General features: G+C 69.2%; 99 protein-coding genes, 4 tRNA genes, 4 pseudogenes and 1 riboswitch (1 of these 108 cut by a window edge). Of the genes and pseudogenes, 58 read left to right on the top strand and 49 right to left on the bottom strand.

Annotation, left to right across the window (positions count from 1 at the left end; all coding sequences use genetic code 11):
* Window positions 1-1583: the 3' portion of a phosphoglucomutase (alpha-D-glucose-1,6-bisphosphate-dependent) gene (gene pgm / locus QFZ50_RS16055; protein WP_307085837.1), read on the top strand. The gene continues 49 nt to the left of window position 1, outside the view; 1583 of the gene's 1632 nt are visible here — the last part of the coding sequence; its start codon lies beyond the left edge, outside the window; the stop codon is at window positions 1581-1583.
* Between the two features lie 4 nt (window positions 1584-1587).
* Here the strand turns inward: pgm and QFZ50_RS16050 are convergent, their stop codons facing one another.
* Window positions 1588-2955 carry an aldehyde dehydrogenase family protein gene (locus QFZ50_RS16050; RefSeq protein WP_307085836.1) on the bottom strand — a complete coding sequence of 456 codons (1368 nt, stop codon included), beginning with the start codon at window positions 2953-2955 and terminating at the stop codon, window positions 1588-1590.
* A complete protein-coding gene (locus QFZ50_RS16045) occupies window positions 2955-3806 on the bottom strand; it encodes an SDR family NAD(P)-dependent oxidoreductase (protein ID WP_307085834.1) in 852 nt (283 codons plus the stop codon). The genes QFZ50_RS16050 and QFZ50_RS16045 overlap by 1 nt, the downstream gene beginning before the upstream one ends.
* Window positions 3807-3907: 101 nt before the next feature.
* Here QFZ50_RS16045 and QFZ50_RS16040 point away from each other — a divergent pair, with 101 nt between their 5' ends.
* Together QFZ50_RS16040 and QFZ50_RS16035 are read left to right on the top strand one after the other, a co-directional pair.
* A complete protein-coding gene (locus QFZ50_RS16040) occupies window positions 3908-5236 on the top strand; it encodes a uracil-xanthine permease family protein (protein WP_307085833.1) in 1329 nt (442 codons plus the stop codon).
* Window positions 5237-5288: 52 nt separating this feature from the next.
* On the top strand, window positions 5289-6290 hold the full coding sequence (locus QFZ50_RS16035; RefSeq protein ID WP_307085831.1) for a hypothetical protein: 1002 nt from the start codon (window positions 5289-5291) through the stop codon (window positions 6288-6290).
* An 8-nt stretch (window positions 6291-6298) separates the two neighbouring features.
* Here the strand turns inward: QFZ50_RS16035 and QFZ50_RS16030 are convergent, their stop codons facing one another.
* Genes QFZ50_RS16030 through QFZ50_RS16010 form a run of 5 tightly spaced genes read right to left on the bottom strand, consistent with a single transcriptional unit; the run spans window position 6299 to window position 9970 of the window.
* Complete coding sequence (locus QFZ50_RS16030; protein WP_307085829.1) at window positions 6299-7126, bottom strand: glycerophosphodiester phosphodiesterase family protein; 828 nt, start codon at window positions 7124-7126, stop codon at window positions 6299-6301.
* Window positions 7104-7913, bottom strand: coding sequence for an HAD family hydrolase (locus QFZ50_RS16025; RefSeq protein ID WP_307085828.1), 810 nt, complete (start codon window positions 7911-7913; stop codon window positions 7104-7106). Before QFZ50_RS16025 ends, QFZ50_RS16030 begins: the two co-directional genes overlap by 23 nt.
* A gap of 47 nt (window positions 7914-7960) precedes the next feature.
* A complete protein-coding gene (locus tag QFZ50_RS16020; protein WP_307085825.1) occupies window positions 7961-8488 on the bottom strand; it encodes a YbhB/YbcL family Raf kinase inhibitor-like protein in 528 nt (175 codons plus the stop codon).
* 35 nt (window positions 8489-8523) lie between these two features.
* Entirely contained in the window at window positions 8524-9447 is a 924-nt protein-coding gene (locus tag QFZ50_RS16015) for a carbohydrate kinase family protein (RefSeq protein ID WP_307085823.1), read from the bottom strand.
* Between the two features lie 40 nt (window positions 9448-9487).
* A complete protein-coding gene (locus QFZ50_RS16010; protein ID WP_307085821.1) occupies window positions 9488-9970 on the bottom strand; it encodes a PGPGW domain-containing protein in 483 nt (160 codons plus the stop codon).
* Window positions 9971-10125: 155 nt separating this feature from the next.
* Between QFZ50_RS16010 and QFZ50_RS16005 the strand changes: the two genes are divergently transcribed.
* From QFZ50_RS16005 to QFZ50_RS15995, 3 genes are read left to right on the top strand one after another with little or no spacing between them, the layout of a single operon-like run.
* A complete protein-coding gene (locus tag QFZ50_RS16005; protein ID WP_307085819.1) occupies window positions 10126-11106 on the top strand; it encodes a ring-cleaving dioxygenase in 981 nt (326 codons plus the stop codon).
* A 1-nt stretch (window position 11107) separates the two neighbouring features.
* Window positions 11108-11749, top strand: a complete 642-nt coding sequence (locus tag QFZ50_RS16000; protein ID WP_307085817.1) for an alpha/beta hydrolase — start codon at window positions 11108-11110, stop codon at window positions 11747-11749.
* Complete coding sequence (locus QFZ50_RS15995; protein WP_307085815.1) at window positions 11742-12530, top strand: isocitrate lyase/PEP mutase family protein; 789 nt, start codon at window positions 11742-11744, stop codon at window positions 12528-12530. The genes QFZ50_RS16000 and QFZ50_RS15995 overlap by 8 nt, the downstream gene beginning before the upstream one ends.
* On the opposite strand, the gene QFZ50_RS15990 is transcribed toward QFZ50_RS15995, so the two are convergent.
* A complete protein-coding gene (locus QFZ50_RS15990; RefSeq protein ID WP_373462284.1) occupies window positions 12523-13473 on the bottom strand; it encodes an alpha/beta fold hydrolase in 951 nt (316 codons plus the stop codon). The genes QFZ50_RS15995 and QFZ50_RS15990 overlap by 8 nt on opposite strands.
* Window positions 13474-13538: 65 nt before the next feature.
* Here QFZ50_RS15990 and QFZ50_RS15985 point away from each other — a divergent pair, with 65 nt between their 5' ends.
* Window positions 13539-14645 carry a GTP pyrophosphokinase gene (locus QFZ50_RS15985; RefSeq protein ID WP_307085813.1) on the top strand — a complete coding sequence of 369 codons (1107 nt, stop codon included), beginning with the start codon at window positions 13539-13541 and terminating at the stop codon, window positions 14643-14645.
* Between the two features lie 62 nt (window positions 14646-14707).
* On the opposite strand, the gene QFZ50_RS15980 is transcribed toward QFZ50_RS15985, so the two are convergent.
* The 3 genes from QFZ50_RS15980 to QFZ50_RS15970 are packed head-to-tail and all read right to left on the bottom strand — an operon-like array spanning window position 14708 to window position 18834.
* A complete protein-coding gene (locus QFZ50_RS15980) occupies window positions 14708-16213 on the bottom strand; it encodes a carboxyl transferase domain-containing protein (RefSeq protein ID WP_307085811.1) in 1506 nt (501 codons plus the stop codon).
* Complete coding sequence (locus tag QFZ50_RS15975) at window positions 16210-17427, bottom strand: CaiB/BaiF CoA transferase family protein (RefSeq protein WP_307085809.1); 1218 nt, start codon at window positions 17425-17427, stop codon at window positions 16210-16212. The genes QFZ50_RS15980 and QFZ50_RS15975 overlap by 4 nt, the downstream gene beginning before the upstream one ends.
* Before the next feature lie 42 nt (window positions 17428-17469).
* Window positions 17470-18834 carry an SLC13 family permease gene (locus QFZ50_RS15970; RefSeq protein WP_307085807.1) on the bottom strand — a complete coding sequence of 455 codons (1365 nt, stop codon included), beginning with the start codon at window positions 18832-18834 and terminating at the stop codon, window positions 17470-17472.
* A 142-nt stretch (window positions 18835-18976) separates the two neighbouring features.
* Between QFZ50_RS15970 and QFZ50_RS15965 the strand changes: the two genes are divergently transcribed.
* Entirely contained in the window at window positions 18977-19678 is a 702-nt protein-coding gene (locus QFZ50_RS15965) for a FadR/GntR family transcriptional regulator (protein ID WP_307085806.1), read from the top strand.
* 83 nt (window positions 19679-19761) lie between these two features.
* Here the strand turns inward: QFZ50_RS15965 and QFZ50_RS15960 are convergent, their stop codons facing one another.
* The 4 genes and pseudogenes from QFZ50_RS15960 to QFZ50_RS15945 form a co-directional block, all read right to left on the bottom strand.
* On the bottom strand, window positions 19762-20226 hold the full coding sequence (locus tag QFZ50_RS15960; RefSeq protein ID WP_307085804.1) for an SRPBCC family protein: 465 nt from the start codon (window positions 20224-20226) through the stop codon (window positions 19762-19764).
* 34 nt (window positions 20227-20260) lie between these two features.
* Window positions 20261-22647: pseudogene (locus QFZ50_RS15955) on the bottom strand (phosphoketolase family protein).
* 38 nt (window positions 22648-22685) lie between these two features.
* A complete protein-coding gene (locus QFZ50_RS15950; protein ID WP_307085802.1) occupies window positions 22686-25226 on the bottom strand; it encodes an ATP-dependent DNA ligase in 2541 nt (846 codons plus the stop codon).
* 74 nt (window positions 25227-25300) lie between these two features.
* Complete coding sequence (locus tag QFZ50_RS15945; RefSeq protein ID WP_307085800.1) at window positions 25301-25795, bottom strand: SRPBCC domain-containing protein; 495 nt, start codon at window positions 25793-25795, stop codon at window positions 25301-25303.
* Between the two features lie 69 nt (window positions 25796-25864).
* On the opposite strand from QFZ50_RS15945, the gene ku reads away from it, so the two are divergent.
* The 4 genes from ku to QFZ50_RS15925 all read left to right on the top strand — a co-directional run bounded on the left by ku (window position 25865) and on the right by QFZ50_RS15925 (window position 28837).
* Complete coding sequence (gene ku / locus QFZ50_RS15940) at window positions 25865-26704, top strand: non-homologous end joining protein Ku (RefSeq protein WP_307085798.1); 840 nt, start codon at window positions 25865-25867, stop codon at window positions 26702-26704.
* A complete protein-coding gene (locus QFZ50_RS15935; protein ID WP_307085796.1) occupies window positions 26704-26955 on the top strand; it encodes a hypothetical protein in 252 nt (83 codons plus the stop codon). Before ku ends, QFZ50_RS15935 begins: the two co-directional genes overlap by 1 nt.
* Before the next feature lie 129 nt (window positions 26956-27084).
* Entirely contained in the window at window positions 27085-28035 is a 951-nt protein-coding gene (locus tag QFZ50_RS15930; RefSeq protein ID WP_307085794.1) for an ABC transporter ATP-binding protein, read from the top strand.
* Window positions 28025-28837: an ABC transporter permease subunit gene (locus QFZ50_RS15925; protein WP_307085792.1), complete on the top strand. Its 813-nt coding sequence runs from the start codon at window positions 28025-28027 to the stop codon at window positions 28835-28837. The genes QFZ50_RS15930 and QFZ50_RS15925 overlap by 11 nt, the downstream gene beginning before the upstream one ends.
* 93 nt (window positions 28838-28930) lie before the next feature.
* Here QFZ50_RS15925 and QFZ50_RS15920 read toward each other — a convergent pair whose 3' ends face one another.
* Window positions 28931-29182 carry a DUF2630 family protein gene (locus QFZ50_RS15920; protein ID WP_307085790.1) on the bottom strand — a complete coding sequence of 84 codons (252 nt, stop codon included), beginning with the start codon at window positions 29180-29182 and terminating at the stop codon, window positions 28931-28933.
* 183 nt (window positions 29183-29365) lie between these two features.
* On the opposite strand from QFZ50_RS15920, the gene QFZ50_RS15915 reads away from it, so the two are divergent.
* From QFZ50_RS15915 to pstS, 5 genes are all read left to right on the top strand, one after another.
* Window positions 29366-29439, top strand: a tRNA-Val gene (locus tag QFZ50_RS15915).
* Between the two features lie 218 nt (window positions 29440-29657).
* Window positions 29658-30116, top strand: coding sequence for an Hsp20/alpha crystallin family protein (locus QFZ50_RS15910; protein ID WP_307085788.1), 459 nt, complete (start codon window positions 29658-29660; stop codon window positions 30114-30116).
* 92 nt (window positions 30117-30208) lie between these two features.
* Window positions 30209-31006, top strand: coding sequence for an SDR family oxidoreductase (locus QFZ50_RS15905; protein WP_307085786.1), 798 nt, complete (start codon window positions 30209-30211; stop codon window positions 31004-31006).
* 103 nt (window positions 31007-31109) lie between these two features.
* A complete protein-coding gene (locus tag QFZ50_RS15900) occupies window positions 31110-31331 on the top strand; it encodes a hypothetical protein (protein WP_307085785.1) in 222 nt (73 codons plus the stop codon).
* Between the two features lie 74 nt (window positions 31332-31405).
* Window positions 31406-32518: a phosphate ABC transporter substrate-binding protein PstS gene (pstS, locus tag QFZ50_RS15895; protein WP_307085783.1), complete on the top strand. Its 1113-nt coding sequence runs from the start codon at window positions 31406-31408 to the stop codon at window positions 32516-32518.
* A gap of 150 nt (window positions 32519-32668) precedes the next feature.
* Here the strand turns inward: pstS and QFZ50_RS15890 are convergent.
* A pseudogene (locus tag QFZ50_RS15890) lies at window positions 32669-33118 on the bottom strand (SRPBCC family protein); the annotation flags it as partial.
* Between the two features lie 201 nt (window positions 33119-33319).
* On the opposite strand from QFZ50_RS15890, the gene QFZ50_RS15885 reads away from it, so the two are divergent.
* The 4 genes from QFZ50_RS15885 to QFZ50_RS15870 all read left to right on the top strand — a co-directional run bounded on the left by QFZ50_RS15885 (window position 33320) and on the right by QFZ50_RS15870 (window position 35524).
* On the top strand, window positions 33320-33814 hold the full coding sequence (locus tag QFZ50_RS15885; protein WP_307085781.1) for a Dps family protein: 495 nt from the start codon (window positions 33320-33322) through the stop codon (window positions 33812-33814).
* A gap of 110 nt (window positions 33815-33924) precedes the next feature.
* Complete coding sequence (locus QFZ50_RS15880; RefSeq protein ID WP_307085779.1) at window positions 33925-34473, top strand: gluconokinase; 549 nt, start codon at window positions 33925-33927, stop codon at window positions 34471-34473.
* An 88-nt stretch (window positions 34474-34561) separates the two neighbouring features.
* On the top strand, window positions 34562-34753 hold the full coding sequence (locus tag QFZ50_RS15875) for a hypothetical protein (RefSeq protein ID WP_307085777.1): 192 nt from the start codon (window positions 34562-34564) through the stop codon (window positions 34751-34753).
* Window positions 34754-34762: 9 nt separating this feature from the next.
* Window positions 34763-35524 (top strand): SDR family NAD(P)-dependent oxidoreductase, encoded by a 762-nt coding sequence (locus tag QFZ50_RS15870; protein ID WP_307085775.1) that lies wholly within the window; start codon window positions 34763-34765, stop codon window positions 35522-35524.
* Window positions 35525-35531: 7 nt separating this feature from the next.
* Here the strand turns inward: QFZ50_RS15870 and QFZ50_RS15865 are convergent, their stop codons facing one another.
* The gene (locus QFZ50_RS15865; protein ID WP_307085774.1) at window positions 35532-37208 is read right to left on the bottom strand and encodes an FAD-binding dehydrogenase; all 1677 of its coding nucleotides are present in this window, start codon (window positions 37206-37208) and stop codon (window positions 35532-35534) included.
* 82 nt (window positions 37209-37290) lie between these two features.
* Entirely contained in the window at window positions 37291-38016 is a 726-nt protein-coding gene (locus tag QFZ50_RS15860; protein ID WP_307085773.1) for a LysR substrate-binding domain-containing protein, read from the bottom strand.
* A gap of 55 nt (window positions 38017-38071) precedes the next feature.
* Between QFZ50_RS15860 and QFZ50_RS15855 the strand changes: the two genes are divergently transcribed.
* The 4 genes from QFZ50_RS15855 (at window position 38072) to QFZ50_RS15840 (ending at window position 44578) form a co-directional block, all read left to right on the top strand.
* A complete protein-coding gene (locus QFZ50_RS15855; RefSeq protein ID WP_307085771.1) occupies window positions 38072-38464 on the top strand; it encodes a DUF5997 family protein in 393 nt (130 codons plus the stop codon).
* A gap of 193 nt (window positions 38465-38657) precedes the next feature.
* On the top strand, window positions 38658-39485 hold the full coding sequence (locus QFZ50_RS15850) for a hypothetical protein (protein WP_307085769.1): 828 nt from the start codon (window positions 38658-38660) through the stop codon (window positions 39483-39485).
* Window positions 39482-41104: a DNA polymerase Y family protein gene (locus tag QFZ50_RS15845; RefSeq protein WP_307085767.1), complete on the top strand. Its 1623-nt coding sequence runs from the start codon at window positions 39482-39484 to the stop codon at window positions 41102-41104. Before QFZ50_RS15850 ends, QFZ50_RS15845 begins: the two co-directional genes overlap by 4 nt.
* A gap of 54 nt (window positions 41105-41158) precedes the next feature.
* Window positions 41159-44578 (top strand): error-prone DNA polymerase, encoded by a 3420-nt coding sequence (locus QFZ50_RS15840; protein ID WP_307085765.1) that lies wholly within the window; start codon window positions 41159-41161, stop codon window positions 44576-44578.
* A gap of 67 nt (window positions 44579-44645) precedes the next feature.
* Here the strand turns inward: QFZ50_RS15840 and QFZ50_RS15835 are convergent.
* Window positions 44646-44729, bottom strand: a tRNA-Leu gene (locus tag QFZ50_RS15835).
* A 318-nt stretch (window positions 44730-45047) separates the two neighbouring features.
* Between QFZ50_RS15835 and QFZ50_RS15830 the strand changes: the two genes are divergently transcribed.
* The 8 genes and pseudogenes from QFZ50_RS15830 to QFZ50_RS15795 all read left to right on the top strand — a co-directional run bounded on the left by QFZ50_RS15830 (window position 45048) and on the right by QFZ50_RS15795 (window position 54475).
* Window positions 45048-45788 carry an FhaA domain-containing protein gene (locus tag QFZ50_RS15830; RefSeq protein WP_307085763.1) on the top strand — a complete coding sequence of 247 codons (741 nt, stop codon included), beginning with the start codon at window positions 45048-45050 and terminating at the stop codon, window positions 45786-45788.
* Window positions 45785-46273, top strand: a complete 489-nt coding sequence (locus QFZ50_RS15825; RefSeq protein ID WP_307085761.1) for an FHA domain-containing protein FhaB/FipA — start codon at window positions 45785-45787, stop codon at window positions 46271-46273. Before QFZ50_RS15830 ends, QFZ50_RS15825 begins: the two co-directional genes overlap by 4 nt.
* A gap of 44 nt (window positions 46274-46317) precedes the next feature.
* Window positions 46318-47895, top strand: coding sequence for a PP2C family protein-serine/threonine phosphatase (locus tag QFZ50_RS15820; protein WP_307086852.1), 1578 nt, complete (start codon window positions 46318-46320; stop codon window positions 47893-47895).
* Window positions 47888-49303, top strand: a complete 1416-nt coding sequence (locus tag QFZ50_RS15815) for an FtsW/RodA/SpoVE family cell cycle protein (RefSeq protein ID WP_307085759.1) — start codon at window positions 47888-47890, stop codon at window positions 49301-49303. The genes QFZ50_RS15820 and QFZ50_RS15815 overlap by 8 nt, the downstream gene beginning before the upstream one ends.
* Complete coding sequence (locus QFZ50_RS15810; RefSeq protein WP_307085757.1) at window positions 49300-50742, top strand: peptidoglycan D,D-transpeptidase FtsI family protein; 1443 nt, start codon at window positions 49300-49302, stop codon at window positions 50740-50742. Before QFZ50_RS15815 ends, QFZ50_RS15810 begins: the two co-directional genes overlap by 4 nt.
* On the top strand, window positions 50739-52529 hold the full coding sequence (locus tag QFZ50_RS15805; RefSeq protein ID WP_307085755.1) for a protein kinase domain-containing protein: 1791 nt from the start codon (window positions 50739-50741) through the stop codon (window positions 52527-52529). Before QFZ50_RS15810 ends, QFZ50_RS15805 begins: the two co-directional genes overlap by 4 nt.
* A 37-nt stretch (window positions 52530-52566) precedes the next feature.
* A pseudogene (locus QFZ50_RS15800) lies at window positions 52567-53097 on the top strand (protein kinase domain-containing protein); the annotation flags it as partial.
* 49 nt (window positions 53098-53146) lie between these two features.
* Entirely contained in the window at window positions 53147-54475 is a 1329-nt protein-coding gene (locus QFZ50_RS15795) for a PASTA domain-containing protein (RefSeq protein WP_307085754.1), read from the top strand.
* 159 nt (window positions 54476-54634) lie between these two features.
* On the opposite strand, the gene QFZ50_RS15790 is transcribed toward QFZ50_RS15795, so the two are convergent.
* From QFZ50_RS15790 to QFZ50_RS15780, 3 genes are read right to left on the bottom strand one after another with little or no spacing between them, the layout of a single operon-like run.
* Complete coding sequence (locus QFZ50_RS15790) at window positions 54635-55279, bottom strand: aminodeoxychorismate/anthranilate synthase component II (RefSeq protein WP_307085752.1); 645 nt, start codon at window positions 55277-55279, stop codon at window positions 54635-54637.
* A gap of 3 nt (window positions 55280-55282) precedes the next feature.
* The gene (locus QFZ50_RS15785; protein ID WP_307085750.1) at window positions 55283-55444 is read right to left on the bottom strand and encodes a hypothetical protein; all 162 of its coding nucleotides are present in this window, start codon (window positions 55442-55444) and stop codon (window positions 55283-55285) included.
* Between the two features lie 5 nt (window positions 55445-55449).
* Window positions 55450-56178, bottom strand: a complete 729-nt coding sequence (locus QFZ50_RS15780; RefSeq protein WP_307086850.1) for a class E sortase — start codon at window positions 56176-56178, stop codon at window positions 55450-55452.
* A gap of 261 nt (window positions 56179-56439) precedes the next feature.
* Between QFZ50_RS15780 and QFZ50_RS15775 the strand changes: the two genes are divergently transcribed.
* Window positions 56440-56688: a cell division protein CrgA gene (locus QFZ50_RS15775; protein WP_307085748.1), complete on the top strand. Its 249-nt coding sequence runs from the start codon at window positions 56440-56442 to the stop codon at window positions 56686-56688.
* Between the two features lie 259 nt (window positions 56689-56947).
* Here QFZ50_RS15775 and QFZ50_RS15770 read toward each other — a convergent pair whose 3' ends face one another.
* Both QFZ50_RS15770 and QFZ50_RS15765 read right to left on the bottom strand, forming a co-directional pair.
* On the bottom strand, window positions 56948-57823 hold the full coding sequence (locus tag QFZ50_RS15770) for a rhomboid family intramembrane serine protease (protein ID WP_307085747.1): 876 nt from the start codon (window positions 57821-57823) through the stop codon (window positions 56948-56950).
* Window positions 57824-57827: 4 nt separating this feature from the next.
* A complete protein-coding gene (locus tag QFZ50_RS15765; protein ID WP_307085744.1) occupies window positions 57828-58370 on the bottom strand; it encodes a peptidylprolyl isomerase in 543 nt (180 codons plus the stop codon).
* Between the two features lie 164 nt (window positions 58371-58534).
* Between QFZ50_RS15765 and QFZ50_RS15760 the strand changes: the two genes are divergently transcribed.
* A complete protein-coding gene (locus tag QFZ50_RS15760) occupies window positions 58535-59473 on the top strand; it encodes a hypothetical protein (RefSeq protein ID WP_307085742.1) in 939 nt (312 codons plus the stop codon).
* 95 nt (window positions 59474-59568) lie between these two features.
* On the opposite strand, the gene QFZ50_RS15755 is transcribed toward QFZ50_RS15760, so the two are convergent.
* From QFZ50_RS15755 to dnaA, 12 genes are all read right to left on the bottom strand, one after another.
* Window positions 59569-60486 (bottom strand): DMT family transporter, encoded by a 918-nt coding sequence (locus tag QFZ50_RS15755; RefSeq protein WP_307085740.1) that lies wholly within the window; start codon window positions 60484-60486, stop codon window positions 59569-59571.
* Window positions 60487-60574: 88 nt separating this feature from the next.
* Window positions 60575-60647 (bottom strand) — tRNA-Ala (locus QFZ50_RS15750).
* A gap of 45 nt (window positions 60648-60692) precedes the next feature.
* Entirely contained in the window at window positions 60693-60809 is a 117-nt protein-coding gene (locus QFZ50_RS15745) for a DLW-39 family protein (protein ID WP_307085739.1), read from the bottom strand.
* A 38-nt stretch (window positions 60810-60847) separates the two neighbouring features.
* Window positions 60848-60921 (bottom strand) — tRNA-Ile (locus tag QFZ50_RS15740).
* Window positions 60922-61007: 86 nt separating this feature from the next.
* Window positions 61008-61544 (bottom strand): DUF3566 domain-containing protein, encoded by a 537-nt coding sequence (locus QFZ50_RS15735; RefSeq protein WP_307085738.1) that lies wholly within the window; start codon window positions 61542-61544, stop codon window positions 61008-61010.
* Window positions 61541-64210, bottom strand: coding sequence for a DNA gyrase subunit A (gene gyrA / locus QFZ50_RS15730; RefSeq protein ID WP_307085737.1), 2670 nt, complete (start codon window positions 64208-64210; stop codon window positions 61541-61543). Before gyrA ends, QFZ50_RS15735 begins: the two co-directional genes overlap by 4 nt.
* A gap of 142 nt (window positions 64211-64352) precedes the next feature.
* Complete coding sequence (gene gyrB, locus QFZ50_RS15725) at window positions 64353-66392, bottom strand: DNA topoisomerase (ATP-hydrolyzing) subunit B (RefSeq protein ID WP_307085736.1); 2040 nt, start codon at window positions 66390-66392, stop codon at window positions 64353-64355.
* A gap of 242 nt (window positions 66393-66634) precedes the next feature.
* A complete protein-coding gene (locus QFZ50_RS15720; RefSeq protein ID WP_307085734.1) occupies window positions 66635-67246 on the bottom strand; it encodes a DUF721 domain-containing protein in 612 nt (203 codons plus the stop codon).
* Complete coding sequence (gene recF, locus QFZ50_RS15715; protein WP_307085732.1) at window positions 67239-68549, bottom strand: DNA replication/repair protein RecF; 1311 nt, start codon at window positions 68547-68549, stop codon at window positions 67239-67241. Before recF ends, QFZ50_RS15720 begins: the two co-directional genes overlap by 8 nt.
* A 10-nt stretch (window positions 68550-68559) precedes the next feature.
* A complete protein-coding gene (gene gnd / locus QFZ50_RS15710; RefSeq protein ID WP_307085730.1) occupies window positions 68560-69456 on the bottom strand; it encodes a phosphogluconate dehydrogenase (NAD(+)-dependent, decarboxylating) in 897 nt (298 codons plus the stop codon).
* Between the two features lie 65 nt (window positions 69457-69521).
* Entirely contained in the window at window positions 69522-70646 is a 1125-nt protein-coding gene (gene dnaN, locus QFZ50_RS15705; RefSeq protein WP_307085729.1) for a DNA polymerase III subunit beta, read from the bottom strand.
* A gap of 474 nt (window positions 70647-71120) precedes the next feature.
* Window positions 71121-72533, bottom strand: coding sequence for a chromosomal replication initiator protein DnaA (gene dnaA, locus QFZ50_RS15700; protein ID WP_307085727.1), 1413 nt, complete (start codon window positions 72531-72533; stop codon window positions 71121-71123).
* A gap of 461 nt (window positions 72534-72994) precedes the next feature.
* Here dnaA and rpmH point away from each other — a divergent pair, with 461 nt between their 5' ends.
* The 8 genes from rpmH to QFZ50_RS15660 all read left to right on the top strand — a co-directional run bounded on the left by rpmH (window position 72995) and on the right by QFZ50_RS15660 (window position 78895).
* Complete coding sequence (gene rpmH, locus QFZ50_RS15695) at window positions 72995-73132, top strand: 50S ribosomal protein L34 (protein WP_022892375.1); 138 nt, start codon at window positions 72995-72997, stop codon at window positions 73130-73132.
* 91 nt (window positions 73133-73223) lie between these two features.
* Window positions 73224-73595 carry a ribonuclease P protein component gene (gene rnpA / locus QFZ50_RS15690; protein ID WP_307086848.1) on the top strand — a complete coding sequence of 124 codons (372 nt, stop codon included), beginning with the start codon at window positions 73224-73226 and terminating at the stop codon, window positions 73593-73595.
* Window positions 73592-73954: a membrane protein insertion efficiency factor YidD gene (gene yidD, locus QFZ50_RS15685; protein ID WP_373462283.1), complete on the top strand. Its 363-nt coding sequence runs from the start codon at window positions 73592-73594 to the stop codon at window positions 73952-73954. Before rnpA ends, yidD begins: the two co-directional genes overlap by 4 nt.
* A gap of 2 nt (window positions 73955-73956) precedes the next feature.
* On the top strand, window positions 73957-74919 hold the full coding sequence (gene yidC, locus QFZ50_RS15680) for a membrane protein insertase YidC (RefSeq protein WP_307085721.1): 963 nt from the start codon (window positions 73957-73959) through the stop codon (window positions 74917-74919).
* A complete protein-coding gene (locus tag QFZ50_RS15675) occupies window positions 74916-75467 on the top strand; it encodes a Jag family protein (protein ID WP_307085720.1) in 552 nt (183 codons plus the stop codon). Before yidC ends, QFZ50_RS15675 begins: the two co-directional genes overlap by 4 nt.
* Complete coding sequence (gene rsmG / locus QFZ50_RS15670; protein ID WP_307085718.1) at window positions 75460-76131, top strand: 16S rRNA (guanine(527)-N(7))-methyltransferase RsmG; 672 nt, start codon at window positions 75460-75462, stop codon at window positions 76129-76131. The genes QFZ50_RS15675 and rsmG overlap by 8 nt, the downstream gene beginning before the upstream one ends.
* Window positions 76132-76311: 180 nt before the next feature.
* Window positions 76312-77322 carry a ParA family protein gene (locus QFZ50_RS15665; RefSeq protein WP_373462315.1) on the top strand — a complete coding sequence of 337 codons (1011 nt, stop codon included), beginning with the start codon at window positions 76312-76314 and terminating at the stop codon, window positions 77320-77322.
* A 463-nt stretch (window positions 77323-77785) separates the two neighbouring features.
* A complete protein-coding gene (locus QFZ50_RS15660) occupies window positions 77786-78895 on the top strand; it encodes a ParB/RepB/Spo0J family partition protein (protein ID WP_444875962.1) in 1110 nt (369 codons plus the stop codon).
* Window positions 78896-81321: 2426 nt separating this feature from the next.
* Here QFZ50_RS15660 and trxA read toward each other — a convergent pair.
* The 5 genes from trxA to QFZ50_RS15635 form a co-directional block, all read right to left on the bottom strand.
* Entirely contained in the window at window positions 81322-81648 is a 327-nt protein-coding gene (gene trxA / locus QFZ50_RS15655; protein WP_307085713.1) for a thioredoxin, read from the bottom strand.
* A 25-nt stretch (window positions 81649-81673) separates the two neighbouring features.
* Window positions 81674-82708: a thioredoxin-disulfide reductase gene (gene trxB, locus QFZ50_RS15650; protein WP_307086845.1), complete on the bottom strand. Its 1035-nt coding sequence runs from the start codon at window positions 82706-82708 to the stop codon at window positions 81674-81676.
* A gap of 190 nt (window positions 82709-82898) precedes the next feature.
* Complete coding sequence (locus QFZ50_RS15645; RefSeq protein WP_307085712.1) at window positions 82899-84392, bottom strand: ABC transporter substrate-binding protein; 1494 nt, start codon at window positions 84390-84392, stop codon at window positions 82899-82901.
* Window positions 84393-84442: 50 nt separating this feature from the next.
* Window positions 84443-86191 (bottom strand): murein biosynthesis integral membrane protein MurJ, encoded by a 1749-nt coding sequence (murJ, locus tag QFZ50_RS15640; protein ID WP_307085710.1) that lies wholly within the window; start codon window positions 86189-86191, stop codon window positions 84443-84445.
* Between the two features lie 61 nt (window positions 86192-86252).
* Entirely contained in the window at window positions 86253-86732 is a 480-nt protein-coding gene (locus QFZ50_RS15635) for an NUDIX hydrolase (RefSeq protein WP_307085708.1), read from the bottom strand.
* A 182-nt stretch (window positions 86733-86914) separates the two neighbouring features.
* Between QFZ50_RS15635 and QFZ50_RS15630 the strand changes: the two genes are divergently transcribed.
* The 6 genes from QFZ50_RS15630 to QFZ50_RS15605 all read left to right on the top strand — a co-directional run bounded on the left by QFZ50_RS15630 (window position 86915) and on the right by QFZ50_RS15605 (window position 93742).
* On the top strand, window positions 86915-88360 hold the full coding sequence (locus tag QFZ50_RS15630; RefSeq protein ID WP_307085706.1) for a CCA tRNA nucleotidyltransferase: 1446 nt from the start codon (window positions 86915-86917) through the stop codon (window positions 88358-88360).
* Window positions 88357-89007, top strand: coding sequence for a histidine phosphatase family protein (locus QFZ50_RS15625; RefSeq protein ID WP_307085704.1), 651 nt, complete (start codon window positions 88357-88359; stop codon window positions 89005-89007). Before QFZ50_RS15630 ends, QFZ50_RS15625 begins: the two co-directional genes overlap by 4 nt.
* Before the next feature lie 620 nt (window positions 89008-89627).
* Window positions 89628-89750 (top strand): hypothetical protein, encoded by a 123-nt coding sequence (locus tag QFZ50_RS15620; RefSeq protein WP_307085702.1) that lies wholly within the window; start codon window positions 89628-89630, stop codon window positions 89748-89750.
* A gap of 249 nt (window positions 89751-89999) precedes the next feature.
* Window positions 90000-91247 (top strand): D-inositol-3-phosphate glycosyltransferase, encoded by a 1248-nt coding sequence (mshA, locus tag QFZ50_RS15615; protein ID WP_307085700.1) that lies wholly within the window; start codon window positions 90000-90002, stop codon window positions 91245-91247.
* Window positions 91248-91278: 31 nt separating this feature from the next.
* Window positions 91279-92049, top strand: a complete 771-nt coding sequence (locus QFZ50_RS15610) for a phosphatase (protein WP_307085698.1) — start codon at window positions 91279-91281, stop codon at window positions 92047-92049.
* A gap of 25 nt (window positions 92050-92074) precedes the next feature.
* Window positions 92075-93742, top strand: a complete 1668-nt coding sequence (locus tag QFZ50_RS15605; protein ID WP_307085697.1) for a formate--tetrahydrofolate ligase — start codon at window positions 92075-92077, stop codon at window positions 93740-93742.
* 156 nt (window positions 93743-93898) lie between these two features.
* Here QFZ50_RS15605 and QFZ50_RS15600 read toward each other — a convergent pair whose 3' ends face one another.
* Window positions 93899-94984, bottom strand: coding sequence for an inositol-3-phosphate synthase (locus tag QFZ50_RS15600; RefSeq protein WP_307085695.1), 1086 nt, complete (start codon window positions 94982-94984; stop codon window positions 93899-93901).
* A gap of 192 nt (window positions 94985-95176) precedes the next feature.
* Here QFZ50_RS15600 and QFZ50_RS15595 point away from each other — a divergent pair, with 192 nt between their 5' ends.
* The 6 genes from QFZ50_RS15595 (at window position 95177) to efeB (ending at window position 102807) form a co-directional block, all read left to right on the top strand.
* Window positions 95177-96802 (top strand): glycosyltransferase family 87 protein, encoded by a 1626-nt coding sequence (locus QFZ50_RS15595; protein WP_307085693.1) that lies wholly within the window; start codon window positions 95177-95179, stop codon window positions 96800-96802.
* Window positions 96799-97905 (top strand): lipid II:glycine glycyltransferase FemX, encoded by a 1107-nt coding sequence (locus QFZ50_RS15590; RefSeq protein ID WP_307085691.1) that lies wholly within the window; start codon window positions 96799-96801, stop codon window positions 97903-97905. The genes QFZ50_RS15595 and QFZ50_RS15590 overlap by 4 nt, the downstream gene beginning before the upstream one ends.
* A 45-nt stretch (window positions 97906-97950) precedes the next feature.
* Complete coding sequence (locus QFZ50_RS15585) at window positions 97951-99402, top strand: phytoene desaturase family protein (protein WP_307085688.1); 1452 nt, start codon at window positions 97951-97953, stop codon at window positions 99400-99402.
* 72 nt (window positions 99403-99474) lie between these two features.
* Window positions 99475-100326 (top strand): iron uptake transporter permease EfeU, encoded by an 852-nt coding sequence (efeU, locus tag QFZ50_RS15580; RefSeq protein ID WP_307085686.1) that lies wholly within the window; start codon window positions 99475-99477, stop codon window positions 100324-100326.
* Window positions 100323-101525 carry an iron uptake system protein EfeO gene (efeO, locus tag QFZ50_RS15575; RefSeq protein ID WP_307085684.1) on the top strand — a complete coding sequence of 401 codons (1203 nt, stop codon included), beginning with the start codon at window positions 100323-100325 and terminating at the stop codon, window positions 101523-101525. Before efeU ends, efeO begins: the two co-directional genes overlap by 4 nt.
* A gap of 7 nt (window positions 101526-101532) precedes the next feature.
* Window positions 101533-102807, top strand: a complete 1275-nt coding sequence (efeB, locus tag QFZ50_RS15570) for an iron uptake transporter deferrochelatase/peroxidase subunit (RefSeq protein ID WP_307085682.1) — start codon at window positions 101533-101535, stop codon at window positions 102805-102807.
* A gap of 11 nt (window positions 102808-102818) precedes the next feature.
* On the opposite strand, the gene QFZ50_RS15565 is transcribed toward efeB, so the two are convergent.
* Window positions 102819-103379, bottom strand: coding sequence for a TetR family transcriptional regulator (locus tag QFZ50_RS15565; RefSeq protein WP_307085680.1), 561 nt, complete (start codon window positions 103377-103379; stop codon window positions 102819-102821).
* An 88-nt stretch (window positions 103380-103467) separates the two neighbouring features.
* Between QFZ50_RS15565 and QFZ50_RS15560 the strand changes: the two genes are divergently transcribed.
* Entirely contained in the window at window positions 103468-104943 is a 1476-nt protein-coding gene (locus tag QFZ50_RS15560; protein WP_307085679.1) for an MFS transporter, read from the top strand.
* A gap of 1 nt (window position 104944) precedes the next feature.
* Here QFZ50_RS15560 and QFZ50_RS15555 read toward each other — a convergent pair.
* A pseudogene (locus QFZ50_RS15555) lies at window positions 104945-105338 on the bottom strand (DUF7793 family protein).
* A gap of 66 nt (window positions 105339-105404) precedes the next feature.
* Entirely contained in the window at window positions 105405-106190 is a 786-nt protein-coding gene (locus QFZ50_RS15550) for a class I SAM-dependent methyltransferase (protein ID WP_307085677.1), read from the bottom strand.
* A 147-nt stretch (window positions 106191-106337) separates the two neighbouring features.
* On the opposite strand from QFZ50_RS15550, the gene QFZ50_RS15545 reads away from it, so the two are divergent.
* Together QFZ50_RS15545 and QFZ50_RS15540 are read left to right on the top strand one after the other, a co-directional pair.
* Window positions 106338-108587: a putative bifunctional diguanylate cyclase/phosphodiesterase gene (locus tag QFZ50_RS15545; RefSeq protein ID WP_307085675.1), complete on the top strand. Its 2250-nt coding sequence runs from the start codon at window positions 106338-106340 to the stop codon at window positions 108585-108587.
* Between the two features lie 88 nt (window positions 108588-108675).
* A complete protein-coding gene (locus QFZ50_RS15540; protein ID WP_307085672.1) occupies window positions 108676-109467 on the top strand; it encodes a response regulator transcription factor in 792 nt (263 codons plus the stop codon).
* Here QFZ50_RS15540 and QFZ50_RS15535 read toward each other — a convergent pair.
* The 3 genes from QFZ50_RS15535 to QFZ50_RS15525 form a co-directional block, all read right to left on the bottom strand.
* On the bottom strand, window positions 109437-110477 hold the full coding sequence (locus tag QFZ50_RS15535; RefSeq protein ID WP_307085670.1) for a signal peptidase I: 1041 nt from the start codon (window positions 110475-110477) through the stop codon (window positions 109437-109439). The genes QFZ50_RS15540 and QFZ50_RS15535 overlap by 31 nt on opposite strands.
* Before the next feature lie 190 nt (window positions 110478-110667).
* Window positions 110668-111699 (bottom strand): LLM class flavin-dependent oxidoreductase, encoded by a 1032-nt coding sequence (locus QFZ50_RS15530; RefSeq protein ID WP_307085668.1) that lies wholly within the window; start codon window positions 111697-111699, stop codon window positions 110668-110670.
* 141 nt (window positions 111700-111840) lie between these two features.
* Entirely contained in the window at window positions 111841-112884 is a 1044-nt protein-coding gene (locus QFZ50_RS15525) for an SGNH/GDSL hydrolase family protein (RefSeq protein ID WP_307085666.1), read from the bottom strand.
* A 215-nt stretch (window positions 112885-113099) separates the two neighbouring features.
* Window positions 113100-113202: riboswitch (glycine riboswitch) on the top strand.
* Window positions 113203-113344 lie beyond the last annotated feature (142 nt).

The raw sequence follows: 113344 nt of genomic DNA, 5'->3' as shown, positions 1-113344 counted from the left end.
TGACCAAACTGCTCGACGCGTATTTCGACGTCGAACCCGATCTGGGCGATCCCGCGCAGCGCGTGGCCTTCGGGACCTCCGGGCACCGCGGCTCGTCCCTGAAGTCCTCGTTCAACGAGGGACACATCGCGGCGATCACGCAGGCGATCGTGGAGTACCGTGCCGGGCAGGGCATCACCGGCCCCCTGTTCATGGGCAAGGACACGCATGCCCTCTCCGAGCCCGCCCAGAACACGGCCCTCGAGGTGCTCGCGGCCAACAGCGTGAACGTCCTCATCGACGCGCGCGGTGCGTACACCCCCACCCCCGCGGTCTCGCACGCCATCCTCACGTACAACGCGACGCGCACCGAGCGGGCCGACGGCATCGTCATCACCCCCTCCCACAACCCCCCGGGCGACGGCGGCTTCAAGTACAACCCCCCGCACGGCGGTCCTGCCGACTCGGATGCCACCAACTGGATCGCGAACCGCGCCAACGAGCTGCTCGAGGGCGGCCTGCGCGAGGTCAAGCGCCTGCCGATCGCGCAGGCCCGCACCGCCGCCGGGATCAGCAGCTACGACTTCCTGCAGCACTACGTGGATGATCTCCCCTCCGTGCTGAACCTCGACGCCATCCGGTCGGCGGGCGTGCACATCGGCGCCGACCCCATGGGCGGTGCCTCGGTGGACTACTGGGGCGCGATCGGCGAGCGCCACAACCTGAACCTCACCGTGGTGAACCCGACCGTCGACCCGCAGTGGGCGTTCATGACGCTCGACTGGGACGAGAAGATCCGCATGGACTGCTCGTCCCCGTCCGCCATGGCGTCGCTGATCAAGCGGGCCACGGAGTTCGACATCGCCACGGGCAACGACGCGGACGCCGACCGGCACGGCATCGTCACCCCGGATGCGGGGCTGATGAACCCGAACCACTACCTCGCCGTCGCCATCCAGTACCTCTACGCCAACCGCCCCCACTGGCGGGCCGACGCCGTGATCGGCAAGACCCTCGTCTCGTCGTCGATCATCGACCGCGTGGCGGCGGACCTGGGCCGCGTGCTGCAGGAGGTCCCCGTGGGCTTCAAGTGGTTCGTGCCCGGCCTGCTCAGCGGCGAACTCGCCTTCGGGGGCGAGGAATCGGCGGGAGCCTCGTTCCTGCGGCTCGACGGCAGGCCCTGGAGCACCGACAAGGACGGCCTCCTCCTGGCGCTGCTGGCCTCGGAGATCACCGCCGTCACGGGCAGGACGCCGTCGCAGCACTACGCCGGGCTGACCGACCGCTTCGGTGCGCCCGTCTACGCGCGTATCGACGCCGCGGCCACGCGGGAGCAGAAGGCCGCGCTGGGGAAGCTCTCGCCGTCGGACGTCACCGCCACGACCCTCGCCGGCGAGGAGATCACCGCGAAGCTGACGGAGGCGCCCGGGAACGGTGCGCCCGTGGGTGGGCTGAAAGTCACCACCGAGAACGCCTGGTTCGCGGCACGCCCCTCCGGTACGGAGGACGTCTACAAGATCTACGCGGAGTCGTTCCGGGGCGAGGAGCACCTGAAGCAGGTGCAGGCCGAGGCGAAGGCACTGGTGGACGGCGTCATCAGCTGACCGTTCACAGCAGCGTGCGCAGCAGCCTCCGCTTCAGCGGTCCGAAGGGCGGGTACGCCAGGCGCAGCGTGTCCATCCGGGCGGGCTTGGAGAAGACGGGCTGCAGGTGGCTGAAGGTCGTGAAGGACTGCCGGCCGTGGTAGCTGCCGGTGCCGCTCGCACCCACGCCGCCGAACGGCAGCCCGGGGACCGCGAGCTGGATCGTGCAGACGTTGTGCGCCAGACCGCCCGCCTGGACCCGCTCCGTGAAGGCGAGGAGGTCCTCGTCGCGGTCGCTGAACAGGTAGGCGGCCAGCGGGTGGGGGCGTGCGCCGATGAAGTCGATGGCCTCGGCCAGGTCCGCCACCTCGAGGATGGGTAGCAGCGGGCCGAAGATCTCCTCCCGCATGAGCGCGGAGTCGGGGTCGACGTCGCGCAGGACTGTCGGTTCGAGGTACCGTTCGGCGCGCTCGTGCCGCCCGCCGGAGACGACGGTGCCGTCGGACAAAAGCCCCACGAGACGGTCGAAGTGGTGTTCGTTGATGATGCGGCCGTAGTCGGCGGAGGCCCTCGGGTCGCTGCCGTAGAACTCGCGGACCGCGTCCGCGAGCGCACCCGCCAGGACCGGCGCGGCGTCGGGCGTCGTCAGGACGTAGTCGGGTGCCACGCACGTCTGGGCCGCGTTCATGAACTTGCCGTAGGCGATCCGCCGTGCGGCGGTCCGCAGGTCACCGCCCACCACGACGGCGGGCGACTTGCCGCCGAGTTCCAGGGTCACGGGGGTGAGGTGCTCGGCCGCCGCCTTCAGCACGATCCTCCCCACGCGTTCCCCGCCGGTGTAGAAGACGTGGTCGAAGGGCTGCGCCAGCAGGTCGGTGCTCGCCTCCGGGCCTCCCTCGACGACGGCCACGGCCTCGGGGTCCAGGTACTGCGGGACGAGGCGGGCGAGCACCCGGGAGGTCGCGGAGGCCAGCTCGCTGGGCTTCAGCACGGCCGTGTTGCCGGCGGCGAGCGCCCCGACGAGTGGCGCGAGGACGAGCTGCAGCGGGTAGTTCCACGGCCCGATGATCAGGACGGAGCCGAGGGGACGCGCCTGCGTCCACGCCCGGGCGGGCCGCAGGCCGCCGGGTACGGGGATCCGCTCCGGCGCCATCCAGCGGTCGAGGTGACTCAGGGCGAAGCCGGCCTCCGCCCGGACGACGGCGACCTCCGAGAGGAACGCCTCCGTCCTGCTCTTGCCGAGGTCCTGCTCGAGGGCGCGGACCAGTTCCTCCTCCCGCTCGCCGAGCAGCCGCAGGAGCGCGTGCAGCTGCCCGCGGCGCCAGGCCGCCGGTCGCGTCACCCCGGATGCGAAGTACCGGCGCAGGCCGGCCAGGAGCCGTGCGGCACCCATCAGGCCTTCTCCCGGTCCGCCACGGAGCCGTCCGGCCGGCCGGTGAAGTGCTCCATGGAGCTGTAGACCTTGAAGACGCGGCCGGCGACGACGTCCCAGGCGGGTTGCGGCATGAGGTTCCGGAGTGTCCCGGCCAGCTGCACGGTCCAGGGCAGCTGGACCCGGGCCCGCCCTGCGAGCAGGCCGCGCCAGGCCCTGTCGACCACGTACTCGGGGTCCATGAGCGGTGTCAGGAGGAGCCCGCGGGCACCCTCGAACATGCCGGTCCTGATGTAGCTCGGGATGAGGGTCGTCACGGCGATGGGGTGGCCGGTCGCCACGAGCTCGAGACGGAGCGAGTCGCTCCAGCCGATCACGGCCGATTTCGACGCCGCGTACACGCTCATCCTGGGCACGGACACGGTCCCGGACGCGGAGGCGACGTTGAGGATCCTCGCCGGTGTGCCACGCTCCATCATCGCCGGGAGGAACGCGCGCGTGACGTGCATCGGGCCCGCCGCGTTGATGCGCAGGGTGAGGTCGATGTCGGCGGAGGGGTCGTGCTCCCAGAAGTACTTGCCGCGCACGATCCCGGCGTTGTTCACCAGGACGTCCGGGACGCCGACCTCGCCGAGGACGGCGTCCGCCGCCGCCCGGATGGACTCCGGCGACGCGACGTCCACCACGTAGCTGTGCAGCGTGGCGGCCTCCGAGGCGAGGCCCGCGACCACCTCCTCGAGGGCCCGCCCGTCCACGTCCCACAGCACGACGGCGGCCGCGCCTTCCCGGACGGCGCGCTCGGCGTACAGCCGGCCCATGCCCCTCCCCGCGCCGGTGACCAGTACGGTGCGTCCTCGGACCGTGAATACCATTTCCTGCCCTTCTGCTCGATGACTAGCAACGTAACATCCCCGTCACGCGTGGCCGATAGGATCTCGGGGACCCCCCTCGCCACCCCTCGGAAGGCATGCCCATGAGCGCACGCGGTATCAGCTGGACCCTCCACGGGGACGGCAAGAACGTCCTGCCGGGACGCTTCGTCGCTCCCGAGGAACGCCTCAGCTGGCCGAGGACCATCGGCATCGGCGCCCAGCACGTCGTCGCGATGTTCGGGGCGACCTTCCTCGTCCCGCTCATCACCGGTTTCCCGCCCTCGACCACCCTTCTGTTCTCGGGCATCGGGACCATCCTGTTCCTCGTGATCACGGCGGGGAAGGTACCGAGCTACCTCGGCTCGAGCTTCGCGTTCATCGCGCCCATCGCCGCGGCGCAGGCCCAGCACGGGGCGGCCGGGGCCCTCGGCGGCATCATCATGGCCGGGGCCGCTCTCGCGATCATCGGACTGATCGTCCACACCGCCGGTGCCCGGTGGATCCAGGTGGCCATGCCACCGATCGTCACGGGTTCCATCGTCGCGCTGATCGGCCTGAACCTGGCCCCGACGGCGAAGGCGAGCTTCGAGCAGGCACCCCTCACCGCGCTCGTGACCGTGATCGCGATCCTGCTCGTCACCGTGCTGTTCAAGGGCATCCTCGGGCGGCTGTCCATCCTCGTCGGCGTCCTCGCCGGCTACGTCGTCGCGATGCTCCGCGGGGAGGTCGACTTCGCAGCGATCGGCGATGCCGCCTGGATCGGCCTCCCGGACTTCTCGGCACCGGAGTTCCACCTGTCCGTCGTCGGGCTCTTCGTCCCCGTGGTCCTCGTGCTCGTGGCGGAGAACATCGGCCATGTGAAGTCGGTGGCGGCGATGACCGATCGCGACCTCGACCCCCTGACCGGGCGCGCACTGATGGCGGACGGCCTCGCCACCATGATCGCCGGCGCCGGAGGCGGCTCCGGCACCACCACGTACGCCGAGAACATCGGCGTCATGGCGGCCTCCCGCGTCTACTCGACGGCCGCCTACTGGGTGGCCGGGATCGTCGCCGTCCTGCTGAGCCTCTTCCCGAAGTTCGGTGCACTCATCGCCACCGTCCCCGCCGGGGTGCTCGGCGGTGCGGGCGTGGTCCTCTACGGCATGATCGGCATCCTCGGTGTCCGCATCTGGGTGCAGAACCAGGTCAACTTCTCCAACCCCATCAACCTGTCGACGGCGGGGGTGGCGCTGGTCATCGGGATCGCCGACTTCACCTGGTCCATCGGCGACCTGACCTTCGCGGGGATCGCCCTCGGCACCGCGGCAGCGCTCGTCATCTTCCACGGCATGACGGCGATCGCCCGGGCCCGCGGCAGCGAGCACGTCGCCGGTCCGGAAGAGCTCGAGTCGAAGGACCACGGGAGCAGGCCCTCCAAGCTCGGCTGACGCGATGCAACAATGAACACATGCGTCACTTCCTCACCAGGCCCGGCGGGCGATGAACGATTCCCTGGCGGTCTGGGCCTCTCCCGGGTGGCGGGACCAGGCGGAGCAGTGGATCGACGCCGCACTGGAGGCCTTCGGCGTCCGGCGGCTCGGCCCGTCCGACCAGCCACGCATCCGCTTCTGGTCCACGCAGCTGACCGTCCCCACGGATCACGGGACGCTGTGGTTCAAGGAGAACAACCTGGGGCAGTTGCCGGAGGCCTCCGTCATGTCCCTGCTCGGGGAGCTGGCGCCGGACCATGTGGCGGCCCCCCTGGCGATCGAACCGTCCCGGGGTTGGATGCTCACCGCGGACCACGGTGCCACCCTGGGCAGCCTGCCCTCGGACGACCCGGCCGTGTGGGCGCGCATCACCCGTGATTTCGCCGATCTGCAGCAGCTCGCGGCCCCCCACGGCGAGCGGCTCGCCCAGGCGGGGCTGGTCGTCATGAACCCCGAGGTGGCTGCCAACTTCGTCGAGAACCAGCTGCTGCTCCACACGGGCCTGCCGGCCGGGCACCCGCTGTACCTGTCCGCGGAGGAGGCGGACGGCGTCGTGCGCGCACTGCCCGCCCTCCACGGCGCCGTGGAGACGCTCCGCGGCCTCCCGGTGCCCCTGTCCCTCGACCACAACGACCTGCACGCCCGGAACTGCTTCCTCCCGGGGGCGACCACCGACCCCCTGCGGTTCTTCGACTTCGCGGACTCCTATTGGGCGCACCCGTTCAGCACCCTGCTCGTGCCCGTCGAGCAGATGCAGGCGCAGTGGGCCACGACGGCGGACGACCCGCGGATCGAGGCCGTCGTCCGCGCGTACCTCGAGCGGTGGACGCATTACGCCCCCCTGCCGGACCTGCGGGCCGCCGTCGAGCCCGCGCTGAGGCTGGCCCGGGTGCACCGGTACGGCTCCTGGCTCCGCCTGCTGGTCTACGCCGACGACGCATCGATGCGCACCTATGCTCCCGCCGCCCTGCGCTACCTCCGGACCTTGTCCGACCCGGTGCTCGCCGGGTAGGAGGCACGCTACCGGGTGCCGTCCTGCGGCCAGGCCGCGCGGTCCCGCAGGCAGGAGACGAGGACGTCCCCGGCGTCGGACACGAGCCCGTCGACGCCGAGATCGAACAGCCGGTCCATGTCCTCGCGCGCGTTGACCGTCCAGACGTGGACCTGCAGGCCGGCGGCGTGGCAGGCGGCGACGAAACGGGGCGTCACCACGCGGACGCCGCGGTAGGTCTCGGGGACCTGCAGGGCCTGGACGCGGCTCGCCCGGCCGAGCGGTCCTGCCAGTCCGAGCGGTGCCGCGAGCTTCAGGAGGGCGTTGACCGTCATGCCGGCCGAGGACGCCGTCGGGGCGTCCAGCAGGCGCAGGACCCTCCGGCGCCGGCGGTCCGAGAACGATGCCACGAGCACGCGGTCGTGGGCACCGAGACGGTTGACGAGCTCCACGAACGGCCGCACGCAGTCGTCGCTCTTGATGTCGATGTTCAGGCGGAGATCAGGCCAGCGCAGCAGGACCTCCTCGAGCGTGGGGACACCGCCGCCGCCGCCGACCGGCAGGGCGGCCAGCTCCTCCGCGGTCCGCGCGGCGACCGGCCCGCCGGCGTCGGTGACGCGGTCGAGGGCCTCGTCGTGGAACACCATCACCACGCCGTCGCTCGACGCGCGGACGTCGATCTCGAGGTAGCGGAAGCCGAGCTCCACCGCGCGTGCGAAGGCCGCCATCGTGTTCTCCCCACCGTCCGGGGCGAACCCCCGGTGCGCGAGCGCGAGGGGGAGGGTGCCGGCGTGCGGCTCGGAGCGGTTGGCCAGGTAGCTGTAGCGGCCCGGGTCAGGCCGTGCGGAGTGCGGCAAGCCGCTCCTCCAGCACCTGCGCCACACCGTCCTCCTCGAACGGCGGTGCCACGAGGTTCGCGGCGGCGAGCGCGTCCGGGTGTCCCGATGCCATGGCGTACCCATGGCCCGCCCAGTCGAGCATCTGGACGTCGTTGGGCATGTCCCCGAAGGCGACGACGTCGGCGGCCTCGATGCCGCGTTCCGCCGCGTACCGGGCGAGCGTGACGGACTTGTCGATGTCCGGGACGGCCATCTCGAGCAGCGCGATGGTCGGCGCGGAATGCGTCGTCGAGACGAGATGGGCGACGGCGGGCCGGACGGCGGCGAGGAACTCGTCCGGGGAGACGGTCCGCTCGCGGGCCAGGAACTTGACGACCTGCTCGCCGGGCAGCGACTCCTCGAAGGGCTGCGCCGTGATCCCGCCGAGGAGCTCCGAGGTCGCCGCCTCGGCGAACCCGGATTCGATCTTGAACCCCGTCACCGTCTCGGCGGCGAAGGTCGCGCCGGGAAAGAGCCCGCGGATGATGTCGCGGGCCGCGTAGACGTGCTCCGGGTCGAGCAGCCGGGCATCGAGGACACGCTCCGCCTCGAGATCGTACGTCAGCGCCCCGTTGGAGCAGATGACCGTCCCGGTGTGGCCGAGCTGCTCCCGCAGTGGCTGCAGCCAGCGCGGGGGGCGGCCGGTGACGAACACGACGTCGACCCCCGCCTCCATGCATGCACGGAACGCACGGACGGTGCGCTCGCTCATCCTGCCGTCGTGGCCCACGACGGTCCCATCCATGTCGCTTGCCACGAGGCGCATCGCTGACTCCTTCAGGTTCCGGATCTCCACCCTACCGGCGGCCCGGCCTACTGCTCGAAGGTACCGATCAGGCGGGCTCGGCCGAGGGTGCTCGCGAAGAGGTTGAAGCCGAGGTAGGCGGGTGAGGCCTCGGGCTGGAGGTCGAGGGATTCGACGTCCAGGGCGTGCACCACCACGTGGTAGTGGTGGGGGCCGTGGCCTTCCGGGGGTGCGGCCCCCACGTAGCCCGCGAAGCCGGCGTCGTTGCGCAGCTGCACGGCCCCCTCGGGCAGGAGCCCGGAACCGTCGGTGCCCGCGCCCGCGGCCAGGGACGTGGTGGTCACGGGGAGGTTCGCGACGGCCCAGTGCCAGAAGCCGCTCGCGGTGGGGGCGTCCGGGTCGTAGACGGTCACGGCGAAGCTCTTCGTGCCGTCGGGGAAACCGCTCCAGCTGAGCTGCGGTGATTCGTCCTTGCCGCCCGCACCCATCATCCCGGAGGCCTGCGCCGGGTCGAGGGGTGCCTGGTGGGTGACGGTCTCGCTGGTCAGCGTGAAGCCGGGTACCTGGGGGAGGTCTGCGTACGGGTCGCGGGTCATGGGTGTGCTCCTCGGGTCGTGGTCCTGCGCGGCGGTCAGGCCTGGCGCGCCATCTCGTCACGCGAGGGCGGGTTGGCCCCTGCGCGGGAGACGGTGATGGCTGCTGCCCGGGCCGCGTACTGCAGCACGGCGGTCAGCTGCCCGAGGGTGATTCGGCGCAGTTCGTCCCGGCGATGGGCGCCGTCGAGCTCGAGGTCCACGAGGGCGCCCACCAGGGCGGCCATGAAGGAGTCACCCGCGCCCACGGTGTCCACGACGCTGGTGGAGGGTGCGGGGACGGAGGCCTCGCCCGCCCGGCTCACGCCCCAGGGTCCCTTGGAGCCGCGGGTCACGACGACGACGGCGGCACCGGCGTCCAGCCAGGCTCGCGCGGAGTCCTCCGGGCTGCGGTCGGGGTAGAGCCATCCGAGGTCCTCGTCGGAGGCCTTCACCACGTCCGCGAGGGCGACGAACCTCTCGGCCTGGCTGCGGGCGAACGCGGCGTCGCGGATGATGGTGGGCCGGCAGTTGGGGTCGTACGTGACGGTGACGAGGGGGTGGGCCGCCGTCACGAGGGCCAGGACGTCGTCGGCTCCCGGGGCGAGCATCGTGGCGATGGACCCGGTGTGCAGCAGGGTGGTGCCGTCGAGCAGCCTGTCCCTCTGCGCTGCGAGACCCGGCAGGTCCCAGACGAGCTGGAAATCGTAGGACGCCCCGCCCGCGGGGTCGAGGCGCGCCGTGGCGACGCTCGTGGGCGAGGTGTCGGGTTCCACGGGGAAGGGCACCGAGTTGTCGCGGAGGTGCTGCTCGATCATCCGGCCGTACCCGTCGTCGCCGTACCGGCCCACGAACTGGGCGGGATGGCCGAGGCGCGCGAGCCCCACCGCCACGTTCATCGGGCTGCCCCCGACGTGGGCGCGCATGGGGGTGATGTCGCTGATGACTTCGTCGATGAGGGTCTCCCCGACCACGGTGATCACTTCTTCAACGTACCAGCCATGGCGCCACTGCCGGCCCGGACTATTCCGTCTCCGCGCGCACTCCGTGGGGCCGCGCGGGGATGGGGCGGCCGCGGAACCGGCGCACGCTGTAGACGATCAGCACGAGGGCGATGACGGAGGAGGCGATGAGGCTGATGCCCGTGCCCGCTCCCCCGAACAGCCACCACCTGTCCGCGAGGAACCACCAGGACGGCACGGCGGGCCCGAGGATCCAGACCACGCCCAGGGTCATGATCACCAGCGCACTCGCACAGCTCACGGCGATCCGCGGGATGGTCTTCACCCCGAGTGCGGCCGCGTGATAGGCGTTGGACTTCAGGGGTGCCAGGTAGCGGCGCGCCCAGTGATACTGCTGGGACAGGACCGCGAGGCCGGCGGCGAGCATCAGGAGCCCCGGTCCGGGCAGCACCAGGGCCGCGAGGCCGAGTACCACGAGGGTCCACCCGACCACCTCGATCCCGGTGCGGCGGACCCACCCGGAGACCCGCCCTCTCGCTGCCATGCGAACAGGATGACACAGGAAGCTGAGGGCCCACGACGGTCAGCAGGCTGCCTATCGGTCCGGGGTAGCGGCGCGGCAGGGAACAAACGGCGTAATGCATGCGTTTGCATGGACATGCCGGCGCCCGCCAGGCCGGCCCCATCAAGGAGGACAGCGTGACTGCACAAACCGAAGGTCTCCACCACGTCACAGCGATCGCCGGTGACCCCCAGCGGAACATCGACTTCTACATCAGGGGGCTGGGGCTGCGGCTCGTCAAGAAGACCGTCAACTTCGACGACCCCGGCACCTACCACCTCTACTACGGTGACGAGTCCGGGCGCCCCGGCTCGCTCCTGACCTTCTTCCCGTGGCAGGGCATCCGCAGCGGACGCATCGGCAGCGGTCAGTCGACCACCACGGCCTTCTCCGTACCGCAGGGCACCCTCGGCTGGTGGCAGGAACACTTCAGGGGCCTCGGGGTCGAATCCGCCGTCTCCCGCGCCTCGTCCGAGGAGGAGCGCCTCTCGCTCCGTGACCCGGACGGCCTGCAGATCGACCTCGTGGCCTCCTCCGTCTCCGACCCGCGCAACCCGTGGGACTCCGCCTCCGTGCCCGCCGAGTACGCGGTGCGCGGCCAGCACTCCTCCGTCCTGACCGTCCAGGACCCCACCCGTACCCTCGAGACGTTCACGCGGGATCTCGGCATGACGGTCCTCGGCGAGAAGGACGGCCGCTACCGTCTGAGCACGCACCGCGGCGAGCCGGGCACGGTCGTCGACGTCGTCACGGATCCGCGCGGCGAGCGCGGGCTCGTGGCGGGCGGCACGGTGCACCACATCGCGTTCCGCGTCCCCGACCAGCAGACCCAGGAGCTCTGGCGCCAGGAACTCGCCGAGCGCGGCTACGGGGTGACGGCGATCCTCGACCGGCAGTACTTCACCTCGATCTACTTCCGTGAGCCGGGAGGCACGCTCCTGGAGATCGCCACCGATACCCCGGGGTTCGACATCGACGAGCCGCTGCTGGAACTCGGCCGTTCCCTGAAGCTGCCGCCGTGGCTCGAGCCGAACCGCGAGGCCATCGCCCACTCGGTCGCGAAGATCGACCTGCCGGCGGAGAACAACCCCGCCGTCCAGGCGTTCTTCAGGAGCTGACATGACCACGACACACGAGTGGCCGCACCTGTTCGCGGCAGGAGCGGCCGACACCCCCGTGCTGCTGCTCCTGCACGGCACGGGCGGCACCGAGCACGACCTCCTGCCGCTCGTCGAGCGTCTCGCACCCGGCGCGGGTCATCTCGCGCCACGCGGACCCGTGCAGGAGCACGGGTCGAACCGCTGGTTCCGCCGCTTCGGTGAGGGCGTGTTCGACGTCGACGACGTCGTCCGCCGCGCGGGTGAGCTCGCCGCATTCGTCGGCTGGGCGCGGGACCACTACGGGATCGGCGACCGCCCGCTCGTCGCCGTGGGCTTCTCCAACGGGGCGAACATCGCGCTCGCCACCGCGCTGCTGCACCCGGACGCCGTCAGGGACGCCGTCGCGTTCTCCGGCATGTACCCGCTGGAGGGGCGCGCCGTGGAGGCGGACCTCTCCGGCTCGTCGATCGCCCTGTTCAACGGGCAGTCCGACGCCATGGCTCCGATCGACAGCGTGGTCCGCGTCGGTTCGATCCTCGAGAGCCGCGGCGCCGAAGTAGACCGGAACGTCCGCGAGGGCGGCCATGGAATCCATCCCGCGGAAGTGGACGGCGCAGCCGCCTGGATCGCCGCACATACCCGGAAGGTACTCGATGACTGAAGCACAGCACGACCTCGCCGCGAAGGCGACGACCCTCGCCCGGCTGCACTCCGCCCCCGGGATCCTGCAGGTCGTTAACGTCTGGGACGTCATCAGTGCGAAGACGATCGCCGCCGTCCCCGGCACGAAGGCGCTCGCCACGGCGAGCCACTCGATCGCCGCGTCGCTCGGTTACGAGGACGGCGAGAACATCCCCCTCGAGGAGATGATCACAGCCGTCGGGCGGATCGCCGCCGCGACGGACCTGCCCGTCTCCGCCGACCTCGAGTCCGGCTACGGCGACCCCGGGGACACGGTCCGCCGCGCGATCGGCGTGGGGATCGTCGGTGCGAACATCGAGGACCAGATGCGGCCGCTGCCCGACGCCGTGGCGCAGATGGAGGCCGTCCTCCGGGCCGGGACGTCGGAGGGCATCGACTTCGTCCTCAACGCCCGCACGGACGCCTTCGTGAAGGCGGGCGACCGTGCTCCGGCGGACGTGCTCGCCGACGCCGTCGAACGCGGCAGGGCCTACCTGGCCGTCGGTGCGACGACCGTCTTCGTCCCCGGGCTGCTGGACGAACACACCGTGACCGCCCTCGTGGAGGCCTTCGGCCCGCAGCGCCTCAGCGTCATCAACGTGCCGGGGAGCCTCGCGCCGTCGCGCCTGGAGGAGCTCGGCGTGGCCCGCATCTCCTACGGTCCCTGGACGCAGCGCGTGGCGCTCACCGCGCTGGCCGGTGCCGCTCGGGACCTGCTCGCCGACGGCGCCCTGCCCGAGGGTACGCTCCCGCTCAACTAGGCCCGCGCCCCGACCCCGTGGGCCCCGGCCCGCCCTCGACGGGCGGGCCGGGGTGTGCGGCGTCGAGCAGTCCGACGATCCGCTCCCAGTCCTCGGATCCGGGGGTGATGACGGCGAAGTGGTCTCCCGGGGTCAGGACCAGTTCCGCCACGGCGCCCGCAGCCGTGGCCGCCGCGACGTAGCCCTCCGACTGGCCGAGCGGCACCGTGGTGTCCTTCGTGCCGTGGACCGCGTACACGGGGACATCGAGGGGTATGGCGGTCATCGGGTCCGCGAGCCGGTACCGCTCCGCGTCCTCGGGGGCGCCCAGCAGGTTCTCCACGGCGTCGTCGCTCAGGCGCAGCTCCCGGGCCGCGCGGAGGTCCAGGACCCCCGCCTGGCTGATGACGGCTGTGAGCGGCACCCCCGGCGTCCCGGCGCCGGGGGCCTCCGGGGGCAGCCCCGCCCTGCCCGCCGCCCAGACGGCGAGGTGCCCGCCGGCCGAGTGGCCGAGCGCCGTCGTGGACCCCAGGTCCAGCCCGTGCTCCGCGGCGGCGCCCGCGAGGGCGTCGATCCCGGCGGCGACGTCGTCGAACGTGGCGGGCCAGCCGCCCCCGTTGCCTGCCCGCCGGTACTCGAGGTTCCAGCAGGCGTATCCGCGGCCCGTGAGGTCCTGTGCGAGGGGCTCCCCCAGCTCCGCGCCGTAGGTGGAGCGCCAGTAGCCGCCGTGGATGAGGACGACGACGCCGCGGACGGTGAGACCCGGGGCGGGCAGGTAGAGGTCGGCGAACTGGCTGGGGTCCGCTCCGTAGCCGTACCGCTGCGGGGCCCCCGCGGCAGCGCCGCCGGATCCGGTGCCGGGCCTCCTGCCGGACCCGGACCCGCAGGCGGTGAGCACGAAGGCTCCGGCGGCGGCGAGCAGGGCGAGGAGGGAGCGTCGGCCCACGGGGTACGGCGGTTTCACAGCTGAAGCGTAACCGTCGGCCGGGTTGGCTACGATGAAGTCTCCCCTTCGGAAAGGCACGCGGTATGGGCGCATGGGATGATCTCGACGAACGGCTGAGGCCGGCCGTCGAGGCGCATACGCGTGAGTACGAGCGCGTCCGGCCGGCCCTCGACCGCGTCACCGTCGCCATGCGGGACAGCATCGAGGCCATCTTCGACGGCACGGACCTCAAACCGCTGTTCGTCACGGCACGTACCAAGACCGTGGAGTCCTTCCGCGACAAGGCGTCCCGCACGCTGCCCTCCCCCGAGACGGGTGCACCGCCGATCCTGGTGTTCCCGGATCCCCTGCGCAACCTCACCGACCTGGTGGGGGTCCGCATCATCACCACGCTCCCGCACGAGGTGGATCTCGCGGCGAACCTGCTCAAGCGCCAGCGCCACGAGTTCGACTGCCGCGGCGACCGGGAGAAGGACATCGGGTCCATCGAGTCGGGGACCTACGGCTATTCGAGCCGCCACCTCATCATGCGCACCATCCACAACGAGGTGGTCCGTGCCTTCCAGCAGACCGTGGACCCCGAGACGAAGGCCGCGGGGAGCTACCTGTTCGAGGTGCAGGTGCGGACCGTGCTCGCGCACGCCTGGTCGGAGATCGAACACGACATCCGCTTCAAGGCGTCCAACCCGAAGGCCTGGAGCCCGTACTTCGACCGGCAGTTCACCGGGACGGCGGCCATGCTCGAGACCGTGGAATCGGCCTTCGCGGAACTGCACGAGCGGTACGAGACGGTCACGGGGTTCTGGGACGAGGACGGCGAGGGCAGCGCACCCCTGACGCCCAACCGCATCCGCGACGTCTGGCAGACCCTGCTGCCGCACGTGGACCGGAAGACGGACGACAACTGGGGCTGGGCCGCGGAACTGCTGGCCGCCCACGGCCTGAAAACGACGCTCGAGCTCGTGGCCCTGCTGCAGGCGGACACCATCACCACGGTCCGCAAGGCGCTCGACCACCGGTACTCCCCCGGCCCGGACCGGCTCCTGGACGACATGCTGCTCTGGCATTACGGCGAGCGGCACATCGACCTCACCGCCGAGCCCGCCGACGTGGAGAGCACGCCCCGCAGGGACAGCCTCCAGCGCCGGTACCGGCAGATGGAGCTGTACCGGACGCTGCACCCGGCCTAGCCGCCCGGCCCGGGCGCCCGGCCCGGGCGCCGGTCGGCCGCGATGGCGGGGCCGGGTGCCGGTCAGCCGATTCCCGCCCGGTATTTCGCGGCACGGCGCTCGAGGCGGTCGTCCGCCGGGAGCTCCTTCACGCGCGCCAGTTCGTACTCGACCGCGCGCGCCATCCGCCCGCAGAAGGCCCGGCCCTCCTCGGCGGCGTCGGGCCGTTCGTCCACCACATGGTCGACGACGCCCCGGCGGACCAGCGCGGCGACCTTCACGCCCTGGGCCTCCGCCATCTCGGGTGCGCGGTCCACGGTGCGGTGCACGATGGCGCTGGCACCCTCGGGCGGCAACGGCGAGAGCCACGCGTGCTCGGCGGCGATGGTGCTGTCCGCCGGCAGCAGGGCGAGCGCACCGCCCCCCGCGCCCTGCCCGAGCAGCAGGGAGACCGACGGGGACGCGAGGCCGATGAGGTCGTGCAGGGACCGCGCGATCTCGCCGGCGAGCCCGCCCTCCTCGGCCTCCCTGGAGAGGTCCGCCCCGGCGGTGTCGATGACCGTCAGCAGGGGCAGGCCGAGTTCCTCAGCGAGCTTCATGCCCCGCCGCGCCTCCCTGAGGGACGCCGGCCCCATGACGGACTCGCCCGGCTCACGCGGACGCTGGTGTCCGAGGACGATGCAGGGCTGGTCCCCGAAGCGCGCCAGGGCCAGCAGGAGGCCGGGATCCTTCTCACCCTGGCCGGTCCCGTTGAGCGGCAGGACGTCCCGGGCACCGTAGGCGAGGAGGCGGCGGAGATCCGGGCGCCTCCGGTTCCGGGAGACGAGGATCGACGCCCAGGCGTCGCCGGTGCCGGGGCGGACGGCGGCCGACGGCGGCCGTTCGGGCATCACGGCGGGCCGCGCGAGGAGGACGGTGAGGGCCCTGTCGACAATGCCCGCGAGGTGCTCGGGCGGGACGACGGCGTCGATGAGGCCCTTGTCGAACAGGTTCTCGGCGGTCTGCACCCCGGACGGGAACGGCGCCCCGTACAGCGCCTCGTACACGCGGGGCCCCAGGAACCCGAGGAGGGCGCCCGGCTCGGCGACCGTGACGTGGCCGAGCGATCCCCACGAGGCCATGACACCACCCGTCGTCGGGTGCCGCAGGTAGACGAGGTAGGGCAGGCCTGCCTGCCGGTGCGCCCGCACGGACGCGGTGATGTCCACCATCGACAGGAACGCGGGGGTCCCCTCCTGCATGCGTGTGCCGCCCGACGCCGGTCCGGCCAGCAGGGGTAGCCGCTCCGCCGTGGCCCGGCGGATCGCCGTGGTGATCCGGTGCGCGGCGGCGGCGCCGATCGAGCCCGCGAGGAAGGTGAACTCCGACACGATGACGGCCACCCGGCGGCCGTGGATGAGGCCTTCCCCCGTCAGCACCGACTCGTCCGCACCGCTCTTCCGGCGTGCCCGCTCGAGTTCCTCCTCGTAGGCGGGCGTCGCGCCGGGGTAGGGCGTGGGGACGTCGGCGTCCCACGAGGTGAAGGACCCGGCGTCGAGCACCGCGCCGATGAGCTCGAGGGCGGTGAGGTGCCGCGCGGGTCCGCTCACGCCCCGGATCCGCCCGGTGCTGCGAGCCACGCGCGGATGGCGTCGCCGTCGCCGTCGAGCAGGGGCGGGGCGGTGTGGCCCGCCGGCGTGGTCTCGGTGGGGCCGTCGAAGAAGCGCAGCGGCGGCCCGGGTAGGGCGATCTCACCGAGGAGCGCGTGCTGCACGGTGAGGAGGAGTCCCTGCGAGTGCACCTGGTCCCAGGCGTAGACCTCGTCGAGGGTGCGCACCTTGCCGGCGGGGATGCCCGCCTCGTTCAGCCGGGCGAGCAGCGGTTCCGCCTCGTACGCGGAGAAGGCGTCCTCGACGACGCCGATCAGCAGGTCCCGGTTCCGCACCCGGTCGGCGTTGGTCGCGAACTCCGGGCGGCCGCCGTCGAGCCCGAAGGCGGTGGTGAAGGTGGCCCACAGTTTCTCGCTGCCCACGCTGATCTGCACCTTGCCGCCGCGGCAGTTGAACAGGCCGTAGGGCGCGATCGAGGGGTGGTGGTTGCCCTGTGCCTGCGGCACCTCGCCCGCGACCGTGGTGCGCGTGCCCTGGAACGCGTGGACGCCGATGATCGCGGCCAGCAGGGAGGTGCGGACCACCTGGCCCCTGCCCGTGCGTTCCCGCTCCAGCAGTGCCGCCACGGCGCCGTAGGCCCCGTACATGCCGGACAGCAGATCGGCGATGGGCACGCCGACGCGCTGGGGGTTGTCCGGGTCGGGCCCGGTGAGGGACATCAGCCCGGCCTCGCCCTGGACGATCTGGTCGTAGCCGCTGCGCTTCGCCTCGGGGCCGTCGTGGCCGAACCCCGTGATGGAGAGGATGACGAGGCCCGGATTCAGCTCGAGCATCGCGTCGGTGGAGAAGCCGAGGCGGTCCAGGACGCCGGGCCGGAAGTTCTCGACGACGACGTCCGCGCGGCGCAGGAGTTCCGTGAGGACGCCCCGTCCGTCGTCGCTCTTGAGGTCGAGGGCGATCGATTCCTTGTTCCGGTTGCAGGAGAGGAAGTAGGTGGCCTGGCGGTCCTCCTCGGGGCCGACGAAGGGCGGGCCCCAGCCGCGGGTGTCGTCACCCGTGCCCGGCGTCTCGACCTTGATCACCCGCGCGCCCAGATCCCCGAGCATCATGCCGGCGTGCGGTCCGGCGAGAGCCCTGCTGAGATCGACGACGAGGCGTCCGGCCAGCGGGCCTCCCCGACCCGTCGTCCCGGCGGTGGTGGTTTCGGCGCTCATGTCTTCCTCCGGTGGTTGTGGGTCGGTCGGGTGGTGAGCTGCTCAGAGCCAGCCGGGCACCACGAGGACGAGCCAGGCGATCACCGGCCCGGCGACCACGATGATCGCGCCGTAGCCGAGGATCTGCTTGTAGAAGCGGTCCTTGTCCGTCCCCTCGGGCGCGTTGGCGAGGACGAGGGCGCCGTTGGTGGAGAACGGCGAGACGTCGACGATCGTGGAGGACACCGCGAGCGCGCACACCACGCCGACGGCGCCCACGGCGCCGGTCTCCAGGAACGGGATGGCCAGCGGGATCAGGGCCGCGAGGATGGCCGTCGAGGACGCGAAGGCGGAGACGACGGCGCCGATGTAGCAGATGAGCAGTGCTGCGAGCAGCGGCATGCCGAGGCCGGCGACGCCGTCGGAGACGTACTCGATGGTGCCGGCCGCCTGCAGGACGCCGACGAAGGTGAGCATGCCGCAGATGAGCAGGACGGTGGACCAGGCGATCTTGTTCACGGCCCCGCTCTGCGCCTTCGGGGAGATCAGGGCGAGGACGACGGCCACGGTGATGGCCACGAAGCCGACGTCCACGCTGAAGCCGAGGGAGATGACGGCGAGCGCGATCAGCCCGAGGATGGTGGCGGTCTGCGAGATGCGGTCCTCGCGGGTCCGGGTGGCCACGACGCCGTCGCCCGCCGGGTCCCGCGGCCCGTAGGTGCCGCTCCCGGTCCCCTTGTAGGCGACATCGGCCCGGCGTGCACCCGCGCTCGCGTTCAGGCGCGCCTCGGCGGCTTCCTCCACGAACTGGGAGACACGCGAGGACATGAGGGTGCGGCCGCCGAGGACGATGAAGAGGATCACGGCGATGAGCAGGTTGAAGATGAAGCTCGTGAGGAAGACGGCGAGCGGACTCGACTCGAACCCGGACTCGCCCACGATGTCGTTGACGATCACGCCGTACACCGCGATGGGCGAGAATCCGCCGGCCTGCGCGCCGTGGACGACCATCATGCCCATGAGCAGCGGGGAGATCCTGTGGCGGGCCGCGAACCCGAGCGCGACGGGCGCCATGATCGCCACGGCGGCCGGCCCGAGGGCACCGACGGCCGTGATGACGGCCGTGATGAGGAACATGACCCACGGGATGAGGGCCACGCGATTGCGGACCAGTTTGACCGCGCCCTGCACGAGGAGGTCGATCGTGCCGTTGTTCTGCGCGATGGCGAACAGGTACGTCACCCCGACGAGTGTGAGGAACAGGCCGCCCGGGAACTCGGCGATGATGTCGTCGGTGTCCATCCCGAGGAACACCGCCCCGAGGAGGAATGCTCCGACGAAGGCGAGCGCGCCCATGTTGATGGGCAGCAGGGTGGCGATCAGGAACATCGCCGCGAGGATGATGATCGATAGGAGCGGAGCGGACATCGTTATCCTCCAGCGGGCGACGGATGGGATCTGTGGTGTGACCTGCAGCACAGGACCACTGGCCTAGCCTGTAGGAGAGTGGGCGTCCCTGTCAATCGGTGACCGGTAGCATGGTCGCACCACTACCCCGGGGAGAGCCAGAATGAGCGACGTCGCCAGCCCGCAACCACTGGGGCGTCTCGCTCGCCCGCGGCTGTACGAGCAGCTCGTGGAACAGCTCCTCGGCTACATCGAATCGGCCAGGCTGCAGCCCGGCGATCTCCTGCCGGCGGAGCGGGATCTCGCGGAACGGCTCGGCGTCTCCCGGGCCACCCTCGCCCAGGCGCTCGTGGCCCTCGAAGTGCTCGGGGTGATCGACGTGCAGCACGGGACGGGCGCCGTCCTCCGCCACCGCGCGAGCGTGGCCAGCGTCATCAAGGGGCTGCGGGAGCATCGGAGCAGGCTGCCCGACATCGTCGAGGCACGCAGCACGCTGGAGGTCCGGCTCGCCGCCCTCGCGGCCATGCGCCGCACCGACGAGGACCTGGCCGCGATCGACGCCGCCCTCGCGGCCATGCAGCGGGAGATCGACGACGGCGACCGCGGCGCGCACGGTGACGAACTCTTCCACCAGGCCGTCACGGCCGCGGCACACTCCCCCGTCATGGCGCAGCTCATGGCCTTCATCGGCGAGATGGTCCTGGAGACCCGCCTCGAATCCCTGGCCCAGCCCGGTCGGCCGGAGCAGTCGCTCGCCTCGCACCGGGGGATCGCCGACGCCATCCGGGCACAGAACGCCGTCGCCGCCGGCGATGCCATGCAGCAGCACATCGAGCTCGTCTCGGATGTCGCACTGCTGAAATAGCAGGAAGATGGCGGCGGCGGCCGGCCCCCCGAAGAGGACCGGCCGCCGTCGCCCGGCGGCGCGCGGGTGGCGCACGAGGGGAATCAGGCCTCGGACACCTGCGCCGCCAGGTTCGCTAGCGTGGAGTCCAGGGCCTCCTGGGACACCTCGGGGAAGCTCAGCTGCTTGAGCATCGCCTTGTCCGTCACGGCGGACCAGTCGTAGGTCACGGAGACGTCCGTGGAGTCCGGACCGGCCGATACGAAGCGCCAGACCCACTCCCAGCCCGGGGGCTCCTCACCTGCCGGCGCCGTCTTCCAGGCGATGAGCTTGTTCTCGTCGTAGCCGATCACGTGATTGTCGGTCTGGTAGTCACCGCCCATCTTGTCCCAGTGCTGATTCATCGTGAAGACCTGCCCGGTGGCGGTGATGCGATCGGACTTGCTGTCCGACTGCACCATCCCCGAGCCGTCCAGGGCCGCGTGGTGGGCGGGGTTCGACAGGAAGGCGAAGATCGCGTTGGCGGGTGCGTCGATGGTCCGTGTTGCGGAAATGCTCGTGTCGGTCATGCGGCGTGCTCCTTCTGGTTGTGGGCGACGGGTTTTACTTCGCGTCGTCCGGCGAAGATTCGTCGAGCGTCCAGCCGGTGATGGCCTCGAGGTCCTTACCGGCGTCCCGCGTGTACTGCCAGGCGCGCTGCCGCTGGTCCTGCAGGTCCTGCCGGAACAGCGCCTGCGTCGCACCGAGCACCGGCACACGGTCGATGACGTCCATGGCCAGCTGGAACCGGTCGATCTGGTTCAGCATGGCCATGTCGAACGGCGTCGTCGTGGTGCCTTCCTCCTTGTAGCCGCGCACGTGCAGGTTCTCGTGGTTGGTCCGCCGGTAGGTCAGGCGATGGATGAGCCACGGGTAGCCGTGATAGGCGAACACCACGGGCTTCGACGTCGTGAACAGCGTATCGAAGTCCCGCGCCGACAGTCCGTGCGGATGCTCCGAACTGTCCTGCAGGCGCATGAGGTCCACCACGTTCACCACGCGGATCTTCAGCCCGGGGATGGCCGCCTTGAGCAGTCCCGCCGCGGCGACGGCCTCGAGCGTGGGGACGTCACCCGCGCAGCCGAGCACCACGTCGGGCTCCACGCCCGGCTCCTCGGAGCCCGCGAAGCCGAAGATGCCGATGCCACGCCTCACGTGCAGGTGCGCCTCCTCCGGCCCGAGCCAGGTGGGGGTGGGCTGCTTGCCCGTCACGATCACGTTGACGGTGTCGCGTGTCTGCATGCAGTGCTCGGTCACGGCGAGCATCGTGTTGGCGTCCGGCGGGAGGTAGACCCGGATGATGTCCGCCTTCTTGTTCATCACGTGGTCGATGAATCCGGGGTCCTGGTGGGAGAAGCCGTTGTGGTCCTGCTGCCAGACGTGGCTGGAGAGCATGTAGTTGAACGAGGCGATCGGCATGCGCCAGGACAGCGTGCGGTGCACCTTGAGCCATTTCGCGAACTGGTTGAACATCGAGTCGACGATGTGCACGAAGGCCTCGTAGCAGTTGAAGACCCCGTGGCGGCCGGTCAGCAGGTAGCCCTCGAGCCAGCCCTGGCAGAGGTGCTCGCTCAGCACCTCCATGACCCGCCCGGACCGTGCGAGGTGCTCGTCGACGTCCTCGATGCGCGGCTGCCACACCTTGTCCGTCACCTCGTAGACGGCGGAGAGGCGGTTCGACGCCGTCTCGTCCGGCCCGAACAGGCGGAAGTTGTGCGGATTGCGCTCGATGACGTCCCGCAGGTAGCCGCCGACGGTGATCATGGGGCTCACCTTCTCCGCGCCGGGATGCGACACCTCGACGGCATGGTCGGCGTAGGCGGGCAGCACGAGGTCGCGGAGCAGCCGGCCGCCGTTGGCGTAGGGCGTGGCGCTCATGCGGAGATCCCCGCGGGGGGCGAGCGAGGCGATCTCCGGCCGCAGCTCCCCCGCCTCCGTGAAGAGCGACCCGGGGTCGTAGGACCGCATCCAGTCCTCGAGCTGGCGCAGGTGCCCCTCGTTGGTGTGGATCTCCGAGAGCGGCACCTGGTGGGAGCGCCAGGTCCCCTCCACGGGATTGCCGTCCACGACCGCCGGACCGGTCCAGCCCTTCGGGGAGCGCAGCACGATCATCGGCCATCGCGTCGCGCCGGCGTCGGCCCCGGCCGGAGAGGTGCGTGCCGCGTCCTGGAGGGCGTGGATGTCGTCGATGCACGTGTCGAGGACGGCGGCGAAGTCCCGGTGGGCGGCCTCGGTGGCCGAGGGGTCGGACACCGTGACGAAGTGCGGCTCGTACCCGTACCCGTACATCAGCTGCCGCAGCTGCTCCTCGGGCATGCGGGCGAGGACGGTCGGGTTGGCGATCTTGTAGCCGTTGAGGTGCAGGATCGGCAGGACGGCGCCGTCGACCGCCGGGTCCACGAAGCTGTTCGAATGCCAGCTCGTGGCCAGCGGTCCGGTCTCCGCCTCACCGTCACCCACCACGGCGGTGGGGCGATCAGTCCGGGGTTGTCGAACACGGCGCCGTAGGCGTGGGCGAGCACGTAGCCCAGCTCCCCGCCCTCGTGGATGGAGCCGGGTGATTCGGGCGCGGCGTGGGACGGGATGCCGCCGGGGTAGCTGAACTGCTTGAACAGGGCGTTGAGCCCGGCGCCGTCCTGGCCGATGCCGCTGTAGACCTCGGAGTACGTCCCCTCGAGCCAGGCCTGGGCGACGACGGCGGGCCCGCCGTGGCCGGGGCCCGTGACGAAGAGCATCTCCTGACCGCGCTCGGCGATCACGCGGTTCAGGTGGGTGTACACGAAGTTGAGCCCGGGCGTGGTGCCCCAGTGGCCGAGCAGCCGCGCCTTCACGTCCTCCCCGGCGAGGGGGCGGGTCAGCAGGGCGTTGTCACGCAGGTAGATCTGGCCCACCGAGACGTAGTTGGCGGCCCGCCACCAGGCGTCCAGCCGCTGGATATCGAGCGTGCTCATATATGCCTCCTGGGTGATATTCCGTGGATGTGCGGGGTTCAGAGCTCGAGGACCACGTCCGACGGCGTCTTGTCGGGTCGCCAGCCGCGCCAGACCGGATGCCGCAGGCGGCCGGTACCCGTGTGTTCGCTGTACTGGACCTCGCCGACGAGGGAGGGCCGGACCCAGTGGGCGTCGGACGCGTCGACGCCGGGGACGTCGGCGAGCGGCGCCGTCTTCCGGCCCAGCTTCTTGAGGCGGGCGCCGACCTCCGCGAGGTCCCGCTCCGTCAGGCCGGACCCCACGCGGCCGACGTAGCGCAGGTCGACGCCGTCGGGGACGGCGACGAGCAGGGACCCGATCTTCGAGGCGCGCGTACCCTTGCCCGGCCGCCAGCCCACCACCACGACCTCCTGGGTGCGGAGATGCTTGATCTTCAGCCACGACGAGGACCGCGCGCCGGGCTGGTAGTCGCTGGTGAGCCGCTTGGCCATGATCCCTTCCAGGCCCAGCTGCCGGCTCGCCTCGACCGCCTCCCCGAGGGTCGCGTCGATGGCCGGTGGGACCTGGATGTGCCCGTCCTCCGCCGCGTCCACCGCGCGCTCGAGCAGCTCGCGCCGCTGACGGTACTCGAGGCGGGTCACATCGGTGCCGTCGAGCTCGAGCAGGTCGAACAGCATGAGGCGGACGGGCGTCACCTGGCGGACGGCCTCGATCTCGGCCCGGTGGGTGAGCTTCATGCGGGTCTGGAGCAGGCTGAAGTCGGGGCGGCCGCGGGGGTCGAGGGCCACGATCTCGCCGTCGAGTACGGCGCTGTCGGCGTGGACGAGGTCCCCGAGGTCCCCGAGCTCCGGGTAGGTGGGCGTGGTGTCGATGCCGTTGCGGCTGGCCAGGGTCACGGTCCCGTCCCTGACCGTCGCGATGCAGCGCACGCCGTCCCACTTCATCTCGTAGGCCCAGGCGTCGGGGTCGGGGATGGCCTGCTCGGAGCCGAGGGTGGCCATCATGGGCCGGACGGGCACCGCCGAGGGCGCAGCGGGGACCGGCGCGTTGGCGTCGGCGGCAGGTGCGGGAGCGGGATCCGGTGATGCCGGCCCGCCCGCCTCGCCTCCCGCTCCGTGCTGCGCCTCCGCGGGCTGGTCCTTCATGAGGTGGATCAGCCAGTTGCTCCTGCCGCTCGATCCGCCTCCGGTATTGATGAGCGCATAGCGGCGGATGGCCGTGCCGCCCTTCGCGAGGCCGCCGTCGGCCCGTCCGTGGAGTGTGCAGATGACCTCCTTGCCGTCCCTCCACTTCTCCAGCTCGTACGTGCCGGCGTCCCAGATGGTCACCTCGCCCGCACCGTATTCCCCATGAGGAATAGTTCCCTCGAACGAGCCGTAGTCGAGCGGGTGGTCCTCGGTCTGCACGGCCAGGTGGTTCCTGCTCGGCGTCAGCGGCGGACCCTTCGGCAGGGCCCACGAGACGAGGACGCCCTCGTGCTCCAACCGGAAGTCGTAGTGGAGCCGGCGGGCGTGGTGTTCCTGGATGACGAAGCTGTTGCCGCCGGCCGGGCCCACCGCGTCGGGGACGGGTTCGGGCGTCTTCGCGGCGTCACGCATGGCGCGGTACGTGGACAGGCGGTCCGGGGGCGCCGCGCCACCCCCGCTCCTGGCACCGCCGTCCCCGTCGTCCCCGGCGTCCCCGTCGTCTGCGGGAAGGTCCGGGGTGGCGGGGGCGAGGAGGTCCCCGAACTCCTGGACCCGCTGCGCCACGTCCTGGTGGTCGAGGTGCCGGAGGTCCTCGTCGTCGAGCTCCTCCCACCTGCGCGGGGCGGCGACGGTCGGCTCGAAGCGCCCGCGCAGGGAATAGGGGCTCACGGTCGTCTTGTTCGCGTTGTTCTGGCTCCAGTCGACGAGCACCCGGCCCGGGCGCAGCGCCTTCTTCATGTCGCTGACCGCGATGTCCGGGTGGTCGGCCTCGAGCGCCCGGGCGAGTTCGCGGGCGACGGCGGACACCTGCTCGGAGGTCTGCCGGCCGTCCAGCGCACAGTAGAGGTGGATCCCCTTGGATCCGCTCGTGACGGGGAACGGCTCGAGTCCCATGCCCTGCAGGATGGGCCGGGCGAGCAGCGCCACGGCGGCGCAGTCGGCCAGCCCCGCGCCGGGGCCGGGATCGAGGTCCAGGACGAGGCGGTCCGGGTTGCCCCGGGCGCCGTCCGCCGTGAAGCGCCACTGGGGCACGTGGATCTCGATGGCGGCGATCTGCCCCAGCCAGGTGAGGGTGGCGAGGTCGTCGACCAGGGGGTAGACGTTCGTGTGGTCCTTGTGCTGGATCGCGCGGCGCGGCACCCAGTCGGGGGCGTTGTCGTCGATGTTCTTCTGGAAGAACATCTCGCCCGGCTCCTCCGGCGTCCCGACGCCGTGCACCCAGCGCTTCCGCGTGACCGGCCGGTGCCGCGCGTGCCGGATGAGGTGCGGCGCGACGGCGGCGTAGTACGCGAGCACGTCCGCCTTGGTGGTGCCCGTGGCCGGGTAGAGCACCTTGTCGAGATTGGAGAGACGCAGCGTGCGTCCGTCCACGGTGACGGTCTGCTGCCGTGCCGTGCGCGGAGGAGCCATGTCCCCAGTCTTGACCGGATGCCGGGGACGGTCCAGTACCAATCGGCCGGGGCCGCCGGGTCCCGGCCCTGGTGCTAGTCCCCGAACTGCTCGCGGTACCGGGCGACGTAGGTGTCCCACAGCGCCGGGTCCTGGCCGAGGCTGCGCTTGTTGAGGAAGTCGTCGAGCCCGGCGATGGTGAGGTGCCAGCCGGCGGCCATGGTGGCCGAGTGCCGGGGGCTCCCGGGGGTCAGGAGGAGCACGAGCCGGGTGCCGTTGTCACTGGTGCGGGTGAGTTCCCAGCGGAGGCTGTCCCTCTCCCACGTGTAGGCGAGCACGGTGGGCCGCTCGGCCTCCAGCACCGTCCCGCGCAGGGGCTTCTGGTCGGCGTACCGGAACAGGATCTCCGCCTCGGCGCGCGGCTCGAACTCCATCTCGCACGGGAACCAGTACTTCAGCTTCTCGGTCTCCGTCAGGTGCTTCCACAGCACGGTCGGCGGGAACGCGAACTGGAATTCCAGGCGCAGGACGGTACTGCCGTCGTCGCTGGTGGACTTGCTGACGATGGGCTCTACGGTCTCGGAGGTCACCTCCCAAGTCTAGGGGTGGGCGGGCGGGGCCCTCTGGCACGCTAAGCCTGCTTGGTGTTCACTTGACCCATGAGAGCCATCTGGAAGGGTGCGGTCGCGTTCGGGCTGGTCAACGTGCCGGTCAAGGTCTACAGCGCCACCGAGGACCACGACATCCCCCTTCACCAGGTGCACGACGAGGACGGCGGCCGCATCCGCTACCAGCGCCGCTGCGAGATCTGCGGGGAGGTGGTCGACTTCAAGCACATCGACAAGGCGTACGACGACGGCGAGCACACGGTGGTGCTGACCGAGGAGGACCTCTCGTCCCTGCCGGTCGAGAGGAGCCGCGAGATCGAGGTCGTGGAGTTCGTGCCCAGCGACCAGATCGACCCGGTCATGTTCGACCGCGCCTACTACCTCGAGCCCGACAGCACCTCGACCAAGGCCTACGTCCTGCTGCGGCGCACCCTCGAGGAGACCGACCGCACGGCGATCGTGCAGTTCTCCCTCCGGCAGAAGAGCAGGCTGGCCGCGCTGCGCGTCCGCGGGGACGTGCTCATGCTCCAGACGCTCCTGTGGGACGACGAGGTGCGGGAGGCCTCCTTCCCGGCCCTCGAGGAGAAGGTGCGCATCTCCGCCAAGGAGAAGCAGATGTCGGCAGCACTCGTCGACTCCTTCTCCACGGACTTCGACCCGGAGAACTTCACCGACGACTACCAGGTCCAGCTGCGCACCCTGATCGACGCGAAGATCGAGAAGGGCGACACGATCGACACCGAGGAGACCTTCGGCGCGACCAAGGACGACGACGACGGCGACAACGTGCTCGATCTCATGGAGGCCCTCCGCCGTAGCGTCGAGAAGAACCGCGAGAAGAAGGCCGGGGCCACCAAGGCCACCGGCGCCTCGAAGAAGAAGGGCGCGTGATGGGATTCTTCACCGACAGCCTCGGGCGCCAGACCGTGGCGCAGAAACCGAACGCACCGATCCTCGGATGGGCGCTGTTTGGCGCCGCCTCCTTCATGGCCCTCGAGGAGCGGAACCGCGAGCGCCTCCGCCTCGCCAGCTCCGTCTGCCTGGGGGTGTGGGCCGCCCTCGAGGTGATCTCCGGGCAGAGCGGGTTCCGGCGGAGCTCGGGCGCGCTGACGCTCTCCTGGCTCCTGCGGAAAGTCCGGTAGCACGGCGGGCGCAGGCCCCTTGTCCAACCCCGACCGCAGGTTTAGCATGCTGACCGACGGCTCCATCGCCACCGTCGAGGATCCCGATGTCCTGGCCGCCGGCACATCCGTCCGTTCGTCGGAGGAAGCATGCAGCACGCGCTGGAGCTACGGGACCTGACCAAGCTGTACGGCACGCGCACGGCGCTCGACGCCGTGTCCCTCACCGTCCCGCCCGGCAGCGTGGTGGGGGTGATCGGCCCGAACGGGGCCGGCAAGACCACCACCATGCGTCTGATCCTCGGCCTGATCAGGCCGAGTGGCGGCTCGGCGACCGTCCTCGGCGCCGACCCCTGGCGGGCCGGACCGGACCTGCGCCGGCGGATCGGATACCTGCCGGGAGAGCTGCGGCTCGACAGCCGCAGCACCGGCGCGGACCTGCTCGAGCACTTCGGGCGGATCTCCGGCCCTGTGGACGGGCGCTTCCGGAGCGAACTGGTCGAACGCCTCGGCCTGGATCCGTCCCGCCGCGTCGGTACCCTCTCGAAGGGCAACAAGCAGAAGCTGGGGCTGGTCCAGGCACTCATGCACCGCCCCGAACTGCTCGTCCTCGACGAGCCGACCTCGGGCCTGGACCCCCTGGTCCAGCGCGAGTTCCTCGCCCTGGTGCGGGAGGCGAAGGCGGGGGGTCAGGCCGTGTTCCTGTCCTCCCACGTCATCTCCGAGGTGCAGCACGGCGCCGACCACGTGGCCGTCCTCCGCGAGGGCCACCTCGTCCGTTCGGCGCGCGTCGCGGACCTGCGCGACGAGGCCCCCCGTTCGGTGCGGCTCGAGATGGACCACCCCCTGACGCCGGCGCAGGCCAGGGCCCTCGACCTCGCGGGCCTGGAGATCCTCACGATGCATCCGGCACCCGGCACCCCCGACGGGCGCGTGGTCGTGGAAGGCCGCCTGTCGGGTTCGCCCGCGGCCCTGATCCCCCTCGTGGCCGAGCTCGCACCCCAGGACGTCGTCATCGAGGAGCCCGACCTCGAACAGGCGGTCCTCGGCCTCTACGCGCAACCCGTCCCCGTCCCCGCCGGAGCACGCCGTGGCCGCTAGCACCCTCCCCCTCGTACGCCACACCCTCCAGCGCTCCCGCGCCGGGCTGATCGGCTGGTCCGCGGGGCTCGTGGCGGCGAGTCTGCTCTACCTGCCGATCTATCCCTCCATGGGCGCATCGGGCCAGCTCCAGTCCGTCGTCTCGTCCCTGCCGCCGGAGCTCGTCTCCACCCTCGGCTTCGACATGATCACCACGGGCGCGGGCTACGCGCAGGCCACCCTCCTGGGGCTGATCGGTTTCGTCCTGCTGACCATCGCCGCGGTGGGCTGGGGAGCGGCGGCGATCGGAGGCGAGGAGGAGAGCGGCGCCCTCGAACTCACTCTCGCGCACGGTGTCACGCGCATCCAGGTGGCCCTGGAGGCCGCCCTCGCCCTGGCCCTCCGGCTCGCCGTCGTGTGCGCGGTGCTGCTGGCGGCCATCCTCGCGCTCGACGGACCCTCCGAACTCGGGATCCCGGCAGGCCATGCCGTCGCCGGGACGCTCGCGCTGTACCTGCTGACGCTGCTGAGCGGTCTCGCGGCGATCACCGCCGGCGCCCTGACCGGATCCCGGACGGCGTCGATCGCGGCGGGCGCGGCCGTAGCCGTCCTCGGCTACGCCTTCAACGCGCTCGGCAACCAGGCGGAGGCGGCGCGGTGGGTGAAGGACCTCTCACCCTACGACTGGGCCTTCACCCCGGCACCGCTCGCGAACGGGTTCGGGAACGGTGCGGGGGGCGCGATGGCGCTCATCCTCGGCCTGTGCGGCGTCCTGGTGGTGGCCGCCGTCGTCGGGCTGTCCCGCCGCGACATCGGCCGGTAAGCACTGCCCGGTAAGACGGCCGGTAGCACCGCCCGGTGGCGCCGCCCGGTAAGACGGCCGGTAAGACGGCCTGGTAGTCCTCCCGGGAGGACGCTACTGGCGGTACCCCTCCACCTGGCTGATGGGGCGGGCATCGGCCTCGCCCGGGTCCTCACCGGCGTCGGCCTTCGCCCGGCGCTGGCGGAGCAGGTCCCAGCACTGGTCGAGGTGCTCCTCCACCTGCTTCAGGCGTGCGGCGTGGTCCTGGTGCGCCTCGCCTGCGCCGGCGTCCTGCGGCTGCTCACGGAGCTCGTGTTCCTCCTGGACGAGTGCCTGGATGCGCTGGAGGAGGTCCTGGTTGTCCATCGTGCGGTCCCTTCGTCATCGCCGTCCCGGCGTGGGCCGGATGATCAGCAGGCTTTTCTTCAGGCTACTGAGGCCGCAGGCGGTTGGCCAGCACGAGCACCGGCAGATCCGTGCGGACCGGGAGGAGCGGCCAGGGGAATTTGGCGCGGCGCCCGGATGCCCTAAGCTGTTGGAGAACCAATTGCCTGTGTAGCTCAGTCTGGTAGAGCATCCGCTTCACACGCGGAAGGCCCGGGGATCGAGGCCCCGCGCAGGCACGAGGATCAGCCGGAGACGGCATCACAGAAGGCCCGTACCGATTCGTCGGTACGGGCCTTCTGCGTTGTGCGGTCCGATGTTCGTCGTGGGCGAACACCTCGAGGGTTAGCACTCGCAGGGGTCGAGTGCTAACATTTTTCGTAGTTGAGCGAAGGACGCTCAATCTTCAGTACTCCACCTACCGGTGGCATATGCGAAGGAGTTGTTTCCAGTGGCCATGAAGTTCGATCCATTCCGCGAGCTGGACCGCGTTGCCGGCGCCCTCCTCGAGAGCCGCCCCGGACTGCGCCTCATGCCGATGGACCTCTACCGCGAGAAGGACCACTACATCCTCTCGGCGGATCTTCCGGGCATCGATCCCGGATCGGTCGACATCGACGTGGACGGCCAGCTCCTCACCATCCGCGCGGAGCGCACGCTGCGCAGTGCCGAGGGCGTCAAGTGGCTGACCCGTGAGCGCGAGAGCGGCTCGTTCCTCCGCCAGCTCAACCTGGGCCAGGGCATCGACACCGAGGGCATCTCCGCCCGGTACGAGAACGGCGTGCTCAACGTGATGATCCCCGTCAGCGAACGCGCCAAGCCGCGCAAGATCGAGGTCATCAGCGGCGAGTCCTCGACGCCGATCCAGTCCGGCGCCGTGCAGGGCTCGGGCACCCAGGGCGCCGTCGAGTCCTGATCCCCTACCAGTACCCCCGGGCTTCCCGCCCGGGGGTACTCCGTCCCGGGGACCCCTTGCGGGGGTGCGCGCGGGCCACGAAGGATGGGGTCATGGACTTCACACCCAGCAGAGCAATCGTCACAGGCTCCGATTCCGGCATCGGCCGGGCCACGGCCATCGCCCTCGCAGCGGCGGGCTGTGATGTCGGCGTCACCTGGCACTCGGACCAGGAAGGCGCCGAGGAGACCGCGCGCCTCGTCCGGGAGAAGGGCGTGCGGGCCGCCGTCGCACAGCTCGACACCACGGACGCTCCCGCATGCGGCGACGTCGTCGACCAGCTCGCCGGGGAACTCGGCGGCCTCGACGTGTTCGTCAACAACGCGGGCGTCAACGGCGGCACCATGTTCATGGAGACCGACTGGGACACCTGGCGCGGCACCATGGGCGCCAATCTCGACGGCGCCTTCGTCTGCCTCCAGCGGGCCGCCCGCCACATGATCGACGGCGGCAAGGGCGGGCGCATCATCGCCGTCACCAGCGTCCACCAGGAGCAGCCCCGCGTGGGCTCGGCGGCCTACGACGCCTCGAAGCACGGGCTGGGCGGGTTGATCCGTACCATCGCGCTCGAACTGGCCGACCGCGGCATCACGGCGAACGCCGTCCTGCCCGGCGAGATCAACACCCCGATGAACGCCTCCGCGGACCAGGACCCCCGCACCATGGACCGCCCCGGGATCCCGGTGGGCCGGCCGGGAGCACCGGAGGAGATCGCCGACGTCGTCGCCTTCCTCGCCTCCGGCGCCTCCAGCTACGTCAATGGGGCGTCCTTCGTCGTGGACGGCGGGATGCTCCTCATGGGCCCGCAGGCCGGCTCACACCTCACGAGCGGGGACTGGCGCACCCTCTGAACCGGCCGATGTGAGGAATGCCACAGTTTTAACAGCACGTTCATGCGGCGTTCAGGAGAGGTGGCTAGCGTGAGGAGTCCCGATCCCCTGCGAAAGGCCCGCCATGGACACCCCCCTCCCCCCTGCCAGTGATGCCGACCTGCAGGACTGGTCGGGCTTCGAGCGTGGCGAACACGTCACCCTCCAGCACGCGGCGGGGACGCAGCTCCGCGGGGTGCTGGACATGAGGACCGACGATGCGTCGGTGGTGTGGATCCAGCTGAACGACGGCGGTGGCCGGCGGCTCGTGCACCGGGCCGACGGCTACCGGCTGCGGCGCGGCTGATCCGGGGGCGGATCATCCCGTCCACCTGATATCCGTCTTGGGTTCACCTTTTCGCCACCTGTAACGTGGCGAGGGTGAGAAACCGTGTGCCCCTGTCGCTGTCCCTCGCCGTCGTCCTCGGTCTCACGGCCTGCGGCTCCGACTACCCGCTGGGACCGGAGCAGGAAGCAGCGGCGCAGCGCGGGGACACGAGCCTGCAGGGCGCGGTGACCGGATCGGGATCCTCCGCGCAGGGACCGGCCATGGACGCCTGGCGCTCGGGCTTCGCCACCCTCTACCCGCGTGCGCAGGTGCAGTACTCGCCCGACGGCTCGGGTGCGGGACGGGGTGCGCTGCTCGCGGGTGCCGTCGGGTTCGCCGGATCGGACGCCTATCTCAGCGACGAGGAGCTCGCCGAGTCGACGCAGGCCTGCGGGCCGGGCGGTGCCTTCAACATCCCCGCCTACATCTCCCCGATCAGCATCGCCTTCAACCTGCCCGGGATCACGGAACTGGATCTCGACGCCGCCACCGTGGCCCGGATCTTCCGGGGGGAGATCGCGGTGTGGAACGACCCCGTCATCGCGGCCCAGAACCCGGGGGTCGAACTCCCCGCGCGGCCCATCTCGGCGGTCAGCCGGTCCGACGACTCCGGTACGACGGAGAACTTCACCGATTACCTGCATGCCGTCGTGCCCGAGGTCTGGACCGAGGAACCCGACGGCACCTGGCCCTCCGGACTCGAGAACGAGAACGCCAAGGGCAACGCTGGTGTGGTCAGCACCGTGGCCGCCACCGAGGGCGCGGTGACCTATGCGGACGATTCCGCCGTCGGGGACCCCCTCGGCCGCGTGTCCCTGAAGGTCGGGGACGCCTACGTCCCGGCAGGCCCGGAGGCAGCCGCGGCCGCCGTCGACCTCGCGTCCCGCGTTCCGGACCGTGCGGACTACGACATCGCACTCGACCTCGACCGGACCACCGGGGCACCGGGCGTTTACCCGCTGGTCCTGGTGTCCTACCACGTCTACTGCGCGCGTTACGAGAACGAGTCGACCGCCGCCGTCGTCCGCGCCTTCGGTACCTATGCCGTCAGCCCGGAGGGGCAGGAGGCGGCCGCGGAGGCGGCGAAGAGCTCACCCATCTCGCCCGACCTGTCACAGCTGGCCACCGAGGCGATCGCGTCGATCGAGGTCGGCGAGATCCCCTAGGACGAGAACGAGGCGGACCCCCGGGGGGATCCGCCTCGTCCTGCAGTCCGTGCGTCAGCTGATGCGTGGTCCGCCCGAATCGGGGTCGTTCGTCGAGGTGTCCGGCAGCGTGCTGTTGGCCGGCATCGCGTCGGAGCCACCGGTCGGCGGGGCGGCGACGTCCCCGCGCCAGGCGCCGGTCTCCCCACCGCTCTTCTCGATGAACTCCTTGAACCGCTTGAGGTCGCCCTTCACCTGGGCGGCATCGGCATTCACGACGGCACCGACCTTCTCGGTGAACGTCTCGGGGTGCCAGTCGATCTGCACCATGAGCCGCGTGGTGCTCTCATCGAGGCGGTGGAAGGTCACCACGCCGGCGTGGGATTCGCCGTCGGTGCTCTTCCAGGCCACCCTCTCGTCGGGGTGCTGTTCGGTGATCTCGGCGTCGAACTCGCGCCGCACGCCGCCGATGCTCGTCACCCAGTGGGTGGAGGTGTCGGAGGTCTGCGTGATCGACTCGACGCCCCCCATGAACCGGGGGAAGCTCTCGAACTGGGTCCACTGGTTGTAGGCCGTGCTGACCGGTACTGCTACGTCGATAGATTCCTGCACTGAAGCCAAAAGGTTCCTCCTTCGTAGAGACTCCGGCGCCGCCCCCATCCCCTTCCGGGGGATCGGACACAGCTAACCATAAGTCCCCTTAGCGTATGTAGATCGGGTGGAATTGGCCAACGCGCGGGTCTAGGGTGAAAGGAGTCCATCCGGCGGGACCCGGCGTGTCCGAACCCCGCCAGGAGCAGGAAATCTAGCACTGGAGGATTCATGAAGGCTTCACCCACCCTCACGGACAACATGCAGGCCGTCCTGGTCGACCTCATCGAACTGCACCTGCAGGGCAAGCAGGCCCACTGGAACGTGGTCGGCAAGAACTTCCGCGACCTCCACCTGCAGCTGGACGAGATCATCGACGACGCCCGCACCTTCGCCGACGAGATGGCGGAGCGCATGCGCGCCCTGCACGCCGTCCCCGACGGCCGCAGCGTCGCCGTCGCCGAGGGCACCAGGATCCAGCCGTTCCCGGCCGGGCTCGTCTCGACCAAGGACACCGTGGGCCTCGTGGTCAACATGCTGAACGCCTCCGTGAAGACCATGCGCGACGTCCACGACCAGATCGACGAGGAGGACCCGACGACGGCGGACCTGCTGCACGGGTTCATCGCGAAGCTCGAGCAGTACGCGTGGATGGTCGACGCCGAGAACATGGAGCCGACCGCGGAGGTCGTCACGCCCGTCGGCACGGAGCACGCGACCGTCTGACGCACGGCACCCGTCCGATCGGAAGGGAGGCACCGGCCGGTGCCTCCCTTCCCGTGTCCGGAGCGGGGACCCGTCGCCCGCCCCCTGAACATCAGAGAAGGACAGCAGAAATGGATGGACACCCCTGCCACGTGATCGTCATGGGGATCTCCGGATCGGGCAAGACGACCATCGCCACGCGCCTCGCCGAGCAGCTCGGCTGGATCTTCGCCGAGGCCGACGACTTCCACCCCGCAGCCAACATCGCCAGGATGAGCTCCGGGACACCGCTCACCGACGAGGACCGCCGACCGTGGCTGGAATCCCTGCGGGACTGGATGACCGCCCAGGCACGCGCGGGCCGCAGCACCGTGGTGACCTGCTCGGCCCTGCGGCGCTCCTACCGCGACGTCCTCACACAGGCCGAGGGCAGTGTGCGGTTCGTGCACCTGCTCGGCGACACCGGCCTCATCCTCGAACGGATGAAGACCCGCAGCGGTCACTTCATGCCCGAGTCCCTGCTGCCCTCCCAAGTCAGCACACTCGAGCCCCTGCAGCCCGACGAGCAGGGCATACGGATCGAGAACACCGGGACGCCCGACGCCGTCACGGCCGCCGTCATCGACCGGCTCCGCCTCCGGCACGGCCACAGCTCGTCCCTGCCCGGCCAGGACGGCTAGCAGGTCCGGCGCTCCTCCGGGAGCACAGGCGCCTGTTGCGGGCGCAGGGGTGCGATGCCACGGTGGAGGAAACGAGAGGAGCGTGGCAATGGACCCCGTAGAGCAATGGTGGACGCGCGTGGACATCGAGGCGAAGCAATGGCTCCGGGAGCACCCTGGTGCCGAGGACCTGCCGGAGTCCGTGAGGACGGCGGTCACCGAGGCGGGTGGCCCGGGGGGCGGCGGGCTCGATGAGGACACGTGGCAGTTCATCGACCTCCAGTCCGAGACCCCGGACTAGGCGGCGGCCATGCAGCGGTTCGACGGCAGAGTCGTCATCGTGACAGGGGCCGGTTCGGGCATCGGCGAGGCCACGGCCCGGCGCTTCGTCGCCGAAGGGGCGCGGGTGGTCCTGACGGATTCCGTCGCGGACAAGATCGACGCCGTCGTCGCGTCCCTGCCCGAGGAGCGGGCGACGGCGGTCGTCACGGATTCATCCGACTACGGGCAGGTGGCCGTCATGGTCCAGGAGACCGTGCAGCGGTACGGGCGCCTGGATGTCCTCGTCAACAACGCGGGCACCATCACGCAGGGCACCGTGCAGGACACGAGCGTCGAGGACTGGCATCGCGTTATCGAGACCGACCTCTCCGGCGTGTTCTACGGGACGAAGGCCGCCCTGGAACACCTCCTGGAGAGCAAGGGGTGCATCGTCAACGTCTCCTCCGTCTCCGGCCTCGCCGCGGACTGGCGCATGAGCGCCTACAACGCGGCCAAGGGCGGGGTCAGCAACTTCACGCGGGCGGTCGCACTGGACCACGGCAAGGACGGCGTGCGGGTCAACGCCGTCGCGCCGGGCTTCATCTGGACGGTCCTCACGAGCGACGGTGAGCCGCACCGGCTCTCCGACGAGTTCGCGGGGCGGATCGCGCTCGGACGCGGTGGCCTGCCGGAGGAGGTCGCCGCCGCCATCACCTTCCTCGCGAGCGACGACGCGCGCTTCATCACCGGCGTCGTGCTCCCCGTGGACGGCGGCACCATGGCCAGCAACGGCCAGCCCGCACAGGCCTGAGCCGGCCCTACAGCAGCGCCGCGAGCGAGCGGCCCACGGTACGGCCGGAGAAGATGCAGCCGCCCAGGAAGGTCCCTTCGAGGGCGTTGTACCCGTGGGCGCCGCCCCCGCCGAACCCGGCGGCCTCTCCCGCGGCGTAGAGTCCGTGGATCGGGGTCCCGGCCGCGGTGAAGGCCCTGCCGTCGAGGTCCGTCTGGATGCCCCCCAGGGTCTTCCGCGTGATGATGTGCAGCTTCACGGCGATCAGCGGACCGGCGGCGGGGTCGAGGACCTTGTGGGGACGCGCGGTCCGGGTCAGCCGGTCCCCGAGGAACCGGCGTGAGTTGTGGATGCTCATGACCTGCACGTCCTTGGAGTAGGCGTTGTCCAGTTCCGCGTCCCGCTGCCTGATCTGCCGCTCGATGAGCCCGGGATCGAGCAGCGGGGTGTCGGTCAGGGCGTTCATGGCGTCCACGAGTTCCGGCAGGGTGTCGGCGACCACGAAATCCTCGCCGTTCTTCTTGAACGCCTCCACGGGTGGTGGCGCACCCTTGCCCAGCCGGCTCCGGAGCAGCAGCTTCAGGTCCCGGTCCGTGAGGTCGGGGTTCTGCTCCGACCCCGAGAGGGCGAACTCCTTCTCGATCATCTTCTGCGTCAGGATGAACCACGAGTGGTCATACCCGGCGATATCGGGCGTGGTGCGGAGGATCTTCAGCGTCCCGATCGTGTCGTGGCCGGGGAGGCCCGGCGCGGGCAGGCGCCGTCCGAGCGCGTCGAACCACAGGGAGGACGGGCCGGGCAGGATCCGGATGCCGTGCTGCGGCCACACCGGGTCCCAGTTCCGCACACCCTCCGTGTAGTGCCACATTCGGTCCCGGTTGACCAGGCGGACGCCGGCGTCCGCCGCGATGTCGAGCATCCTGCCGTCCACGTGCTCCGGGACACCGGTGATCATCCTCGCCGGCGGCGTGCCGAGGCGTGCGGGCCACCAGGCACGGACCTGCTCATGGTTGCCGCCGATCCCCCCGCTGGCGATCACGACCGCCTGCGCCCTCAGCTCGAAGCTCCCGACGGCCTCGCGGTTCGAGGAGACGCCACGGGCGGCGTCGTCGGGCGCCAGGACCGTCCCGTGCACACCGGTCACGGTGTCGCCGTCCAGGACGAGGCCGTCCACCCGGTGACGGAAACGGAAGGTCAGGGCCCCCTCCTCGGCGGCTGCCCGCGCCTTGTCGGCGAACGGCTCGGAGATCCCGGTGCCCGTACCCCACGGCACATGGAACCGCGGTACGGAATTGCCGTGGCCGGCCGCCGTCCCGCTTCCCCGCTCGGCCCAGCCCACGAGCGGGGTGAACTTCACGCCCTGTTCCTCGAGCCAGGGGCGCTTGTCCCCGGCGGCGAACTCGACGTACGCGCGGCCCCACCGGGCGGCCCACTCGTCCTCGGGCAGCTCGCCGTGCAGCCGGTCCCAACCGGCGGAGCCCTGCCAGTCCTGCCAGGCGAGGTCGAACGAATCCTTCACACCGAGGCGCCGCTGCATCGGGGTGTCCACCAGGAAGATCCCGCCGAAGGACCAGAACGCCTGGCCGCCGAGGTTCCGTGCGTTCTCCTGCTCGACGACGATCACCTTCCGGCCCGCCCTGACCAGCTCGTTGCTCGCGACGAGTCCGGCGAGTCCGGCACCGATGATGAGAACGTCTGCGTCCATGGGCTGCTCCGGGTCGTGGCGGGCGGTCACTGCGTGGCGTGACCGGCAGGTCCATTCTGCACCGCCGCTCCGGCGGGAACCGTCAGCGCCGCTTGCCCCGCGTGCCCGACGGGCGGGCCGGTTTCCCCTGCTGCTTCCCCTGCTGCGGTTTCCCGCCGCCCTTCTGCGTCCTGCCCCCGGCGGTCCCCTGCTGGGCCGCGGCCTTCTTCGCGGCCGCCTTCTGCGACGCGCTCTTCTTCGGCGCCTCGCGCTGGGAGGGCTGCCTCGAACTCTGGGCCGTCCGCCCGCGGACGATGCCGATGAACTCCTCGACGTCGTCGGACTCGTCCTCCGTCCGCCAGGCGATGCCGATCGTGGTGACGGGCAGGCCGGGGACGGGCCGGTGCACCGCGTCCTTCCGCGCGTACAGGCGGGCCAGGGACATGGGCAGGATCACGACGCCGGCCCCCGAGGCCGCTACCTCGACGGCCGTCCTCGGGCCGCCGCACTCGCCGACGTCGAGCAGGGTCTCCCCCTCGAGGTCCTCGAGCGGCACGTCCTCGTAGAGCGAGAGCTCGTTCTCCCGCGACATGACGGCCACGGGCTGCTCGTCGTAGAGGGGGATCAGGTGGATCCCCGCGCGGTCCACGGGCAGCCGCACGAAGACGACGTCGTCGGATGCGTCCCGGAGCGCCACCAGGGCGTCGTCGTGCTGGTGGAGCTCGAGGGGCGTCTCCGGATGCCGCTCGCGCCACCGGGCCACCCACTTGCCCGGCGTGACACCCGGGACGAAGCCGACGGACAGGATTCGGGGCTGGTCGGCGGGCACCTCCTCACAGTAGCGCCTGGCCCTCCCCCGCAGATGTGGCCGTTAAGCTGGGATCATGAATCCCCCGAAGACCCCCCAGACCCTGAAGCCCGCCACCGCGGCCAAGAAACTGGGCATCTACCTGCCCGCCGCTCCCCGGGATTTCCAGGAGACCGAGCTGACGCGTGCGGAGTTCAACGAACTGCAGCAGACACCGCCCGAGTGGCTCGCAGACCTGCGCCGCACCGGCCCGCACCCGCGCCCCGTCGTCGCGCAGAAGCTCGGCATCTCCATCAGCGGCCTGGCCCGCGGCGGGATCACCGACCCCCTGACGAGCGAGCAGATCGGTACCCTCCTGCAGGATCCGCCTGCGTGGCTGGTCGCCGAGAGGTCCACGCAGGCAGCGGTCCGAGCGGAAGCCGCACGGGTCAAGGAGCGCGACGACGCCCGCAAGGAGACCGGCGACTGAGCCCGGGAGCAGCTCCGGGACGGTGCGCCGCCAGGGCGCCGGCTTCCCGCAGGAGCTGCTGGAAGCCGGCGCGCCGGCGGTGGACGAGCCGTTTCAGGGCGCCTGATCGACATGTTCCGGGGCCTCAGGAGAAGCATTTCCCCACGCCGGCACGGTGATTGACTTAATCGAACACGTATTCGAATATTAGGGAGTGACGCCTCCAGCCGCCGGCCATCCCCTCGCCTGGGACGAGCCCCTCCCCGACTCCGAGGACACGTCACATCCGGACCCCGCCGGCCGCCCGGGGAGGTCCACGGCCGATGTCGCCCTCGGCCTCCAGGCCCGCATCAACAGCATGCAGGCCGGCACGCTCGATTCCCGGCGGCTGCCCACGGTTCCGGCCCTCGCCCGGATCCTGCCCGGCGGGGGCCTCCAGTCCGGCGGTTCGTACTCCGTCCGGAACTCGACCTTCCTCGCGATGGCCCTGCTCGCCGGGCCCTCCGCGACGGGCGCGTGGTGCAGCGTGGTCGGTATGCCCGATTTCAGCGTGGAGGCCGCGCAGGGCTTCGGCATCAACCTCGAACGCCTCATCCTGGTCCCCGATCCCGGACCCCAATGGCTCACCGTCACGGCGGCCCTCGTGGACGTCGTCTCGATCGTCCTGGCACGCTCCCCGGAACACCTCGCCCCCACCGAATGGGCGCGTCTGAAGGCGAGGCTGCGCCAGCGTGGTGCCGCCCTGATCACCCTCGGCAACTGGAAGCAGAGCGATTCGACGATCGGGGTGGCCGAGAGCGCCTGGGAAGGCCTCGGTTCGGGGACCGGGCACCTCCGGGCACGCTCCATGAAGATCACCGCCACCCAGCCCTCGGGGCGGCTCCGCCACGCCTACGTGGGACTCGCGGACCTTCACGGAGCCCCTGCGGGCACCGCGTTCCCGGGCCCCCCGCAGCAGCACCTGCACGACGACGCCCCCGAGGCGGCACCCGGGCCGGCGTCCGGGACCCTGTTCGAACCCCGGCTGATGAAGTCCTCATGACGCCGACCCTGCCCGCCGGGTCGTCCGGACCCGCCGGTACGGCTCCGGCCACCCGGACCATGATGCTCTGGTGCCCGGACTGGCCCATCACCGCGGCGCTGCGCGAGCACGCGTTGCCCGCCGAGACGGCCCTCGTCCTCGTGGACCGCGGGGAGGTCTTCGCCTGCTCCCCGGCGGCACGCGAGGACGGCGTGAAGCGGGGCCTGCGCATCCGCGAGGCCCAGGCCCGCAGCAACGGACTCGTGTCCCTCCCGTACGATCCGTCGCTCGACGAGCGCACCTTCGAGCCCGTGGCCGTGGCCGTGGAGGCCGTCCTGCCCGGCGTGCAGGTCATCCGCCCGGGATTGTGCGCCATCAGGGTCAAGGGACCGGCGCGCTACTACGGCAGCGAGCGCAACGCCGCGGACGTGGTCCTGCAGGCCCTCGCCGCCATGGGCCTCACCGATGTGCGGATCGGTATCGCGGACGGACCCTTCGCCGCCGAGCTGGCGGCCAGGGCCACCGACCAGCTCGACGACGACGTGGAGCAGCTGGTCGTCATCCCGCCGGGCGGCTCGCCCTGGTTCCTCGGCAGCTATCCCCTGGAGGTCCTCGAGCAGCCCAGGCTCACGGTGCTGCTCAAACGCCTCGGCATCCGCTCCGTCGGTGACTTCGCGGCGCTCAAGGCCTCCGACGTCCGCAACCGCTTCGGCATCGAGGGGGCCATCGCCCACCGCCAGGCCAGCGGGCTCGACCACCGGAGCGTCGTCGCCCGGACACCGCCGCCCCACCTCGACGTCACCGCCGATTTCGAGCCGCCCCTCGCCCGCATCGACCAGCTCGCATTCGCCCTCAGGGGCCGGGCCGGGACGTTCGTCGACGCACTGCGCGAGGCGGGCCTCGTATGCACTGCACTGCATGTATCACTGCAGACCGAGGCGGGTGAGGCGTCGGAGCGCCGGTGGCAGCACCCGCGCTGGTTCGACGCCGACGACGTCGTGGACCGCGTACGCTGGCAGCTCCAGGGCACCAATGCCTCCGATCACGGCCTGACCTCCGGCATCACCCGGGTCCACCTCGTCCCCGAGATCGTCGAGGACCTCGCTGACCACGCGGACGGCCTGTGGGGAACGGGACCGGACGAAGGCATCCACCACGGACTGGCCCGTGTGCAGAGCATGCTGGGCCACGGCGCCGTGCTCACCGCGATCATCGCCGGCGGGCGTCTCCTGGCGGACCGCCGCGTGTACATCCCGTGGGGGGACGCGCCGGCGGGGCAGCAGTCCGCGAAGGTACCGGTGAAGGACCGCGACCAGCCCTGGCCGGGCCGGTTGCCCGGTCCGGCCCCCGCGACCGTGTTCGCCGAGCCCGTTCCCGCCGTCGTCGTCGACGCGCACGGCAACCCGGTGGATGTGGACCCGCGCGGCCTCCTGAGCGCCGATCCGGCCTTCTTCAGCGCGGGGCCCGACGACGTCCGCCGGCCCGTGCACTCCTGGGCGGGCCCGTGGCCGATCAACGAGCGCTGGTGGGACCCGAAGGGGCGCGTACTCAACCGCTTCCAGCTGGTGGACCACTCGGGGTCCGCCTGGTTGCTGCTGCTCGAGGACCACGCGTGGTGGCTGGAGGCCGGCTACGACTGACGGCGGGACCCGCCACCACGACAACTGCAGGACATCCGGACAGGGAGGGACGCCATGGGCTGGAACAATCCGCCGATCCCCTGGTCGGCCTTCGAACGGAACCTCTCGGCCACCCGGCCGGGCGCACCGCCCCTCGGGGCCGACGGCGGCGACAGTCCCGCCTGGTCGCGGAAGCGCGGGCCCTACACGGCTCCCGCGGAGGCTTCCGCTCCCGAGGGCCCGGTGGTGCCCTACGCCGAACTGCACGTCCACTCCAACTTCAGTTTCCTCGACGGGGCGTCGAGCCCCGAGCACCTCGCCGAGGAGGCCCAGCGGCTCGGTCTCACGGGTATGGCCTTGACCGACCACGACGGGCTGTACGGCGCGGTGCACTTCGCGGAGGCCGCCGAGAAGTACCCGGGATTCTCGACCCTGTACGGCACGGAGCTGTCCCTCGGCCTGTCCAAGCCGCAGAACGGCGAAGCCGACCCCGAGGGGCGGCACCTGCTCGTCCTCGCCCGCGGGTCGGCCGGCTACCATCGCCTGTCCACGGCCATCACCGAGGCCCAGCTCGCAACCGACGCCGAGAAGGGGAAACCCCGCTACAGCCTGGAGCGCCTCGCCGGGCACGCGCAGGGTCAGTGGATGATCCTCACGGGCTGCCGCAAGGGAGCGGTGCGCTCGGCGCTCGTCACGGACGGCGAGGCAGCCGCCGAGGCCGAACTGCGGATGCTCGTGGACCTGTTCGGCCGGGAGTCGGTCGCCGTCGAGCTCATCAACCAGGGCAATCCGCTCGACACCGCCCACAACGACGCCCTGGCCGCCGTCGCCGCCCGCCTGGGACTACCCACGGTCGCCACCAACAACGTGCACTACGCCACCCCGAAGCAGCACCGCCTCGCCTCCGCCCTCGCCGCCGTCCGGGCCCGCCGGAGCCTGGACCAGATGGACGGCTGGCTGCCCGCCGCCGGATCCGCGCACCTGCGCAGCGGGGCGGAGATGGTGCGGCGGTTCCGGGACTATCCCGGGGCCGTGGAGCGCACCGTGGACATCGCCGCGGATCTCGCCTTCACCCTCCGCAGCGTGAGGCCCGGGCTGCCGAACATCGACCTCCCGGAGGGCCACACCCAGATGAGCTACCTCCGCGAACTCGTCTGGCAGGGCGCCGACAGGCTCTACGCGAACCGGGCCGACGTCCGCGAGCGCATCGAACGCGAGCTGGAGGTGATCGAGGACAAGAACTTCCCGGGGTACTTCCTGATCGTCCACGACCTCGTGCACTACGCCCGCCGTAACGGCATCCTGTGCCAGGGACGGGGATCGGCCGCCAACTCGGCCGTCTGCTACCTGCTCGAGATCACGGCCGTGGATTCCATCAAGTACCAGTTGCCCTTCGAACGGTTCCTCTCGAGCATGCGCGACGAGGAACCGGACATCGACGTGGACTTCGACTCGGACCGCCGCGAGGAGGTCATCCAGTACGTCTACCGCAAGTACGGGCGCTTCAACGCCGCCCAGGTGGCCAATGTCATCACCTACCGTCCCAAGTTCGCCGTCCGGGACATGGCCAAGGCCCTCGGCCACAGCCCGGGACAGCAGGATGCCTGGTCCCGGCAGATCGAGCGGTGGGGCGGCCTCGTCTCGAGCAGCGACCACGACATCCCGGACGCCGTGGTCGGCCTGGCGCAGGAGGTCCTGAAGTTCCCGCGCCACCTGGGCATCCACTCGGGCGGGATGGTGCTGACGGACCGGCCGGTAGGCGAGGTCTGCCCCATCGAGCACGGACGGATGGACGGCAGGACGGTCCTCCAGTGGGACAAGGACGACTGCGCCTGGATGGGACTGGTGAAGTTCGACCTGCTGGGCCTCGGCATCCTCGCGGCCATCCAGTACAACTTCGACCTCGTGGAGCGGCACTTCGGCGAGACATGGGAACTGCACACCATCCCGAAGGAGGAGCAGGGCGTCTACGACATGCTGTGCTTCGCGGATTCGGTGGGCGTCTTCCAGGTGGAGAGCCGAGCCCAGATGGGCATGCTCCCGCGCCTGCAGCCCCGCCAGTTCTACGACCTCGTCATCGAGGTGGCCCTGGTGCGGCCCGGCCCCATCCAGGGCGGCGCCGTGCACCCCTACATCAAGCGGAAGATGGGCGAGGAGGAGGTCCGGTACATCCACCCCGACCTCAAGCCCGTCCTCGAACGCACCCTCGGCGTACCGCTCTTCCAGGAACAGCTCATGCAGATGGCCATGGTGGTGGGCGGCTGCACGGGGGCGGACGCGGACCTCCTGCGCCGCGCCATGGGCTCCAAGCGGGGTGAGGAGCGGATCGACTCCCTCAAGGCGAAGCTGTACGAGGGCATGGCATCCAACGGGATCACCGGCGAGGTCGCCGACACCATCTACGACAAGATCCACGCCTTCGCGAACTTCGGCTTCGCGGAGAGCCATTCGATCAGCTTCGCGCTGCTGGTCTACGTCAGCGCCTGGCTGCGCCTGCACTACCCCGGCGCGTTCCTCGCCTCGCTCCTGCGCGCCCAGCCCATGGGCTTCTACTCACCGCAGACCCTCGTGGCCGACGCCCGGCGGCACGGCGCCGTCGTCCTGCGCCCCGACATCCTGCACTCCGGGGTACACGCCGACCTCGAGCCGCTCGAGGGCTACGACCCGCCGGCGGACCCCCGCGGAAGGACCACCGGCATGGACTGCTGCACCGAGGACGAGCAGGCGCCCGTGGGGTACTTCGACCCGGACACGCCGTTCGACTCCACACACCACCGTCGCGACGGCAACTACGCCGTGCGGCTGGGGCTCGCCAGCGTGGAGTCCCTCGGGGTGAAGCTCGCGGAGAGGATCGTGACGGAGCGGGAACGGAACGGGCCCTACGAGGACATGCCGGACCTCGCGCGGCGCACCGGCGTCAACGCGGGCCAGCTCGAGGCCCTGGCGGCGTCCGGCGCGTTCGACTCGATGGGCCTGAGCCGCCGCGAGGCGCTGTGGAACGCCGGCCCCGCATCGACCGAACGCGAGGGCCAGATCAAGGGGACCGCCGTCTACATCCAGCCACCGCTGATGCCCGAGCTCTCCGACATCGACAAGGTCGGCTCCGACCTCTGGTCCACGGGCATCACCCCCGACGACCACCCGGTGCGCCATGCCAGGGGCAGGCTGCAGCGCCGCGGTGCCCTGACCGCCGTTCAGCTGAAGACGGCGGAATCCGGCCGGAGGATCGAAGTGGCGGGAGTGGTGACGCACCGGCAGAGGCCCGCGACCGCGAGCGGCATCACCTTCATGAACCTCGAGGACGAGACAGGGCTGGTGAACGTCATCTGTTCCGTGGGAGTCTGGCAGCGCTACCGCCGGGTGGCGCGGGAAGCCAGCAGCGTGATCGTGCGCGGTGTCCTCGAGCGGTCCACCGAGGGCGTCGTCAACGTCGTCGCGGACCGCATCGAGGTCCTGCAGCTCAAGGCCACCACCAAATCCCGCGACTTCCGCTGAAAAAGCCGCTGACGGGGAACGACGAAGGACCCCCGCTCAGCGGGGGCCCTTCGTCGTCGATCACATGTGCGCGAGGGGGGATTTGAACCCCCCACACCCTTTCGGATACTGGCACCTGAAGCCAGCGCGTCTGCCGTTCCGCCACTCGCGCAATTTCGAGATTCCAACTCCTGCGCCAGGCGCCGGTGTTGTGAACAGCAGAGTCAAGCATAGCGGAGCCGGGCGGGAATCACCTAAACGGCACCGCCGCTCCGGCCGGCACCGCCCCCGGCGGAATGCCGCAGGGACGGATCGTTAGGACAAAGTAATGCTCCGGACCCGCGGGTGAAGCCCATTCCCAGAGCCTCCCAGTAGTATCGGATGGAACATGCCCGGCCGGACATCACCGTGCCCAGGACCGGGAGAGGCCCCTCGGCATACTGCCGGCGGGCTCCGACACCACACGGCGACACGAGGGAGGAGGCGACGTATGGGCATTCTCGACAATGTGGAGCGCGGACTCGAAAAACTGGTCCGGGGAGCCTTCACCACGGGCTCGCGTTCCCAGGTACAGCCCCTCGAGATCGCCAGCGCCCTCCGTAAGGAACTGGACACCCGTTCCCTCGTCCTGTCGCAGGGCCGCACCCTCGCCCCCAACGTCTTCACGGCGCGCCTGTCCGATTCGGACTTCGAGCTCGCCCAGCGGTGGGGCTCCGCCCTCGCCGAGGAACTCTGCGACGTCGTCATCGCGCACGTCAACAGCCAGCAGTACAGCCTCCAGGGGCCGGTCCGGGTCTCCTTCGAGCACGACCCCGACCTGAAGGCCGGCGTCTTCGAGATCGATTCGTCCATCGAGAAGCAGGCCGCCGCCCGCCGGCCCGCAGGACCGACCGCCCCCGCGGCCCCGCGCCACCAGCCCACGCGCTACCAGCCCATCCTCGAGATCGACGGGCAGCGCTACTCGATCAACTCGGGGTCCATCGTGCTCGGTCGCTCCTCCGAGGCGGACATCCTCGTCGACGACACCGGTGTGTCACGGCGCCACCTCGAGATCCGCACGCACGAGGGACGCACCTACGCCGTCGATCTCGGCTCCACCAACGGCAGCTACGTCAACGGACAGCGCGTCGCCGGGCAGACCGAACTCACCGATGGCTCCACGATCACCATGGGACGCTCCCGCCTGACCTTCCGCCTGGTACCGACGCAGAACGGAGGGGCCCAGCGATGAGCGAAGCCGGGGAACTGACCGTCACGCTCCTGCGCTTCGGCTTCCTGATCCTGCTGTGGGCCCTCGTGCTCAGCACGGTGGGCGCCCTGCGCCGCGACCTCGTGGTGGGCCGGCGCAACAAGGTCGGCACGCCGACGGCCCGCGAGATCCGCAAACACCCCGAACTCGTGGAGGAACCGGCCCCGGCACGCGCCTCCGCCCGGCAGCTGGTCGTCACGGAGGGTCCGCTGACGGGGACCACACTGGACCTCGCAGCGAGTCCGATCCTCCTCGGACGGGCCCAGGAGGCCACCCTCGTCCTCGAGGACGACTACGCGTCGGGCCGCCACGCACGCCTGTTCCCCCAGGGCAGCCGCTGGTTCATCGAGGACCTCGGGTCCACCAACGGCACCTACCTCGCCGGTGCCCAGCTCACCCGCGCCCTGCCCGTCGAGCCGGGCGTCCCCATCCGGATCGGTAAGACGGTCATCGAATTGAGGCCGTAGGCGTGCCGCTCGCCCTGAGGTTCGCCGCCCGCTCCGATGTGGGCATGGTCCGTGCGAAGAACGACGACTCCGCCTACGTGGGCCGGTACCTGGCCGTCGTCGCCGACGGCATGGGCGGCCATGCCGGCGGCAACGTGGCCTCCGCCTCCACCGTCCTGGACCTGATCCACCTGGACCACGGCACCCACCACGGCAAGGCCGGCACCCACTTGGCGGACGAGATCCAGACCGCCAACTCTCTGCTCTCCGAACTCGTCGCCACCAACCCGCAGCTCGCGGGGATGGGTACCACCGTGACCGCGATCCTGCTCGAGGACACGAAGCTGCAGCTCGCCCATATCGGTGATTCACGCGCCTACCGCCTCAAGGACGGGGTCTTCGCGCAGATCACCACCGATCACACCTTCGTCCAGCGCCTCATCGACGAAGGCCGCCTCCGGCCCGAGGAAGCGGAGGTCCATCCGCACAAGAACGTGCTGATGCGTGTCCTCGGCGACGTCGATGCCAGCCCCGAACTCGATCTCGAGGAGTTCGACGCGGAGCCCGGCGAGCGCTGGCTGCTCTGCTCCGACGGCCTGAACGCGGTACTCAACGACCGCATCGTCGAGCAGGTCATGCGGGAGACGAAGGACATCCGCGCGTGCGTCGACACGCTCGTCGAGCTGACCCTCGCAGGGGGTTCGCCGGACAACATCACCATCGCCGTCGTCGAGGTCATCGAAGCGGACGACGACGACGCCGTACCGCCCGCCTCGATCCCCCCTGCCCGGCAGGCCGCCGGGGAACGGGACAAGCCCGACGAAGCAGCGGCCGCGCACGGGATCGACCGGAACGGGGACCTCCCCGGGGCCGCGATCCGCGCCGACATCATCCGCCAGGACCTCCTGACCCGCCCCCACGTCCTCGTCGGATCCGCGGCCCTCGCCACGGAGACCGGGCAGATCCCGATCGTGACGCAACGCTCCACCGAGCGCCGGGCCGCGATGATGCTGACGCACAAGGCCGATCCCGAGAACGGCGACGCCGGGGAGGACACCGGGCACGAGACCGGGAAGCGGAGGCGGCGCTGGATCGTTCCCGCCTTCCTGTCCCTGATGACGCTCATCCTGGTCGCGGTCCTCGGCCTCGGCTACACCTGGACCCAGACGCGCTACTACGTGGCGGAAGCCGAGAACCGGGTCGCCATCTTCACCGGCGTTCCACAGCGGGTGGGACCGATCAGCCTCAGCGAGCTCTACGAGATGACGGACATCCCCGTCTCTAACCTCCCGGAGTACCAGCGGTCGCAGGTGGCGAAGACCCTTCCCGCGGCCGGCCTGGAGGAGGCCGAGCGGATCGTCAACGATCTGCGCAGCGAACTGCGGGCCGTGACCTGCGATCCTGCCACTCCGGCAACCCCCTCCGCCGCGCCGTCCGCGACGGCGGAGGCTTCTGCCGGCACCGCTCCAGCGGCGACACCCTCGGCGGCCCCTTCCGCGACTGCCTCGCCGACTCCTTCCCCGACCGCGGGAACGTCCGGAACACCGGATCCGTCAGCGACCCCGACCCCGTCGGCGGCACCCTCGCCGCGACCGGGCCCTTCGTCCCCTGCCATCGACTGCGGAGGTGCAGCCAATGAGTGATGTCCTGACCGCGCCCCGGTCGCGGCGCAACATCGAGCTCGTGCTGCTGGTCCTGGCTCTCGCCGTGGCCGTCGGCGCCAACTACCTGGCGGGAATCGGACGGGAGGAGCCCTTCAGCGACTACTTCTGGTCGATGACCCTGACGCTCGGCCTGATGAGCCTGTTCATCCACGTCATCCTCCGCTTCCGCGCGAAGTATGCCGATCCGGTGATCCTTCCGCTGGTCGTCGCGCTGAACGGTATCGGGCTGGCGATGATCCACCGCCTCGACCTCTCCGCGGCCTCCGACATCACACCCGTCGCGCCGCAGCAGGTCCTCTGGACGGCCGTGGCCATCGGAGCGGCGGCCGTCCTGCTGATCCTGTTCCGGGATCACAGGATCCTGCGGCGGTTCACCTATATCTCCCTGATCGTCAGCGCCGTCCTGCTGTTGCTGCCCCTCACCCCGCTCGGCCTGGAGATCAACGGCGCGCGGATCTGGATCTCCGTAGGGGTGGGCACCTTCCAGCCCGGCGAGATCGCGAAGATCACCCTCGCAATATTCTTCGCCGGGTATCTATCGACGAACCGGGACCTCATCCTGCTGGCCGGCAAGAAGATCGGCCCGCTGCAGTTCCCCCGGTTCCGCGACCTCGCGCCGATGGCGGCGGCCTGGCTGGTCAGCATCGGCGTCCTGATCTTCCAGCGCGACCTCGGCTCCTCGATCCTGTTCTTCGGGCTCTTCATGGTGATGATCTACGTGGCGACGAGCAGGGTCAGCTGGGTGCTGATCGGCCTCGCGATGATCGGCGTCGGCGTCTTCGTGGCCCTCGAACTGTTCAGCCACGTGGCGCTCCGCTTCGATTCCTGGATCAACGCCTTCAGCCCCGACGTGTACGACCGCGCACCGGGTGGGAGCCGGCAGGTGGTGCAGGGCCTGTTCGGGCTCGCCAACGGCGGCCTCATCGGCACCGGACTCGGTGAGGGACGGCCCGACCTGGTCACCTATGCCAACAGCGACATGATCATCGCCGCGCTGGGCGAGGAACTCGGACTCATCGGCGTCGTCGCGATCGTGATGATGTACGTGATCCTCGTATCCCGCGGCATCCGCGCCGCGCTCGGGACGAAGGACGGGTTCGGGAAGCTCCTCGCGTGTGGCCTCTCCTTCACCATCGCGCTCCAGTGCTTCGTCGTGATCGGCGGCATCACGCGCCTGATCCCGCTGACGGGCCTCACCACCCCGTTCATGTCCGCGGGCGGGTCCTCACTGCTGGCAAACTGGCTCATTGTGGCTCTGCTCCTCCTGATCTCCGAGACGGCCCGGCGCCCGGCGCCGACGGAACCCATGAAGGACTCGTTCCCCGAGGCGCTCGGCGTGAACGGGAAGCCCGTGAAGAAGAGACCCGAGAAGGAGGCAACCCGATGAACCAGGCCATCCGCAGCGCGTGGGTCGTGGCGATCGGCATGTTCGCCCTCATCCTCGGCTCCCTCACCTACGTCCAGTTCTTCCAGGCACAGGCGCTGAACGACAACGACTGGAACAGCCGCCAGCTGTACCAGGACTTCGGCCGGCAGCGCGGGGCCATCCTCGTGGACGGCCGGGCCATCGCCGAGTCCGTCCCGTCGGACGATGCGTTCAACTTCCAGCGCGTGTACAACGAACCCGAGCTCTACGCGCACCTGACCGGCTACTACTCCCTGTCGCTGGGCTCCACCCAGCTCGAGGACAAGGAATCGAGCATCCTCTCCGGGACCAGCAGCTCGCTGTTCTACGACCGCGTCGTCAGCCTGTTCTCGGGCGTCGAGGCGCAGGGTGCGTCCGTGGAGCTGACGATCGACCCGGAGATCCAGCAGCTCGCGTCGGACCTGATCCCCGACGGGCAGCGCGGCTCGATCGTCGTCACGGAACCGTCCACGGGCAACATCCTCGCGATGGTCTCCAAACCGACCTACGATCCCAATCTCCTCTCGGGGCACGACACGGCGATCATCGAGGAGAACGTCGCGGGTCTGCTGGAGCAGCCCGGGCTGTCCATCTACACGAATCCCGCCACCCAGTCCCTCGTGGCCCCGGGGTCCGTCTTCAAGCTCATCGACGCCGCAGCAGCCCTCGAGTCCGGGAAGTACGACGCCGAGTCGGAGATCCCCAACCCGCCCGCCCTCGAGTTCCCCGGCATCGAGTACACACTGCCGAACTTCGTCACCGGCGGGTGCGCCAGCAGGACGACGGCGGACCTGAAGTTCGCGCTCGAGCAGTCCTGCAACACGCCCTTCGCGCAGATCGCCCTGGACCTCGGTGAGGAGACCATCCAGGAGCAGGCCGCGAAGTTCGGCTTCGGCGAGGAACTGACCATCCCGACGCAGGTCATCGCAAGCAGCTTCCCCTCGGACCTGACGGATCCCGAGCTGGCGCAGTCCGCCGTCGGGCAGTTCGACACGCGCGTCACCCCCCTCCAGATGGCCATGGTGGCCTCGGCGATCGCCAATAACGGTCAGCTGATGAAGCCGCAGCTCGTCAAGTCGATCCGCGCCGCCGACCTCGAGCTGATCGAGTCGCCGCAACCCGAGGTGCTCCGCCAGTCGGTGAGCCGGGAGACGGCGGACCAGCTCACCGACTGGATGGTGAATGTCGTGGACAACGGCACGGCGACCGGGGCGCAGGTCCCGGGCGTCGAGGTGGCAGGCAAGACAGGAACGGCGGAGGTCTCCGCGACCGGTGACAACGCCTGGTTCACCGGGTTCGCGCCGGCGGACGACCCGCAGGTGGCCATATCGATCGTGATGGAGAACGTGGACATCCCTACTGGTCAGCAATTGACTTCACCCAGTGCCAAGAGACTCATAGAGGCGGTGTTGAACAGATGAGGCCCACGTCAGGAATCACCCTGGGCGGCAGATTCGAACTGACCGAGCGCATCGCTATCGGCGGCATGGGCGAGGTCTGGAAGGCACGCGACCAGATCCTCGGACGCGTCGTCGCGATCAAGATCCTCAAGGAGGAGTACTCCGGTGACCCGGCCTTCCTCAACCGCTTCCGGGCCGAGGCACGCCACACCGCGCTGCTGAACCACGAGGGCATCGCCAACGTGTTCGACTACGGCGAGGAGGCCGGGTCGGCCTACCTGGTCATGGAGCTCGTGCCGGGGCAGCCGCTGTCGGCCGTGATCGAGAAGGAGCAGGTCCTCTCACCCGACCGCACCCTCTCGATCATCGGGCAGACCGCCACGGCCCTGGCCGTCGCGCACCGGCAGGGTCTCGTGCACCGCGACGTGAAGCCGGGCAACATCCTCGTGCTGCCCGACGGCCGGGTGAAGATCACCGACTTCGGCATCGCCAGGCTCGCCGACCAGGTTCCCCTGACCGCCACCGGGCAGGTCATGGGGACGGCGCAGTACCTCGCGCCCGAGCAGGCCACGGGCCAGCCGGCCACCGGCTCCTCCGACATCTACGCCCTCGGCGTCATCGGGTACGAGCTGCTGGCGGGCCGTCGCCCGTTCTCCGGGGAATCCCAGATCGCCATCGCCCTGGCCCAGGTCAACGACGCGCCGCCGCCGCTGCCGGAGTCCATCCCGCGACCGGTCCGTGCACTCATCGGTTCCATGCTCGCCAAGGATCCCGCCGAGCGGCCGCGTGACGCCGAGTCGCTCGCGCGCGCCGTCGACGCCATCCGCGCCGGCAACGTCCGTGCCGCCGAGGCGGCGGTGCCCGGGATGCTCGCCTTCGGGGCCGGGCCCGGCACCCCGACCGCGGCCGTCCCCCGCCAGGACACCCAGGCGACGACGGCGGTGCCCTCGGCGAACACCTCCGCCCTGCCCACCGTGGCGGCACCCGCGGCGGCCGGAGCCGCGGCAGGGATCGCCGCCTCCAGGGACTGGTCCCAGGAGGACATCGACCCGGCGGAACCGCACCGGCCGGACCAGCAGTACCGGGACGAGGAGAACCGCCGGAGCCCCTGGCTGATCCCGCTGATCGTCCTGCTGCTGCTGGCACTGGCGGCGATCGCGTTCCTCATCTTCCAGCCCCTGCTGGCCGGGGACGACTCGGGCGACGCACCGGTGGAGTCGAGCACGTCCGCGAGCGCCACGCCGTCACGGTCCCGCGCGTCCACGCCGTCGCCGTCGCCGTCGTCCAGCTCTCCCGCGCCGACCCCGGAGCAGACGACGAGCGGGCCGGAGGAAGTCATCCTCTCGCCGAGCGAGTACAGGGGCATCACCGAGGCGGAGGCGACCCAGCGGCTCATCAACCTGGGATTCGGGGTGAACATCGAGAGGCAGTTCGCGGAGCAGGACCAGGGCATCGTCCTCGACATCAATCCGAGCGGGGCCCAGGTCCCTCCCACCACGATCACCCTCGTCGTCTCCGACGGCCCCGAGCCGGTCGAGGACGTGACCGTCCCGGGCGGGTTGCAGGGACAGGATGCCGCCGCCGTTGAGCAGATCCTCGTGGGCCTCGGTCTCAGGCCGGTGAACGTGGGAAGCGAGGAGTCGCAGCAGCCGGTGGGCACCGTGATCCGTCTCAGTCCCGGGCCAGGAGCCGTTCTTCCCCCCGGCACGGAGGTGGACTACGTCGTCTCCTCCGGTCCGCCCCCCACCCAGGCACCCACCCCGCCGCCGACTCCCGCGGCGTCGCCCACGGCGACCACAGGGCCATGATCCGCGGGATGATGCCGGGCCGGAAGGGCACGGAGTGATGACCACCGACCGCATCCTCAACGGGCGGTACGAGGTCCGCGAGCTGATCGGGCGCGGCGGCATGGCCGACGTGCACCTCGGCCGCGACCTCCGCCTGGGTCGGTCGGTGGCCATCAAGGTGCTGCGCGCGGACCTCGCGCGCGATCCGCTGTTCCAGTCCCGGTTCCGGAGAGAGGCCCAGGCCGTGGCGGGGCTCAACAACCCCACCATCGTCGCGGTGTACGACACGGGCGAGGAGGAGATCCCCGACCGGCCGGAACACGAGGTCCGGGTCCCGTTCATCGTCATGGAGTACGTTGCCGGGCGGACCCTGCGCGATCACGTCAAGGCGGGCGACCTGACACCCGAGGAGAGCGTCACCTACCTCGTCGGGGTGCTGGGCGCCCTGGACTACAGCCACAAGGCGGGGATCGTCCATCGTGACATCAAGCCGGCCAACGTCATGATCACGCCCGACGGCGGGGTGAAGGTCATGGACTTCGGCATCGCCCGCGCCATGGCCGATTCGCAGGCCACGATGACACAGACGCAGGCCGTCCTCGGCACGGCCCAGTACCTCTCCCCGGAACAGGCCCGCGGTGAGACGGTGGACGCCCGCAGCGGACCTGTACTCCGCGGGCTGCCTGCTCTTCGAGCTGCTCACCGGCCGGCCGCCCTTCATCGGGGACAGCCCCGTGTCCGTCGCCTACCAGCACGTCCGGGAGGATCCTCCCTCCGCCAGCAGCCTCAACCCCGACGTCACGCCCGCCCTCGACTCCGTCCTCGTCAGGGCGCTGCAGAAGGACCGCGACCACCGCTTCCAAGACGCCCTGTCCTTCCGCAGGGCGCTGCTCGACGCCGCACGCGGCATCGCCGTCCCCGCCGTTGCGGCAGCGGCACCGACCGTGGCAATGGATGTCACGGCACCCCACCGGCACGCGGGCCGTGGTGCTGCGGCCCCGTTCGCCGCCGATCTGCAGACCCATTCGACAGGCAGGGCCCCGGGGGGTCATGACCTCCCGGATCACCCCGAGGACGACGGGCGGCTCGACGTCCTGAGCTCGGGCGATCCGGTGGACCAGCACCACGACCGGCGGCGCAGGTCCTCGCGGACCGCGTGGATCACCGTCTTCTTCGTGGCGGTCCTGCTCGTGCTCGCGGGCGGTTACGTGGTCCTGAACAACGTCGCGGACGACCGCGCCTCCCAGGAGGCGGCGACCACCGTCAGCGTGCCCGACCTCGTCGGCCTGACCGAGGCCGACGCGACGGATGCCATCGTGGACGCCGGTCTCGTGCCCTCGACCGACGAGGAGTACAACGCATCGGTCGACGAGGGGGACGTCATCGAGTCCGATCCTGCCGCGGGGGCGTCCGTGGACCGGGAGTCACGCGTCAACATCACGGTCTCGCTGGGACCGGCCAACGTGGTGCTGCCCGATACCCTCGCCGGACTCACCGAGGCGTCCGCCCGCGATGCGCTCGAGGTCCTCGGGCTGCGGGGCGGCAGGATCACGGAGGAGACCAGCGCCGACGTCACGGACGGCAGGGTCATCACCACGAATCCGCAGGCCGGCCAGTCGGTGCCGGTCGGCAGCGCGGTGGACCTGGTGCTGTCCAACGGGAAGGTGACCATGCCCCTGCTGACGGATCTCACCCTCGAGCAGGCGCAGGCCCTCCTGGCGGACCCGGCGGTGAAACTGCCGTTCGCGGTCCGTGAGGTCGAGAACAGCGTCGTGGCCCCGGGGATCGTCACCGCACAGTCGGCACCGGCCCGGTCCGAGGTGGACCAGGGGACGGAGATCGTCCTGACCGTCGCGACGGCGCCACCGGCGGAACCGGCTCCCGCACCTTCGACGACGCCGGCCAGCCGTCCGACCGCGACCACCGGCGAGCCGTCGGATCCACGCCCCACCGAGGGCGGCGACTAGGACACCCTCCGGTCGGCACCCGGACCCGCCGGCCACTCCCGGATCCCGGTGAGGCCGGGACCTTCACGGCGGTCATGCCCGGTTTCGGGGGTGCAGCGGACCCGACAGCTCGTACTCCGTCGCGCGCGACGCCACCAGGACGACGCGTGGGCGCAGAGGCTAGCGTGCGATGAGCGGGCTCAGCCCGGCGGCCGTGGCAGCGGCACCCTCGAGCCCGAGGGACTCCAGCCAGTTGCCCAGCATCTGGTAGCCGCCCTCGGTCAGCACCGACTCCGGATGGAACTGGACGCCGCACAGCGGCGCCGTCCTGTGCTCGAGACCCATGATGATGCCACTCGCCGTGCGGGCCGTGACGGTGAGGTCCGCCGGGACGTCGTCACTGACCGCTGCGAGCGAGTGGTAGCGCGTCGCGGTGACCGGAGAGGGGAGACCGGCGAAGACGCTCGTCGCATCGTGTTCCACGAGGGACGTCTTGCCGTGCATGAGCTCCGGGGCGTGCGTCACGGTCCCTCCGTAGGCCTCGGCGAGTGCCTGGTGGCCGAGGCACACCCCGAGCATCGGCTTGCCGTGCTCACCACACCACCTGATGAGGTCCACGCACACGCCGGCGTCGGCCGGCGTGCCCGGACCCGGGGAGATCAGGACGCCGTCGCGGGACGCGGCCATGTCCTGCGCCTCGGCAAGGGTGACGTCGTCGTTCCGGACCACTGTGGTCTCCGCGCCGAGCTCCTGCAGGTAGCCCACGAGGGTGTAGACGAAGCTGTCGTAGTTGTCGACGACGAGGATGCGGGTGGAGTCAGACATGAGCTAGGGGGAACCAATCGTCGAATCTGTGAGCGGGCTGAACTGCGAGACCCAGGGGAACACGAAGACCATGAGCACCATGACGGCCGCGAGGACCAGCATCACCGACAGGATGATGCGCATCCAGAGCGGACCGGGTAGTGCCCGGAAGATCCATCCGTACATCGCTGCTACCCCTGTCCTGCTGCGCGGGCCACGGTCTCCGCGATCTCGGGGGGTGGGCCCGCGTCGGCGGGGCGCCAGGAGTCCAGCACCGAGTAAGCAATAATACGCTCCTGCGCGCCGAAGCGCGGATTGCAGCTGGTCATCGTCATGATCCTGTCCTGCGGGCGGGCATCCGGCTGGGTGGGCACCGGTGCGATGACGTCCACGCGGTCCGGCAGGACGATCTCGGTATTGCGGAAGACGTAGGTGTAGTACCCGTCCCGTGTCTGTACGTAGATCCGGTCTCCCGGTACCAGGGTGTGGATCTGGTCGAGGACCTGGCCGTGGGTCTGGCGATGGCCCGCGAGCGCGAAGTTCCCCACCTCACCCGGTGCACCCGAGCCGGGATAGTGGCCGAGTCCCAGGTTGTCCAGCACGTCGATCCCCACGCCGGAGGTGACGGGCCTGGAATAGTTCTCGCCGAAGCGCGGGATGTAGACGACGCCGAAGGTCCCCACGAGGTCCTCCTGCGGGAGGACGGCCGGGTCACCGAAGTCCCCGGGCGGGGGTGCATCGGCTCCCTCGTCCGCGGGATCCGGAGCCGTGATCGGCGGCGCGTCGGAGAAGAACTCCTCGAGGGCCTGCTCCTGCTTGATGCCGGAGTCGATGTTGGTCCACCAGAGCTCCCAGCCCACGAACAGCAGCAGGATCACCCCGGCGGTGATCAGGAGTTCGCCCAGGACCTGCGCGGCCATCTGGAAGGGGGTACGACGGCGGCGCGTCCGAGGGGGGCGTCCCACCCGCTGAACGGGCGCGGCGTCCATGGTCGACCTGGCCACTGCCGCTCCTGCCGCTCGGGATGCACCGGTACACGATCGATCTTGGCTAGAATCGTTCGGAGAACCGGCCGGATGAAATTCTTCCCACAGGATAACCCGCGGGAGGGAGCGCGTCGGGGCCGCCCACCGAGCTACCGGTGCCACTGACCCCCAGTCGCACCCCGTCGAGGAGAACCCGTGCCCGAATCGAAGCCCCGCAAGAGAGCCGGCGCCGCTGCGCCCTCCGTGAAGTCGTCGCAGCCCAAGCCGAACCCGGTCTGGTACAAGCCCGTGATGTTCGGGCTCATGATCATCGGCCTGCTCTGGATCATCACGTTCTACATCTCCGAGGCCACCCTCCCTGTCGCCGCCTGGGGATCGTGGAACATCCTCGTCGGCTTCGGCGTCGCGATCGTGGGCTTCCTCATGACGACGCGCTGGCGGTGACTCCAGGCAGCAGCCACCGGACCGTCGGCTCGGAGCCCCACACGGCCCCTGTCGGTTCTGTACACACGCTGTGTATGAAGTTATCCACAGATGTGCATGGGATTGTTGATGATTCACGGATTCCCGCGTGATTCCGGGCCCTGCTTATCCACAGGTGTGGAATTACATGTGTGTAAGTTATCCCCCGTGTGGATAAGGGGTGTGGACAACGACGGAGGAGCCGGTACCCGGGTACCGGCTCCTCCGTCGTTGCACAGCCCTAGATCGGAAGGCGGGAGACTCCCACGAAGGTCAGCAGGGCGAGCAGGACGACGACGCCGCCCAGACCGAGCACCTGCGTCCTCGCCTGCCGCTTCCCGCGCGGAGCGTAGGCTATGGCCGCTGCGCAGGCAGCCCCCGCTACGAGGCCACCCAGGTGGGCCTGCCAGGCGATGCCGGGGACCACGAATCCGAGCACGGCGTTGATCGCGATCAGGACGACGATCTGGCGGACGTCGCCACCGCGCTTCCGCTGCACGATGAACAGCGCTCCGAAGAGCCCGAACACGGCACCGGACGCACCGACCACCCCCTGCAGCGGGTTCCCGCTGAGCAGCAGGACGCCGATGGACCCTCCGACGGCGGAGATGAGGTACAGGGCCAGGAACCGCGCCCGACCCATGGCAGGCTCGAGCACCTTCCCGAGGATGTAGAGCGCGTACATGTTGAAGGCGATGTGTAGGAACGAGCTCTGGGAGTGGAGGAAGGCCGCGGTGAGCATGCGCCACGGCTCTGCCGGGATCACGCCCGCGATACCGGCGGTGAACACCGGGGCGTAGGTGAAGGACCGGGTGATTCCCGGGATCACGAGTTGCAACAGGAACACCACCACGCAGAGACCGATCAGCGTGTAGGTGACCACCGGGGTGTCCCCGCGCGAGACGCCGCCGAACGCGGTCTTGCGGGTCGGGGTGGCGGCGGCCTGCTCACGGACGCAGTCCACGCACTGGAACCCGACCGCCGCCGGGCGCTGGCACTCGGCACAGGCCGGACGTCCGCACCGCTGGCACCGCACATAGCTGACCCGATCCGCGTGCCGGGGGCAGACCGGCGCCTCCTGGCCGGCGGCGTCGGGCGCGGGGACACCGTAGGACATTCGGTTAGAGCTGTTCCACGGTGATGCTGTCGATCACGACGTCGTCGAGGGGCTTGTCCCTCATATCGGTGGCGATGGCGTTCAGCTTGTCGACCACCTTGCGGGATTCCTCGTCGGTGACGTCACCGAAGATGGTGTGCTTGCCCTGCAGCCAGGTGGTGGGCACGGAGGTGATGAAGAACTGCGAACCGTTGGTGCCGCGTCCGCCCTGGAGGCCAGCGTTGGCCATGGCCAGCTTGTAGGGCTCGTTGAAGGTGAGGTCGGGATTGATCTCGTCGTCGAACTTGTAGCCCGGTCCGCCGATGCCCTGGCCGAGGGGATCGCCACCCTGGATCATGAAGTCCTTGATGATGCGGTGGAACACGGTGCCGTTGTAGAGGGGGGCGTTGCTCTCCTCACCGGTCTGCGGGTGGGTCCAGGTGATCTCACCCGTCGCGAGGCCCACGAAGTTCTTCACCGTCTTCGGGGCATGGTTCCCGAAGAGGTTGACCTCGATATCGCCCTGGTTGGTGTGGATGGTCGCTTTTGCTGTCGGAATAGCAGTCATTGGGCCATTCTTCCACGCGCCTCCCGACAATAAGCTGGAGTGGTCCCATTCCGCGCACAGTGAAACGCCGCCTTTCGAACGTCCCTGCACCGCCCCCGGATAGCACCCCCACGACGATGCAACGTAGGCTGATCAAAACGAACAACCATCCCCTGGAGGTTTTTGTGAAGAAGAACGTACGCACCAACCACGAACTCGAGGAAGGCGTCGCTCTCGGTCTGGCGGCTGCTGCCGGAGTAGCAGCAGCACGGGACTGGGCGACACCTCACGTCGATGCCGCCTACGGCTGGGCGAAGCCGCGCTGGGAGAAGGGACTGGAGACCGCCAAGCCGGCCCTCCAGGACACGGTCCGCAAGGCGACGACAGGACTCGCCGGAGGTGTCGCCGTCGTCACCCCCCTCATCCAGGAGAGCATCGACAAGGTGGGACCACGGATCACCCAGGTGATCGACGACACCACCCCGAAGATCCAGGAGACGCTCGACAAGGCCACACCGGTGCTCAACACCGCGAAGGGCAGGGTCGTCGACGAGTACCTTCCCGCGCTGTCCGCCAAGCTCGGCGAGGCAGCCGACACGGCATCCCGCTCGCTCGCGGCTGCAACCGTGCCGCCCGTCGTGGAGAAGGCCGTCACCCGGGTCACGGGCGATAAGAAGGCCGCCAGGAAGGCACAGAAGCGCCTCGTCGCCGCGACCATGCAGGCGTCGAAGGACCTCAGGAAGAACCAGAGCCGCAGCTCCGGCAAGGGCTGGCCGGTCTTCGGCATCATCGCGGCCGCGGTCGTCGCCGCTGTGGCCGCGTGGCGCGCGTCCCGGCCCGTCCAGGACCCCTGGAAGACTCCTGCACCGATGAAGGCGACGGCGGGTCCCGCAACGACCCAGAAGTCGCAGAACGCGAAGGATGCCGTCATCAGCATCAAGGAGGCGGCCGACCGCGCCGCGGCGTCGTCGGGCGAGGTCCCCGCGGCCACCGCGACCACGAACGCCGATGCTGCCCCTTCGGCATCCACTCCGGCCAAGGACACGGTCAAGGCCAAGGACACGGCCAAGGACACCGACGGTGCGAAGCACGCCGCTGAGCCCACGGAGGACCCCAAGGTCTGACAGCAGCACCGCCTATGAAGGGACCCCCGGCCGTGTGCCGGGGGTCCCTTCGTCTTCCGGGAAGTATGCGCCTACCTACATATTCTCCACCAGGACTATTCGCCACCGAGTCCCGGCGGGGGACCGGCCGCTGCTTCCTCGGCCAGTGGTCGGCGGCCCCGCCGTCGTTGCTGTCCGCGGATCACGACGGCGAGGCCCACGAGGATCAGAGCGAGCCCGCCGTACGTCCCCGCAGGGAGCGTCTCCTCGAGGAACACGGCCGCGAGGATGGCGGCCCCCGGGATCTCGAGCAGGATGATCATGGAGACGACGAGGGGGCTCATCACGGCGAGGAGGTGGTTGAACACGGAGTGGCCCATGATCTGTGCCATGAGGGTCACGGCGAGGATGCCCGCCCAGGCCGCCGGAGGGAAGCCGACGATCGGCTGGCGTGTCACGGCGCACAGCACCAGCAGGATCACGGCGCAGGCGCCGTAGCACAGCGTCGTGTAGGTCCCCGTGGACAGCGTCCGGCGGGCGGAGGCGCCGGCCATCTGGTAGACGCCCGCAAGCGCCCCGCCGGCAAGGGCGAGGACATCGCCGAGGAGTGCGTCCGGGGACAGGGAGAGGTCGAATCCCGTGATGACGACGACACCGATGAACGCGACACCCAGCCCTGCCACCACGGCCTTCTGGGGCCGGGACCCGCGCAGGGCGTCGAACAGCGCGATCCATGCCACCTGCAGGCAGACGAGGGCTGTGGCCGCTGCCACCGAAGTGAGCTTGAGAGCCGTGATGAAGCACGCGAAGTGCAGGGCGAGCGCTGTGGCGGCGATAGCCAGCCGCCGGAGGTCCGCGGAGGTCAGGGCCGCGAATTCGGCTCTCTTGGAGACCGCGGCCGGCCCGCCCATGAGCAGAGCCCCGAGCAGGTTCCGCCAGAACGCGATCGCCAGGACCGGCGCGGCGGTCGCCGCCATGATCGGCCCCGAGGCCGAGACCCCGATGACGCCGAGGATCGAGAGGAAGATGGTCACGCGGCAACCCTATGGCACGCCGTACCCGGCGCCGTAATGGGCCCCTCAACGCAGAAAGTCCCGGTCGATGACCGGGACTTCCTTTCGGTGGAGGCACGGGGACTCGAACCCCGAACCCCCTGCTTGCAAAGCAGGTGCGCTACCAATTGCGCCATGCCCCCGAATCGGGCCGCGGCCGGCATACCTTCACCGGACGCTGATCCTTGCTACGCTACGTCGTCCGTCGCATTGCTCCAGACGCCTTTGCTCTTCTCTGAATCCTGCCACCGCTTGAACGCCAGGAGACTCGCTGCGGCCGCTGCCACGATGAGCAACTTCTTCACAACACTCTCCTTGCCGTCACCTGCCGGTGGTGGATCCGTGGGCGTACCAGGACTTGAACCTGGGACCTCTTCGTTATCAGCGAAGCGCTCTAACCGCCTGAGCTATACGCCCCGATACCTCTTCGGGCCGAGATACGACTTTACAGTAGTGGCTCGGCATTCTTCAAATCGCCCGCGGGCGCCGAAGGGGCCGGTGTCCTAATCGTCGGTCAGCGTGACGCCGATACCGCCGACCAGGGTGGAGGAGATGTTGTAGAGCACCGCCGACAGCATGGCGAGAGCGGTCAGGAGCACCACGTTCACCACCGCGATGATGGTCGCGAAGGACAGCACCTGCGGCAGCGAGGCGAACTGGCGGAGGTCGAAGCCACCGCTCTCGGACCCTGCGATCTCTCGCAGCAGCGCGTTGACGCCGTCGAAGATGCCCGTCAGGTCCAGGACCGTCCAGATCACGAAGGACGCGACGACCGTCACGATGCCGAGTGCGACCGAGAGCAGGAAGGACATCTTGAGGACGGACCAGGGGTCCACCTTGCTCACGAGCAGGCGGGCCTTGCGGGCCTTGGCCTTCGGCGCGGGCTTCACGAGCCCGGGCCGCTGCCCGGGGCGCGCTGCCTGCGCACCCGCGGAGGCCGGGCGCTGGGTTGGACGTGCGGGGGCGTTGACGCGCGGAGGAGCCCCAGGCGTTCTCACTTGTCCGCTGGTAGATCGCGGGTTGGTGTTGGCCGAGCTCACTCAGTACCTCCGTGTTCCGGCGACTCAGCGTCAGGCTCAGCCGTTTCCTCTGTCGACAACCGTACTTCATCGGCTGTGAACTCCGCAGGATCCTGCTGAGGCGTGACCGTATCGATGACCTCCACGTCGGGGCTCGCCTCGGCGGGATCCTCGATGAGTCCCTCCTCGACGGCGACGCTCCGCTCACTGTTCCGCGCCACCGCGATGATGCGGTCGGTCTTGTCGGGCTTCGCGAAGATCACACCCATCGTGTCGCGGCCCTTGGCGGGTACACCGGCGACGGCGGAGCGGACGACCTTGCCGCCGCCCATGACGACCAGCACCTCGTCCTCCTCCTGCACCACGAGGGCGCCGACGAGGTCGCCGCGCTCCTCGGCGAGCTTGGCGACCTTGATGCCGAGCCCTCCACGGCCCTGCACGCGGTAGTCGTCGACCTTCGTCCGCTTCGCGAAACCACCCTCGGTCACGATGAACACGTACGAGTCGTCGGTGACGACGTTGGCAGCGAGCAGCTCGTCGTCGTCGCGGAACTTCATGCCCGTCACGCCCGACGTCGCACGGCCCATGGGCCGCAGGGCGTCGTCGTCAGCGGTGAAACGGAGCGACTGCCCCTTGCGGGAGACCAGCATGATGTCGTCCTCGCTCGAGACGAGCTGCGCTGAGACGAGCTCGTCGTTGTCGCGGAGGTTGATCGCGATCACGCCGGCGGTGCGGTTGGTGTCGTAGTCCTCGAGCCGGGTCTTCTTGACCAGTCCGCGCTTCGTCGCGAGTACGAGGAAGGGCGACTGCTGGTAGTCGCGCAGGTCCAGGACCTGCGCGATGGTCTCGTCGGGCTGGAAGGCGAGCAGGTTGGCGACGTGCTGGCCCTTGGCGTCGCGAGCCGCCTCCACGAGCTCGTACGCCTTGGCACGGTAGACGCGGCCGAGGTTCGTGAAGAACAGCAGCCAGTGGTGCGTGGTGGTGACGAAGAAGTGCTCGACGACGTCGTCCCCCCGCAGCTGCGCACCCTTGATGCCCTTGCCGCCGCGCGCCTGCTGGCGGTAGTTGTCGCTGCGGGTGCGCTTGACGTAGCCGCCGCGGGTGATGGTGACGACCATCTCCTCCTCGGGGATGAGGTCCTCCATGCTCATGTCACCGTCGTAGCCCATGAGGATCTCGGTGCGGCGGTCGTCGCCGTACTTCGCCACGATGTCCGCGAGCTCCGTGCTGACGATGCCGCGCTGCACGTCCTCGGACGCGAGGATGCGGTTGAACTCGGTGATCATGGACTCGAGTTCGGCATGGCGGTCCTGGATCTTCTGCCGCTCCAGGGCCGCGAGGCGCCGGAGCTGCATGTTCAGGATGGCCGTGGCCTGCAGTTCGTCGATGGAGAGCAGTTCCATGAGGCCGTCGCGTGCCTGCTCGGTGGTGGAGGACGCGCGGATCAGGGCGATGACCTCGTCCAGGGCGTCGAGCGCCTTCAGGAGCCCGCGGAGGATGTGGGCCTCCTCCTCCGCCTTGCGCAGCCTGTACCGGGTGCGGCGCACGATGACCTCGAGCTGGTGGTTCACCCAGTGGCGGATGAACGCGTCGAGGCTCAGGGTGCGGGGGACGTCATCGACGATCGCGAGCATGTTCGCGCTGAAGTTGTCCTGCAGCTGCGTGTGCTTGTAGAGGTTGTTGAGCACCACCTTGGCGACGGCGTCGCGCTTCAGCACGATCACGAGGCGCTGCCCGGTACGCCCGGAGGTCTCGTCGCGCAGATCGGCGATGCCGCTGATCCTGCCGTCCTTGACCAGTTCGGCGATCTTGATCGCCAGGTTGTCCGGGTTGGCCTGGTAGGGCAGTTCCGTGACGACGAGGCAGGTGCGGTTCTGGATCTCCTCGACGTTGACGACGGCGCGCATCGTGATGGAGCCGCGGCCGGTCCGGTAGGCGTCCTCGATGCCCTTGTGCCCCAGGATCTGCGCTCCGGTGGGGAAGTCGGGTCCCTTGATGCGGGCGATCAGGGCCTCGAGCAGTTCCTCCTTGGTGGCGCCCGGGTTCTCCAGGTACCACTGGACGCCGTCGGCGACCTCGCGCAGGTTGTGCGGCGGGATGTTGGTGGCCATGCCGACGGCGATGCCGGAGGACCCGTTGACGAGCAGGTTCGGGAACCGCGACGGCAGGATGGTCGGTTCCTGGTTCTTGCCGTCGTAGTTGTCCTGGAAGTCGACGGTCTCCTCGTCGATGTCTCGCACCATCTCCATGGCGAGCGGGGCCATCTTCGTCTCGGTGTACCGGGGTGCGGCCGCGCCGTCGTTGCCGGGCGAGCCGAAGTTCCCCTGGCCGAGGGCGAGCGGGTAGCGCATGGTCCAGTCCTGGATCAGGCGGACGAGGGCGTCGTAGATCGCGGAATCACCGTGCGGGTGGTACTGGCCCATGACCTCGCCGACCACGCGGGCACACTTGTTGAACGAGCGGTCGGGGCGGTAGCCACCGTCGAACATCGCGTAGAGGACGCGGCGGTGGACGGGCTTCAGTCCGTCGCGGACGTCGGGCAGGGCCCGGCCGACGATGACGGCCATCGCGTAGTCGAGGTAGGACCGCTGCATCTCGGTCTGCAGGTCGACCTGCTCGACGCGGTCCGTCAGGACCTCGCCCTCGAGAGGCTCGTCCGGTCCGTTGCCGGTGATGTCGTCACTCATGAATCAGTTCCGTTCGTCATGTCTGTGTGCTGCGATACCGCGTGACCGAGCCGTGGGTGGTTCCGACATTCTGTGTAGGCGCTTTAATATTCGCGAGGAACGAGCGAATTTCGTTGCGCCGGCAGAATGCCGGAGACACACACTAGATATCCAGGAAACGCACGTCCTTGGCGTTCTGCTGGATGAAGTTACGGCGGGACTCCACGTCCTCGCCCATGAGCACCGAGAACACCTGGTCCGCGGCGGCGGCGTCGTCCATGGTGACCTGGAGCAGCGTGCGGTGGTCCGGATCCATCGTGGTCTCCCACAGTTCCGTGTAGTCCATCTCGCCGAGACCCTTGTAGCGCTGGATCCCGTTGTCCTTGGGCAGGCGCTGGTTGTTGGCCAGGCCCATCTTGATGACCTCGTCACGCTCACGGTCACTGAACACGTAGTCGTGCTTCGCGTTGGACCACTTGATCCGGTACAGCGGAGGCTGGGCGAGGTACACGAAACCGTTCTCGATAAGCGGCCGCATGTAGCGGAACAGCAGCGTGAGCAGCAGGGTGGTGATGTGCTGGCCGTCCACGTCCGCGTCGGCCATGAGCACGATCTTGTGGTACCGGGCCTTGTCCACGTTGAAGTCCTCGCCGATCCCCGCACCGAACGCGGTGATCATGGCCTGGACCTCGCTGTTGCCGAGGGCGCGGTCGAGGCGCGCCCGCTCCACGTTCAGGATCTTCCCGCGGAGCGGGAGGATGGCCTGGGTCTCGGGGTTGCGTCCCCGGACGGCCGAGCCACCGGCCGAGTCGCCCTCCACGATGTAGATCTCGGACCGTGCGGGGTCCTTGGACTGGCAGTCCTTGAGCTTGCCCGGCATACCGCCGGACTCCAGCAGCCCCTTGCGCCGCGTGGACTCGCGCGCCTTGCGAGCCGCGAGGCGTGCCTGGGATGCCTGGATGGACTTGCGGATGACGTCGCGGGCCGGCCCCGGGTTGCGCTCCAGCCAGTCACCGAGCTGGTCGGTGACGACGCGCTGCACGAATCCCTTGACCTCGGAGTTGCCGAGCTTCGTCTTCGTCTGGCCCTCGAACTGAGGCTCCGACAGCTTGACGGAGATGACGGCGGTCAGGCCCTCACGGATGTCGTCACCCGTGAGGTTGTCGTCCTTCTCCTTGATGATGTTCTTCTCGCGTGCGTACTTGTTGATCAGCGTGGTCATGGCCGCACGGAAGCCCTCTTCGTGGGTGCCACCCTCGTGCGTGTTGATCGTGTTCGCGTAGGTGTGCACGCTCTCGGAGTACGCCGACGTCCACTGCAGCGCGATCTCGACGGACATGGTCCGGTCCGTGTCCTCCGTCTCGAAGGCGATCACGTCGGGGTGGACGACGTCCACGCGCTTGGACGAATTGAGGTGCCGGACGTAGTCCAGCAGCCCGTTCTCGTAGAAATACACCACGGCCCGGTGCTTCGGCTCGCCGTCGGACTCCTGCGCGTTCTCGACCTCGGTGACCTCGTCGGTCTGTACGGCGTCGACCCGCTCGTCAGTCAGCGTGATGCGCAGTCCCTTGTTGAGGAACGCCATCTGCTGGAATCGCGCGCGGAGGGTCTCGAAGTCGAACTCGGTGCTCTCGAAGATCGCGTCGTCCGGGTAGAACGTCTGGGTGGTCCCGGTCTCCGAGGTCTCCTCACCCTTCCTCAGTTCACCGAACGGCTTGCCACCGTCCCTGAAGGACTGGCGCCAGACGTGTCCCTGGCGGCGGACCTCGGTCTCGACGCGCTTGGACAGGGCATTGACGACGGAGATACCGACGCCGTGCAGGCCACCCGACACCGCGTACCCGCCGCCACCGAACTTGCCGCCGGCGTGGAGGATGGTCATGACGACCTCAACCGTGGGCCGGCCCTCGGTGGGGTGCATGTCGACGGGGATGCCACGCCCGTTGTCGACGACCTTGACGCCGCCGTCGGCCTGGAGCGTGATCTCGATGTGGTCGCAGTACCCGGCGAGCGCCTCGTCCACCGAGTTGTCCACGACTTCGTAGACGAGGTGGTGGAGGCCGCGCGGGCCGGTGGACCCGATGTACATGCCGGGTCGTTTGCGGACCGCTTCCAGTCCTTCGAGGACGGTGATCTCACTGGCGCCGTACGCGTGTTCGGTCGCGGCCTCCAGAATGGGGGACTCGCCCTCGCCGATCAACACATCACTTGCGTTCAACTCGTTCTCGTGTGCCACAGGCGTAGACGGCTCCTCAGCTGGATAGACCACATGAATCTCCTACTATTCTACCCTGCGGATGGTTGCGGGAGCGCACCAACCGCCCCTCACCGGCCAATAAAGCGGGTTCAGAGCCCATAGCGGGTCCTTCCATGAGGACCGATACGCCGGGGGGACCCCCGATTGCCCTACAGGCCGTCCAGAGGACCCGGGATTGCGCTGTCAGCTCACCCGTAGGTATCGCGGGGACCGCGACCTTTGACCGTGCGCCCACCCTTGCGCCAGCTCGGCGCGGCGGGGCCGATCACGGAGAGTCGCTTCACGACGCCGGCACCGAGTTCGGCCTCGAACCGCCGCAGTACCTCCGGTGCGATGAGGCGCAGCTGGGTGGCCCAGGCGGTCGAATCACAGCGGACGAGGACGGTGTCGGCGTCGAAGCTCTCGGGTACGCAATGGGCCGCGATGTCCGTTCCGACGATCTCGTCCCAGCGGGACAGGACCGACCCGATGGCCACCGGTGACCTCCAGCCGCGCTCGGCGAGCATCCGGGAGAACACGTTGCCCACGCCTTCCGGGTCGCGTCCTCCGTAGACCGGTTCGGGTGAGTACCGGCGTCGCGGTGTCTTCCCCGGTTGCTTCGCCGCCGGTCCGCGGGGGGTGCCCCGGGCCTCCGATGCGCTGCGCAGCCGGTTGAGCAGAGCCTGCGGAGCATCCTGCGCGGGGAACTCCTCGGCGCCCGCCCGGCCGGGTTCACCGTCGTCGCCGCGGTCCGGATCGGATCCCCGCCGAGGGTCCTTTCCCGCACCGGATGCCGGTTCCTCCTCGCGGTCCTCAGGCATGAGCCTCTCCTGAGGGGAGGTCCAATGGGAGGTCCGGTGGGAGGTCCCGGTGCTCGTCCGTGGGACCGGCTTCGGTGTCCGGACCGGCGTCGACGCTGAAACCGGTTTCGGTGTCGGAACCGGCAAGGGCGCCCGGGGTCACGTGGATCTGGCGTCCGAGGAGCGCCGCAGGGATGTCGTCGCCCACTGCCGCGGTGACCAGCACCTGTTCGGCAGGAGCCACGATGGCGGCCAGGCGCGTCCGCCGCTGTGCGTCGAGTTCCGCGAACACGTCGTCGAGGATCAGGACCGGGTCGCCACCCGGGGTGTGGTCCTCCTCAAGGAGCAGATAGTAGGAGGCCAGCCGGAGGGCGAGGGCCATGGACCATGTCTCTCCGTGCGATGCGTAGCCCTTGACCGGGGCCCCGCCCAGCAGGAGTCCGAGCTCGTCGCGGTGCGGACCCACGAGTGAGATGCCACGGTCCAGTTCCTTCTTCCGGTGGCGGAGCAGGCTCTCGACGAACAGTTCCGTGAGCGCCGGCAGCTCGAGGTCCCTCAGTCCGTCCGCGGAGGCGCCGTGCGTCGCCTCCGCTCCGTCGTCATCTACCGCGATCCCGGTGGACGAGACGCTGGAGACGTACGCGATATCAGCGACCTTCGACCCGTCCGTCAACTCCTTGTAGGCGCGCTGGACGTGGGGACGGAGCAGGTCGACGAGGAGGAGCCGGGCGGACAGCAGGCGTGCGCCGGCCTCGGCGAGGTGCTGGTCCCACACGTCGAGGGTGGCTTCGTGGCCTGTCGAGAACCGTCCGGCGGCCCGCGCCGACTTGAGCAGGGCGTTGCGCTGCTTGAGCACCCGCTCGTAGTCCGCCCGCAGCGCCGTCTGGTGCGGGAGCAGGGAGACCATCACCTCGTCGAGGTACCGGCGCCGTCCGGAGGGATCACCCTTGACGAGCGAGAGGTCCTCGGGAGCGAAGAGGACGGTCTTGAGGATCCCTGCCGCGTCCCGCGCACGCACGGGGTTGGCCCTGTTGATCCTGGCGCGGTTGCCGGATTCCGCGTTGATCTCGACTTCGACGCCGGTGCGCTGGGTACCCCGGACGAACCTGCCGCGGATGATCGCGCGGTCCTGGCCGAAACGGATCAGCGGCTTGTCGCTGCTGACACGGTGCGAGGACAGGGTCGCCAGATAGCCGATGGCCTCGACGATGTTGGTCTTCCCCACGCCGTTGGGCCCGACGAACACCGTGATCCCGGGTTCGATCGCCGTGTCGAGCTGCTCGTAGCTCCGGAACCCGGTGAGTGAGAGGTGCTCCACGTACACCGGGAACTGCCTACTCGGGTTTCGGTTCGGCCGGCTTCACCGCGTGGCCGCCGAACTGGTTGCGGAGCGCCGCGACCATCTTCATGGAGGGCGAGTCCTCCTGCCGGGAGGCGAATCGCGCGAACAGGGCGGCAGTGATGGCCGGAGCCGGGACGGAATTGGCGATGGCCTCCTCGACGGTCCACCGGCCTTCACCCGAATCCTCGACGTAACCGGCGATCTTCGACAGTCCGGGGTCCTCCTGCACGGCCTTGACCAGGAGGTCGAGAAGCCAGGACCGCACCACGGTGCCCTTCTGCCATGCGGCGAACGTGCCATGGACGTCCTTGACGATGTCCTTGGCCTCGAGCAGCTCGTAACCCTCGGCGTAGGACTGCATGAGCCCGTACTCGATCCCGTTGTGGACCATCTTGGCGTAGTGTCCGGCTCCCACATCACCCACGTGGACGAAGCTCTCGGCACGGTCACCGTCGGGACGGAGTGCATCGAAGATCGGCATCGCGCGCTCGACGTCGTCCTGCAGCCCGCCCGCCATGAGGCCGTAACCGTTCTCGAGTCCCCAGACACCGCCTGAGACACCGCAGTCGAGGAACCGGATGCCCTTCTGCGCGAGCAGCGTGGCGTGGATCTGGTCATCGGTGAACTTCGAGTTGCCACCGTCGATGACGAGGTCACCCTCGGACAGGGCCTCCGAGAGATCCTTCACCACGGCGTCGGTGATCTGGCCCGCAGGGACCATCACCCAGATGATCCGCGGAGCGGGGAGTGCCGATACCAGTTCCTCGATGTTCGCCACATCGGTGCGGTCGGGGTTCCGGTCGAAGCCGGTGACCTCGATACCCTTCCCGCGGAGACGCTCCCTCATGTTGAATCCCATTTTTCCGAGTCCAATGAGGCCGATATGCATGAGCTTCTCTTTCTGACGATGTGCCCGGCCGGCGGTCCGGCCGGTCGGGGTACCTGCGGAGGCTGCTACTGGTTGGGCAGCCGCACGGGCATCAGCAGGTACCTATAGTCTTCCCTGTCCTCGCCGGAGGCGTCATCCTGGGCGGAGATCACTGCGGGCTTCGGAGGTGAGGTAAAAGAGAACCGCACGTAGGGGCTGCTGAACGCGCCCAGGCCCTCGCTCAGGTAGTGCGGGTTGAACGCGACAGTGATGTCATCGCCGTCCAGGGTCGCCTCGATGGCTTCCGACGCCTGGGCGTCCTCGCCGGTTCCGGCGTCGAGGGTCACCTGTCCCTCCTGGAATGCCAGTCGCACCGGGGTGTTCCGCTCCGCGACGAGCGAGACGCGGCGCACGGCTTCGACGAGTGTGCTCGTCTGCACGGTGGCATGGATGGGTGTCTTGTCGGGGAAGAGCGAACGGATCTTCGGGTAGTCGCCGTCGACGAGCAGGGAGGTGGTCCGCCGCCCGCCCGATTCGAAGCCGATCAGCTCCGAATCGTCGGAGAGGGCGATGTTCAGGTCGCCTGCGCCACCGAGGGTCTTCGCCACCTCGTTGAGGGTTTTCGCCTTGACGAGGGCGCTGGTGGAGATCCCGGGAGTGGACGGTTTCCAGGACACCTCGCGGAGGGCGAGCCGGTAGCGGTCCGTGGCCAGGAGGGTGATGAGGTCGTCCTCGATCTCCATCCGGACGCCGGTGAGGATCGGAAGGGTGTCGTCGCGGCTCGCCGCGATGATCACCTGGGACACCGCCTGTGCGAAGGCATCTCCGTCCACGACCCCGCTGACAGCGGGCAGCTTCGGCAGTTCCGGGTATTCGCCCTCGGGCATGGTGGCGAGGTTGAACCGGCTGTTCCTGCAGGTGAGTGTCACCTTCGCTCCGTCGGTCGCCACTTCGACGGGCGCGGAGGGCAGGCTCCTGCAGATGTCGGCGAGCAGGCGTCCCGAGACGAGGATGGTGCCTTCCTCGAGGACGTCGGCGGCGATCTCGAGCCGGGCGGAGATCTCGTAATCGAAGCTGGCGAGGCTCAGCGAGCCACCCTCTGCCTTGATGAGCAGCCCCGCGAGGACGGGGACGGGGGGTCGTGGGGACAGTGAACGGGCGGTCCAGGACACAGCCTCCGCAAGTACATCCCGCTCAACTCTGAATTTCACGGAGCAGTGCCGCCTTTCGACAGATCAAAAAAACAGCCCCCGGCGAGTCACCGGCGGATGGTGGGTCGGGCTCGTCCACGGAAGGTGTCCGGGCACGGGGAACTACAACCCTACTGGGACACAGCTTAGCCGGGTACCGGTCCGGCGCAGCAGGGACCGGTGCGGAAGGGGCACGGACGGAACGTGGAGTGTTATCTGAAGAACTTTTGAAGTTTAAGGTTCGTAGTGTTAATAACTGCTGTGGATTCTGTGGAAAAGTGCGCTGAGCGCGGCGCCGGCGCGGATCTGGGCTGTGGATAACGTGTGAGGTCGGACGACGGTCCGCTGTCGGCGGTTGTGGGCGAAATCCTTGTCATTCTGCGGATCCACAGGCAGGACGGGGTTTTTCCTCAGGCTGAGGGGCGATGTGCCCCTAGTTATCCACAGCTGTGTCCACACCTGTTAATTACAGGGGTGTGATTCGGGTAGTGCGGGTCAGGCTTCACGCTGCTTGTGCTTGATCCGGTTGGTGAGTTCGGTGACCTGGTTGAAGATGGCCCGCCGCTCCGCCATCAGTTCGCGGATCTTCCGGTCCGCGTGGATGACCGTGGTGTGGTCGCGTCCACCGAGCTCCTGGCCGATCTTGGGCAGGGACATGTCCGTCAGTTCGCGGCAGAGGTACATGGCGATCTGGCGCGCGGTCACCAGGGTCCTGGTCCGCGACTTGCTGCAGAGCTCCTCCATGCTGATCTGGAAGTAGTCCGCTGTCTGCGCCATGATCACCGTCGACGTGATCTCCTGGGCGCCGTCGTCGGAGATGAGGTCCTTCAGGACGATCTCGGCCAGGTTCACGTCGACGGTCTGGCGATTGAGGCTCGCGAAGGCCGTGACGCGGATCAGCGCACCCTCGAGTTCACGGATGTTCGTGGCGATCTTGGAGGCGATGTATTCGAGGACGTCATCGGGAGCACTCAGGCTGTCGCTGATCGCCTTCTTGCGGAGGATCGCGATGCGCGTCTCCAGTTCCGGGGGCTGGATGTCCGTCAGGAGTCCCCACTCGAAGCGCGACCGCATGCGTTCCTCGAACCCGATGAGCTGCTTCGGCGGCATGTCGGAGGTGATGACCACCTGCTTGTTGTGGTTGTGCAGCGCATTGAAGGTGTGGAAGAACTCCTCCATGGTCCGGTCCTTGCCGGAGAGGAACTGGATGTCGTCGATGAGCAGGATGTCCACGTTGCGGTAGGTCTGCTTGAAGCTCGACCCCTCGTCGTCGCGGATGGAGTTGATGAAGTCGTTGGTGAACTCCTCCGAGTTCACGTACCGCACCCGGATGCCCGTGTAGAGGTGCCGGGCGTAATGTCCGATGGCGTGCAGGAGGTGGGTCTTGCCCAGCCCGGAGTCGCCGTAGATGAACAGCGGGTTGTAGGCCTTCGCCGGCGCCTCCGCCACCGCCACCGCGGCGGCGTGTGCGAAACGGTTCGACGAACCGATCACGAAGGTGTCGAAGATGTACTTGGGATTGAGCCGGCCGAACTCGTGGGAGTTGCTGGGCGGCGTCGGGGACGGCTTGGTCTCGCCCTTCGGTTCCGGCGACACCTGCGCGGGTTCCGGCTCCGGAGCCTCCTCCTGCACAGGGGTCAGTTCGGGGTCGATGACGAACGCGCACTGGATGTCCTCCCGGAACACCTCCCGCAGGGCCTCGTCGAGCGCTCCCTTGAGCTGGGTCTGCAGGACCTCGCGGGTCAGTTCGTTCGGGACGGCGATGAGCATCGTGGTCCCGATGAGTCCCTGGGCCTGGGCCAGGACCATGAATCCCCGCTGGCGGGGGGTTACTCGGTCGTCGTGTTCCAGGGTCCGGATGACTTTACGCCAGGAGCTCCCGACGTCATTGACCTCATCTGTACCCACGAAGACCTCTCTTGCCTGCACTGCTCGCACTCGGAAAGGTCCGTCATCCACAGAGTTGTACACACTCCGTGGATAAACGGACCGGAGCCAAGACTAGAGGATGAAAAGTGCAGAAGATAGCGGACTGGAGCGCTTCGGCGGGCATCGTGAAGGGTCTCACACGGGCCCTCCCACCCTGTGTGCAGTGTGTCCCGGGCCCCGGTTGTCCACAGGGTGGTGGAAAACGAACCCACAGGCTGGTGACAGCGGGTTTGACGCCCTTCGGCCGCGTCCCCTAACGTTATGTAGTCCAACATGTCTGCATTTCGCATGCCATCACAGGTGTTTCCGGGTACTAAGAGGCCTCGGGATGTGACAGCTCCACCGCGAATGTCGGATGTACACCTTCATCGCGTCAGTCTGTTCTTCCCCCTTGTTGCAATGGGCCGGACGCATCTCAAGATCGTTCTGGAGTAACTACAGTGAGCAAGCGGACTTTTCAGCCGAATAACCGCCGTCGTGCCAAGAAGCACGGTTTCCGTCTTCGCATGCGCACCCGCGCTGGTCGTGCCATCCTGTCGGCACGCCGCGGCAAGGGCCGTACCGAACTCTCGGCATAAGCGGTTCCTCCCACGCCATGCGTCCTTCGGGTGATCGCGTCGGCACCGGGCTCCCTGCCACGACAGTGAACAGGACCTCGTAGTGCTTCCGATGACCCACAGGGTGCGGACGGCAGCGGATTTTGCACGTATCGTACGTTCCGGCGCCCGCTCAGGGCGCCGGAACGTTGTGCTATACGGCTCCAGGACCGAGGAATCCTCGCCCTCCCGCGTCGGCTTCATCGTCGGCAAGAACGTCGGGAACGCCGTCACCCGCAACCTCGTTAAGAGAAGGCTCCGCCATGCTTCGGCAGAGTGGGTCGTCGCGCACCCGCACGGGTACGACGTCGTCGTCCGTGCGCTGCCGGCGGCTGCGGACAGTGACTGGCCGGCTCTGCGAAAAGACTTCACCGGCAGCCTGGCTGCTGTGGTCCGCAGGCTCGACGGCTCCGACACGGCGGAAAGGCAGGGCAGAGTATCGTGAAGAGCGTCGCTGTCACTGCGGTGTCGTTCCTCATCGGACTGCCGCGCCTGGCCGTGATCGGACTGCTGATCGCGTACCGGAAGGTCGTTTCTCCGCTGTACGGGCAGGTGTGCCGGTTCTACCCGAGCTGCTCGGCGTACGCGCTCGAGGCGGTGACGGTCCATGGGGTCATCCGCGGCTCGTGGCTTGCCGGCAGGCGCCTGGGCCGGTGCCATCCCTGGAACGACGGCGGCGTGGACCACGTCCCGCAGGGTGGCAGGAGTTTTCCCGAGGGGAGACTGCCGTCGATAGTTGTGTTGAACCACCCGGTGATTCCGGACGATGACGAAAGCCGCCCCGCGGTTCGAGGAGCAGACTGACAATGGATTTCCTAGGGACCGTTCTCTTCCCTTTCGAGTGGCTCGTGTCATGGATCATGTTCCTTTTCCATGAGGGCTTCTCCTTCCTGGGCATGGACCCCGCTTCGGGGTGGACCTGGACGCTTTCCATCGTCGGCCTCGTCGTCGTCATCCGGACGGCACTGATCCCCGTCTTCGTGAAGCAGATCAAGGCGCAGCGCGGCATGCAGGCGCTGCAGCCGGACCTGCGGAAGCTCCAGCAGAAGTACAAGGGCAAGACGGACCAGCTCTCGCGCCAGGCCATGACGCAGGAGCAGATGGCGCTGTACAAGAAGCATGGGACCAACCCGTTCGCGGCGTGCCTGCCGATCCTCATCCAGATGCCGTTCTTCTTCTCCCTGTTCCGGGTGCTGAACGGTGTCTCGCGCGCCAGCGAAGAGGGCGTGAGCATCGGTGCCCTGCAGGTGGATTCGGTACGCCAGTTCGACGACGCCACGATCTTCGGCGCCCCCCTCTCCTCGACCTTCCTCGGCAGCTTCGGCGCCGACGGCAACATCAGCGTCATCATCCTGTCCCTGCTCATGATCGTCGCGATGACCGCGTCGCAGTTCATCACGCAGAAGCAGATCATGGCCAAGAACATGTCCGAGGAGGCCATGCAGAGCCCCTTCATGCGTCAGCAGAAGATCATGCTCTACATCCTTCCGCTCGTGTTCGGCATCGGTGGTATCAACTTCCCGATCGGCGTCCTGGTGTACTGGACCACGACCAATATCTGGACGATGGCGCAGCAGTTCTACGTGATCCGCAAGATGCCCACCCCCGGGTCGCCGGCGGCGAAGGCATACGCGGACCGGCGTGCGAAGAAGGGCCTGCCCGCGGTTCCGCTCCTGGGTGAGCGGAAGACCGAGCCGGCGATCGAGACCGTTCCGGAACAGCGGGTCCAGCGGGTCCAGCCCCAGCGCAAGAAGAGGAAGAAGCGATGACGGTAGACAACGAAGAGCACACTCCCCTCAGCGAGACCGAGGACGACGCCGCGGCCGGTAGTGACACGAAGGCATCGCGGCTCGACGAAGAGGGCGATGTCGCCGCGGACTACCTCGAGGAACTCCTGGACATCGCGGACATCGACGGTGACATCGACATCGAGGTGCGCAGTGGTCGTACCTACATCTCGATCGTGTCCGAGGACACGTCCGACGCCGGTCTCAGCTCCCTCGTCGGCCATGACGGTGAGGTACTGGAGGCCCTTCAGGAACTGACGCGCCTCAGTGTGCTGACGGCGACGGACTCCCGCTCGCGCCTCGTGCTCGACGTGGACGGCTACCGCGACCGCCGCAGTCGCGAGCTGACGAAGATCGCCCAGGACACCGTCGCCGAGGTGAAGGAGACGGGCGAGGACGTAGCCCTCGCGCCCATGTCGGCCTACGAGCGAAAGATCGTGCACGACGTCGTCGCTGACCTGGGCTTCGTGAGCGAGTCCGAAGGCGAGGGGCCCGCGCGGCACATCGTCGTATCACCCAGTGATGACTGAGGAACAGCTCCCGATCACCGGTTCCTTCCCCGAGCCGTCGGCGGAGGAATCCGCCGCAGCGGAGGCCGTCTTCGGGGCCCAGCTTCCCGCAGCCCGCGGGTTCGTCGCTCATCTGGCGTCGTCCGGGATCGAGCGTGGACTGCTGGGGCCACGCGAGGTCCCCCGGCTGTGGGGACGGCATGTCCTCAACTGCGCCGTCGTGGCCGATCTCATGCGTCACGGTACGTCCGTCGTGGATGTCGGCAGCGGCGCAGGGCTCCCGGGCCTGGCGATCGCCATCGCACGGCCTGATCTCCAGCTCCATCTGGTGGAGCCCCTGGAGCGGCGTGTGACGTGGTTGAAGGAGGTTATCGATGACCTTTCGCTCTCCAATGTCTCGGTACACCGGGCCAGGGCGGAGGAGATGGTGGGGGAAATCGCCGGGGACTACGTCACGGCACGCGCAGTATCCGCGCTGTCGACGCTCGCCGCATGGACGATCCCCCTGACGAAGCCGGGTGGAGAGGTCCTGGCCATCAAGGGCCGAAGCGCAGCCGAGGAGATCGAGAAGGCGCGCAAGGTCATCAGGAAGCTGGGTGGCGTCACCGCGGAGATCGTCACGGTCGGCACCGCGGTGCTGCAGGAACCGACGACCGTTGTCCGTATCCCTGTCCGCACCGCCTGACACCCGGATCAGCGGTGGCGGCGCTGCACCCGATCCAGCTCGGCACTTGCGGCTACCCTTGTATATAACGACGTCTGGCATGTGAGAGTGAGCTACTGAGTGACCATCAAGGACGCCCCCGCGACCAAGCCCGAGCCCCTGTTGGTTCCCGGGTCCCCTCTCGCCGTCGGTCTTAGGGAAATACAACCGGGAGTGTTTGCGGATCCAGCAAACACAGGAGTTGTTCCACGTGAAACAACGGCGCAGGCCTCTGACGCGCTCGACGCCCCGCCGTCGAAGAAGCCGGCAAAGGGGAAGAACGTCATGGAGACGATGGATGACTCCTCTCCTCTCGGCCGTGAGCTCGCCAGCGAGGCGAAGCGGAGGGAGAGGTTGTTGGGCAAGCCGCTCCCCAAGCCGAGCAGCACCCGCATCATGACCATCAGCAATCAGAAGGGTGGAGTCGGCAAGACGACGACGACGGTCAACATCGCCGCGGCGCTGGCCACCGCCGGCTTGCAGGTCCTCGTGATCGACATCGATCCGCAGGGCAATGCATCGACGGCTCTGAACATCGATCACCATGCTGATGTCGACTCCATCTACGACGTCCTGATCGATGACGTGCCCCTGGCCGAGGTGGTCGCTCCCTGCCCGGACGTGCCGAACCTGATCTGTGCACCCGCGACGATCCATCTGGCCGGCGCGGAGATCGAACTCGTGTCCCTCGTCGCCCGGGAGCAGCGGCTCCGCCGCGCGATCGATGTGTACGCGAAGGAGCGGGAGGAGAAGGGGCAGCCCCGGCTCGATTTCGTGTTCATCGACTGCCCGCCCAGTCTCGGACTCCTCACTGTCAACGCCTTCGTCGCGGCCAAGGAGGTGCTCATCCCGATCCAGTGCGAGTACTACGCCCTCGAGGGCCTGAGCCAGCTCCTCAAGAACATCGAGATGATCCAGAAGCATCTCAACGCCGATCTGGCGGTGTCCACGATCCTGCTGACGATGTACGACGGGCGAACCAACCTCGCTGCACAGGTAGCGGCCGAAGTGCGCGAACACTTCCCCCAGCAGGTTCTCAAGGCGGTCGTGCCACGATCGGTGCGGATCTCCGAGGCGCCCAGCTACCAGCAGACCGTCATGACGTATGACCCGTCCTCGAGTGGGGCATTGTCCTACCAGGAAGCGGCAGCGGAGATTGCAGCGCGATCCTAGGCCTGCACCTGGTCCGGTCGTGTGGCCGGACCACCAAGAAGTCGAGGTGAAGTGTGCTTCACCGACCGGAAGGAATGACATGGTGGAAAAGCGGCGCGGACTGGGCCGAGGGCTCGGAGCGCTGATCCCGAGCGCTCCGGCCGACGAGGTCTCCGAGCCTGTCGACTCCGAGCCCACCCCCCAGCGCGATGACGCTGGCTCGCGAGGCACCGAGTCGTCGAAGAAGCAGGGGGGTCGTCCGGCCGATCTGTTCTTCGAGCGTGTGACCGAAGAGGACGTGGTCGAGCAGCCCCGCTCGTACTCCTCCGCCTTGCGCAGCGGGATCAACAAGAACGTTCTCGAAGCGCAAACGAAACGCGTTGGCAAAACAAATGCTCGCAAGGCTCCCTCGACGGGTGGCTCCGAATCGAGGACTCCCGCGAAGCGGACGACGGGAGCGGAGTCGTCCGACGAGGTTCACCAGATGCCGGGCCGCCGTGGGGAACTAGTCGACGCAGACCCGAAGGCGTCCGGGGCCGATCCGTCCCCGGTGGACGCCACACCACCAGGCGGCGCCCGCGCCTCCGGGAATGAAGCACCCTCTGAGGCCGTCGGGTCAGGTGTGCCGGTAGCGGGCGATGTCGAAGCAGACGACACGCAGTCCGATACTGCCCAGAAGCCTGTTTCACGTGAAACAGGAAGCAACGAGTCCACGTCAGGATCGGGAACGACCCACGTCACCGCCCCGTCGGACAACGGAGCAGGAGACCTCGTCCAGGTTCCGGGTGCGACTTTTGCAGACCTTCCGCTGGACAGCATCCATCCGAACCGCAAGCAACCGCGCGTCGAGTTCAACGAAGACGAGCTGGCGGAACTGGTCCACTCCATCCGCGAGATCGGAGTACTGCAGCCCGTCGTCGTTCGCCCTTCCCAGGAGGATGGCGAGACCTCCTACGAGCTGGTTATGGGCGAGCGTCGCTGGCGTGCATCCCGCGAGGCGGGCATGGACAGCATCCCTGCCATCATCCGATCCACGCTGGACGATGACCTCCTTCGCGACGCTCTTCTGGAGAACCTTCATCGAAGCGCCCTCAATCCCCTGGAGGAGGCGGCCGCATACCAGCAGCTTCTCGACGATTTCGGCTGTTCCCATGACGAGCTGGCTGGACGCCTCGGGCGATCGCGGCCTCAGATCTCGAACACCCTGCGGCTGATGAAGTTGCCCCCGTTGGTCCAGCGACGCGTCGCTGCTGGCGTCCTCAGTGCCGGGCATGCAAGGGCTCTATTGGGCCTGGGTGACCCTGCTGATATGGAAAAGCTCGCGCAGAGAATCGTCGCTGAGGGGTTGTCAGTACGGTCGACGGAAGAGATCGTTGCACTGAGTGGTGGGCTGCGACGCGCCAACAATCCCAGTTCCCCCAGGGATGGTGCCCGGCATGAACGTCTCGACTACCTCGCAACCTCGTTGTCCGATCGGTTGGACACCAATGTGAAGATCACCCTCGGCGCGAAAAAGGGCCGCGTGAGCATCGAGTTCGCCAGCGTCGACGATCTCAATCGCATTATCGGAGTGCTTTCGCCGACGTCGGACTGAGCAGTCGGAGGAAGGGGCCGTGTTTCACGTGAAACACGGCCCCTTCCTATTTCCGAGACAGCCGCGGTGATTGGGATCTGGTGGTTCGGTCGATGACCTCCTGCTCGAGGCTCTTCTAATGTGGCTGCCAGAGGCCATAGTTCGGATGTTCGATTTGAAGAGGCGAGCTATCGGAACTGGTCAATCGTCCCGAAGATTCCGCGCACCTGATGGCTTCGCGTTCCGCTGCAGCTCGGTGTTGGGCTCATCCCGCAGCGGATGGGTCGAGCTCAAGGAGCAGTTTCACGTGAAACACAGGGGAGGATCAACAGACGGTCGGGTTTGGCTGCCTATAGAGCTTGGCCACACCTTCGCTGCCCTAGGGACACTGAAATTTGGTCTTGCCTCCGCAACCTGACCCACAGCACCGTCACGTCCCACCGTAGGTCGGTGCCGATCTCGCCACTTCGTGGAGCGGCGATGCGCATCTGGATCTTGAGGGTACTTTTCTTACCCAGGCTGCTGGGCGAACTGCCGGCAGTGCGGGTGCAAGAAGACGGCTGCCTGCTTGAATGCTGGTTTCACGTGAAACGGTCCGGAGCTTGTGGTTCCGCTACGGAGATCGATATTTCGCGGTCAGTTCGACAATCTTTCGCGCACTCGACACGGCCCCTTCGATCGCATCAGCTGGTCGGCATCGGGATCGGGGTCTCGTCAGCCAAGTCTGAAATATAGGTTGTCTCAAGACGATCCCAGGTTTGGCACTGGCCTCTTCGATCCTTCCGTTCGCGAATGCTGGCGCGATTGCGCGACTCCTCTCTCGGAACGTCACTCGCCGCCTCCCAAGCCGAGGGGTGTTTCACGTGGAACCTTTCGACTCCGGGAGATGTCCCGCTACATTTCGTCTTCTTTCTGTCCCTCTGCGGACTATCAACTCCAAAAAGGATGGAGCGAGGGGCGCTTTCCGTCCGAGCGTAGGAGCTCAGAAGAACCGCACCGAGATCCTGGCAATCGAGCGGTAGGCGGCGGACGGTCCCGCCTGTGCGCACGAGCGTATTCCCCCTATCAGGATGTTGCGTTGTGTACAGGCCGGATCCGCCGGGCTTCGTTCTGTGGACGGAGACGCGCGACTGGCTCGTGGCTCGATCGGGATCGTCAGTGCGACCACCAAGGGCTCTTGAGACGCAGACGTAGTTGTGCCCGTTGCGTCCGATGAGGACCAGACAGTTCGGAGATGGGTTGTGGGCGGTTCGGGAACACGCCCAAGATTTGTGAGCAGCACCTCCGTTCGCGTTTCACGTGAAACCTGTCGAAATCGGCTACCTCCTGGTCAACGTGCCCTGCTGCTTCGCCACGACTCCCGCTTCGGATACGCCGGCTGTTTGTACGAGGCGATCGGTAGGGAGCCAGGCCACCGAAGGGGTCAGGATCCGAGGACTCTGCGCCGAAAGGAGAATGGCGGTCCACCTGGATGCGGCTCGCGTGCGGATTCGGATCCGTACACGGGTAGGCTTCGAGGCTTTCGCTGATCAGCGCGATTCCCCCATTGCTCGAAGATTCCAACTAAGCTTCGGCAGCTCGTCGACCGCACCTACCGAAGCGGCTCGGTGTCCGCTCGCGTTCGCTGTGCTCGAGAGCCGAGGGCGGTGAAGAAGCACCTTTGCTCACGCTGAGGGTCGTAGTGACTTCGTCCTTCCCCCGGTTCGGAGTCAAGAGCATCCTGTGGGGTCGGAGGACTACCCGCAGGGTGTTGGAGGCCGGTCCGGCGGTCGGCGCTCAGAAGCGGGTATGTGGAAGGGACGTTTCACGTGAAACGGTCCGGGCGCCGCTCCTGCGGTCCGATCTGACAAGCTTACGGGCTAGAGATACGTCGCTGTCGCTCCTCACGGTACCCACCCTTCATTGTGGCGCTTCAACTGCTCGATCGCGACCGGCCTGAGGCGGGAATGAACTCTGGGACGTTGATAAGTCGTCCGACACGCCTCCTTCGCCGCTCGCCGGGGGGACCACATCCCCTTGCCCTCCGTCCACCCGCCGCATCCGTGTGCCAATCGTAGACGCGGACCGCGCCCCTGGACCTCCTGATCATCTCCCCTGACCGGCATGACGGCGCAACTCCGGAATCGACACTTCGCCAGCAGCAGTGCCAGGGTTCGAGTGCGACGAATACTCAGTTTCACGTGAAACGAACCGACCAAAGCGATGCCGGACGGCACAGACAGCAAGACCTGCCCCTCAGGGATAGTCAGCGCCCTCCATCGGTCCACTGCGGCTGAACGTCCTCCAGGGCACGGAGACCTCGCCCGCTGTCCTCGAGCATTCTGGCGATGCTGCCTCCGTCCGAAGCATCGGAGACTCCGGGTCCATGAGCACACGAGTCTTCTATGGCCACCGCTAACGAAAGAAGGGCCCGTCGAAATCGACGGGCCCTTCAGATCAACCTCAGATCAGTTGATGAATGCTGCGAACTCCTGCTCGAGCACCTGCTTCGGCTTCGCGCCGATGGAGGTGGCTGCGACCTCGCCGCCTTGGAACACATAGACAGCGGGGATCGAGGTGATGCCGTACTTGGCAGCGATCGCCGGGTTGTCGTCCACGTTCACCTTGACGACGTCGACCTTCTCCGCGTGCTCCGCGGCGATGTCGTCGAGGATCGGTGAGAGCATGCGGCAGGGGCCGCACCATTCCGCCCAGAAGTCGACGATCACTGGCTTGCTGGACTGCAGGACGTCGGCGTCGAACGACGCGTCGGTCACATCCTTTGCGTTGCTCATTGCATTGCTCCTTGTGGTTGGTCGATCAGAGGGACGCTGTTTCGGAGACGGCCTCGGCCGGTGGCGTGGGCACCCGCGCGGCGGTCTCTGCGAGATTGACGGTGTCTGCAAGGTAGTGCTCGACATCGAGTGCTGCGACGCAGCCGCTGCCGGAGGCCGTGATGGCCTGGCGGTAGGTCGGGTCGATCACGTCGCCTGCAGCGAAGACGCCGGCGAGCGAGGTCTTGGACGTGCGGCCCTGAACCGCGATGGTGCCCTCGCTTGTCAGCTCGAGCTGGTCCTTCACGAGGTCCACGCGCGGGTCGTTGCCGATCGCGACGAAGACACCGGTGACGGTCACGTCGCTCGTGGTTCCGTCGACGGTGCTCGCCACCTTGAGGCCCGTCACCTTGTCGGTGCCGTGGATGCCGACCACTTCGGAGTTCCACAGGAAGCGGATCTTCTCGTGGGCGAACGCGCGGTCCTGCATGATCTTCGAGGCGCGAAGGGTGTCACGGCGGTGGATCACGGTCACGGATCGCGCGAACTTCGTCAGGAACAGCGCCTCCTCCATCGCGGAATCGCCACCGCCCACGACGGCGATGTCCTGATCGCGGAAGAAGAAACCGTCGCAGGTCGCGCACCAGCTGACGCCGTGGCCGGACAGTCGCTTCTCGTCCTCCAGGCCGATCTCCCGGTACTCGGAACCCGTTGAGATGATGACGGCCCGTGCGAGGAACTCCTCACCAGTAGCGATGGTCAGCTTCTTAATGTCACCGGAAAGCTCTGCCGCGACGACATCCTCGTACAGGATCTCCGTGCCGAAACGGCGCGCCTGCTTCTCGAACTGCTCCATGAGGTCGGGACCCATGACGCCGTCCGCGAATCCCGGGAAGTTCTCCACGTCGGTGGTGTTCATCAGTTCACCGCCGGCCTTGACCGAACTCGCGATGAGGATCGGCCTCAGGTTCGCGCGGGCGGTGTAGACCGCGGCGGTGTAGCCGGAAGGGCCGGATCCGACGATGACGACGTCATGGACCTTCGGCTCCCCGGAAGGGCTTCCTGCAGTGGGCGTGTCCAACTGGACATCGGTTTGCGTTGTCACGTTTCGAAAGACCTTTCTGTCTTCTCATGCGCTGCTACGGCCGGGTCGGGCTGTACCGGCGGACACTTCCCTCAACGGCCCCACGTGCGCGGATATTCCGCCGGTGGGACGTGCCCGGGCACAGCCGATCGCGGTGTGGACGATCGTCCAGGGAGTTGTCCTGCGATCAGCCGACCCGGATCTCCGCGATCCGAAGACCGAAGGGATACTGGGCCTGGATGTTGAAGAGCCTCGGCAACTGTGTGAAGTTGACGATCACGAATCGCCCCGTCTGCGGGCCGTCGGTACCGGCCGGGATGGGGAGGGTCACGGTGGGCGCAGTGAACCCGCCCTGCGCGATCTGCTGTGCACCCTCGAGGGTCGGCTGATCGTTGACGAGTACCGAGAAGCTGCCGCCCGCACCGTTGACCTGATCAATGGAGACCTGCGAGATCGCCGATTCCTCCTCGAGCTCCACGACCAGCGCCAGGCTGGACGCCAGTCCGCCGAAGGTATCGCTCGCGTACACCTGGTTGCCCCAGAAGGTCGCAGGGTTGCCGTCGATGATCAGGGGGAGGTTCGTGTCGTTCGCCGCGTCGAGCCCCTGGTTGTCCGGCACCACACGGGTGATCCCGGACACCACGGGTTCGGGGGCTGCGGCGGGCTCGGTTGTCGCGGCGGCCGTCGTCGGCGCCGTCGTCGGCTCCTCGGTTGCCGGTGCGCTGGTCGAGGGTTCGCTCCCGCCATCGGCGACCGGGTTCCCGAAGATGGACCCCAGCTGTGTCGCCGCCAGCACGACGGCGACGACCAGCACGATGCTGAGCACCACGCCCACGAGTACCCGGGTGAACTTGCGTCCACCGCCGTCCTCGTCCTCCGGCCCGTCGTAGTCGTCGTCCCCGTCGTACGCATCGGGGTCCTCGCGGTGCTCGGACAGCGGGAAGAGTGAGGCGGCCCGTGCAGGGCGCTGGGCCGCTCCGCCGGAAGCGGCCGCTGCCGCGCCGGCACCGGCCGTGGCTCGCGCCGGCTGGGGGTCCTCGTGATCGCGGGAGTCGCCGACGGCGGACGACGCTCCACCGGGCCGCTGGCTGGGGGGTGGAGGAACGAGATGGGAGCTCGGCCGGCGCTCCGCCACAGGCTCGGCTGCGACGGGGACGTCGGAGGTCTCGTCCTGCTCTGCGTCCTGCGAGCCCTGCCGGCCGAAGCGCCGTGTCAGGCCGGAGAGGCGGGGCTTCCTGTGGTGACGGACGTCGTCGTAGTCCTCATGGTCGTCGTACGTCTCCGGCTCCGTGGACCGTGGGCCACCGAAGATCTCCGAGCCGAGGGTGTCGGTGAAGAACGGCTCGATGTACGGCGCGTCCTCGACCGGTGCCTCCTGCTGCACGATCAGATCGAGCATGTCCGCCGCGGGCGCACGATTGGTGACCAGATAGGTGCCCGACTCGGTGATGCCGAGGTCGAGGACCTGGATGTTCCCGTTCCGGTCACCCGTGGCGAGTTCGCGCGCACTCGCTGCGACCTGGGAGGCATTCCCGGCCGAGGCGACGAGGATGCTGACGGGCCGGTTGAGCACCTGGTCCATGCCGTCGAGTACGAGGTCCCTCTCAGCAGATGCCAGCACGTAGGCGGTCACCTTGTAGCGCCCGCCCAGCACTGATCCGACGTCTACTGCTTCTGGCACGTGTTCCTCCCGGCGGACCATGGCTGATTTCTACCCATGCTACCGGTCGGTCACACGTTTCCCGGGCTGGACGGCCCAGCGCCGCTCCGGCGGAATCTCGCGAGAAGGGGCTGCATGAACTCGCTCAGTTCGGTGATCCGGAGCAGTTTCAGCATCCCCAGGTAGACGGCCGACATCACCAGTCCGCCCAGCACGAGGACGACGACGGCGTTGAGTTTGGACTGCCAGACGAAGCCCGTGGCGTCGTACCCGCCGAACGCCAGATTCAGGGCCGTGCCTGCCAGGGCAGCGACGATGCCTGCGATGGTGAGTCGCACATGGACGTCGAAGACGTGCCCCGCGCCGTACCGTCCGATGGTGCGGGTGAGGAAGACGTGACTGACGACGACGGCGATCATATTGCCGACGGAGTATGCAATGGCGAGCATCGGCACGATGAGCCGCGGGTCGAACATCCCTGCCGCCAGGGCGAGCACCACGCCGACGATGGACAGGATGAGCTGGATCTTGAGCGGGGTCTTCACGTCCTCGCTCGCATAGAACACCCGGTTCAGGAAGAAGTTGGCACTGAGGAACGGTGCTCCCACGGCGAGGAGCGCGATGATCACACCGTTGATGGCCGCACTTTCCGGTGACTCGCTGAACAGCATGCCGAGGGGGCCGGCGAAGGTGAGCAGGGCTGCTGCGCCGAACACCGTTGCGACACCGATGATGCGCAGGCCCTGGGACAGGGTGGCGCGGACACTCGGGAGATCGCCGTCGGCGTGCGCGGAGGACAGCTGGTTGAACATGACCGTGGCCAGCGACAGGGCGATCACCGCGTGCGGCAGCTGGTACACCATCGCGCCGAACTCGAGGTTCGTGGATCCTGCGATCTGCACCGGCGGATCCTGCGCGAGGAACCTCGGCCGGGCATCGGAGGCGATGGTGGCGACGCGCTGGTTCACGAGGTACAGGCCGTTGCCGATGAGCATGGTGACGATCGTGACGGACGCGAGCTTGCCGGTGCGGCCCAGCCCCGTTCCGCGGACACCGAACTTCGGTCGCAGACCCAGGTTCAGGCGCTTGAGCGGGATGAACAGCACGAGCGCCTGGATGACGATGCCGAGCGTGGTGCCGCCCGCGAGGAGCAGTGTCTGCGCCGAGGTCCAGGTATCGGGGCTGTGCCGCTCGACCTGCTCGCCTCCCATCAGCACGATGAAGACCGCCAGGAAGGCGATGGACACGATGTTGTTGACGACGGGCGCCCACATGTAGGGGCCGAAGGAGCCGTTGGCGTTGAGGATCTGCCCGGTCACCGCGTACATGCCGTAGAAGAAGATCTGTGGCAGGCACCAGTACGCGAAGGCGGTGGTCAGGGCGAGATTGGCCCCCGTGAAACTCGTCGTCAGGGCCACGATGACCGGGGCCGCGAGGGTCACGAGCACGGTCAGGACGAGCAGGGCGGCGGCGGCGAGGGTGAGGAGCCGGCTGACGTAGTCCGCTCCGCGGTCCGGCTGGCGGCTGGCGCGGATGATCTGCGGCACGAGCACGGCGTTGAACACGCCGCCCGCGAGCATCAGGTAGATGAAGTTCGGCAGGTTGTTCGCCGAGGTGAAGAGATCCGACACCTGGCCCGTGGCGCCGATCGCGGTGGCGAGGAGCGCCACCCGGACCAGGCCGAGGATCCGGGAGACGAGCGTGCCGGCCGCCATGATGGCGCTCGAGCGTGCGGTGGACCCGCTCCGCGGAGCAGAGGGATCACCGACGGTCCGGCCGGCATCCTGCAGGGGGGTCGAGGCTGTGTTGGTGTCAGACATCGTTCTCCATCGTCTCATCCACGGGCGGACGACGACGCGCGACGCAGCGGAGCGCGGGGGCTCAGAGGTGCTCGGGGAGGACCTCGCGGGCGAGATCCGCGATCCGGCGTTCGTTGGGGAATGACAGCTTCCGTCCGAGCTCCTGCAGGGGGACCCAGGCGACGTCGACCGCCTCGTGGTCCGGGTCGTTCTCGATGGTGAGGTAACCACCGGTGGCGATGAGCAGGAAATGGTGGACCGTCTTGTGCACCCGGTGCCCGCTGACGGTGAACCAGTAGTCGATGCTGCCGAGGGCGGAGACGATCCTGCCCTCTATCCCGGTCTCCTCGGCGATCTCCCGGACAGCGGCTTCCTCGCTGTTCTCCACGCCTTCCGGGTGGCCCTTCGGCAGGCACCACTCGAGGCGGCCGCCGCGGTTCAGGCGCGCGATGATGGCGACGTCGAGCGTCTCCCTCGTGGTGTCCACGACGATCCCGCCGGCAGACACCTCCTCCACCGTGGGCAGCTGGTGCTGCACGGCAGGCATACCCGTGGTTCCCATTGACACAGTCAAGGGAGTGCGCTTGGGAGCACTTGGAACGGGTCGGTCCATGCAGTCCACTCTAACGATCTTTCAGGAGCGCCGATGACGGCGTGACGCGTCGCCCGCGCGTTCGTACAGCATCCGCGCGGGGCTGTACGCGGTGTGGGAAACCGGCGCCGATCTGGCACCCTTAAGGGACTATGGCGCACCTGCTGGACACTTCGACCCTCACCGCACCCCTTCCTCCCGTGGTCCTCGAGGTGGGCGAACTTTTCGACGCCGCAGGGCATGAGCTCTCGCTCGTCGGGGGGCCGGTGCGCGACCTGTTCCTCGGCAGGGTGTCGCCGGACCTCGATTTCACCACGGACGCGGACCCGGACCGGATCGTCGCGCTCATCAGGCGCTGGGCCGACACCTTCTGGGAGATCGGCCGTGCCTTTGGCACGATCGGGCTCCGCAAGGACGGCTACCAGATCGAGATCACCACCTACCGGGCCGAGGCCTACGATCCTGCGTCCAGGAACCCGACGGTCGCCTTCGGTACGAGCCTCGAGGACGATCTGGTCCGCCGCGACTTCACCATCAACGCGATGGCGCTCAGGCTGCCCTCCCTCGAACTCGTGGACCTCTTCGGCGGGGTGCGCGACCTCCACGCCGGGGTCCTGCGCACGCCGGGCACGCCGTCGTCGTCGTTCTCCGACGATCCGCTGCGCATGATGCGCGCCGCGCGCTTCGCGTCCCAGCTGGGGGTGACGGTGGCCCCCGAGGTCTCGGAGGCCATGGCGGCCATGGCCGAACGGATCTCGATCATCTCCGCGGAGCGCGTGCGCGACGAACTGGTCAAACTGCTCCGGGGCGAGGCGCCCGACGCCGGGATCGACCTGATGGTGGACAGCGGGCTCGCCGAGCACGTGCTGCCGGAGGTCGCCGCGCTGCGCCTCGAGACGGACGAGCACCACCGGCACAAGGACGTCTACCAGCACTCGTTGACGGTCCTGCGCCAGGCCTGCGCCCTCGAGACGGGCGACGACGGCCCCGTGCCGGGACCCGACGTCGTCCTGCGGCTGGCCGCGCTCCTGCATGACATCGGCAAGCCCGCCACCCGGAAGTTCGAGCCGGGGGGTGCCGTGAGCTTCCGCCACCACGACGCCGTCGGTGCGAAGCTCACCGCCAGAAGGCTCAGGGCGCTGCGGTTCGACAACGACACCGTCAAGGCCGTCGCACGGCTGGTGGAACTGCACATGCGGTTCTACGGCTACGGGGAAGCCGGGTGGAGCGATTCCGCCGTGCGCCGATACGTCAGCGACGCCGGTCCCCTCCTCGAGCGGCTCCACCGCCTGACCCGCTCCGATGTCACCACCCGTAACCGCCGGAAGGCCGAGCGCCTCTCCTTCGCGTACGACGACCTCGAGGCGAGGATCGCGGCGCTCGCCGAGCAGGAGGAACTGGATGCCATCCGGCCCGACCTCGACGGCGAGCAGATCATGACGCTCCTCGGCATCCGACCCGGCCCCGTCGTGGGCCGTGCCTACCGCTACCTCCTCGAGGAACGGATGGAGCACGGGCCGCACGAGCCCGCTGAGGCCGAAGCCAAGCTCCGCCGATGGTGGAGTGACCAGCCCGAATCCCAGGGGAGCACACCATGAAGCCGATGACAGGCGCCGCCACACCGGACCGCACCCCCGCCGGGACCCCGCTCCCCAAGCTGTGGCTCCTGCGGCACGGTGAGACGGAGTGGTCCAGGGACGGCCGCTACACGGGGCTCACGGACCTTTCGCTGACGCAGCACGGGGAGGAGCAGGCGCTCGCAGCACGTGAACACCTCGAGGGCATCGATTTCGGCCTCGTGATGACCTCGCCCCTGCAGCGTGCCGTCCGCACCGCCGAGTTGGCAGGGTTCCCCGATGCCGAGGTCCTGCCGTTCGCGCACGAGTGGGACTACGGCGACAACGAGGGCAGGAACAGCGCGACGGTCCGCGAGGAGAACCCCGGATACCTGATCTGGAACGACGGCGTACCCAACGGGGAGACGCTCGACCAGGTCTCGGAGCGGGCCGACCGCGTCATCGCGCGGGTGCAGGCCGGGTGCGGCACTCCCGCCGACCGCGATCCGGGGGCGAAGCCCGTGGAGAACGCCCTCCTCGTGGCGCACGGACACTTCCTCCGGATCGTCGCCGCACGATGGCTGCAGTTCGGTGGCATCGAGGGACGTCACTTCGTCCTCGGGACGGCCGCTGTCTGTGCGCTCGGCTGGGACAAGCGCACCCCGGCGATCGTGCACTGGAACCTCTGACCGGCCCGAGTCGGCCCGTGTCGGCAGTGCCGAATTCTCCCGCCGGAAAATTCGGGTCATCAATTCAGGCAAAGGGCTTTTCCATAAGCATTTAATGGGGTAGCTTTGCTCATGTGCCATTGGGCCTTCCCAACTCGAACATCGAGGGAAGGCCCCGGCCATCCGACCGTGCTATCGACGAAATGGAGGTGGAGATTGTGAATACCCTGCTCACCGGAGCCTATGCCCGTAGCGCCAATCCCGCCTTCATCATCCGTACGCACTAGGAAGTCGGCGCACCGGCACCAGCCGGCTGATCCTTGTCACCCCGCACCCGTGCGCGGCTTCCTTTCGTCCATTCTTATCGACGGCATTCTTTTTCATGCCATTCGTGGCTCATTCCTGCCGTTCTACGCGTAGAGAGTTTCATCATGCCCGATTCACGGCTTCTTCCTGTCCAATTCCCGGATAAACCAGCACCACCCGCGGCACTCCCCGACCCGGTGATTCCTGCGCGCGGCGAATTCATCCTGAGCGGGTCGCTGACCCCGCTCCCGCACGGCACCGCCCCCCTCCACGAGCTGACGGGCGTCCGGGCGGACCCCATGCCCGGGTTCCATTCCAGGAAGGAGGTGCAACGCATGCTGAGGAGATGGAGGAACACCCTCTCGCTGTGGGGGCGGATCCTGTCGTCCCCGTCCTCGGACGCCCGGGACGCCCGGGAGCGGCTTCTGCTGCCGAACCACTCGATGTACATCAGGTGATCCCTCCCGTACCCCGCCGACCATCCTCCGCCGACCATCCCCCCGACGACGGGGGACCCGGTCGGCCGGCCCGACCTGCGAAGCCCGCGCCGCCGGCGCGGGCTTCGCTGTTCCACGATGACCGCCAGGCCCGTGCGTACACCGTTGACGCAGGCACCGACCGGAATGTAGCGAGCCGACGCCGCGTTATAAAGTCGTGAGGTTGACTCGACCGGCGCTGCCCCCTCAGCCGGTCGGAGAGGAGAGGATGTGTCCGGCGTCAGGCGCGTAGCCATGCTGTCCCTGCACACCTCCCCGCTCGAACAGCCCGGTGCAGGCGACGCCGGCGGGATGAACGTCTACGTCCGGAGCACAGCGCTCGAACTCGCCGGCGTGGGGATCGACGTCGAGATCTTCACGCGGGACGCGGGAGAGGGCCGCCCCAGCCGCGAGGTCCTCGACGACGGTGTGGTGGTCCACCACCTCGAAGCCGGGCCGCGCCGGCGCGTCCCCAAGGAGACCCTCCCCGGTCTCACCGACACCTTCGCCGACGCGTTCACCGACGTCGCCGATCTCCTCGCCGACGGCCACTTCGACGTACTGCACTCCCACTACTGGGTGTCCGGCACCGTGGGCCTCACGCTCAGCCGGGAGATGAACCTCCCGCTCGTGCACTCCATGCACACCATGGCGAAGGTCAAGAACCTGCGCATGAAGACCCTCGCCTCGCCGGAACCCGCGGACCGGATCGCCGGCGAGCAGGACATCGTGGACGGGGCAGCGCGCCTCATCGCGAACACCACCACCGAGGCCTCCGAACTGGTGTCGCTGTACGGCGCGGTCCCGGACCGCATCGACGTCGTGGCGCCCGGCGTGGACCTCGCGACCTTCCACCCCGGGGACCGGGGCGCCGCGCGCGCCGGTCTCGCCGTTCCACCCGGCCAGTTCCACGTGGTGTTCGCCGGCCGGATCCAGAAACTGAAGGGCCCGCAGGTCCTGGTCGCCGCGGCCGCCGAGCTCAGGCGTCGACGGCCGGACATCCCGCTCGCCGTCAGCATCCTCGGCTCGGGCAGCGGCTCCGAGGCGCTCGCGCTGCAGCCCGTCATCGACCACGCCGGTCTCACCGATGCCGTCCGGCTCTACCCGCCGGTCACCGCGACCCATCTCGCCCAGTGGTTCAGGTCCGCCGACGCCGTCGTGATGCCGTCCTTCAGTGAATCCTTCGGTCTGGTGGCCCTCGAGGCCCAGGCCTGCGGCACGCCGGTGATCGCCGCGAACGTCGGCGGCCTCCCGCAGGCCATCAGCGACGGTCGCAGCGGGCTCCTCGTCCATGGCCACTCCGCGCGCCGGTGGGCGGACGCCCTCGAGCGGCTCCACGACGACGCCGGGCTCCGGGAGACGCTCGCCCGCGGCGCCGCGACCCACGCGCTCGCGTTCGGCTGGCAACGTACGGCCCTGCTGACGGCGCAGAGCTACCGCACCGCCGTCGACCGTTTCCCCACCGCGGCCGCGCACTGAAGCGCACCGCGGGCCCGCCTAGGATGGAAGCGTGAATCCCGCCGAGCTCGCCGCCTACCTCGACTCCGTCCGCATCACCGGCCAGGTGGCCACGGCCCGGCAGGACAACCTGAAGCACATGCACCTGTTCCTCGAGGGCAACGAACACCTCGGGTTCGGGGTGGAGCTCACCCGGGAGTGGACCTTCGACGAGGTCTTCGACCTCATGCACCAGCGCGTGGGCACGAGCCCGGACCGCGGACACACCGAAGGCCAGGACACCATCGACGCGGGGAAGTGCGTGGCGGCGCTCGACCGCTTCGGCGACCGCTTCGGCGAGTCGGTGCGCCGCGGCGACCGTATCCTCTTCGCCACGGGCCACCCCGCCGGGCTGCTGCCCGTCCACGCGGCTCTCGCCCGGGCTGCCGCCGCGGCAGGCGCCGACGTGGTCCAGGTCCCGGAGGGGCGCCGCTTCGGGGCCGGCGACATCCGCCAGATATTCGGGGTCCTCGTGTGGCACCAGCACGGCGGCCTGATGCACACCCACTTCCCGGACCCCATGCGGCTGAGCCTCGACACCCTCGCCGACCATGGTCTCGCAGCGCCGGACCTGGTGGTCGCCGATCACGGATGGGCGGGCCAGGCCGCCAGCTCGGGGCTGCCCACCCTCGGTTTCGCCGACTGCAACGACCCCGGACTGTTCGTCTCCGAGGCGCAGGACCAGGTGGAGGTGGCCGTCCCGCTCGACGACAATGTCTGCCCCGGACTGTACGCACCGCTCGTCGACTACGTCCTCGACCGCGCCGGATTGGCGCCGGCATGACGGTGCCCGCTGATAGGTTGGCCGCATGAGCGACCTGGAGATTGCCCGCGCCGCCGCGATCCGGCCCATCGAGGACATCGCCGATGCGGCGGGGATCCCTCGCGAGGCGCTCGAGTTCCACGGCCGCTTCAAGGCGAAGATCGATCCCCGCCTCCTGCCCGACGGCGCCGGGACACCCGGCAAGGTGGTCCTCGTCAGCGCCATGAGCCCCACACCGGCCGGCGAGGGAAAATCGACCTGCACGGTGGGACTCGCCGATTCCCTGGCCCGGGCGGGGCAGCGCGTCATGATCGCGCTCCGCGAACCGTCCCTCGGGCCCGTCCTGGGCATGAAGGGCGGTGCGACGGGCGGTGGGTACTCGCAGGTGCTGCCGATGGACGAGATCAACCTGCACTTCACCGGCGACTTCCACGCCATCACGTCGGCGAACAACGCCCTCGCCGCCCTGATCGACAACCACATCCACCAGGGCAACGAACTCGGCATCGACCCCCGACGGATCACGTTCAAGCGCGTCCTGGACGTCAACGACCGGGCGCTCCGTGAGGTGGTGATCGGCCTCGGCGGGCCCGCGCAGGGCACACCGCGCCAGGACGGCTTCGACATCACCGTGGCGTCCGAGATCATGGCCGTGTTCTGCCTGGCCACGGACCTCGAGGACCTGAAGCGACGCCTGGGAGACATCACCTTCGGATACACCTTCGACCGCAGGCCGCTGACGGTCCGGGACCTGCAGGTCGAGGGGGCACTGGCACTGCTGCTCAAGGATGCGCTCAAGCCCAACCTCGTGCAGACCATCGCCGGGACACCCGCCCTCGTACACGGCGGGCCCTTCGCGAACATCGCCCACGGCTGCAACTCCGTGATCGCCACGCAGACCGCCCGGCGCCTCGCGGACATCGTGGTCACGGAGGCGGGCTTCGGTGCCGACCTCGGCGCGGAGAAGTTCATGGACATCAAGGCGCGGGCGGCCGACGTCGCACCGGACGCCGTCGTCCTCGTCGCCACCATCCGTGCCCTGAAGATGCACGGGGGTGTCGCGAAGACCGACCTCGCACGCGAGGACCTCGATGCCCTCCGCGAGGGGACCGCGAATCTGCTCCGCCACGTGCGGAACATCGAGAAGTTCGGGGCCTCGCCCGTCGTCGCGGTCAACCGCTTCGCCACCGACTCGCCGGAGGAGCTGGACTGGCTGCTGGCGTGGTGCGCCGGAGAGGGCATCGATGCAGCCGTCGCCGATGTCTGGGGCCAGGGCGGAGGTGGCCCCGGGGGCGACGACCTGGCCGCGAAGGTCCTCGCGGCCCTCGAGCGCCCCGTCGCGTTCACGCACCTCTACTCCCTCGACCTGCCCGTCGAGGACAAGATCAGGATCATCGTCCAGGAGATCTACGGCGCGGACGGCGTCGATTTCTCCGTGCCCGCCCTGCGCCGGCTCCGGGAGATCGAGGCGAACGGCTGGTCCGGGCTGCCCGTGTGCATGGCGAAGACGCAGTACTCCTTCTCCGACGACGCCGGCCTGCTCGGCGCCCCGAAGGGCTTCACCGTGCACGTCCGGGACCTCATCCCGAAGACCGGGGCCGGCTTCATCGTGGCCCTCACGGGTTCCGTCATGACCATGCCGGGGCTGCCGAAGGAGCCGGCGGCGCTGCGCATGGATGTGGACGGGGAGGGCAACGCCGTCGGGCTGTCCTAGGAACCAGCGGTTCCCGATCGTGTCGCCCCCGAGGCACCCGCGGCGGGCGGAGGATCCCGCGGGTCGGGTGCCCTCGGACGGACGCGAAGGGGCCGGGACAGCGATAGCGTGTCCCGGCCCCGATGCGGAGGTCGAACGGCGTCGAGCCCGCCGGTCCTAGCGGTCGAGCTCGCCGCGGATGAAGGCCTCGACCTTCTCGTGGGCGATGTCGTCCGCGTACTGCTCCGGCGGGGACTTCATGAAGTAGCTGGACGCGGAGAGGATCGGTCCGCCGATGCCGCGGTCCAGGGCGATCTTGGCCGCGCGGATGGCATCGATGATGACGCCTGCGGAGTTCGGTGAGTCCCAGACCTCGAGCTTGTATTCGAGCGAGACGGGGGCGTCGCCGAAGTTGCGGCCCTCGAGGCGCACGAACGCCCACTTGCGGTCGTCGAGCCAGGCGACGTAGTCCGACGGTCCGATGTGGACGTCGTCGGCCCGCAGTTCGGCCTTGACGTTGGAGGTCACGGCCTGCGTCTTGGAGATCTTCTTCGACTCGAGGCGGTCGCGCTCGAGCATGTTCTTGAAGTCCATGTTGCCGCCGACGTTCAGCTGGTACGTGCGGTCCAGCGTCACACCGCGGTCCTCGAAGAGCTTTGCCATCACGCGGTGCGTGATGGTGGCGCCGATCTGGCTCTTGATGTCGTCGCCCACGATCGGCACGCCCGCCTCCGTGAACTTGTCCGCCCATTCCTTGGTGCCGGCGATGAAGACCGGGAGGGCGTTGACGAACGCGACGCCGGCGTCGATGGCGCACTGTGCGTAGTACTTCGCGGCGTGCTCGGAACCGACGGGCAGGTAGCAGACCAGCACGTCGGCCTTCGAGGCCTTCAGCTGCGCGACGATGTCGACGGGCTCCTCATCGGATTCCACGATGGTCTCGCGGTAGTACTTGCCCAGGCCGTCCAGGGTGTGGCCGCGCTGCACGATGACACCGGTGGGCGGTACGTCGGCGATCTTGATGGTGTTGTTCTCGCTGGCGCCGATGGCCTCGGCGAGGTCGTGGCCCACCTTCTTGCCGTCGACGTCGAACGCCGCCACGAACTGGACGTCCCCCACGTGGTACTTGCCGAACTCGACATGCATCAGGCCGGGGATGGAACCCGACGCGTCCGCGTCCCGGTAGTAGTGCACACCCTGCACCAGGGATGCGGCACAGTTGCCGACTCCAATGATTGCCACGCGAATGGGGTTCTGTCCCACAGTTCTCCTCGAAAGCCAGTTGAAAGATGCCCCGCCCGTCATCGCCCCAGTGCGGTCGGCAGGAAATGCCAGTCTACGTTCCGTTTTCAACTCCGCTGCGTGCTCCTGCATTCCTTGCCTTCCCGGCCGGCATGCGTCAACCCCGGCCCGGGCCGGCGGGCCGGTGCCTGCGGCGGGCGCTAGGCTCGGTGGATGACGTCGGAGGCGGGGACACGCGGGCCGTACCGCATCAGCGTCCCCAGCCGGTCGGATCCCCTCCTCGAGCCGATGGTCGAAGGGGTGGGCGGACCCCTGGGCCGGCACACCGATCCGGGGCGGATCGCGCCCCGGTGGTTCACCGTGGAGCGCGTCCTCATCCTCCTCACGGTCCTCTCGGCCGTCCTCGCCGTGGTCGTCAAGAATCCCTGCCGGGTGACGGGGTGGTCGGCGCCCGACTACTTCTACCGTGCGTGCTACTCGGACTGGACCGAGCTCTACCAGAGCCGGGGCCTGGGCGAAGGGGTCCGTCCGTTCATCACCCCCGGCGCCCTCTTCGAATATCCGGTGCTCCTCGGGCTGATCGCGTCCGGGACGGCCTTCCTCGTGGATCTCGTAGCGGGTGAGGCCGCCGGTACGAAGCCGCTCCTGTATTTCGACGTGAACGCCGTGCTCGTCGCCGCCGTGTGGATCCTGACCGTCCTGGCGACCCTGCGGCTCGCCGGCCGCCGACCGTGGGACGCGGCGATCGTCGCGACCGCTCCGGTCATCATCCTGTCCGGCACCATCAACTGGGACCTGTGGGCGGTGTTGCTGGCGACGGCGGGGATGCTGGCCTTCGCCCGGAACCGGCCGGTCCTGGCCGGCGTCCTGTGGGGACTCGGCACGGCGGTGAAGCTCTACCCGGTCCTGTTGCTCGGGGCGGTGCTGGTCCTGGCCGTCCGCACGGGACGGTACAGGCCGTGCGCCGCGGCCTTCTTGGGTCTGGCCGCGGCCTGGCTCGTGGTGAATGTGCCCTTCCTGGTGCGTGACGCGGATGGCTGGGGGTACTTCCTCACGTTCTCCGAGACCCGGGACGCCGGGTTCTCCTCCGGGTGGTACGTCTACAACGCCCTGGCCCGCCGGGCCGGCGGCGCCGTCCTCACACCCGCCGAGATCAACACCGGGGCCGCGGCCCTCTTCGCCCTCGCGTGCCTCGGGGTCGCGGTGCTCGCGCTGAGGGCGCGGCGGAGGCCCCGCCTCGCACAACTCGCCCTCCTGATCGTCGGGGCCTTCATCCTCTGCAACAAGGTCTACTCGCCGCAGTACGCCCTCTGGCTCGTACCCCTGATCGCGCTCGCCGTGCCGCGGTGGCAGGTGGTGCTGACGTGGCAGCTCGTCGAGGTCCTCCACTGGTGGGCGGTCTGGCTCTACCTCGGCGCCCAGACGAGCGGTGGCGCCCCGGAACACAACCTCGGCCTCGGGATGTATGCCTGGGCGGTAATCGCTCATATTGCCGCAACAGCATATGTTCTGGGCGTGGTTCTGCGGGACATCCTCGACCCCCGGGACGACGTGGTGCGACGCATCGGCATCGACGACCCCCAGGGCGGCCCCTTCGACCGTGCGCCGGACCGCATCGTCCTGCGCTCCGGCTTCCGGCGGTTCCTCCAGCCGGGCCACCCCGTCTCCGGGCCCTCACGCAGAGGACCGGGACGCACGGCTCGGATAGGGTTGCAGGACGGACCCGGGATCTCGTCCGGTCCGCCTCCCGGAGCCGTCGAAGCGCCGGGCCACGTCCCGAGCCCTGCCGCGACGGACCACCCTCATGACCGGCACCGACCAGCGGAAGAACACCAGTGAGCGCAGCACCCCTGACCTACACGCCCCTCGACCCGTCCGGCTTCGAGGAGTTGGCCGCCGCCCGCCCCGACGTGGTGATCCCCATCGAGCAGACTCCCGCGTGGATCGGGTTCGAACGGGCCCTCGGACGGACGCCCCTGGGGATCTGGGCCTACCGGGACGCCGCCGGGACCCTGGTCGCCACCGCGAGCTTCGTCCACGTGACCCGCAGGTTCAGGGAATCCGTCGTGGTCATCAACGGACCGGTGTGGTTCGCGGAGCGCACTCCCGCAGCGGAACGCCTGCTGATGGACACCGTGCGCGAGCAGTTCCGCGAGCACCCCGCCGTCGACCCGCTGTACGTCCGGATGCAGGTCGCCACCCCACAGGCGCCCGCGACGGGGCCCATCGAGCACGGGTGGTACGAGCGGGAGATCGTGGTGGACCTGACACCGGGAGAAGCGGAGCTGCTCAGGAGCTTCCGCCCGAATGCACGCAACAGCATCCGTCGGGCGCAGCGCAACGGTGTGGAGGTGAAGCACATCCCTCGTGAGGAATGGAAGGAGGTGTTCGCCACCCAGCTGTTCCCGATCATGCAGGAGACCGCGGCACGGGACGGCTTCCAGGCCTTCGATTCGTCCTACTACGAGACGCTGCTGACCGTGCTGGGCGATCACCTGCGCCTCCTCGTCGCCTACCGGGACGGGACGGCGCTCAGCTGGCTGATCACCACGGAGTACCGCGGCTACTCCGTCTACTACTTCGCCGGGAGCACCCTGGAGGCCCGGTCCACCTTCGCCCCGTACCTCCTGCTCTGGGAAGCGTTCCGCGTGCTGAAGGCAGCCGGGAACACGGCGTGCGGACTCACCGGGATCGCCAGCGAGAACTACCCCGGTCTCGCGAACGTCACCACCTTCAAGCGCAACTTCTCGAAGAACGTCGTGGTGGTCCCCACCACCTACGACATCCCCCTGGATCCCGTGCGCTACACGGCCGTGGCCTCGATCCTCGCCGCACGGCGCAAGGCTCCGGCGGCGGCCAGGGCGGCAGCCCGGCGCGCGACGGGCCTGGCGCGACGCGTCGGACGCGGGCGCGGAGCGGTCGGCGCCTCCCGGCACAGCTAGCAGCGCCTGCGGGGAGCAGCCCCGGAGGGTAGGAAAGGAAGCCCCATGCCAGATGTCGTGGTCGTCGGAGCAGGCCCCAACGGACTGGCGGCCGCCGTCGTCATGGCGCGCGCCGGGCTGTCGGTGAGGCTCCACGAGTCCGCGCCGACGATCGGGGGAGGGTCGCGGTCCCTCCGGCTCATGGACGAGGAGCATCTCCACGACTTCTGCTCGGCGGTCCACCCGATGGCCCTGGCCTCACCGTTCTTCCGGGAGTTCGAGCTGAGCCGGCGCATCGGATTCGCCGTTCCCGAGGTGTCCTTCGCGCATCCGCTGGACGGCGGGCGGGCAGGGGTCGCCTACCGCAGCCTGGAGCGCACGGTAGCGGGTCTCGGCGTCGACGGCGACGCCTATCGCCGCCTCCTGCAGCCGCTCACCGAACGTGAGCAGGGCATCCTCGCGTTCACGCTGAACTCCGTGCTGCGCATCCCGAAGAAGCCGGAGGCGGCGCTGCGTTTCGGTCTCGCCGTGCTCGACCAGGGGCTGCCGGCCTGGAACCGCCGTTTCAGCACCGACGAGGCCCGTGCCCTCGTCACCGGCGTCATGGCCCACCCCGTGGGAACGCTTCCCTCACTGACCGGCGCGGGAGCCGGTCTGGTGCTGAACCTCCTCGCGCACACCGTCGGATGGCCGATCCCCGTCGGCGGGTCCCAGTCGATCGCCGACGCCCTCGCCCTGGACCTGCGGCAGCACGGCGGCGAGATCGTGACCGACAGCAGGATCGGGACCCTGGCCGAGGTGTCCGACGCCCGGGCGGTGCTCCTCGACGTGGCGCCGAAGACCTTCCAGGCGATGTCCCGGGGACGGCTCCCGGCCGCCTACGCGGCCGCCCTCTCCGCGTTCACCTACGGCAACGCGGCCTGCAAGGTGGACTTCATCCTCTCCGGTCCCGTGCCCTGGACCCACCCCGAACTCCGTCGGGCGGGGACCGCGCACCTCGGCGGGACGCGCGAGGAGATCGCGGCGGGCGAGAAGCAGGTCAGGCAGGGCAGGCATCCGGACAGCCCGTACGTGCTCCTGTCCCAGCCGTCGTCGTTCGATCCCACCCGCGGCCCGGAGGGCAGCCACACCCTCTGGACCTACTGCCACGTCCCGCGGGGCTCCACCCGCGACATGGCCGAGGCCGTCACGGCGCAGATCGAGCGGTTCGCGCCCGGCTTCCGCGACGTCGTCGTGCGCAGCCACACGACGACGGCGAGCGCGCTGGAGGACTACAACGCCAACTACGTGGGCGGCGACTTCAGCAGCGGCGCCGTGAACCTGCGCCAGATCATCGCCCGGCCCGTGCCCTCCGTCCAGCCCTGGGCGACGCCGGTCAAGGGGGTCTACCTCTGCTCCCAGTCGACGCCTCCCGGCCCCGGCGTGCACGGGATGGCGGGGCTCAACGCAGCCCGGCTGGCGCTGAAGCGTGAATTCGGGCTGCCCGTGCCGGCCCTCGGACTGCAGACCCGACCCTGAAGGTGCCGGCCTAGTTAGGTTATGCTTGCCTTGCCCTGCTGACGGGGCCCTTCCCGGCAAGAAAGCCATTCCATGTTCGCCAACTACCTGATCGGCCTGCGCGAGGGCCTCGAGGCCGCCCTGGTGGTGGTCATCCTCGTCGCATACCTCGTGAAGATCGGCCGCAAGGATCTGCTGCCCGGCATCTGGTGCGGGGTGTCGCTGGCCGCGGCGCTCTCCCTCGGCTTCGGTGCACTGCTCACCTACGGGACGCACGGGCTCACGTTCGAGGCGCAGGAGGCCATCGGGGGCTCGCTGTCCATCATCGCCGTGGGGCTGGTCACCTGGATGGTCTTCTGGATGGCGCGCACGGCGAAGAACCTGCGGGGCGAACTGCACGGCCAGGTGGATCGCCACCTCGCGGCCGGGGGCAAGGGCCTCGTGGTCGTCGCGTTCCTCGCCGTCGGGCGCGAGGGGCTCGAGACGGCCCTGTTCATTTGGTCCGCCGTGCAGGCCACGGGCCAGACCACGCAGCCGATCCTCGGCGCCGCGCTGGGCCTCACCTCGGCCGTCGTCCTCGGGTGGATGTTCTACCGGGGGATGCTGCGCATCAACCTCTCGATGTTCTTCACCTGGACCGGCGGCATGCTGATCATCGTCGCGGCCGGCGTGCTGTCCTACGGCATCCACGACCTCCAGGAGGCGGGCATCCTGCCGGGCCTGGGCAACCTGATGTTCGACGTCAGCGCGGCCGTCCCGCCGTCGAGCTGGTACGGCACGCTGCTGAAGGGCACTGTCAACTTCTCGCCCGCGACCACCTGGCTCGAAGGCATCGCCTGGCTGGCCTACACGATCCCCACCATGACGCTGTTCATCCGGCAGAGCACGCGCCGCAGGCCCGCTCCCGCCTCCGTCCAGCCCCGTATCCCCCAAGGAGTCCAGTGACCACCGCTCGCCTGTCGAAGTCCGCTGCCGTCGCAGCGGCCAGCGGCATCCTGTTCCTGACCGCCTGCACGCCGAACGCCTCCGCGGAGACGGCCGAGGGCGCCCCGGGGACGCTGAGCGTCACCAGCACCGCCGACGAGTGCGCCGTCTCGGCCGCCACGGCGCAGAGCGGCCCCCTGACCTTCTCGATCACCAACTCCGGGGACCAGGTTACCGAGTTCTACCTCCTCGCGGAGGACGGCCTGCGCATCGTCTCCGAGGTGGAGAACATCGGTCCGGGCATCAGCCGTGACCTCGTGGTCAACGCCAAGCCCGGGTCCTACTACACCGTGTGCAAGCCGGGCATGGTGGGCGACGGCGTGGGGCGCGCGGAGTTCACGGTGGCGGACTCCGGTGCCCAGGTCGAGGCGACCGGTGACGAGCAGGCACAGATCGACGCCGCCGTCGCCAACTACAAGGCCTACGTCAAGGACCAGGTGGACCAGCTCCTCACCGGGACCGAGGACTTCGCGGCGGCCTACGTCGCGGGGGACGACGACGAGGCACGCCGCCTGTACCCGACGACCCGCATGCACTTCGAGCGGGTGGAGCCGGTCGCCGAGAGTTTCGGCGATCTCGACCCGAAGCTGGACAACCGGGAGGCCGACCTCGCCGAGGGCGAGGAGTGGACCGGCTGGCACCGCATCGAGAAGGACCTCTGGCCCCCGGCCGACGCCGCGTACACGCCCCTGACACCCGCCGAGCGGAGCGCCGTGGCGGCGCAGCTCGTCGAGGACACCACCACGCTGCACGCGAGCATCCAGGACATCGAGCTGCCCCTCGACCAGCTCGCCAACGGGGCCATCGCGCTTCTGGACGAGGTTGCCAACGGCAAGGTCACGGGTGAGGAGGAGATCTGGTCGGGGACCGATCTCTGGGATTTCCAGGGCAACGTCGAGGGGGCCCGGGTGCTGGTCGACGGCCTGGAGGACCTCCTCGAGGCGAAGGACCCCGAGCTCGCCGCGACGCTCGATGCCGACTTCGCTGCCCTCTCGGCGGAACTCGACAGGCACCGCACGAGCGCGGCCGACGCCGCGCAGCGGGACATCGCCTACGTCTCCTACGGCGACCTGACCCAGGAGGACGTGAAGGCCTTGTCCGACCGCGTCAACGCGCTGAGCGAACCCCTCTCGCGGATCACCGCGGCGCTGCTGGGCTGACCGGGCCGTGGCACGTACCTTCCGGATCTCACGCCGCAGGGCACTGACCCTCGCCGGGGCCAGTGCTGCGGCGGGCGTCGGCGCGGGTGTGGCGGCGGGACGCGCCGCGCCGGAGGCGACGGCGGTCGCCCCCGACCCCGCCGCGCTGACCTACCCGTTCCACGGCGAGCACCAGGCGGGCATCACCACTCCTGCACAGGACCGCCTGCACTTCGCGGTGTTCGATGTCGACGACATCTCCCGCACCGAGCTGATCGGTCTGCTGCAGGACTGGACGACCGCCGCCGCGCGCATGAGCCAGGGCTCGAGTGCCGGCGAGTTCGCGCCCGACGCGGGACCCTACGAGGCCCCGCCGGAGGACACCGGAGAGGCGATGGACCTCGGCCCCACCGGCCTGACCATCACGTTCGGGTTCGGCCCCACGCTGTTCACCACCGCCGACGGCGACGACCGGTTCGGCCTGGCCGCGCGGCGTCCCCGCGCCCTCGTGGACCTGCCGAAGTTCTCCGGCGACATGCTCGACGAGCGCATCAGCGGCGGGGACCTGTGCATCCAGGCCTGTGCCGACGATCCCCAGGTGGCCGTCCACGCCATCCGCAACCTGTCCCGCATCGCCTTCGGACGCGCTTCGCTGCGCTACTCGCAGCTCGGCTTCGGCCGGACCTCCAGCACCAGCACCGCCCAGGTGACGCCGCGCAACCTGTTCGGCTTCAAGGACGGCACGGCCAATCTGAAGGCCGAGGACCCCGAGGGCGTCGACGGGCACGTCTGGGTGGGCGAGGGGGACGACCAGGCCTGGATGGCGGGCGGCTCCTACCTCGTCTCGCGCAAGATCCGCATGAACATCGAACCCTGGGACCGCACGCGCCTGTCGGAGCAGGAACGGTCGATCGGCAGGACCAAGGGCCAGGGGGCGCCGCTCTCCGGCGGTGACGAGTTCACGGCCCCGGACTTCGCCATGCCCGGCAGCGGCGGACAACCGATCATCGCCGAACACTCGCACATGCGACTGGCTCATCCGGACACGAACGGCGGTGCCCGCATGCTGCGCCGCGGCTACAACTTCGTGGACGGCAACGACGACCTCGGCAGGCTCGACGCCGGGCTGTTCTTCATCTGCTTCCAGCGCGACCCCGAGCGGGCCTTCATCCCGGTGCAGACACGCCTGGCGGGCTCGGACCTCCTCAACGAGTACATCCGCCACGTGGGATCGGCGATCTTCGCGGTGCCCGGCGGGACGTCCGAGGGCGGGTACGTGGGCTCGCTGCTGTTCGAGTCCTGATCCTGCGGCGGTCAGCCCGTCGGTCCGACGACCCTCCGGGCCGCCTCCACCGCGCTCGCCCGGTGTGCGGCCAGCGGCGTCTCGGCGGCGTTCTCGTGTGCCACGAGGGGAGCCTGCACCCACGCCTGCGCGATGCCGAACAGGATCGGCAGGAGCTCCTCCGGGACCCATGACGCATCCACGTGCCCGAGGTGCTGCGCCTCCCGCACCGCCGTCAGCTTGGCGTCCGGCGCCACACCGCCCGGGAGGTCGTAGTCGACGCCCTCGAGCCGCGCCCAGGTGAGCATGCGCAGGATGTCCGGGTGCTCGTGCGCGTGGTCGAAGACAGCTCCCACGAAAGCCGGGACGTCGGCGGGATCGAGCGCCACGGCCTCGTGGAACTCGGCCGCGTTGACGTCGAGGACCGCCTGGAACAGGGTGGCCTTGTCGGTGAAATGCGCGTAGAGGCGTTCCTTGCTCGCCGAGGCCGCCTTGGCGATGCGATCGATCCTCGCTCCGGCCAGTCCGTAGGCGGCGAACTCGGACCGCGCCGCCAGGAGGATGCGGGATCGTACGTCCGTCGTCGAAGGCATTCCTCGAGTATACCCAAACGAACTAGTTCGTTTGACATTGCGTGGGCGTCCCCCCTACTGTCGGACGGCACCCACTACGAGGAGATCCATGTCCGTCCCCACCCCGGGCCCGTCCGGCACGTCCACCGTCGACGCCGCCCCGAAGGCCTCCGCGAACCGCTGGCTCGTCCTGGCCGTCGTCGCGCTCGCCCAACTCACCGTCGTCCTCGACGGGACCATCGTCAACATCGCCCTGCCGCAGGCGCAGGCCGAGCTCGGCATGTCCGACGGCGACCGCAGCTGGGTCGTGACCCTCTACGCCCTCACCTTCGGCGCCCTGCTCCTCCTGGGCGGTCGCATCGCCGACTTTTGGGGGCGGAAGCGGTCCTTCCTGATCGGCATGGGCGGATTCGCGCTCGCGTCGGCGCTCGGCGGCATCGCGACGACGGGCGGGATGCTGCTCGTGGCCCGCGGCTTCCAGGGTGCCTTCGCCGCGCTGCTGGCCCCCGCCGCACTCGCCATCCTGTCGGTGACCTTCCCGGGCGGCAGGGACCGCGTGCGGGCCTTCGCGGTGTACGGCACGATCGCCGGCGGTGGAGCGGCCGTCGGGCTCCTGCTCGGCGGTGTCCTGACCGAGTACTTCAGCTGGCACTGGTGCCTGCTCGTGAACGTCCCGATCGCCGTCGTGGCCATCGCCGTCGGCATCCCCCTCCTCCGTGAGAGCCGCGCCGACGGGAGCACCCGCTACGACGTGCCGGGAGCCGTGCTCGTCAGCCTCGGCCTCGCCTCCGTGGTCTACGGGTTCTCCCGCGCCGAAGCCGGCTGGATCCGGGCCGACACCCTCGGGTTCCTCGCCCTCGGCGTGGTGCTGCTGGGGCTGTTCGTCCTCGTCGAGTCCCGGTCGGCCCACCCCCTGCTGCCGCTGCGCATCATCACGCACCGGGCGCGCGCCGGCGCGTACCTGTCCTCCGTCGCGGTCGGGGCGGCGCTGCTGGGCGCGCTGCTCTACCTGACGCTCCACTTCCAGATCGTCCTCGGCATGAGCCCGCTCATGTCCGGGCTCGCCTCCCTGCCCATGACGGCCGCCATCATCGTGTCCGCGGGTATCGTCTCGCGGCTCCTGCCGACGGTGGGTCCGCGCATCCTCATGACGGCCGGGCCCCTGATCGCCGCGGCCGGACTGCTCGTGCTGAGCCGCATCACGGTGGGTGGCTCGTACGCCCTCGAGGTGCTGCCTGCGCAGATCCTGCTCGGCATCGGCCTCGCCCTCGTCTTCGTACCGCTGCAGAACGTAGCACTCCTCGGCATCGCCCCCCGGGACGCGGGCGTCGCCAGCGCGGCGGTCACCGCGACCCAGCAGATCGGCGGATCCATCGGCACGGCCGTCTTCACGGCGCTGTACACGGTGGGTGCGGGGAGCATGGCGGGTGCGGCGGGCGGGCTGCAGCCGCTCGTGGACGGCTACTCGGTGGTGTTCCTCGCTGCGGCGATCGCGCTGGCGCTCGCGTCGCCGATCTCCTGGGTCCTGATCAACGTGCCCAGGGACGAGTTCACGACGTCGGACGAGGCCGTCCACCTCGGCTGAGTCAGGCGCTCGCCGGGTGCTCGCGCGCCCCGCTCTGCAGCCAGGCGACCGCCAGGTGCCGTGAGGTGAAGAACCGGGTGGGGCAGGGCGGGGAGTTCACGCCGAGGAAGAAGTTGGCGATCATCCTGTCCACGGGAGGACCCCAGCAGGGCGATCCGTGACGCGGCGCAGGGGATCGCGAAGACGGCCCTGGCGCCGCGGGTGACGGTCCGCGTGGTCTCCATGTCGACGAGCATGGGGTGGCCCCCACCGTCGGCGAGGCCGTTGACCGCCGCCATGGCGGCCTCGGCGTCCTCCACCGTGATGGTGCAGTCCCTGTCCCACGCGAGGTGGAGGATTCCGTCGGGCAGCAGCGCGAGGGTGGCCTTGCCGCCCTCGATCGGTCGTGCGGTCATGGCCCTGCTCCTCACGTCGCTGATGTCTCGGCCGGACGGCTGCGTGTCCCCTCCGGGACGGAAGGATCAGCGAGCGCCCAGCATAGCGAGATACCCGGGGATGCTGGTGCTGGTCCTGCCGCTCATCGGAACGGCCTCGATGGTGACCGGGCCGTCCGCCAGCACCGTCCAGGAGCCGTCGGGGAAAGCGGCACGGCGCTCCGCCGGGCCGAAGTGGCCCGGTACGGGGATACCCCCGATGGCCCTCCGGAGCGGGGCCGGGATGTTCCCCGGTCGCGCACCGAGGCTCTGCAGGTAGGACAGCGGGTTCCCCCGGAAGTTCGTCTCGGTCAGCAGCACGCGGCCGCGGTCGCCCACGATGTCCCGGAGATTCCTGCCGAGTTCCTTCCGCTGTGGCGGACGCAGCACGTGGAAGACCCCGCGGACGAAGACGTTCGCGTCGCCGTGTTCCTCGTGCAGCAGCAGGCCCGCGCCCGGCGCCGTCAGATCCGCCGTCCTGAAGGCGACCGACGGCAGCTCCTGCGACTCGTGCGCCGCACGCCGGACGGCGCTGTCCGCGACATCGACGCCGAGGGCCGAGGGGAAGCGCCCGGCGAGCCAGCGCGTCCACCGCCCGTTGCCGCACCCTCCATCGATGATCGGGAGACCGCGGTCCATGAACCGGTCGATGGCCTGCGCGTACTGATCCGCCTCCAGCCCGATCTCCGCATCCCACAGCACCTCGCCCTGCGTGCCGGTGGTACCGATACGGCTCCAGTACCCCTCCCAGGCCGTGACCGGATCGCGGGGCGTCCGCTGGGCGAGGCGGGCCACTTCCGGCACCATCCGGAGCTGGTCGACGATGTTGAGCATGGGTAGAGGGTACCGACGAAGGGCTGTTCCCTGCCCGAAGCCAAGCATTCGCGCAGGATACGGTGACCGCGGACCAAAGATCGGGCCCCGCCCCGGGAGGCGCACCTAGGCTTTCGACACCAGGAACACACCGAGGATGGGAGTTGCATGCGGCGCGATGAAGCCCGCGCCGGCAGGCGCCCGCCCCGGCAGGGCCACGCCCGGGCGCTGATGGTCACGATGGTCGTCCTGCTGGTCGTCTACACGGCGGGCCTGCTCCTGGGGGACCCCGCCACCTTCGATCCGCTCCTGGACGGCTGGCTCTGCATCTTCACCGAGTTCGCCGCCGTGGGTGTCTGCATCAGTGCGATGGTGCGGACGCGCTTCGCCGAGCCGCAGATCGTCCTCGGCGCGGCTGCGGCGATCGCCTACAGTGCCGGGGACGCCTACTACGCGGCGTCCCTGGCCGGTGCGGACGCGCTGACCGACGCATCGGTCGCTGACATCGCGTACTTCGCCTTCTACCCGCTCATGCTCGGCGCCCTGGGCGTGGTCGTGCTGCAACGGCTGAGGCGCACGGTGTGGCCGCTGCTCCTGGAGAGTGTCGTGGGAGCGCTGGGGGCGGCCTCGATCATGGCCCTGATCCTCGCGCCCGTGCTGCACGCGGGGACCACCGACGGCACGACGTTCGAGGTGATCGTCGCCGTCGTCTACCCGCTCCTCGATCTCCTCCTCATCACGGCCATCGGCGGGATCCTGGCATCGCGCGGCCTCGATATCGGCCCCCGCTGGCCGGTCCTCATCGCAGGCCTGGTCCTCTTCTCCGCCGCGGATGTCGCCTACGCACTGGGCATGCAGGACTACGCGGTCGGCTCGATCATCGACGTCGGCTGGGTGGCCGGCGTCGCCGCGATCGCCGCCTGGGTCGACGGCGCGGCGGACATCGACCGGCACAGGCTCCGCCGGCACCGGGGGGTGCCCGAACTCGCGGCACCCGTCGTGTCCACGGCCGCCGCGCTCGCGGTCCTGGTCGTCGGGAGCCAGCAGCGCATCCCGGTGCTCGCCGTCGTGTTCGCCGCCTCGGCGCTCGCCCTCGCCGTGGTCCCGCTCGCCTTCCGGAACCGGGTGCTCGTGATGCTCTCGAGGACGGACGAGCTGACGGGCCTGCCCAACCGCCGCGCCCTGTTCGCCGACGTGCCGGAGCGGCTCCGCGGTGGGCGTCCCGGCGCCCTCTTCCTGCTCGACCTCGACCGCTTCAAGCACGTCAACGACGCGCTCGGACATGACGTCGGCGATGCCCTCCTCGTGCAGGTCGGCGCGCGCTTCGCGGCGCAGCTGAGGCCGGGCGACCTGCTCGCACGGCTGGGCGGCGACGAGTTCGCGGTGTTCCTCGACGGTGCATCGGAGGACGAGGCACTGGCGGCGGCGCTGCGGCTGGAGGCGGAACTCGCCACACCGGTGCAGGTGGGCAGCGGTGCCCTGCAGATCAGCGCCAGTATCGGGATCGCCCTGACGCCGGAGCACGGCACCGGTATCGGGCTGCTCATGCGGAAGGCGGACATCGCGATGTTCCGCGCCAAATCCGACCGCACGGGTCACCATGTCTACAGTGCCGCGGACGACGACGACGGAGCCCTGCGGCTGCGGACCGTGCAGGAACTGCGGACCGCCCTGGCCGGGAACGAGCTGGAACTGTACTACCAGCCGAAGGTGCGTCTGTCCGACCTCCACGTGACGGGCGTCGAGGCGCTCGTCCGCTGGAACCATCCGACGCGTGGCCGGCTCTCCCCGGACGCCTTCCTGCCCCTCGCCGAGGAGGCGGGCCTGATGCCCGCGCTGTCGGAGCTCGTGCTCGGGCGCGCCATCCGCCGGGTCGCCCGCTGGCGGACCGAGGGCCTCGACGTCACAGTGGCGGTGAATCTCTCCGGTTCCTGCATCCTGCCGTGCCTGCCCCACCAGATCCTCACCCTCCTCGAGGAGCACGACGTGCCGCCGTCGGCCATCATGCTCGAGATCACCGAGGACGTGCTGATGTCCACCCCGGCCGGCACCGCCGCGGTCCTCGCGCGGCTCCGTGCGGAAGGCATCCAGATCTCACTCGACGATTTCGGGACCGGCTACAGTTCCCTGGCCTACCTGCGGGACCTGCCCGTGGACGAACTGAAGCTCGACCGCTCCTTCATCACCGCCATGCGGGAGGATCAGCGTGCCATCGGGCTGGTGGGCTCGATCATCGACCTGGCCCACAGCCTGGGACTGAGGGTGGTCGCCGAGGGCGTGTCCGACGAGCGGGTCAGGGAGGAACTGCGCGAGAGGGGATGCGACTTCGCGCAGGGATTCCACATCTCCGAGCCGCTGCCCGCCCGGGAGGTCCCGGCCTGGATCGCCGCGCACAGCCTGGACGCCGCCTGCGGATGAGGCCGGTCCGGTGAGCGGATGGGGAGAGAAACGCCCCACCGGCCCGATACGCGTGGTGGTCGACGCATCATCTGGCAATGTGGTACCCATGACATCCGATCCTCATACGCGCGTCGCACTCATCATCGAAGACGACGCCGATGTCCGGCAGCTGCTGGTCATGACACTGGGCATGAACGGCTTCACCACCATCGAGGCGGAGAACGGGCGCCAGGGCGTCGCGCTCGTACGGGAGCGCCGTCCGGATCTGGTCACCCTCGACCTGAACCTGCCCGATATCGACGGGGTGGAGGTGTGCCGCCAGATCCGGCCCCTCACCGACGCGTATGTCGTCATGATCACGGCGCGGCAGGACGAGATCGACCGCCTCATCGGCCTCGAGATCGGAGCGGACGACTTCGTCGTCAAGCCCTTCAGCCCGCGCGAGGTCGGTGCCCGCGTGAACGCCATGTTCCGCCGGCCGCGGAGCACGGGCGCCAACGGGTCGCAGTCACCGTCCGGGGCCGAGGAGCCACTGCCGGCCGCCGCGGTCGGGGCGGCGGGCGCCGCGGCGCCGGCCCAGGTGGAGAACCTGCTGACCCACGGGCCCCTGACCATCGACGCCGAGGGTCGGATCGCCATGCTCGACGGCGTCGAACTGCCACTCACGCGGATCGAGTTCGATCTCCTGGCGACGCTCGTCTCGGGTCCGCGCCGTGTCTGGCAGCGCGAGACCCTGCTCTCCCGCATCTGGGGAGACGGCTGGATCAACGACCAGCACCTCGTGGAGGTGCACATCCGGAACCTGCGGAAGAAGCTGGGCGAGGACACCAAGGCCCCGCGCTTCATCCGCACCGTCCGCGGGGTCGGCTACCGGATGATGCCGCCGAGCGCGGCCTGAAACTCTCCGCCCAGCACCCGCAGCCGGGTGATGATGGCGGCGTGCTCACGCGGGGCGTCGATCAGGTCCATCGCCGCGGATGACCCCTCCTCGAGCCGGCAGGCGCCGACCATGGAGGCGCTGACGTTGAGGCTGAGCAGCGCGACGACGGCTGCGTCGGCATCGCGGGCGGCGAAGGCGCCCTCGACGGCGTCGATGCGCTGCGGGAGCATGTCCACGAACGAGTCGGCGAAGTGCAGCGCACCCGTACGGCTGGAGAGCTCCTCGCCGAGGTTCTCGAGGATCCTCCGGTCGAGCGTGGGCGCCCCGACGACGTCGTCCGTGGGGCGGGGGGCCGCGGGATCGGCCGGGACCTCGGATTCGTCGGAATCCTCGTCGGGACGCGACCAGATCATGAGCAGCAGGGCTCCGACGAGCACCGCCGGGATGCCGTAGACCAGGATGTGGCTGACCATCGGGGTGCGGAGCATCCGGATCGCGTTGCCGACCTGGGGGATCACGGCGGCGACCTCGTAGACCGAATCGCCGTCGAGGGTGGCGGTCCACGGGTCGACGGCCTCGTTGGCGTCGCCCTTGGTCCGCACGGCGGTGGCGCCGTCGGCTCCCCGGATCACCTCGACCACCCGGTGGGTCTCCACGCGGTGGTCCTCGACGGGGATGTGGTAGCTGATGACGTCTCCGACGGCGATCCCGCTGACGGGCTGCAGCGTGGTGACCACGACGTCCCCGGGGACGATCCCCGGCGCCATGCTGCCGGTGAGCATGGTCGCGGTCTGGTAGCCGAAGAAGCGGGGGCCGATGGCGAAGAACAGGACGGCGACGACCGCGAGCACCATGAGCAGGGTGCCGAGGAGGCTCGCGAGGCGCTGGACGAGGGTGGTGCCCTTCACGGCCGGTGCGGCCTCGGCGTCCGATGCGGCGGCGGGTGCGGCGGCCGATGCGGCGGCGTGGCGTGCCTGCCGCACTGCCACCACCGTGGGGGTGATGGACGGAAGGTCGATCGTCGTCACGCCTGCTCCTTTGGTACTTCCGCGGATTCCTGCTGAAGCTGCCCGCCGGTTCCGATGGACGGATCGGAACCGGCGGGAAGATCACGGAGTGCTGTACTCCTGAGGTCCACTCTCCTCGGCCGCGCTCAAACGCGACGTGCCCGAAGTGCGAAAGAAAACCGAAGAAAGAGCGAAGCGCGGGGCATGCCCCCTAGGCGAGCATCTCCCGCACCAGCGGGATGACCTTCGTGCCGTAGAGCTCGATGCTGTGCATGAGCTTCTCGTGCGGCAGGGGGCCGGCACTGTACTTCATGTCGAAACGGTCGATCCCGAGGGTGCGCGCCGTCGTGGCGATCTTCTTCGCGACCGTCTCCGGGGAGCCGACGTACAGCGACCCGAAGTCCGCCTCCTGCTCGAACTCGGCCCGGGTGGTCGGACCCCAGCCGCGCTCGCGGCCGATGCGGTCGCGCATGATGCGGTTGTCCGGCCACAGCTCCTCACGGGCCTGCTCGTCGGAGTCGGCGATGTACCCGGGGGAGTGGACGCCGATGGGCAGGGTGGGCCGGCCGAGCTGCGCCAGCGCCCGATGGTAGAGGTCCACGTAGGGGGCGAAGCGGGCCGGGTCGCCGCCGATGATCGCGAGCATGAGCGGCATGCCGTAGCGTGCGGCCCGCACCACCGATTCGGGGCTTCCGCCCACGCCGATCCAGGTCTTCAGGTGCCCGCCCTCGGTTTTCGGATAGACCTCGTGGTCCTTGAGCCCCGGGCGGGTGGTGCCGGACCAGGTGACCGGGCCCTCCTTGATCAGTTCCGAGAACAGGTCGAGCTTCTCCTCGAAGAGCCGCTCGTAGTCGGAGAGTTCATAGCCGAAGAGGGGGAAGGACTCGGTGAAGGACCCGCGCCCGAGGATGACCTCGGCGCGGCCGTTCGAGGCGGCGTCGAGGGTGGCAAACCGCTGGTAGACGCGGACGGGGTCGTCGGAGCTGAGGACGGTGACGGCCGACCCGAGGCGGATCCGCTCGGTCTGTCCGGCGATGGCGGCGAGGACGGTCTCGGGCGCGGAGACGGCGAAATCGTCGCGGTGGTGCTCCCCGATGCCGATGAAGTCGACGCCCACCTCGTCCGCCAGGACGGCCTCGGCGATGACGTTGCGGATGACCTGCGGGTAGGGGAGTGGCCGGCCGTCCTCCCCGCGCGTGACGTCCCCGAAGGTGTCGAGACCGAGTTCCAGTTCGCGTGCCATGGTCAGTGCTCCCGTGCTTGGCGATCAGGCCCACCCTGGGCCCGCTGGTAGAACGGACCGCACCACCCGGTTATTCCATGCATACGTATGTAATGAGGTCGGGCCGGGTGCGACGACGGGCCGCATCGGTGCGGAGCGGCCTCAGTGGCCCTGGGGGTGGTCGAGCTGCCGGGCCTCCGCCGCGCGATCGGCCCGGTCGATGCTGGCCGGATCCGCGAGGTCCACACCGGCCCGCGCCGCGGCGGTCCGTGCCGCCGGGCTCTTCAGGTCCGGCAGGACGAACCGTTGCTGCTCGATCCCGGCGTCCTGCGCGGCGTAGGCGCCCTGCTGCTGCGCGAGTGCGGGCGCGGTGAGCTCGGCCGACCGCAGGGTGTCCTGCGTGATGCCGACCGCGCTCCCCGTCAGGGATGCGCCCAGCAGCGGCACGTACGCCGAGGCGTGCCCGGCCCGGTTCGGGTGGTAGGAGTCCGAGACGGGATTCGAGAGCCCGTTGACCCACTCGGTGGCATCGCACACCGCGTGCCCGGTGAAGGTCGGGGCTCCGAAGGTGAAGCCTGCGGCCGCCGCGGCCGCCGCCGTCGTCCGGTTGAGGAGGTCCGCCGTCGCATTCAGGCGCGCCTCCTCCTCGGGCGAGAACCACGTGGCGGCATTGCAGTCCTCGCCGTTGAAGATCCGCGGGTACCCCGCGACGGCCACCCTCGCCTGCGGTGCCCGTGCCCGGACCTGCCGGTAGAGGGAGGACAGGCTGCCGGGCAGCCGGCCGGTGATGACGGCCTGTGCCTGGTCGATCGCGGTGGTGCAGTTGCTCATCCACGCCGGTTTCGCACATTCGGTCATCACGGCCGCGAAGGCGGCGTCGTTCCCGCCGACGCTGAGCGAGACGTACGCCGTCGTGGGGGTGAGGGCGTCGAGCTGCGTCGCGGCGACATCGGCGACGGTGGCGCCCGAGCACGCACGGAAGTTCAGGACATACCCCTTCGCGCTCGCGATGAGCGAGGGGAACGCGTAGACGGAGCGCTGGCAGGTCGAGCCGTCCGCGAGGTAGGCGCGCGTCCCGGTGCCGGAGGAGTAGGAATCCCCGAGCGCCACGTAGGAGGGCGCCGCCGCACCCGCCGGAGGGGCGGACAGGAGGGCTGCCGCGAGCAGCAGCACGGCGGCGGCCGGACGGAAACGGGGGATCATCATCGATACTCCTGGTGCGCGAGGTGCTGTCGATCCCACGCTAGCGCCGGGCGTACGGGTGTGGGAGGACTCCTACAGGCTTTCCCTGCAACCCTTCCCGGGTGCGGCAGGCTCGGGTAGTGTTCTGCCGTCCGTCCGGGTATCTTTGCCTCGCGTCCTTTCCGCGCGGTACCATGTGGGGCGGCTCACAGCTGCAAGACCCCAACTGAATACGCCAATGATCTGCAGCGGGAGAGTTCTGCCGTTGACTCAACGCCGGCAGGCGCCGTAGGAGCAAATCCTCCCCAGGAATCTCTCAGGCGAAAGTACCGCTGCGGATAGGCAACTCTGGAAAGCAGCCCGGCATCGTCCGGCGCTCACCGACGGTGCAAGCAGGCGCGGAGCCCTGCGGAAACTCTCAGGTCCCACACAGAGCGGGGAGGAACCCGACCTGGCACGCGCGCCCGCGCCTCCCACCTGACGT

The sequence above is a fragment of the Arthrobacter agilis genome (assembly GCF_030816075.1).
Lineage (GTDB): Bacteria > Actinomycetota > Actinomycetes > Actinomycetales > Micrococcaceae > Arthrobacter_D > Arthrobacter_D agilis_E.
Note: the sequence above shows the minus strand (reverse complement) of the source record. Positions and strands in the feature narration are given on the sequence as shown.

Excerpts from the sequence above, each read along its gene's own strand:
- QFZ50_RS16050 (WP_307085836.1), bottom strand. The coding sequence starts at position 2,955 with ATGGGTGCCGCACGGCTCCTGGCCGGCCTGCGCCGGTACTTCGCATCC.
- QFZ50_RS16045 (WP_307085834.1), bottom strand. The coding sequence starts at position 3,806 with ATGGTATTCACGGTCCGAGGACGCACCGTACTGGTCACCGGCGCGGGG.
- QFZ50_RS16040 (WP_307085833.1), top strand. The coding sequence starts at position 3,908 with ATGAGCGCACGCGGTATCAGCTGGACCCTCCACGGGGACGGCAAGAAC.
- QFZ50_RS16035 (WP_307085831.1), top strand. The coding sequence starts at position 5,289 with ATGAACGATTCCCTGGCGGTCTGGGCCTCTCCCGGGTGGCGGGACCAG.
- QFZ50_RS16025 (WP_307085828.1), bottom strand. The coding sequence starts at position 7,913 with ATGCGCCTCGTGGCAAGCGACATGGATGGGACCGTCGTGGGCCACGAC.
- QFZ50_RS16020 (WP_307085825.1), bottom strand. The coding sequence starts at position 8,488 with ATGACCCGCGACCCGTACGCAGACCTCCCCCAGGTACCCGGCTTCACG.
- QFZ50_RS16010 (WP_307085821.1), bottom strand. The coding sequence starts at position 9,970 with ATGGCAGCGAGAGGGCGGGTCTCCGGGTGGGTCCGCCGCACCGGGATC.
- QFZ50_RS16000 (WP_307085817.1), top strand. The coding sequence starts at position 11,108 with ATGACCACGACACACGAGTGGCCGCACCTGTTCGCGGCAGGAGCGGCC.
- QFZ50_RS15995 (WP_307085815.1), top strand. The coding sequence starts at position 11,742 with ATGACTGAAGCACAGCACGACCTCGCCGCGAAGGCGACGACCCTCGCC.
- QFZ50_RS15985 (WP_307085813.1), top strand. The coding sequence starts at position 13,539 with ATGGGCGCATGGGATGATCTCGACGAACGGCTGAGGCCGGCCGTCGAG.
- QFZ50_RS15975 (WP_307085809.1), bottom strand. The coding sequence starts at position 17,427 with ATGAGCGCCGAAACCACCACCGCCGGGACGACGGGTCGGGGAGGCCCG.
- QFZ50_RS15970 (WP_307085807.1), bottom strand. The coding sequence starts at position 18,834 with ATGTCCGCTCCGCTCCTATCGATCATCATCCTCGCGGCGATGTTCCTG.
- QFZ50_RS15965 (WP_307085806.1), top strand. The coding sequence starts at position 18,977 with ATGAGCGACGTCGCCAGCCCGCAACCACTGGGGCGTCTCGCTCGCCCG.
- QFZ50_RS15960 (WP_307085804.1), bottom strand. The coding sequence starts at position 20,226 with ATGACCGACACGAGCATTTCCGCAACACGGACCATCGACGCACCCGCC.
- QFZ50_RS15950 (WP_307085802.1), bottom strand. The coding sequence starts at position 25,226 with ATGGCTCCTCCGCGCACGGCACGGCAGCAGACCGTCACCGTGGACGGA.
- ku (WP_307085798.1), top strand. The coding sequence starts at position 25,865 with ATGAGAGCCATCTGGAAGGGTGCGGTCGCGTTCGGGCTGGTCAACGTG.
- QFZ50_RS15935 (WP_307085796.1), top strand. The coding sequence starts at position 26,704 with ATGGGATTCTTCACCGACAGCCTCGGGCGCCAGACCGTGGCGCAGAAA.
- QFZ50_RS15930 (WP_307085794.1), top strand. The coding sequence starts at position 27,085 with ATGCAGCACGCGCTGGAGCTACGGGACCTGACCAAGCTGTACGGCACG.
- QFZ50_RS15920 (WP_307085790.1), bottom strand. The coding sequence starts at position 29,182 with ATGGACAACCAGGACCTCCTCCAGCGCATCCAGGCACTCGTCCAGGAG.
- QFZ50_RS15910 (WP_307085788.1), top strand. The coding sequence starts at position 29,658 with ATGAAGTTCGATCCATTCCGCGAGCTGGACCGCGTTGCCGGCGCCCTC.
- QFZ50_RS15905 (WP_307085786.1), top strand. The coding sequence starts at position 30,209 with ATGGACTTCACACCCAGCAGAGCAATCGTCACAGGCTCCGATTCCGGC.
- QFZ50_RS15900 (WP_307085785.1), top strand. The coding sequence starts at position 31,110 with ATGGACACCCCCCTCCCCCCTGCCAGTGATGCCGACCTGCAGGACTGG.
- QFZ50_RS15885 (WP_307085781.1), top strand. The coding sequence starts at position 33,320 with ATGAAGGCTTCACCCACCCTCACGGACAACATGCAGGCCGTCCTGGTC.
- QFZ50_RS15880 (WP_307085779.1), top strand. The coding sequence starts at position 33,925 with ATGGATGGACACCCCTGCCACGTGATCGTCATGGGGATCTCCGGATCG.
- QFZ50_RS15875 (WP_307085777.1), top strand. The coding sequence starts at position 34,562 with ATGGACCCCGTAGAGCAATGGTGGACGCGCGTGGACATCGAGGCGAAG.
- QFZ50_RS15870 (WP_307085775.1), top strand. The coding sequence starts at position 34,763 with ATGCAGCGGTTCGACGGCAGAGTCGTCATCGTGACAGGGGCCGGTTCG.
- QFZ50_RS15865 (WP_307085774.1), bottom strand. The coding sequence starts at position 37,208 with ATGGACGCAGACGTTCTCATCATCGGTGCCGGACTCGCCGGACTCGTC.
- QFZ50_RS15855 (WP_307085771.1), top strand. The coding sequence starts at position 38,072 with ATGAATCCCCCGAAGACCCCCCAGACCCTGAAGCCCGCCACCGCGGCC.
- QFZ50_RS15845 (WP_307085767.1), top strand. The coding sequence starts at position 39,482 with ATGACGCCGACCCTGCCCGCCGGGTCGTCCGGACCCGCCGGTACGGCT.
- QFZ50_RS15840 (WP_307085765.1), top strand. The coding sequence starts at position 41,159 with ATGGGCTGGAACAATCCGCCGATCCCCTGGTCGGCCTTCGAACGGAAC.
- QFZ50_RS15830 (WP_307085763.1), top strand. The coding sequence starts at position 45,048 with ATGGGCATTCTCGACAATGTGGAGCGCGGACTCGAAAAACTGGTCCGG.
- QFZ50_RS15825 (WP_307085761.1), top strand. The coding sequence starts at position 45,785 with ATGAGCGAAGCCGGGGAACTGACCGTCACGCTCCTGCGCTTCGGCTTC.
- QFZ50_RS15820 (WP_307086852.1), top strand. The coding sequence starts at position 46,318 with ATGGTCCGTGCGAAGAACGACGACTCCGCCTACGTGGGCCGGTACCTG.
- QFZ50_RS15815 (WP_307085759.1), top strand. The coding sequence starts at position 47,888 with ATGAGTGATGTCCTGACCGCGCCCCGGTCGCGGCGCAACATCGAGCTC.
- QFZ50_RS15810 (WP_307085757.1), top strand. The coding sequence starts at position 49,300 with ATGAACCAGGCCATCCGCAGCGCGTGGGTCGTGGCGATCGGCATGTTC.
- QFZ50_RS15805 (WP_307085755.1), top strand. The coding sequence starts at position 50,739 with ATGAGGCCCACGTCAGGAATCACCCTGGGCGGCAGATTCGAACTGACC.
- QFZ50_RS15790 (WP_307085752.1), bottom strand. The coding sequence starts at position 55,279 with ATGTCTGACTCCACCCGCATCCTCGTCGTCGACAACTACGACAGCTTC.
- QFZ50_RS15785 (WP_307085750.1), bottom strand. The coding sequence starts at position 55,444 with ATGTACGGATGGATCTTCCGGGCACTACCCGGTCCGCTCTGGATGCGC.
- QFZ50_RS15780 (WP_307086850.1), bottom strand. The coding sequence starts at position 56,178 with ATGGCCGCGCAGGTCCTGGGCGAACTCCTGATCACCGCCGGGGTGATC.
- QFZ50_RS15770 (WP_307085747.1), bottom strand. The coding sequence starts at position 57,823 with ATGTCCTACGGTGTCCCCGCGCCCGACGCCGCCGGCCAGGAGGCGCCG.
- QFZ50_RS15765 (WP_307085744.1), bottom strand. The coding sequence starts at position 58,370 with ATGACTGCTATTCCGACAGCAAAAGCGACCATCCACACCAACCAGGGC.
- gyrA (WP_307085737.1), bottom strand. The coding sequence starts at position 64,210 with ATGAGTGACGACATCACCGGCAACGGACCGGACGAGCCTCTCGAGGGC.
- QFZ50_RS15720 (WP_307085734.1), bottom strand. The coding sequence starts at position 67,246 with ATGCCTGAGGACCGCGAGGAGGAACCGGCATCCGGTGCGGGAAAGGAC.
- gnd (WP_307085730.1), bottom strand. The coding sequence starts at position 69,456 with ATGCATATCGGCCTCATTGGACTCGGAAAAATGGGATTCAACATGAGG.
- rnpA (WP_307086848.1), top strand. The coding sequence starts at position 73,224 with ATGACCCACAGGGTGCGGACGGCAGCGGATTTTGCACGTATCGTACGT.
- yidC (WP_307085721.1), top strand. The coding sequence starts at position 73,957 with ATGGATTTCCTAGGGACCGTTCTCTTCCCTTTCGAGTGGCTCGTGTCA.
- QFZ50_RS15675 (WP_307085720.1), top strand. The coding sequence starts at position 74,916 with ATGACGGTAGACAACGAAGAGCACACTCCCCTCAGCGAGACCGAGGAC.
- rsmG (WP_307085718.1), top strand. The coding sequence starts at position 75,460 with ATGACTGAGGAACAGCTCCCGATCACCGGTTCCTTCCCCGAGCCGTCG.
- QFZ50_RS15660 (WP_444875962.1), top strand. The coding sequence starts at position 77,786 with ATGCCGGGCCGCCGTGGGGAACTAGTCGACGCAGACCCGAAGGCGTCC.
- trxA (WP_307085713.1), bottom strand. The coding sequence starts at position 81,648 with ATGAGCAACGCAAAGGATGTGACCGACGCGTCGTTCGACGCCGACGTC.
- murJ (WP_307085710.1), bottom strand. The coding sequence starts at position 86,191 with ATGTCTGACACCAACACAGCCTCGACCCCCCTGCAGGATGCCGGCCGG.
- QFZ50_RS15635 (WP_307085708.1), bottom strand. The coding sequence starts at position 86,732 with ATGGGAACCACGGGTATGCCTGCCGTGCAGCACCAGCTGCCCACGGTG.
- QFZ50_RS15630 (WP_307085706.1), top strand. The coding sequence starts at position 86,915 with ATGGCGCACCTGCTGGACACTTCGACCCTCACCGCACCCCTTCCTCCC.
- QFZ50_RS15625 (WP_307085704.1), top strand. The coding sequence starts at position 88,357 with ATGAAGCCGATGACAGGCGCCGCCACACCGGACCGCACCCCCGCCGGG.
- QFZ50_RS15620 (WP_307085702.1), top strand. The coding sequence starts at position 89,628 with ATGCTGAGGAGATGGAGGAACACCCTCTCGCTGTGGGGGCGGATCCTG.
- QFZ50_RS15605 (WP_307085697.1), top strand. The coding sequence starts at position 92,075 with ATGAGCGACCTGGAGATTGCCCGCGCCGCCGCGATCCGGCCCATCGAG.
- QFZ50_RS15595 (WP_307085693.1), top strand. The coding sequence starts at position 95,177 with ATGACGTCGGAGGCGGGGACACGCGGGCCGTACCGCATCAGCGTCCCC.
- QFZ50_RS15585 (WP_307085688.1), top strand. The coding sequence starts at position 97,951 with ATGCCAGATGTCGTGGTCGTCGGAGCAGGCCCCAACGGACTGGCGGCC.
- efeU (WP_307085686.1), top strand. The coding sequence starts at position 99,475 with ATGTTCGCCAACTACCTGATCGGCCTGCGCGAGGGCCTCGAGGCCGCC.
- QFZ50_RS15565 (WP_307085680.1), bottom strand. The coding sequence starts at position 103,379 with ATGCCTTCGACGACGGACGTACGATCCCGCATCCTCCTGGCGGCGCGG.
- QFZ50_RS15560 (WP_307085679.1), top strand. The coding sequence starts at position 103,468 with ATGTCCGTCCCCACCCCGGGCCCGTCCGGCACGTCCACCGTCGACGCC.
- QFZ50_RS15550 (WP_307085677.1), bottom strand. The coding sequence starts at position 106,190 with ATGCTCAACATCGTCGACCAGCTCCGGATGGTGCCGGAAGTGGCCCGC.
- QFZ50_RS15545 (WP_307085675.1), top strand. The coding sequence starts at position 106,338 with ATGCGGCGCGATGAAGCCCGCGCCGGCAGGCGCCCGCCCCGGCAGGGC.
- QFZ50_RS15540 (WP_307085672.1), top strand. The coding sequence starts at position 108,676 with ATGACATCCGATCCTCATACGCGCGTCGCACTCATCATCGAAGACGAC.
- QFZ50_RS15530 (WP_307085668.1), bottom strand. The coding sequence starts at position 111,699 with ATGGCACGCGAACTGGAACTCGGTCTCGACACCTTCGGGGACGTCACG.
- QFZ50_RS15525 (WP_307085666.1), bottom strand. The coding sequence starts at position 112,884 with ATGATGATCCCCCGTTTCCGTCCGGCCGCCGCCGTGCTGCTGCTCGCG.